Source organism: Aquimarina sp. U1-2 (assembly GCF_017897595.1).
Lineage (GTDB): Bacteria > Bacteroidota > Bacteroidia > Flavobacteriales > Flavobacteriaceae > Aquimarina.
Genome location: NZ_JAGKIK010000001.1, coordinates 173,015 through 288,357 on the forward strand (window position 1 = coordinate 173,015; position 115,343 = coordinate 288,357).

Sequence of the window (115,343 nt, forward strand, 5' to 3'; positions counted from 1 at the left end):
CCGCAATACCATCACGATTGATATAATTTAATCGAGTGTTGGTTCCTATGGTCAACCAATCCTTTATTTTCTGATCAAGATTGAACTGTAAATTATACCGTTGAAACTGATCTCCTTTGGCTATACCCTCTACATCAATAAATGTTCCTGCCAGATACACTTTTGTTTTTTCGGTTCCTGATGATACCGAGATAGAATGTTCTTGTTGTATAGAAGTTCGAGTTGAGATATCTATCCAATCTGTAAAATTTTGGTTGTTGTAATTTTCAAGTTCTGTAGGAGTAAATACAGTTTCAGGATTGTTTGGGTCTCCCCCTAGTCTTTCTAATTTGAAATTGTAAAATTCTTCCCCGTTCATTAAATTCGGAACATTTGTAGCTTTTTGAAAACCTACATAGGTGTTGTAGTTAATTACAGTACGACCTAATTTTCCTTTTTTTGTAGTGATCAAAATAACACCATTTGCCCCTCGAGTACCATAAATTGCTGATGAAGACACATCTTTCAAAACTTCTAACGATTCTATGTCATTAGGATTGATTTGAGAAATATTTCCGCTAAAAGGTACACCATCCAGAACGATTAATGGGCCATTATTCGCCGTGATTGAATTTTGACCTCGTATTCTTATATTCACATCAGCGTTTTCGGCGCCTGCACTATTATTGGTAATATAAACTCCAGATACCGAGCCTTGAAGTGCTTGTGTAAAGTTTGTATTGGGTACATTCTCTAGTCGATATTCTTCTAGAGATGAGACCGAACCCGTAATATTTTGTCGGCTTTGTGTACCATAACCTACTACCACGATTTCATCTAATGCCGATGCATCAGGCTTGAAAGAGTAGTCGATTACTCTTCTACCCTTTATTTCAATTTCTTCGGTTTCATAACCTAAATAAGAGAACACCAAGATTTTGCTTTGGCTATTAACGGCGATAGAGTAATTCCCGTCAAAATCAGATACTGCTCCGTTTGAAGTGCCTTTCACCAAAATATTAGCCCCCGGTAGTGGCATGCCGTTTTCGTCTGTAACCGTTCCTGTGATCATATTTTGTATTGAAGTGTTTGGTTTGGATACAGATCTATCTAATCGCACATCTATAGTACGGTTAACCTGCCTAAATCGCAACATTGTATTTTCGGATATAGTTTGCAGAATTTTTGCAACAGAAAGTGAAGTTTCAGGAAGTTGTATAGTATTTTGACTGGTAATATCATTTTTATCATACATAAAAACGAATTCTGTATTTTTTTCAATCGATTTGAGTATGTTTTTGATACTCATATTTGCATTATTTACAGAAACAAAGACATCTTTTACGCTTTTATATTTTTGCGCCTTCCCATGATTGGCAATTAGCAAATTGACAAAAAACAAAGTAATAGTTAGGGTTCGTAACATACGCTTAGAGATCGAATAGTTCGATCGCAGTAATTTTTTTTTCATAATTTTGTTATGTTTTTTGATGTATTCATTAAACGAGCCGTGAATCGTATTTCAATTGCGAATCGATATCGTTTCTCGGCTGTATACAAGAGCAGTCTATTGGTAGTAGACTGTTCTTTGTTTTTATGAAGAATTATTGGTATGATTCATAGTTCAAAATTTAAATTCTATTATTTTCCCTTTTATTTTATAATTAAAATCTTCGATAAATGAAAGCCTATCCAGTACACGTTTAAGTTTTTGTTTTTTAAATTCTCCTGTAAGGTTCCAATTTTTTGAAGGTCTATTTTTTAGCTGAATCTCTACACCATACCATCGCTCAAGTTTTTGTATAACTTCTGAAAGAGAAGCATTTTTGAAATACAAAATTTGCTCCTTCCATGCTATAACTTCTTTCAGATCAAAAGACCGAATACTACTTTTTTGATCTTTTATAGAGTAGATAAGTTGTTCGCCAGGATAGGTAATATTTTCAGTTTTTAAAGATTTGTTTTCGATACTGATTTTTCCACTTACTAGCGATATTTTAACCTCTTTATTTTGATCACTATAGGCATTCACATCAAAAGAAGTACCTAAAGCGGTAGTGGTAAGACCTAATGAATTGACTCTAAATGGGCGAACTGTATCTTCTACAACTTCAAAAAAGGCTTGTCCGTCTAAGCTAACTACTCTTTCGGTATCTGTAAACACAGAAGGATAAGAAAGAGCGCTTCCTGCATTAAGCCATACGATCGATCCGTCTGGTAAACGAATTTTAGATTGCCTTCCATTTGGATTCTTTTTGATAATATCTGAAACTTTGGCCTGAGGCGGTATTTTTATCGGCGTAGATAAATAATCATTGACCAGATAGGTGCTTGATAAAAGTACAATGACAATTGCAGCAACTTTTAAAAAAATAAACGATGTTGAAGTCTTATCTTTTTTACGAGGTGTTTTTATGATGGAATTCATGGATAGTATGTGATCCAAAGACTGTTCTTCGACAGTAGCTTTAACAGCGTGCGTTTTAAATTTCATCGATAAAATAATCTCTCTGGATTTCATGAGAACATCTCTTTGTTCTGGATATAATTGCAACCATTTTAACCAGAAAATATCTAACTCTGGATCCGGATTTTTAACCCATCTCACGAACTCTTCATCACTTAAAAAATCTTCTATATTCTTTTTCTTCTTCATTTCAATTCTAGGTTACTATTATTAATAAGGCAGTTCTATTGTAAATAACACCGTGTATCCTTAAAATTTTTGTTAATTATTTACTTTTTTACAAAATTACTAGCTTCCAGACCTATAAAAATCCAGTATGTAGATACTTTATTGCGTATGCTGCCACCATGGAAATATGGTAACACGAAGTTTGGCACTTCCGTAAGGAATAAGGGTGATTTTTTCAAAAATCGTATCATTTGGTTTTTCAGTTATAGTTAAATCCGGTAATGGAGGAGTGAATGAAAAATTTCCGGTTTTTTCAAAATCGTTTCTTTCTTTCCAGATTGTTTTGCCATTATTTTGTGTAGGAACATTCATAGCATAAAAAACAGTGTCTTTTTGAATAATTTTCCAATCATCGATTTTTTTTGCCGGGACTTTAATAGAAATAGGGGCGTTTTTTGCACTCCACGGATTTAGATTCCATTGATGGTGAGTTACCTCGACCTGATTTTCGATATCAATCTCGTTAATTGCTAATGCATAATTCCAATCGCTAGATGCAGTAACATGATAAGCAGGAAAATCCTTTGTAGATCTCGCGTTTTCTTTCTTAGGTTCTAAAGCCTGCCAATTTTCATCTATTTTCAATGCATAAACCAAAGGTCCTCTTTCTATAGCTACACCGTTAGTTGGCCATTTACTTAAACGTACTTTTTGGGGTAGTGATATCGTAATTTTATCTCCTGAAGTAAAATCTCGCTCGATATCATAATACCTCCCAGATTTATAGTTCTGAGTAGAGGTTACACCATTAATTTTTACCTGAGGAGCCTCACACCAATTCGGTATACGAAAGGTAAAAATAAAATTTACTGATTTTTCAGGAAAAAAATCAAACACAATTTCATCAGAAAAAGGATACCTGGTATGCTCTTCTATCGTTATTGGAGTAGTATGTATTAAACCGCTCCAGCTAGAAGGGCCATACATCGCTGCCACAATATTGGTTTCGCTTTTTTTCATCCATAATCGCGATACATAGTTAGGCATAATGCGATTTACATTTCCCGGGCAACATTCTGTAAACTGATTGGGGCCAAACATCATGGCCGTATTTCCTTTAAAAAATTTATTGTGATTAGACGTAGAATCAAGAATCACCTGATTGGGTCCAGATAGATATTGTAGTGCTTTAAAGTCTGAAGTGACAGCCCCAGGAGCTGCGTTAAACATAGCTTTCTCAATTTTATCGGCATAGTTGGTATTGCCGGTAGCCATTAATAAGTAACCCAGACTCCAAGAAAAATCAGCAATATCACAGGTCTCGTGTGTTTGTAATGAATGAGGAGGCGTTCTTACATGTTCTGAAGATACGTTAACCCCATCGACCATCATATAAAACGAATCAATGTTAGCAAAAGCAGCCATAGAGGGTTCAAGATATTTTTTGTCACCACTATACAAATACATGATTGCTCCCAGTTTCGCAATCTCGTTGTAGGTTACACCATGCTCATAAATAGGTTCTGATTTTAAGAAACTGTCAGCAGTAACCGGCCTATCCATAAAATCAACATCATTCATCTTATCATAGATATTGTCTGCGAGTTGGTATAATACGGTATCTTTAGTTTGTTGATATAACCAAAGCATACTTTCTATAGTTAATTGATCCCTAATTTCGTAGAAGTTTTCGACGTTTTGCGATAGATAGAAGTTTTTCATTTTTTTGAGGATTTCAGGATCTTGAGTAACCTCATATTCGTTCATTAACGCTCTAAAATATACAGCATGCACCCATCTATGCTTATTCTTTTTTTTCTTTAAATATGAAGGACCAATAAAATGATCCTTATCTGTATTGTGCAGCACCGGATATATTTTAGATTTAGCCTTATCAATTAAAAATTTATCTTCTAGTAAATATCCGGTAGCTAACATTCCGTCAATCCAGTATCCTGTTTGCTCATAAGGCCACCAACTAGAACTATCGATTACTTTCTGTGCCCACCCGGCAACATTAAATGGATAACCTGCATTCTCAAGGTGTCCTGTTAATCCATTTTTTTGGTTAATTAAATATTGCGCTAGCCATCCTTTAGGTTTGATTTGATGAATGGGTAATTTATAAAAGGCTCCATAATACGGTACTTCATCACCATTATTGTCTTCTGGATTTGATGTTGCGCAAGAAAAAGCTATCAGTACTATAAAAAGTAAGCCAATACAACTGTAGAAGGTATAGGTTTTTTTCATACGTTTAAATTTTAATCTTATCTGTTTAAATATTTGATGCATGTTTTTACAACCCTGAGAGAAACTGAAGGGTTGATAAGTACATGTCGACTAAACTCAATATGATATGCTATTGTTAATTTTGACATTTAGGTAATTTTCAGGCATTCTATTATATATAGTTGAAATAGTGAAATTAAAATTTTTACACTTTCAGAAATTTAGGAAAAACCAGTATTGCTTACCTAGTTAGCGTAAAGGAAATTTGTTCTTTTTCATTTCAAATCATTAAAGATGTACTTAGCGCTATTTGCTATGATTAATTTTAAGATCATGAATTACTTTGGTATACTGTTAAGGTGCAGCTTGCGTTTGTTCTAGTTTGAAGAATTTTTCTTATTCACAGCTTTTACGAAGCGTCTTTAAGGCTATATACGCTTTATTACGAACACTTTTTATATTTGCAAAATCCATTATTTCTTTAATTTCGAGATATCCCATTTGTTCATAGAAAAAATAATAAATAACTTCTCGTTGTCTTTTGGGAAGTGTTTGAAGGGCTCGGTTTAGACGTTCTATTTTTTCTTCATTAAGCTGTTGCGAGATCAGATGATGCTCATAAGAAAATGTAAAATGAAAATTATTACCTTCTTCTATTGACCCATCCCACAAACGTTTTCTAGAGGATTTGATACTTCGTAGTATTTTTCTTCGAATAGCTTTGTAGAGATATAATTTGATTGAAGTCGTATCGGATAATTTTTTTCTGGTTCTTCGAATATCAATAAACAAATCCTGTATACTATCTTCAACCAGATGCGTATCTTTTGAAAACTGTAGGCCAAAGTTGTATAAACTTTTAAAATATGTTTTATAAATATGTATAAAAGCCGATTCATTTCCGGTCTTAAACTGGCGCCAAATCTCAAGATCCGGTATAGTATCAAAAGAAGAATACACATCCTGTTTGATACCATCATGTTGATCATCATTGAGACGTAAATAACCCTTCTTTACCATAAAAAACCTTGATTTATAGCCCTTTTAAAAATACTAAATTTTAATAAAGTGATTTTTCCGTTTGTCTGCATACTGTATTATTTTAGAATAAATCCTACTCGCCGTTACTGAGATTCATAAAAGCCTGAGCATATCTTTTCCCCATGAGTTTTACAGATGTATTATCAAAATGATATCCATCAAAAGTTGTAAAACCTTTAGAAGATACAAGTCTCATGTATTCGTCATCATTAGAAACTTCTAGTAAAATTTTATTTATCACCTCTCGATTCATTTGATTGTTTACATTTCTATTATTTTTACCCAATTCACCAATAATTATGGGCAAAGCTGGATTATTAACTTCGGTACGAATACGTTGTACTGTTTCTAATAAATGGTCTTTATACGAAGTTAATAAACCTGTATTGGCATCGCTTTCTCCCTGATGCCAAAGCATACCTTTAATCGTTCCATATTGTTTGGCAAAAGTGACCTGCTCTTTTAAATTTGTATATAATCGTACATTTTTTCTAAGTGAGTCCCCCAGCCATTCTTTTATTGATGTACCTCCTACTGCGCAGGGCAATAACGCTATATGAATAGAATCGCTAGTAGCTTCTAAAATTTCTTCAGCAAATGAACGTCCACAATCTAAACCCATGAGTTTTGGCTTATATCGATGTAACGGGGCTTTTGCATACGCCCATTCGTGTTGTTGGGTTACTGTTAAAATCTTAGCATTAGGAATGGTATCCTGCGGACTTATAAAAGCTCTTCCCGCCATATTTGATTGCCCGGCCATGATAAAAATCCACAAATGCTTCTTTTTGGGTAAAACCGAAACTATTGCTGTTTCTTTAGGCAGATTAGGTTGACCTTTATGCGGTATTGTCACTTGCGCATTCATACTATGTACGACATACAATAAAGTTATCACTGAAATAACCCCCTTTAAAAAATTATATCTAAGTTTAATCTTCATTAATAATGTCTTTAAGCAGGCTACGCATTTGTTGAAGTTTTTCTATTTCGGTATTTGCTTGATTTCTAAGCTCTCTGGGGTCAATGTTAAGATCATAAAGTTTCTCGATTGTATCAATACCAGACGCTATTCCTTTATCTTCATCTACCCATCGATAATCTTTTGAAGATGGTTTAATGTATTTCCAGTTCTTAAATCTTAATCCAAACGTATACGATTCTTGTAACATAATATCTCTTCCAACTTCTGATGTACCCAAAATAACATCTTGCATGTTCTGGCTATCAATAAATTTATGTTCATCTACTTTATAGTTGATCATTGCGGCAATAGAGGAGCACAAATCTACTTGTGACCAGAGTGCGCTACTCACCTTGTTAGGTATAGTGCCTGGCCAATATGATATTGTTGGAACTCGAGTACCTGCTTCAAAAGCGCTATATTTACCCCCTCTCAAAATTCCGGAAGGTTGATGATCTTTCAACCTTTCTACAGCTTCGTCTTCATATCCATCGTTTAAAACAGGTCCGTTGTCGCTAGTAAAGATGATCATCGTTTGCTTTTCAATACCTAATTGTTTTAAAGTACTTATTATCTGTCCTACGGTCCAGTCCATCTGTGCAATAGCATCTCCCCTGGGACCCATGGTGCTTTTTCCTTTAAATCTTGGATGTGGTACTCTGGGCACGTGTATATCATGAAAAGGAAAATATAGAAAGAAGGGATGCTCTTTATTTTGATTTATGAAGTCAACGGCTTTTTTTAACAAGACATCGTTAAGGTTTTCATCAACAATCTCTGCAGATATGCCTCCTCCCATAAAACCGATACGACTAATACCATTAATTATAGAACCGCTATGCTGTTCATCGGCTTGTTGTTTTAGCAATTCTGGGTGCGTGATTCCAGTAGGTCTTTTGTAGGGATTAGGCTGTTTAGGATCATTTGTAAATGATATTTCTAAAGGATCGGTTTTGTCCAAATTCACTACTTTATGATTTTCCAGAAATACACTTGGCACTCTATCTCCCGTAGAGGGAAGCAAATAACTATAATCGAAACCAATTTCTAGAGGTCCCGGAGCAACCTTTTTATTCCAGTCGACAGTTTCATTACCTAATCCTAAATGCCATTTCCCGATGACTGCAGTAGTATATCCATTCTTTTGCAACATGGAAGGCAAGGTCATGGTTCCCGGCGTAATGATAAGGCTTGCATCTCCTGGAAGTACAGTTGCCTTTCTTCTGAACGCATAGCTTCCGGTTAGTAAAGAATATCTAGAGGGTGTACACGTTGCAGAAGCACTATGAGCATCTGTAAATTTTACCCCGTTTTTGGCTAAATAATCAATATTTGGTGTTTTTACGTACTTCGCTCCGTAAGCTCCTACATCTCCATATCCCAAATCATCGGCATAGAGTACAATGATATTCGGCTTTTCACGTACCGAGTTATTCGTTTCTGAAGTACATGAAGAACAAAGTATAGCAAAAAAAATAACACTATAAACTTTGAATATATCAATAGTAATGAAGTTGTTGTGTGATATCATCAATATTATAAGGCAAAACTTATGAATATGACATCGGTATTTCTAAAATTAATTTATATTTTATTAAAAATAGTTCGTTAGGCGGAGTTCTTATGATACTCCAAAGCAGCTTAGTATTGATACTTTTCCTTAAGAAAAGTAATTCAATAGTGCTTGAAATACTTAGACCAACGTATTTTATGGTATTACCAAACACTTTCATAAGTAGAATGGGGTTAAACCAGTTCTTAATTTAGCATCGTATTTACCTTAGAAAACGAATATTAATTTTATATTTTTAACTTGGATTATGCATCATAAAAATAATACCATAACAAAATGAAAAAACTTGCAATATTGACATTAACCGCTATCTCACTTATAGCGATTACTACTTTTACGCTACAAAACTCACAAGTTGTAGCGATTAAATTATTCTTTTGGGAAGCTGAAGCCTCGTTATCCCTAATTTTATTCAGTACATTTTCGATTGCTTTGCTCATGGCAGTAGTTGCCATAGTACCTACTATATATCATTTAAAAAAGTTGAAAGATCAAAGTCAGAAAAAAGTTAAATCTCTTGTAGAAGAGAATGAAAAACTAACAGAACCTGAAGCTAAAGATATAGTATCAAGCGGACAGGTTAATCATACGAATGACGATTAAACCCGGATTATGTATTATAAAATCTATTACGGCTTAACATACCTTCAAAAATAAACGCCCGCTGTATTTTTCAATGTCACTGTAGCCCTTCGACTCCACTCAGGGTAAACTGCTATGCTGAAACTTAGAAAACATTTCTAGCGCGACATCTTGCCCAAAGCAATGCTTTGTCATAGCGTTTGTAAACCTCATAACGACATTCTACTACATAAATCGGGCTCAACGAACTTAGAATAACCTCGGATTTTGGATTTATATGTAGCTGAAAATTTTGAATTCAACTGAATTAACAATTTTTTTTAAGATTTAACATAAAAAATGTTAAAAACAGGATACACGCGTTAAAGCAAGTTAAAGCGCTTGACAATTCGGTGTATCTGAATATATTGAAAGCATGTGTATATCTATAGTATCTAGAGATTCGAATGCTTCATTAGAATATTAGCATGATATCCAACATATCAGTTTATAGATTTTAAACCGATTAACTAGCGATCTCAACTCTATATTTAAATAACCCCTAAATCAATTATTTTGAAAAAAGAATCAAGAAAGTCATTTATTATATTAACAGCAACTTCATTTTTTGTATTTGTTATTGCTTTAATTTCTACTTTTATTGACTTTTTTTAAGAAAGAACACTATATTTATAGAGCTGGTTTATGTAGCAGTTTGGGTTTAGTCTAATCTAAAATAATACAGTAAGATCTTATTAGGCTATGAGATTCAAGAAAAAACTATTTAAATCATTAACACTATTAGTTGCAGTTGCCTGTATATTATACATAATAACTGTACTTTTTGCACTTTAACCTTTTTTAAATGAAAAATAAAAATACTATTCAAAGACCCGGACTTCGAAATAAATTTTTTGGAAGCAAAGCTTATTTGCGCAATGTGCGCAAAAAAATAAAAAATAACGCAAGACCCAAGAGAGCCGTTTCCATTTAAACTTTTAAAGTGGTAAAAGAATACCTAACTAACGTTATTTAGGATTGAGATGCTGCAAAGTCACGCATGAGCTCTTCTAACTTTTTCATGGTAATTGGTTTTACTACATAATTACTTACAATTTCATACGACTTTGCTCTCAATACGTCTGCCGGATCTACAGACGACGACACGATATAAATCGTAACTTTTTTAGCAACTGGGATTTGTATAAATTCATCTAAGAATTGCCAGCCGTCTAGAATAGGCATATTTAAATCTAATAAAATCATGTCTGGCAACTTTTCATTAGACGAAATTATGGATGCAAGTGCATTTAAAGCTTCTTGACCATTTCTATAAATTAAAAAATTATTACAGATGTCAGCTAGTTCCATCACCTTTCGAACACCGTAAATAAATATATTATCATCATCAATAATACAGGCTAAATCAATCTTTTTCATACTTCATATAAATTTTAAAGGTTGTTCCCTTATTCACTTCACTTTCTACCTCTATTTTACCTCCTAATGCTTCTACTTGATTTTTGGTTATAAACAGACCTATACCTCTAGCATCTTTGTTTCTATGAAAAGTTTTATACATACCAAATAGTTTGGAATGATGCTTATTTAAGTCAATTCCGAGACCATTATCTTCGACTACAAGTACAACGTATTTTTCTGTAACGTATGAACTTAATAACACATAACTTTCTCTGTCGTGTGATCTATACTTAATGCTATTTGTGATGAAGTTTAAAATTATACTATCCAAATACGCCTGAATACCAAGAACTTTGGTTTTTGGACACACCAGATTTTCTATTGTAACATTAGCATCTTCAGCAATAACTTTTACACTAGAAGCTACTTTTGTAATACTACGTTCTAGATCTAAGATCTTGACATTATCTTCAACTTTACTGCTCATAAGAACTACTTGATTTAAATGATCAATAGTTTCCGATAGATTATCAGATGCTTCTTGAAACAAACTCATTATTTCATTATCACATTGATCAGGGTTTTCTTGTAAATATAGATCTAGTAACATACTAAAATTACCTGAATGCGATTTTAAATTATGTGACACGATATGTGCGAAATTTTTCAATCTTCTGTTTTGACCGTTAGAAACTGCCAATAATGATTTTATTTCGGTCTCTACTTTTTTTATCTCACTTATATTTGCGGCGACCGCCAAATATCCAACCGTTTTATTTTTCTCTTTGATTGCAGTCATAGTTAATTGAACTGGAAAATTTGAGCCATCTTTCTTATAATAAATCCATTCTCTAGTATCAAATTTTTTCCTATTAGAAAAAGTTGTTAGTGTACTAAAACCACTAATATCTTTATTAAGCTGTAGAGAAAGTGCCTTACCCCTTTCTTGAATTTGTTGCAAACCATGAATAGACAATAAATTTTGTTTCCCTATCATGTCCTCTCTTGTGTATCCCAATAAGTTTTCAGCGCCCTTATTAAAACTTGTGATAAGACCATCTGTATTGGTACCTATGATACTAACCTGCGAACTTGCTTCCAGTACACTTTCTAGCTTTGCTAATGTTGTTTCAAGCGTATTTTGCGTTTGTACTCGCAAAGTAGTATCTGTAATTTGAGCCAAAAAATACAAAGGGTTTTCATTTTCATCTCTCATGATAGAAACCGAGAGTTGAACATGTATAATATTACCTTTTTTATGAAAATATCGTTTTTCAATATGACAGTACGATATTTTACCATTTACAAGGTCATTAACATATTTCATATCCACTTTGAGATCATCGGGATGTGTAATATCTTGAAAACTTAGCTTTTTCAACTCATCGGCAGTGTATCCTAAAATCTTACATAGAGAAGCATTCACCTCTGTCCATTGGCCATTAAGATTTAAAATAGCCATCCCGGTTGCTGCATTTTCAAAGTTGGCTCGAAACTTTTTTTCACTAATTTGTAGATCGATTTCTGCCTCTTTAGCTCTCGTTATGTCTGAGGTAAGCATAATAAGGCCGCCGACTTTATTATTGTCTTTGTACCAGGGATGTAGCTCCCAAGATATCCATTGTACAGATCCATCTGCTCTTTCGAAGCGATCTTCGCTATTCCGTAAGATTTTTCCTGTTAGACATTCTTGATGATCTCTCTTCCAGTTGTTTCCAATCTCTGGAAATATTTCGTAATGAGATTTTCCGACGATATCATCCTCTTTGATTTTATAATCCAACAGCCACTTTTTGGAATGGGAAATATAGCACATATTAATATCAAACATAGCAATAGCACTTGGCGCCTGCTCTATAAATACCTTATGACGTTGCAAATCCTTTTTTCTTTGTGTGATTTCTTGATGTGAACCCAACATCCATTCGGGTTCCCCATTCTTATCATAACTTATAATCTTACCTCGATCTAAAATCCAAATCCAATCTCCATTTTTGTGACGCATTCTGGTTTCACATTCATAGAATTCGGTATTACCTTCAAAATAATCTTGTAGTGCTTTTTCTGATTTCCTTTTATCATCGGGGTGAATACTATTGGTCCATGTTGTAATAGAAATAGGGTCTAGTTCTAATAGCGTATATCCCAAAATGTGCGCCCAACGTTCATTAAAAATAGTTTGTCCGGTTTGTATGTTCCACTCCCAGGTACCAATATTAGTACCTTCTATGATATGCTCGTATTTTGAAATTTGATTTCTTAGCTTGATTTCTGTCTTTTTCAATTTCGTCACGTCAGTATGTGCACCAAGCATTCTGTATGGTTTCCCTTTCTCGTCTCGAATTACAATTCCTCTACAGTGTATCCATACAATGTGACCTAATTTGTGTTGATATCGCACCACCTGATCATAGGGAAAACTAGGATCATCACAATGTTTCTTGAAGTTTGCAAGCGCCACATCTAAATCATCTTTGTTGATAATGTCTTGCCAGGCGGTAGATTGATGAGGCATCTCGTCTGGATCATACCCCAAGGTAGTCCAGAACTTTGGATTCATCCATTCATTTTCGGGATGTTCTAGATCCCAAAACCACAACCCATCTAAAGCTGATTCCTGAATGAAATCAAAAATATTTTCATCTTCTTTTAAGAGTGCATACAATTCCCTTTTCAGGTAATTTTCTTCATAAACCACTCTAAGCGGAGACATAGCAGATTTTTCGTACATATCTTAAGTATCATGAGAGGGGTAATTTGGTTAACATAAAATTAAGGAATATTACTAAGTCAAGTCTACATTTATTACTCCAAATATTTACGGTTAAACCATAATATTTGCATATCTAAATATCTGTACAACAATTGATAAGATTACCAATACACTTTAAACTCATATTTAATAAGGGTTTTCCAGATCAATAGTACTAAAAGAATCATAAAAAATTATTTACGATAATTTTATTTTAAGAGAATACTTTTACCCGTTTGAGTTAAAATTATACTCAAAATAGTTAACGTTTTTATGGAATTCCATAGTGAGTTTATGGGATTCCATAAGTTTTTCTACAAATCATGAAAAAAATTAACTCTATTTATCTATCATTTTAGTGCTTCGTCCTGAAAAAACGTCAGATCTAACGTGTAAAAGCGTATACTATTAACCAATTGTTACACCTAATTCTTTGTGTATCCTAGATGATGCATATAAAATCCACGATGTACTTATCTCGATATTTAGGAAGTAAATTGAATCGTACAAGTTGCTCCAATTTCTTCCAAAATACATATATACTATATTCAATCTTATACAGTCTATTTATTGAATGTTAATATGTATTTATTTCATAGTTAAAACTCGTTAAATCACTTGACTTTTTTTAATTAATGATTATATTAAAGTAGTTCCAATCACACATAAGGATAAACACAAGATTTATTATTTTTTATCCAAAATGATCCTTTTACAACCAATAAGTGCAAATAGAGGTGTACGTATTGATAAACAATCGTAGTAGATGTTTAATTAAAAATTTGGGTTATGAAAAAATTATTTTACGGTATTCTAATTGTAGATATGAGAAAGTTTAAACGCTTGCTTAGTAATCTACCTTCTGCAAGCTGGTATGCAATGAGCAGATAAAACGACACAGTACATCACTTCAAATTTTGAAAATAAATTATTTTTGATTTTGAAGTGATTTTTCTTTTTGAACTGGTTTAGACTTTTTTGATGTAAGCAGAACCGACCGATAAGAAAGGTTCCAAATGGTGCGATTGCAAAAGGTTTTGTGCTTACATGAAGTATTTTTAATGACATAGCTGCGTGCTAAGGGAGTCATAAAATATAAGTGCAAAACAACACTTTTTTGGCAAATTGAAAAAAGTTTACACCAGTGCTTTCCAAAAGAGTTAACCTTCAAAGTTTTACAACACCAATTTCATTCTTTACACATCTATCTTTGAAGATATATTATTACACCCTGCTAAACACGAAAACTTTGTAAAAGGGTTGAAAATGCACGACAAAACATCTTATAGTAATAGAGCTACTATTTGAAATATGCGCTACGTTTCGGCATACTAGTCAAAGTCGAATAGTAACGTTTTATAGTGAAAGGTTCTGCATTTTCAAGCTGTAAACATATCTGAATGTTTAAAACGGAGTAAAATTAGTATTGAATATCCGTTAAACTGATAATTCATGCGTCGCTCTGAACTCGTTTCAGAGTCTCAATTCATAAAATCATAAATTTATTTATGTATGAGATGCTGAATCAAGCTTGTGCTGAACTTGTTTCGGTATTCAGCATGACCTTAAAATAGGATTATTATTAATTACTAATATTCAATACACTATTTACTAATTTAAAAAAAATACTATGTCTTTACAAAACAAGAAAGTAGCAATTTTGGCTACAGACGGATTTGAAAAATCAGAGCTTTTCGAACCACTTAAAGCTTTAAAAAACGAAAATGCCACCGTACATATTATTTCGGTAAAAGAAGGAGAAATTAAAAGTTGGGATGGCGAGAACTGGGGTGAAACCGTTGCGGTAGACAAGCTAGTTGAAAACGCTAGCGAATCTGACTATAATGCATTGGTACTGCCTGGCGGAGTTGCCAATCCAGATCTGCTTAGGACTCATGATGATGCTTTGGACTTTATCAGAGATTTTTTCAAAAGTGGTAAACCGGTAGCAGCTATTTGTCATGCACCCTGGTTATTAGTTAGTGCCAAGGTAATTGAAAATAGAAAAGTGACATCTTACCATAGTATTAAAGATGATATTGTTAATGCAGGTGCTCATTGGGTAGATGAAGAGGTTGTTGTTGATAGTGGTTTAGTTACTAGTAGAAACCCTGACGACCTACCCGCTTTTATCGATAAGATTATAGAAGAAGTTAAAGAGGGTAAACATGATGACCAGGTAGTAAATGCTTGAGAATAGCAAAATTACCTAAGTTGACTTATAAAATGAAAAAAATATTCGATAAAGCGCAAAAAAAATTAGACCCAGCAGGAAACCTAATTCCGATAGCGTTATATCCGAATTATTGAGTAAACCATCTCAAAATTAGAATTTTTAATTTTGAGATGGTTTTTTGATATGCGATACATTTATAGTGAACCCTATGAATACTAAGTTAACTCAGATTTTATATTAAAATTTAAGTCAATTTAGTATAAAAATTAGATCTTTTGTGATAGAGTCAAGAACCATCGTGATTGTACTAATAGTTACTAAATAATCGACCTATATTTAAAATAAAAAGTTATGATATCTTCAAATGTTAGCTACGATTCGATACTAGAGGAACTTAAAAACCAAGAAACTGGTCAAAGAACATTAATACTTCCAGATACCTTTTTAATTAAAGTCCCAAAATTTAAACATCGAATAGGAAATTCTTACCTCATTCAGCACATTAACCGAAAAGAAATACTTTTAATTGATACTGTACATGAAGATTCGCAACCCATTCTACAAGATTTTATTAAGAATGGCTATAGTGTAGCAGGTCTTTTATTAACGCATAGTGATCTTATACATCAAAGTTATACTTCTTCTTTGGAGAAACTATCCAAAGATTTAGGCGATACTTCTATTTATATACATCCATTAGATGCAGGGAGCCAAGGGAATTTTGCAAATAACATTCTTGAAGCAAATGAAGTTTTTGATAAATTCTCGATAACCGTAGATCATTTTCCAGGTCATACCGGAGGAAGCGTAATTATTCATTCTGAAATAAATAATGGTATGCTTTTTTGTGGCGATAGTGCTGTTGGCGCTCCCTATGATAGCTCAAACTATTATTTTGAGAGACCTCCCATATCGAATGAAAGTCAGGATTTAGGATTGGCTCAGCACTGGAAAAACTACATAAAACCGTTTAAGCATATCTTACCGCTACACGGAAAACCGCAATTCGATCTTTCTGAAGGACAACAAAAAGATATTATTATTCATCTAAGCAAAAATGAACCAACAAAACACTTATAAATTTTAGCACACGCATAATTTATCTAGCTATTGTCTAGGCTATCCATAAGATTACATATATATTATAAAATCCTGAAAGCACAGAAACCTACTCGTTACGACTGAAGTTTTGGTTTCTTGTTTTAGCAATAAAAAATTAAATAATGAAAAATACCACTGTTAACGAAAAAGAAAAAGCTACAAAATTTAACATTTTACCTATTTTAAGCGAGCGATATAGTCCCAGAATATTTGCTGATACTCCAGTATCTGAGGTTGAATTAAGAACATTATTTGAGGCTGGCAGATGGGCACCAAGTTCATATAACAGACAACCATGGAGAATCATATGGGGCATAAAAGGCAGCAAAACTTATGATCGAATTTTTGATTGCCTGGGAGAATTTAATCAATCTTGGGCCAAAAATGCTCCTGTTCTATTGTTGAATGCCTTCAAAAAAACAACAGACGAGGGTAACGAAAATTTCCATGCGCTACACGATTTAGGATTATTTATGGGCAACGTAACGGCTCAGGCTCAGCACTTAGGCATCGCGTTGCATCAAATGGCAGGAGTTGACCACCAGAAGGCAAAAAAAGAATTCAAATTTCCTGAAGAATACCATGTGGCTACGGCAGTAGCTGTAGGATATTATGGCGGATCGATAGAAGATCTTCCAGAGGATTTAAGATCTGATGAGAATCCCGAAGAAAGAACTAGAAAGATGCAAAGAGAATTCACTTTTAACGGAGATTTTATGGATGATCTAGGGTTGAATTCTTCTAATCAGGAAACATTGAAAAATTAAGGGTTATACCTGAATATAGAATAAGCGTGGAAGTCATCCGGCTAAAACTATTTTTTTTGGATGTAAAGCACAGACTGATTAGCAAACTTTTCACAATTCGATACTTAAAATAAGAAGTAACAATAACCAAAGTAAAATATGAAAATAGGAATAATAGGAAGCGGTAACATAGGAGGTAATCTAGGAAAACATTGGGCAAAAGCTGGTCATGATGTTTTGTTCAGTTCTCGCCATCCCGAACAATTAAACGATTTGGTAAACGCATCAGAAGGTAATGCCAAAGCTGTTAGTATAGAAGAAGCCTTTGAAGCTGACGCAGATGTGTATCTGCTGGCAACTCCTTTTAAAGCAATTGATAAACTATCAGAATTATATGCCGGTGAATATGGAAATAAAGTGATTATAGACGCTACCAATCCCTATCCCGAAAGAGATGGTGAAATGGCACAAGAGGTTCGTGATTCGAATAGAAATGCTTCAGAATATACGGCAATGAAATTTAATACCGCCAAAACTGCAAAAGCTTTTAATACTATTCGTGCCGAACACCTCAAGAACAGCGCTTTTAGAGATTCAGAAAAACTAGCGATACCCTATGCTGCTCAGGATGAAGATAGCAAACAATTAACACAACAACTCATTCAAGATATTGGTTTTGATGCTGTTTATGTGGGAGATTTAACTGAAACTAAAATTATGGATCCGGATCAGAAAATTTATGCAAAATCGCTAGAACGAAAAGAACTTGAAAAGCTAATTAAAGCATAAGGAAATAGTAACCTAAAAGAAATGGCATGAAAACAATACTGTTACTTGTTGTGATATTTGTGAATACTATGGTATTTTCACAAAATCCATTAACCCAAAATTCTAACAATTTAGAACTTGAACAAAAAGCAAGAGAACTAACAAAGAAATACAATAGTCAATTGGCTTTAAGGGCAAAACAATTAAATCTATTTGAAATTAAAGTTGAAGAGTTTTTGATCAATGAACAAAAAATTAGAAATAGTGACATGACTGTTGAACGTAAGTTGGTTGAACTTGAAAAAAATTACGAGAAAGAAACTGCAGATATAGGAGATATTCTAACTCGACCTCAGCTTAAATTATACAAAAGTTTAAAAGAGGAGTATCAACCTATTGCACCTGTAGTAGTGAAAGAAGCCACGAGTCAAAAAGATGGATAGACATCATTCAAAATTCATGGAATTAGCCATTACTTTGGCAAGAAAAGGAAAAGTCACATCAGGCGCAGGACCATTTGGTGCAGTTATCGTAAAAGATGATCAAATTATTGCTAAGGCATATAACAAAGTTGGTAAACAGCAAGACCCTACGCAGCATGCTGAGCTAGCGGTTATTCAAAAAGCTTGTAAAGTATTAAAAAGCAAAGATCTTTCAGGTTGCATATTGTATACGAGTTGTGAACCCTGTATGATGTGTTTAGGTGCATGTCATTGGGCAAATTTCGATGTAATTTATTTTGGCGCCTCTGCAGATGATGCCAAAAAAAATGGGTTTATATATTCTCAGGTTTTTTACAATTCTGATCAAGAAAAGCGATATCAAGAATTTAATATGAATCAGTTACTTCGCGACCTAGCAATAAAAGTATGGCAAGATTGATATGAGTACATCAAAATCTAAAGAAAAAAATGAGGAAAACATAGAAGCTAATGACAATGCTCCCATGTCGCATTCTGAAATTTTACGTGAACAAGTTTCTGAAGCCCTACATATTTATGAAAAAAGTAATTTAAGTATTTTAACTAGTTCTTTCTCTGCAGGATTAGAAATCGGATTCAGCTTTATTCTTATATGTGTAATGACTGCTTTTTTTGGTGACGACACTTCAGATTCAACCGTTTGGAAAATTAATGCTTTGGTTTATCCGATAGGTTTTATTCTTGTAGTCTTAGGAAAATCGATGCTTTTTACAGAGCAAACCTCATTATTAACTTTACCGGTACTTAATCAGAAATCAAAGATCAAAGATTTATTTAAATTATGGGGGCTGGTTATCATAGGAAATATTTGTGGGGGTATCATCATTAGTCTTTTAGCCATTTGGGTAGGCCCTAGATTAGGTGTTTTTGATTTTGAAACTGTACATAAGATATCAGATCATGTTCTCAAACCAGATAAGGTGGTCATTTTTACAAGCGCGGTCTTGGCTGGTTGGCTTATGGGACTGCTTTCTTGGCTTCTTACCTCTTCTGATAGTACCATAAGTAGAATTTTGGTAATCTATATTATAACCGCAGTTATCGGTGCTGTAGGCCTTCACCACAGTATTGTAGGTAATATAGAAGTATTTTCGGGTTTGATCACCTCAAAACATATAACTTTTGATCAATATATAGTATTTCAAATAACTGCTATTGTTGGTAATGCCATTGGTGGCGTAGTATTTGTAGCGCTGTTGAAATATAAGGCTTTTGCCTATGATAGGTAGTTTTTTACTAATATTAATAAAATTAATTTTAATTATGAAAACAGTATTCGAATATACAAACGTAAGTGGAAGCGAAAGATTAGAAAACTTAGCTACCGAAAAATTGAATCATTTATCAGAAAAATATCCATTTTTAATACGAGGAGATGTTTTTTTCAAAAAAGAGAACAGAAGCGATGATACGGGGCACGTTTGCGGTATTCGTTTAAGTGCACCAGGTCCTCGCCTCTACGCATCCTCAGACGAAACAAATTTTGAAGAAGCCATTGCCGAAACCATTCGTGATCTAAACGATCAGCTAGAAAAAAGAAAAGACAAGATGAAATCTTATTGATGATCTAATACCTAAATGAACATAACGCTTTTTATACATTTAACCAAAAGTGCGCTATTCGTAGTGCCCTTTAGGGTTAAAAAATAAACATTAATATGTTAACATAAGTTCGATTGTTGATAAACTGATTCAAACTATTGATTTTCAGAAACCCTATTTTGTTTCAGCCATCTTATGCAAAATCGCAAGGTTGTTTTTAGGTTCATTAACCAGGTCTCGACTGAGCCTATTCTGAGCATTCTAAGACAAAAACAAATTTTTAAGCAGCTAATTTTACAAAAGGTTCTCTTCTTAAGGCTACTGCAAAAATTCTGAGCACTAATTTATTGGCTACTGCATTTTTTACGCTCATATGATGCTTCCCCTCGGCAATTTTTCTTTTATAGTAAGCTTTGATCTGTGGATCGTGTTGTATCGCACTAATGGCTCCTTTTGTCAACGTTGCTTTTAATGATTTATCTCTTAAAAAATGGGTTTTGGTTTTTCCCTTTATACTACTTCCAGATTGATAGGGGAAAGGCGCAAGACCACAGTGGCAACTGAACTTTCTGGCGTTGTTAAACTTGATAAAGTTTTCTGTCTCAACGATGCACTTTATGGCAATTACCGGACCCACACCAATTACTCTGGTGATTTTCTTATAGCTCTCCTTTAGGTTTGCATCCTGATTGATTAATTTCTGCATCTCGGTTTCAATCCTTTTAATACTTGTCTCAATAGACTTATAGTGTGCTTTTTCTTCCTTGATGAGCATTTTTACATCAACCGACTTGTTTAATATCTCATTAGCCTTCAGGCTGTTTTGAAGCTGTACGGATATCTTACATAACGTTCTCTGGCCGTCATAAGCGCTTTGAGTTTGTTCAGGTTTTTGTCAGGTAGGTCAAAAGGAGACAGCTTATGTTTGTTAGTGATTGTATATTCAGCAATACGATAGGCATCCTTTGTATCACTCTTGCCCCTTTGGATACCTAATGATTTTTTCAACTCTAGGGGATTGATCAAATAAAAGGTAAATCCCAGCTCACTTAAACAATGCACTAAAACCGAACCGTAATGTCCGGTATGTTCTAGAGCAAAGCTGACTTGATCTTTATCGAATGAGTTAAGCCATTTCATAATGCTTTTCCGATCATTGCTTAGAACACCTTTACCTTTGACCTTTACATCACATGCTATTAGTATACAATAATCTAAAGTATCTTTAGAAATGTCGATTCCTGCAACGAGTTTTTTCATAATTTTGATTTAGCTATTAAAAACCTGAAAAGCCAAAAGGTTTGTGTACTAACGCTATTAATAAGCCTTGATGCTTAACATTCTAAATGGTACCAAAACCTAAGAAGGGAAAGGACTGATGCTCAGGATAGATCTCAAAATCTAAGAGACGAAATAGTTCACCTTTTCCTTCTGGTTTTTCAGAAATTTAATAAGATTAAACTTCCTATAAATATAAAACACTAAACTAATAGCGGAGACGAAGGGCTCTATCAGACAGGCGAAAATAAATGAATACTATTCAATAAAATAATAGGGTTACCCATCTAAGTCTGAGATACTACTTTCTGGGATATTTAGGATCAGAAATGGTTTACACCCCTCTAAATCTCCCCTCAAGGGGAGACTTTTACCTCCTTTTCTTTTGAAGACGTTGGTGCCGTAACGACGACAGGCGAGATAGAACGCAGGAAAAGGGATGGATGTTTTTATTGTCATAAAATGATAATGCGAACTAAATGGGCAACCCGTTAAAGTAATAATCAAACCCAGGTGACAATAGCACTTTTAAAACCAGATGCCAAGACAAAAAGATCATCTGCTATCTTGATCTTTAATGCGAGACGGTACTGATGCTGCGATACGGTAATGGTTCTGTATTGTAGTACTTAATAATGAAAACATAAAAAAGCAGAGTATGCATATTTATGTATACCCTGCTTTTTAATCACACAAACAAATCAATCAATCTAAGCGCTCACAGCTCTATATTTTAAATTGTCCTGAAAACTTTTTGGACTACAACCATATTTTTCTCTAAAGATTTTAGAAAAATAACTTCTACTACTAAAACCTACACTATACACAATTTCTGAAATATTGAGGTCAGTGGTTTTTATAAGTTCTTCTGCAATTTCTAACCGGATATTCTTAATATAATCTGTTACTGTTCTTCCAAACAAATGTTTAAAACCTGTTTGCAATTTTGCAGCCGGAATACCAGTTTGATTGGTTAGCATATCTACAGAGTATTGAATGTCGGCATTTGCTTTGATACTCGTACCTAATTCTTGTATTTTTTTAAGTTCGGCCTTGGTGAGTACACCAAAACTGTTTGTATCGGCGTTTAAATCATCCTGATGGTGCTGAATTTCCATTGCCAGAATGAGCTGGACCATACCTTCTACCAATAATTTTTTGATAATACCTTCTTCTTTTATTTCATTTATTTTTTCAATCTGTGTAGCAATCTTTAAATTGTAAGAGCCACAATAGGTAAATAAACCATCTTTTAGTGTATCGGTAAATAGTGAATGGATGTTCATATCTGAAGTCGTAAAAGACGTAGATAAAGGCATGCAAACTGAAATTACGCAGATTTTAACGTGTTCATTCTTCTTGAAATTTAAAAATACGTTTTTGTCTTGGTGATGTACGATTGCAGTCTGGAATTCATTCAACGCATATGTTTTCTGCATAGATTCAATGCCTATTTCGCTATGATTGTTTTGGCCATATAGAAAATGTACAGGATTCAAATCAGCACTAGCCAAATTCATTTTAAAATCTTCGTGACAACGCAAGTCGATTTCTAAAAACACTTTATTATCCTGAACAATCATACCCTTTACAGCTCCAGTGGCCAAATGGTTATTTACTTTAATTGTGTGTTCCCCAAAATTTTTAGAAAGATTTCCTTTTATATTATTTTCTATTTCAGAAAACACATCTATTACGTTAGATTCTTTTACTTCTGTTAATAACATAACTTTCTTTTTAAGGTGATTAAATATTCTTTGTATGCAAATCGAATTCTGTTTCTGATCCGATTTGATCAGTATTCTGAAGACTGCTATTTAAATTTGTTGACACTACTAAGGTTATAGGTGTCTGCTTTTTGAATACTCTTCCGACTCTTGCATATTGATTCATACGTATAATTTTGACGATTTGTGTATTTATCTAATGTTTCAACAAAGATCTACATCGCAATGGCCTAACTCGTTATATAATTTTCGGATTGTATTATAAAATTTTTTGATTTTCAATTCAGAAGAATAAAAACGTTAAAATAGAAATGAAATATTAACATTTTTTAGGATTTTATAAGAATATTGCAATTTTTGGATTCGTGCAGTTGCAACCAAAAGTGAATAAAAAGTAAGACTAATGAATAGTCTGAAATACGATCTGCCGAATTTTGAGAACTAATACCAGGTCTCGACTGAGCCTGTCCTAAGCTCTGAAGAAGGGCTCAACCAGATAGCGAAAGTAAACGAACACCATCCAACACTATAATGATCAAACTCAGATTAAGAGGAACTAAAATGCTTCAGAAAAAGAAAGAGAGAATAAACTACCAAGGCAAGCCTAACAATGTAAAAACCCTTCGGCAGTCTCAATAAAGATCGTTCTTATAAGATCTATATACTTAATATGAAGTTATCTCGATTCAAATTAGAAGTATGATACTGCCAATTCAACTTAAGCACTTCTCGAATTGCTTTTTTAAGCTTTGAAAAGTCATTGGGCTTGTTGATATAAATATTAGCTCCCTTAATAAATGTTTGTTCGATGTCCTTTTCTGATGATGACGTAGAATAAATAGCTACCGATACATCTTTTAAATTAGTTGTATTTCTAATTTCAGAAAGACATTGAATTCCGTTTTTAACAGGCATATTCAAATCTAAAAATACCAAATGAGGTAAGGGTTGACCAGATAGAGAAATATAATCCATAAACTCTTGACCATTACTAAATAAAAGCAAGTTAGTATTGATATCTAATTCTTCAATAGCATCTTTAAAAAGCAAACGGTCATCTTCATCATCATCTACCAATACTACTTTTAATGCATCTAAGTTCATGTGCGTGCGTCGTTATAACGTATTTAATTCTTTATTACGTTCTTTTATAATTCGTTGAAATGAAGTAGGTGTCAAACCTGTGGTTTTTTTGAATTGCCCAGACAAATGTGCAACACTACTATATCCTAATGTATATGCAACTTCAGTAAGTGTTAGGCGGTTTTCAAGTATTAGAGATTTGGCTCTATCAATTCGCTTTAGAATAACAAAACTTTCTATAGAGGTATAGGTACTTTCAGAAAATATATTAGAAAGATACGTATAAGAATATCCTAAACTTTCAGACAAATAGGTAGACGTTTTAAACTGCCTTTCTATAGATGAGTCATTGATCATTTCAGTTATAGCATCTTTTATTCTTTGCACAATCTCGCTTTTATGATCATTAATGATATCAATACCGTAAATAGATAGTAATGTAGTAAGCTCTTTGATAGTTTGGCTGCTCAATGAGTTATTAAATTCAACTTCGCCTAATCTATTGATTTTATAATGCACACCAATCTTGTCTAACTGCTCTTCCAATATTTTCCTGAAAATTTTATTAATATCATATTTAAGGTAAAGCTTCATAGAGATTCTAGCTACTTCTTATACTGTCTGTTCATTTTTTTCTAAACAAAGATAAACAATACAACGTATCAAATACATGCATCTCTTCACTGAATTACGCGTATTTTATCGCAAATGAATTTTTCTTTAACAATTTAAGGACATTTTACAAAATCATGAAGTTTTTTTGTTCAATTCATGTTACAACTTGATTTTTACCCGTAATCATTATTATAAAAAGGATCATTTTATTAGTTTTAAACTTCAAAAAAAGAAGGAGAATTGACAAAATCATTAAATTTTTTACAAGATATATTAACCCGATCCAATAATTTGGTGTTTTACTTTATTCCTGTCTATGAGGATCGTGGTATTGTTGATTTTAACCTGGATTTTGTGACTCCGAATATCACTAATTTTGGAAAGGGCTTACAAAGTAATATAGTGAATAAGAAATTAAGCTTGCTGTATCCCGACGCTTTTTCTAACGGAGTTTTTGAGATTTTGATCGCCTGCCTCACCAAAGAAGATTTTAAGATATCGTTTCAGCGTGAAATTGATTTTTGCGGTTCAAAGACTTGGTTTCGATGTAAAGCAGCTCCTTATGAAAATGGCCTCACTATTACATGTAGCGAAATTTCAAAACTTAAACATACTGAACGAGAGCTTAGAAAATTAAATAGACAATTAGAATTTCAGAATGCAACGTTAAGTGAAGCTGAAACTATCTCTAAATCGGCCAGTTTTCGATGGAATATCAAGAAAAACACCTGGATATTATCTAAGAATATCAAAAATTTATTTGATATAGATCACAAGACCATAGCATCCTATGAAAATGGAATATTTGATCTGATGACAGCCACACATAAAAAAAATATCTTATCCAAAATTGACCAGCATCAATATGATGATCAATTGACTGCACAATTTTTTAAGGTAAACGTAAATAGCAAATTAAGGCATTTTTCGTTATCAGGAAATTTTGTACCCGTCGCGGCAGGTCAAATCATGTTAGGTGTGATCAAAGACATCACCGAAGAAGTTGAAAATGAAAAAATACTGAGACAACAAAACGAAGAATTGCTTCAAATTAATTCTGAGTTAGACTCATTTAATCATATTGCTAGTCACGACCTACAAGAACCGCTTCGTAAAATAAGGATCTTTATTTCTAGAGTTAATGATTTGGGTCACGAAGATCTTTCTGATAAAGCGAAAACATATTTAGCAAAAATAGAAGCATCGGCAGATCGAATGCAAAAATTGATCAAACAACTACTAACCTACTCGAGAATTGGAAAAGCAGGGATCTCATTCGAAAACGTAAATCTGCAAGAAGTGCTAACATCTACTATTCAAGATCTTAAAGAAACTAAAACGAATTCGTTTAATGTACACCAAATCAAAGAACTTCCTGTTATCAAAGGTGTTACTTTTTTAATTTATCAATTATTCTATAACCTACTTACAAATGCTATTAAATATCGAGACCCCAGTCGACCATTACATATCGAAATTATATCTCAGATCGTTACCGAAACTAATTACTATCGAGATAAAAAATCAAAAGAAACGCATCAAATGATCGAATTAAAATTTCAAGATAATGGGATTGGATTCGAGCAAGAATATGTAGATAAGGTTTTTGAGCTATTTCAGAGGTTACATCAGAAAAATGAATATTCTGGTACGGGTATTGGGCTGGCCATTTGCAGAAAAATTGTAGAAACTCATCAGGGCACTATTTCAGCAGAAGGAAAACCGGGTAAAGGTGCTACATTTATAGTGCGACTACCTATGCATCAATAAGTAATTTTGTAGAATATTTTATTATATGTCTATTCCTAAATATCAATCCCTTAATTTAAACCAGTTTTTTATGTATCGAGGACACATTTCTATGAATTGTTACATAATGAATAGCATACATCCTATATTTTTAAATTGGTGAATCAAAACACATCAATCAAATTCAAAAACAATTACTTATGGAAAGTCCGTCAACCTTATATCCTAAAAAAGTTGATCTCACCAATTGTGATAAAGAGCCGATTCATAGTATTGATACTATTCAAGATCATGGTTTTTTATTAGCTTTTGATCTGCAAACAAAAGCTATTACTTTTTATAGTGAAAATTGTATCGAGTTATTCGATATCGAAACTGCTACAATAACATCTACTACACTTTATGATTTATTTGCCGAAGAAACTGTTACCCATGTTCTTGCTGCCATAGATCAGGAAAAAAAATCTCCTCTTCATCTATCGCTGCACGACCACAACTACATTTTAATAGCGCATCACAACGGTGATCACGGTATTTTGGAACTAGAACCCACGGGGAAGCATATAGATCCTATACAATATCAAGAGCAGTTATCGACCGTAATTACCAAACTTAATCTCGCTACCGATGAGTTGTCGATGTGTGATGCAGCTGCGCAGTTAATTAAAGATTTTTTTGGATATGACAGGGTGATGATTTATCAATTTGATGCCCAATGGAACGGAAAAGTAGTCTCAGAAATACGGGAACCTGAATTAGAAAGTTGGTTAGGATTACATTATCCGGCATCTGACATTCCGCAACAAGCAAGAAAACTTTTTTTAAAACAAGGGGTTCGTATTATTTCAGATGTAGCATCCCAGCCAAAACGCATCATAAAAAATACTGCTTCTGCATCACCTCTAGATGTTTCCAGATCAGAGCTTAGAGCGGTATCTCCTATTCATATAGAATACCTAACCAATATGGGGGTAAGTGCTACACTTACCGCTGCCATAGTTTTTCAGGATCAACTATGGGGATTAGTAGCGTGTCATAACTACAGCCCAAAGTTTATAAATTATCATCGCCGGGTTTCCTGTAAATTTATTACTCAGGTATTTTCAACACAATTAGGACTGCAATCAACTAATTCATTACTTCAAAAAACAAATGAATCTAATAAAGTAAGATCCAGACTTATTGAAAAAATGAGCCAAAATTGGGATATCGACACTATCATATCAGATGATCATTATTCTATTCTTGATATTGCTGATGCTGAAGGTGCGGCTCTCTGCTTAAACCAACAAATTAAAACTATAGGCAACACCCCATCGAATCAAGAAATTCAACAACTCATCGATTGGCTTATTGAAAAATCTGAAACCGACATATATACCACTAATCATTTAAGCGGGGAATATAATAACGGAAAAGATATCATTAAAGAGGCTTCGGGAGTCTTAGCGGTCTTTTTAAGTAAATCAAAAAGAAATATTCTTTTATGGTTTAAACCTGAAATCATTCAAACAGTAGATTGGGGAGGCAATCCTCACAAAGCCGTTACTGTAGATAATGAAAGACTAAGTCCAAGAAAATCTTTTGCCAAATGGTCTATCGAGCATACCGGGCACAGCGCACCCTGGCATGATTATGAAATAGCAGCAGCAAAAGCCTTAAAAGATCATATTGCCGAAATTATCATTCAAAAATATGATGAAATTAATACCCTAAACCAAAAATTAAAAAGTGCATATAACGAACTAGAATCGTTTAGTTACAGTGTCTCTCATGATTTAAGAGCGCCGCTACGCGGAATTGATGGTTTTGCACAAATAATTAAAGAGGATTATTATGAAACTCTTGATGATTTTGGCAAACAAGCAGTACGTACTATCATTTCTTCTATTGATAAAATGAATCTTCTTATTGACGATATTCTGGCTTTTTCGAGCCTGGGAAAAACTTCCTTGAAAAAAGAAGAATTATCGATGTATAATGTCGTAGATGAAGTGCTAGAATTTTTACAAGTTGATGTTTTTTACACCAATTTTCAAATACAGATACAAGATTTACCCCATGATTACGGCGATCGTGTCATGATTTTTCAACTATTCAACAATCTTATTGGTAACGCTTTAAAATATTCATCTAAAGTAAAGCATCCAGAAATTACTATCGGACATGAACATGGCGTATACTTTGTAAAAGATAATGGAATTGGGTTCAACGTAACGCATGATGATAAAATTTTTGGCGTATTCAATCGATTAGTTAATGACGAATATGAGGGCTCTGGTATTGGGCTTGCGATTGCTAAACGAGTAGTCGAAAAACATAACGGAAGTATTTGGGCAAAGAGTGAACTTAATAGAGGAGCAACTTTTTATTTTACATTGAACGAAAAAAAGAATGAATAATTTTTATCAAACTCAACTTGGCTTTTTTGATTAGTTAAACCGGTTCATAAAAAACATATTACTACAAAAACATAGTTTTTAATACATTTGAAGAATGAAGAAACCATACGTACTATCAGTAGAAGATAATCGTTCTGATATTGCTCTCATGGAACGAGTTTTCGAAAAAGAAATACCGAATTGTAATGTATCGCATATAGAAGACGGCGAATCTGCAATACAATATTTTGAAAGCATGCAATTTGCAGACCATCCACCTAAATGCATTTTAATGGATATAAAATTACCAAAAATGAATGGTCTCGAAGTTTTAAACTATTTACGGAATAAAAAAATGATCAAAAATATTCCGGTTATTATTTTAAGTTCTTCTGACCGACCAGAAGAGATTATCGAAACTTATGCCCTTGGCGGAAATAGTTACATAGAAAAACCAAAAACCTATGCCGATTTAAAAGAGCAATTGCCAAAAATTATCCAATATTGGACCACCTTTAATAAAGCTCCACAAGAAATTATTTAATATATATATTTATGAATAGAAACCTCGATAATAATACGCATAGTGATCAACCTTTTTCTATTCTGAAGCATTTAAAACAAAGTACCGCAGAACATCATCGAATCGCAGAGCAAGGTAATCTTGCAAAATATATTATAGACCATAGCATTACTGAAGATCAATACATCGAATTGCTTAAAAAAAACTATAGCACCTATCTTTTGGTAGAAAACTATTTATTTGTACATAAGAATCTACTCCCTACAGATTTACAATCCATGATTAACTTCGAAAAAAGTGGTGCATTACAAAAAGATCTTTTAGCCTTATCTGTAGCTAGCAATTCTGTTACTAAAACCACTTTTGAAATGCCAGTCACACTAGGCGCATTACTAGGAAGTGCCTATGTTATTGAAGGTTCTATGCTTGGTGGTCTGCTCATTTCAAAACACCTGAGTTCCTGTAAAAACCTGAATACGATAACAACGCATCATTTTTTTGGTGGACAACCGAAATCTCATACTGCGAGATGGAAAAAATTTTGTAATATCGTTGAAGGCATTACATTACCTTCTAAAGAAATTGATGCTTCAGTACATGCAGCAGCACAGGTATTTGAGAAATTTTACTAATGAACTGGTTTGAAATAATGTAATCGAAAACAATAAACCTATGCACTTTGATGCCATTGTAGTATTCATATCTGCGATTTCATTCCTTTTCTATGGGATAAGCTGTTTATTTTCAACAAGAATGAAGAACGAGTTTATTCGTTTTGGCCTGGCAAAAAGAAGAACACTTACCGGAATATTACAGCTTATCGGAGGTGTGGGTCTTATTCTTGGTTATTTTTTTAGTCCCACACTTCTTATACTTTCGTCTGGAGGACTTGCTTTACTAATGATTCTTGGATTTGGTGTACGATTAAAAATAAAAGATCCTATACTAGCAGCAATACCGGCATTAGTCTATGCTATTCTTAATATATACATATGCATGGCATATATCGTTTAAAGGCAATATACAAATAGACCTAGAAGTATAATTTTATATGACTACTAGCTGCTATAAGGGTACACATCACAAAAAATAAAAAAGCCGGGAATGATTTATACAAAGGATCCTTAATCTTAAAATGCATGGCTATTGATCCCAAAAGTAAAAACGCTAATCCCAATGCAGAAGGTTCTTTTAATACCGGAAACCAAATAGCAATTATGAGTAATATCGCTAAAATGACTTTAGTCGTACCTACGGCATAGCAAACCCATGTTGGCAAACCGTAGGCATGAAACTCCTCAATAATTGTCGTGGCATTACCTCCTCGCCATTTGGTAGGTTTGTTATTTTGAATAAGCCACACATTTAATATACTTACTCCTACTATGATTTGCATTGCAACTATAACGTAATTCATAACATCCTGATTTTAATGATTTCTTAAAACATCGATGAGTTCTTTTTTATTCATATTCGATCGACCATTAATTCCTATCTTCTTGGCCTGATTATAAAGCTCTTCTTTAGTTCGTTTTTCATAAGGTATTGCTTTTCCTCCTTTAGAACCACTAGTATCAGTATTCGCAATTCGAGCTGCTTTTTCTTTACTGTACCCTTGTTCTCGAAGTGCTTCGTATTGATCTTCATTTTTGATACTTGGTCTATTGTTCGCCATCGTTCTCTTCTTTTGTTGAAAGATTTACCGTAGTCGTATCACTTTTCGAATTCGTATTTTTTTGATGTTGATTATCTTTGTTATATACATGCACTTCTCTTTGAGGAAAGGGTAAAGAAATACCTTGATTTTCTAAACGTTTTTTAGCTTCTTCTACCGTATAAAAGTGAATTCGCCAAAAATCATCGATCGATGCCCAATAGCGTAATGACAAGGTAACAGCACTGTCGCCCAGGTTTGAAACTACTACCTCTGGTGCAGGATCTTGCATAACACCCTCTTGATTATTTATAAGGTCGAGAAGTATATCTTTTGCATGTTTAATATTACTAGTATAAGAAATACCGATCTCCATATTATCCCTACGCATAGCTTCGGCAGAATAATTAATAATATTTTCATTCGATAGTTTCCCGTTAGGAATAATAGCCAACTGATTACCAAAGGTGTTAAGTTTAGTTTTGAAAATTGAGATTTCTTTTACGGTGCCCGAAACTCCTTGCGCTTCGATAAAATCTCCAATTTTAAACGGTTTAAAAAACAGAATTAATACTCCGCCAGCAAAATTAGACAACGATCCTTGCAAAGCTAAACCTACTGCCAGACCCGCAGCACCAAGTATCGCCACTAGTGAAGATGTCTGGACACCTAATTGGGTAATTACTAAAATAATTAAAAGGATTTTAAGTCCGATATTAATTAAATCATATAAAAAGCTCTCCAATGTTTCATCATAATCTTTCTTTTGAAAGAATTTGCGTAGCCCTCTACTAAATAAATTAATTACCCAAATTCCTACGAAGAAAATTACAATAGCAGAGACGACCCCAGGTACGAAATCCCAAACCCATTGTAAAAATTGTTCCCAGTTTTCTTGTGTAAGCCCTAGTTTTTCCATGTTCTATAAGTATAGCAATCTAATATTAATAGTATAATTTTTAATTTGTAGTATTTCTAATATATGAATTATTTTGTTCTTTAATGCTAATGAATATGAAGTAATCTAATGGTTTCCTATAGCGAACTACTTCCAAAAGTTTTTATAAGTTTTGATTGTTACATCCAAAAAGCTATTCTCGATACCCCCAATCAAGTTGAGGGCAGGCCAATTTTTTTTCAAGTCATCTCGAGCTTAGTCAAAAGGTCATTACAAAAAATCCCTCAAATTGACGCTTTTCTTTACTATTATTTTCATAATGCACAACGGGTAAAATTAAATCAAACATCATATCTAAAATTAATCGGTAAATATCAACTGAGACTCAAAAGGAGCCGACCATTTGGATACTCTATCTATGGCCGGAATAAGCGTAGCAAAAACTTCAAACTTTCTAGAATATACTGATGTATTATCCTGCAGATACCCAAGTTTTAAATGCATACGTGTTTTAACCGCAATATTCGCTTTATTAACCTCATCTGCCTTGATTAATACACTTTCTTTACATAAAAAATCATCTTTTCTTTCGTTTTTAACTACTCTCTGTATTTTGGTATCGTCCCAATTGGATAAAAGTACAGGAATATCATTATCGCCATGTACATCGTATATAAATACATGCAGCATATATTCCATATTTTGAGATACGTCCAGGGGATGAAACTCGATTTGAGTGTGCACGATAATCTCATTTTTTTTGTGATCGCTAACCTCTACGAATTCAGGAATTTTTTCTAGCGATATTTCTTTTATTTTGGCCATAGCTTGTTTACATTAATGTAAGAATGCTGATATCTCTGAAATTTACAGTATTTAGAATAATTTCCATAAGAAAACTACATTAAAAACAAATAATTTTCAGTTACTTTTCTCATCATACTATACTACGCAAAGGTTTGCTGTTTTTTTAGTAATTTTAACTTGATCGCTTCTTAGAACGAACTGGTTTAAGCTTTTTTTCAATGTATGGCTAACTCACTTTACATTCGGTTTATCTATTAGAATGTCGTTATGAGGTTTGAAAATGCTATAAAATCAAGTGTTTTCAAAGTTTTAGCATAGCAGTTTACCCTGAGCGAAGTCAAAGGGCTACGCTGAAACTTAAAAATATAACGCAGTGCTTGGTTTTAGCAGCAGTTTCAAACTATAACACCTGCCCGCCTTTTTTTTAAATAAAATGGCAGGCGGGGATTTTCTAATCACAAAACGGATTAAATTAAAATGGGATTGAAAATTATTCAACCCCATTTCACATCAATCAATCAAAAAATCATTCCATCTACATGTATCAACTCGCCAAAAGTTTAATTTTTTGTATCCACTGATAAAGATATTTTAGTTCTACCGAAGATACGATCACTATCAAATCAATAATTAATGCATATGATCTAGTATGATGTATTTTAAAACTAATACTCATTTGTGCTTTACGCATTAGAATAATTCAAAGAAAAATCCAGATATTGCTACTCCGGCAATTAATGCAATAAGCACTATTATGATAAATTTTGTTCCAAATTTGGTTTTAGTATTTTTTTGGAAAATATAGTCTTCTCGTTGTTCTTCTTCTTCTTTTACAAATTTCATTATAATATTATTTAATTTTTTATATAATTAATCTCTTACTTTGATAATTAATATTTCAGCGGTGCGTAGATAAATACACAAGGGTTTTGATTATAAAATAGTGTTTTCTGTAATCCAACCACCTGTCGGTTCGAGCGCAGTCGAGAACTTTTCGTCTTCGTAAAACAGGTTACGACTGAGCCTTTCCTGAGCTATGATGAAAGGCTTAACCAAACAATAGTACTATAGCATCTTATTCCGATAGGTAACTAACTACTAACCTCTATATTATTTAATATAAACCGTCTTTTTATTGACGAATTCGAGTATTCCTTCTCTCGAAAGTTCTCTACCATACCCTGAGGCTTTTGTGCCGCCAAATGGTAATCTTGGATCAGATTTTACCATCTCATTGATAAAAAATGCGCCATCTTCTATACGCCCTATTTGTTCTCTGGCCGTCTCTATATCTTCAGTAAACAACATAGTTCCTAACCCAAACGAGGAATCTGAAGCCAATTCAAAAGCATGATTGCTATCTTTGGCCTTAATAATCGCCGCTACCGGACCAAAAACTTCTTCATCAAATATCGGCATCCCCGAGCTTACATCAGTAATGATAGTAGGCTCAAAAAACGCTTTATCTCTTTTATTACCCACTACTACAGTTGCCCCTTTAGCTACAGATTCATCTACCTGTCGTTGTACTTCTTCTGCAAGATCTACTCTTGCTAACGTCCCTATTTCAGTTTCGGGGTCTAAAGGTTCTCCAAACTTGATTTCGGCTACTTTTTCTTTGAACTTTTCTAGAAATGTTTCATAAATTTCATCAACGACGATAAATCTTTTTGCGGCGATACAACTTTGTCCCGAATTTTGCATTCGCGCTTTAACTATAGTTTCTATGTACGTATCGAGATCAGCATCTGCCAAAACGATACAAGCATTGTTACCACCAAGTTCTAAAACTGTCTTTTTTAAGTTTTTACCGGCTATTTGAGCTATAGCCCTACCCGCTTTTTCACTACCGGTAAGACTAACCGCTTTAATGCTGTCATTTTCAATAATAGTTGCTACCTGATCATGACTAATCAACAGTGTTTGGAAGCAACCCAAAGGATAACCTGCAGCTTCAAAAAGACTTTGAATAGCCAAACCGCATCCTGTTACGTTATTAGCGTGTTTTAGTATCGCAGTATTACCTGCAGTTAGTGTTGGGACCGCAAAGCGAAATACTTGCCAAAAAGGATAATTCCAAGGCATAATGGCAAGAACACAACCTATGGGATCGTAGCTGATAAAACTTTCTTGAGCCTCGGTCTCGATAAGTTCGTCTGCCAGTAATTCTTCAGCATTTTGTTCGTAAAAATCTACGAGCCATATACACTTTTCAATTTCTGAAAGGCTTTCTTTATAAGGTTTACCCATCTCTTGGGTAATAAGATTAGCGTATTGTTCTTTGTTTTGATGCAATAACTCTGCTAGTTTCAATAAGAGATCTGTGCGATCTACTATATCTCTATTTTTCCAACTTAAAAATGCTTCTTCCGCTTTTTTGAGTGAAGTTTGTATGACCTCATCTGTAGCCAGCGCATATTTTTGTAAAACTTCGCCGGTAAAAGGATAATTGGTTACTATTTGATCAGACATGGTTATCGAATTTTGATAGGTACGTAAAAGTAGATGTTACCCGCTGTTGTTGTTAACGTTTTTAAGTGAAATGTTAATTCGTTTGCCAAAAATCATATCCGTTAATATCGATATGGTTTGAGTCAAAGCTAACCTCTAATTTTTCAGAAATTTGAACAAATCATAATAATTTAAAAACAAATATAATGAGCGATAGTAGCAATACATTTTTAGGAATTTTGGCAGGTACCGCAGTAGGAGCCACGCTAGGTATATTATTTGCCCCAGATAAGGGAATAAACACAAGAAGAAGATTGGCAGAAGAGGCACAGGCTACCAAGGATAATTTGGCTAGAGAAGCTTCACATTTACAACATAAAATTGTAGATACAGTATCTTCTCAAAAACAAACTCTGGATACCAAAATTGAATCTTTAGTTTCAGACGCCAGTTATAAAGCAGACGATGTAATTACTTCTTTAGAAAAAAAATTACGAGAATTGAAAGCTAAAAACAAAAAATTACAGAAATCATAATGGGTGTTTTTGATGCTATAAATGAAACCTCTAACAAAGCATATGATTCTGGGGAGGCTTACGTTAAAACTTCGCAAGAATATTATAAACTGAAGGCTTTTCAACAGTTAGCAAGAGCATTTTCCTTTTTAAGCAAGCTAGCCATCATTGGGGGCTTGCTTTTTTTAGGATTGATTTTTTTAACAGTTTCTGCTTCGATTTGGTTGGGACAGCTTATTGGTAGTATGGTTTTAGCTTGTTTACTTATGGCAGGGATTTTATTTCTACTTACAGGTTTAGGGTACGTAATGCGCGGAAAAATAGACACAGGGATCATTAGAAAAATGTCTAAAGAATTTTTTGATTAATCAATCACTATGAATAGAGAATACACCTCTTTTAAAGAAATTGAACAGGATTTACGCAAACTTCATTTAAGAAGACAAATTTATCTCGAAGAAATGAAACTGATAAAATCTGAATTCAAAGAAGATTTGCAGCCATATCAGTGGGTTTCTACTGTTTTAAGTGCTGTTAAGAAATATGGTATTTTTTATATGATACGTCGATTATTTCGATAATACTACATACCTAATTCGAGACACCAACTACTTCTTCTACCGGTATTTCGGTTCTGTTTTTGAAATCATTCGGACTAATGCCATACTTTTCTTTAAAAATCTTTGAAAAATAACTTCTACTACTAAATCCGATAGAATATACTACTTCAGAAATATTCATTTCAGTCGTTCGTATTAAATCTCTGGCTGCTTCTAGCCTCACATGCCTTATATATTCTGTAACCGTTCTGGCATACAGCAATTTAAACCCTTGTTGTAGCTTAGCCTGAGGTAAACCGACGGTTTCAGATAAATGATCTAAAGAATACTCTTTGGCCACGTCTTTTATGATTCTATTTGCTAGATTTCGAATTAACCTCAGCTCTCTCTTTAATAGTGTGGTAGGCAACACTTCTTCTTTCATAGCCTTGTCGTGTTGCTGTATATGCATAGATAAGATCTGATACACCATTCCTTCGATTTGCAAAATACGAATCATCCCCTTTTGCTTGATCTTTCTCAAAGCACCTATTTGATCAGCTAATTTTAAGTTATAGGTACCAAAATAAGCAAATGCCTTTTCATGATCTTCATCCATAAAGACACGATATAACTTTTCGTTCAATTGTGATACATTATTCAAACGCTTTTTCAAGTATTTTTTTCTTGATATCTGTATCACATTGATCTCTAATTTTTCTTCCTTCGGAAAATAGCCATAGTTAAACCCACCATCTCGACTCGTAATAATTACTGACTGAAATTGCTCTAATGTGTGAATCTCATCTTGATACCCAAATCGATGACCACAAAACCCTTTAAGACAATACGTAAAATGAATAGGATTAAATTCTGAAGCATCCATAATCAATACGAATTCTTTATGAAAAATAATGTCGTACTGTAATAAGTTCACTCCCCAATCAAACGTAATAAATTTAATAGAACCATGGGCATTAAGATTATTGACAATTAGCTCGTACTGTCCCCAACGCTCTTCAATTTTTCCACCAATAACTTCCTGAATTTGCCTGACAGTTCCTTCGGTATCTTTTGCAGTTATATCAATTTCTATCGGGCTTGTGGGTTTAGCATACATACTAAAAGTTTAAATGTGGTTGTACTTCGACATATAAATGAACTATGAAAACTGATTCAAACTTTTTTCAATCTGCTAAAAAATGCTGTTTTGCAATCATACCATCCGGCACCTCATATCGGTCGGTCTCACTTAAGTAAACTACCTCGGGGCAAGCCCATGATGCATTCGTTGAAAACAATTTTTCAATTTCGAGGCAAGCCTCGGGGTATTCTACCCTTTGGCGGTGCCAATCAAAAAAGTGTAAATCAGTTCTAAGGCAAAAATAAGAATGTTTTTCCGTTTTAGCTAGTATTCTTTTAACTCAAAAGAAAATATTTAAATACCAAAAAACTCCCTTAAATAGGGAGTTTTTTGAACATTCTTATCAGTATTCATGTTTATATAGAATCGAATTCATCTACATAAAAGAAATCTTTATCATCGTTATTTACAAAATACAGACCCTCACCAAAGATGTACTCTACATTTTTCTTATTTACTACTACCTTAAAACCTCTTTCAGTAGGTTTCAACTCAAAACTATCATCTCCATCTTTATTGTAACGTAAAACGATATATTTATCATAGTCACTCCACATATCATTATCGACGTAGATTAATTTGGTGACCTGTGCAGGAACACTCTTTTTATTTTGATTGATTTGACCTTCATCTTCTGATTTTAATTGTAAAGGTGTTTTACTGGTCTTAAAAACGGTTACTCTGTAAGGTATCGTTTTACCATCTTTTTTGAACTCAAATGTTTTTGTAGTTCTGGTTTTCATCATTTGCGTGTTGCTTTGAGCAACCGCATTTGTTAAAGTAAACGTTATTAATAAAGTAGCTATTACTTGAATTGCTTTCATTATTTTAATTTTAAAGGTTACTAATTATATGATTTATGATCTTATTTTGATTCTTTGATCATACTTGTATCCAGATTGTCTGATGTGCTTTTTGACCAAGCATTTAGCATCCAACTTGCTTTTTCTAATTCTCTAATGTAGGCTCCGATTAAATCAACAGTTCCTTCATCACCTGCTTCATCTGCATGCTTTAAAGTAACACGCATTTGGGTTAATATTTTTTTGTGATCACTTAGAAGCTCTTCTACCATTTCATAGTCTTTCATTAACGGACTAATTTCTTCAACAGTACCAAGTTTAATATATTCTTTAAACTGACTTACGGGATGATGCCCAAGAGTTAGAATGCGCTCGGCAATTTCATCTATTTTAACTTTGGCATCATTGTACAGCTCTTCGAATTTTACATGAAGATCAAAAAAGTTCTTTCCCAGGATATTCCAGTGAAAACCTCTTAGTTTTTGATAATACAAATTATAATCTGCCAGTAGTACATTAAGTTCTAATATGACGGGTAATAATTTCTTTTCTTCTATATTTAAATAATCCATAGCAATTTTTTTAGTATTTACAGTTTTAAAAAATTGATTCAATTTAATTCTAATTCAAAGATACTCGCAATCAGCGGCTAAACTTAGCTCATTTACTAGATATCTTAACTCGTTTGTAGGGCGGCTAATTACCTACAGATTTCGTTAAACCCGCTTTATACATTAGAAAATCTATTTTGTTATAGTCGTCTCATGCGAGATCAAAAAATTATTTTTAGGTTCATTAACCAGGTCTCGACAGCGCCTGTCCTAAACTCTGACGAAGGGCTCGACCAGATAGGCGAAAGTAAACGAATACTATTCAAGCAACGGTCTAAGATTGATATAACTGAAGTTGACCTCGCCAATATGTTCATACTCCGTTTTATAATCGTGAAGTTCTCCCCAGCCAAAATTACGTTGTATGGTTTCTTGTTTGTATTGTTCTAATACATTTCCAGAAAGCAAGATGTATTCGTCTTCCGGAATTTCATTTTTTAATAAACGATGAGCCAAGATGACGTCTTCACCCATTAACTTTATATTTTTTCCTATCGGAACCGCACTAATCTGCCGACCATAGTGTAATATTATTTTTAAACCCAGCATTTTTGGGATATGGTCCCCTTCTCCATTTTTAGCATGTTTTTTATGTAATTCATACAATTGGTCATAAAAACCAGTATAAAATCTTCGACATTGATCTACTAAATCTTTAAAAGGCGGCAATTTTCCTGGCCTGTAAAACAAGACGGCGTCACCTTCTATCTCTGATACTTTTAGTCCTATTTCATTTGCATAGATAACCTTATTTAATAATGCAGAAATTACTTCAGCACTTAAATTAATATCTGTAGAACTCATAAATTCTGTAAATCCACTAATATCCGGTATACAAATTAAGGCGGGTTGAGATTCCATTTTTTCGTTATTTTATTGCTTATTTACAATTTCTAAGATAGGATGTGTATCCTTTTCATTTTTAATATTGTTCTTTACGCTTTTACCAAGACTTTGTAGTTCTGCTAGAATATCATTTTTATTTGAGGAGATTATTCTACTATTTTTCGAAACATAATGTAAGGCAGATACCAATTCAAACATGACCACTGCATCATTTTTTCCGTAGTAGCGTATTGGCTGAATTAGGACACGCATCAATTCTGCAGAAGTAATCATATTTTCTATAAGTATAATTTTGTTATCAGAATACTTTTTAGAAGTCCGTGGATAAATTTGAGATGCTTTGCTAAGTAGTTGACCTAGTTTGGTAATTACATCGGTGGTGGTACCCGGGTCGTTAATCCCGGGAGACATAGCACGTACTGCTACTTCGGTAAGTTTAAGCATTCCGCTCAAATATCCACTATTTTTATGCTTATCTTGTGAGAAGCTTATGCTTTTTAATAATGAATTCAGCTCATCGGCTGGAATATCTTCTTTTATTTTTAATAACGGGCTCCCTTTCCAGATATATTGACTTTGGTACGGAATGACTTCAATAAAATTTTCTTGTTGTTTGAAATAATCGCTTATAAATGAAATATAAATACCCTGGTAATACCCAGACTGTTCACTGTAGATCACTTTCCAATCGGCAGTATTAAGATCACAACGCTCCTGATTTTTGATTTTATGTTTTAGACTTTCATTACTTTGTTTAAAGATCTTGTTGATGATAGTGTCTATTTGAATGGCGCTCGAGATGTTATGAATAAAATACACAAATAGACTGATACAAATAATGCCGAATATTGCCGCCAATATCGTAGAAAATCCAGAATACCCTTCAGACGGACCATAACTACCCAACGACATTAAGATGAGTATGGTGTATAGTATGGTTCCTGTATAAAAACCAAGGATAATCTGATGCTTCTTATCTGAAATTAATCCCGGCAATAGCCTGGGTGAGAAATTTGATGAAGCCTGATTTAAGACCACCATTACCATAGAAAAACTAAAAACTGTTAAAGATAAAACACCACCTACCAAAGTAGACAAGATAGTCTTGGCAGTATCGATGTCACGAACTACCAAAAATGATGCCTTCTCTTTTAGTTCTGAAATAATTTCTATATGTTCTATATGTAAAGTAACAACTGCTATAACACAAAAGAAAAAACTTATAAGTATAGGATAAAAAGCTATGCTGCGAAATATTTCCTTAGATAATTCGGCTAACTTTTTTTGTATGGACCTAAGTACTTTTTTAATGTTTTCAAAATGCATAGTGGTTTTCCAGATTTTCAGAATTTTATTATGTGTTGTTGTATGTTCAAGATATAAGTGGATTGCCGCATATCAAAAATTATTTTATACAAGTATTTTGGCAACATCGAGTAGATTCATACATATTTCTGCTCATGAATGTATACTTTCAGCTTCTGATGCTAGAATTCTCATTCGCTTTTTCTTTGATTGTAAAAGACTTTCTAATAAAAAAGTAGTACAACTTGTTATTTATAAAATTGTTAAAATCATACGACATCTTCTAGCGCAATCGCTGTCATTATTAACGCTAAACCTATTTTAAAAACACTTCCATAACAGTCAACGAAAATTGTAAATGCGCACAACATATCAAAATAACGATCTTAATTTTGAATAACAAAAATATATAGGGCTACCGTATAAAAATTGTAAACAAAAAAATCTATCATTAGAGCAAATGTAGTGTATTAAAATAATTGGTAGCCCTTAACATTCTAAACTAAAAAAACCTTTTTATTATGAAAAATTTTATAGGATTATTAATGATTGTCCTTTTAGTAAGTAGTTGTGATATTCAACAGAAAAAAGAAGCTAAATTACCAGATGTTGATGTAGATATCGATACCGAATCGGGACAGCTTCCTACTTTTGATGTGGATTGGGCAGATGTTAATGTGGGTACCAAAACCAAAACGGTAAAAATACCGAAAGTAGTTGTGGTCATGGAAGAAGAAGAAATTGAAGTACCATATATTGATGTGGATATGCCAGATAGTGGAGAAAAAGAAGAACTTACCTTAACCGTAGAGGCAGAAGTAGAGAACAAAGAACATACTATCGACATTAAGGAAATTGTAGCTACGAATAATAATTTATACGTTATTTCAGAATTGAAAGAGTTAGACCAGGATTTAGGAGATAAGAAATTACGAGTATCAGATCGTGTTATTTTAAATGCACCAGATCTTAATGTAAAACATATTATTATGGGAGAAAAACCAAATCGAGTATTTAATGACCAGTATAAATATGTAAATAATATCGAATCTTTTAAATCAGGCTTAAAAAATTCTAAAGTGATTTTCACTAAATAATATATCTAATTTCCAGATAGATATGGTTAGTTATCGTGAATGGCCTCTTTACCAAAAAGTGATGAGGCCATTTTTTTATGTATTCTGGTAGTAGATATAGTTGATCTTTTTTAACTTGAAATATCAAAAACGTAACAACATACTATTCTTTGTATATTAAAAATAATAGATAACTAATAGTGTAGTTTCATACGTTTAACTATTTTTAGTTGTTTGAAAACTAAATAATTAAAAAAATGAGAACGTTTGTAACCGCTACGCTATCACAATAAAAGTTTTAAACATTCCCTTTTGTGAAGTAGCTTCTAAAATTTCTAACTATTCATTTTGTATGAGTTTAGACCTTAAAAATCCAGATTTTCTTACACAGATCATAAAAACGCCGGAAACTGTGATAGATCAATTAAATTTGATTTACATCAACGATGAAAAACTGAATATAACAAGGCATAAGCATAAAAACGGTTTCCGGTACTTATGTAATGGTTCTCCCCTCTCGACTAAAAAAGACATAGAAAGAATTGAAAAATTAGTTATTCCGCCAGCATGGAAAGATGTTCGAATTGCATGCCTAGAAAATGGCCATTTACAAGCTATCGGTAGAGACCTAAAAAATCGAAAACAATATAGATATCACGAAATGTGGAGTGCAATTCGTAATCAAACCAAATTCTATAAAATGACAGCATTTGGTAGGCAATTACCAAAAATACGCAAACGAGTGGATCAGGATCTCGAACAATCCGGTTGGCCTAAGACAAAAGTATTAGCACTCATTATACGATTAATGGAAGAAACACATATTCGCATTGGTAATGAGCAATACGCCAAACGAAACAAAACTTATGGATTGTCGACCATGAGAACCAGACATGTAAACATTGATAAAGATAAATTAAAATTTGAGTTTGTAGGTAAACGCGGAAAAAAGCACTCGGTAACCTTACGCAATAAAAAATTGATACGTCTGGTAAATCGTTGTGAAGAAATACCGGGTTGGGAACTTTTTCAATATTATGATAGCGACGGATGCAAACAAAGTATTGAAAGTAGCATGGTGAATACCTATGTACACGATATTTGTGGTGATCTATTTACAGCCAAAGATTTTAGAACCTGGGCAGCCACCTCTATTTTTTTTGATACCCTCATGGATCTAGGAATAACAAATACCGAAAAAGAAATCCGTAAAAATATAATTACTGCTTATGATACGGCAGCCAAAGGACTTGGAAACACTCGAAATGTATGTAAAAAATACTATGTACATCCAGCAATAGTGACCTCGTATGAGAATGGCTCCATCAAAAAGGCTTTTGATCATGTGCAACAAAAACCTGAAATTACAGAGAATTTTTCTCCTACTGAACATGCTATTTTAAAACTGCTAGAAGATTATACTCCAGCGTTTTTAGAAAAGATAAGATAACTTAAATCAACAATTATGAATGAAAAATTAATCGATGCCTGGAACAAAATGTATGAAAAACTAGAGTCCTGGCTAGATTCTATTGTAGTTAACCTGCCTAACATACTGATCGCAGTTTTTGTATTTGTAGCTGCTCTTATTACTGCAAAGTACACAAGTAAATTAGCAAAGAGGATTCTAGATAAAAGCCGGCTACAACGATCTATGAAGAATATCATAGCAAAATTCATCTCTATTCTTGTCGTAGTCATTGGATTATTTTTAATTCTAGGTATTCTCAACCTGGATAAAGCATTAAATACCATTCTTGCAGGTGCGGGTGTCGCTGGTTTGGCCGTTGGTTTGGCACTACAGGGAGCTTTGGCCAACACCTATTCCGGTATTATTTTATCCTATATTAAGCATATTAAGTTTGGAGACTGGGTAGAAACTAATGATTACGAAGGGGAAGTTATCGATATCGATTTGAGAGCGGTTACCATAAAACAAGTGGATAATAATTTGGTGTATATACCCAACAAACTGGTTGTTGAAAACCCTATAAAAAACTATTCGACTACAGCGCAATCTCGTGTTATTTTAAAATGTGGTGTAGGGTATGAATCTGATTTGCGCGCGGTAAAAAAATTGACCATAGAAACTATTGTCAACAATTTTAAAGCCGTAAAAAATAAAGAAGATGTATTATTTTTATGGCGAGAATTTGGAGATAGTTCTATCAATTACGAGTTGAGATTTTGGATTAACTCAACTTCTGCCCTAGAGGTAGCAAAAGCTCAAAGTGAAACCATGATGCTTATCAAAGAGGTGTATGATGAGCACGATATCAATATACCATTTCCTATTAGAACATTGGATTTCCCTGACAATTTCAGTTTAATCAAAGATGAAGGTTCAAAATCAGAAAATAACACCTGATGATCAAACTAACAGCATACAACAAAAGAGCACTCTTTGGTGGTATTATAGCTGCATTAGTTACCGGCGGAGGTGCATTTTTATTAGGAAGTTTAAGTGGTTATGAAGCAAAATCTTTAATACGATCATCACTACCCGGTATTAATACATTATGCAACACCATCGTTTTGGCCTCAGCTACAATCTTGGCCTTACTATTAACATTGCTAAGTGTAAGTTCGGGTACAAAGTCCAGATTAAAAGATGAACATTACAAACATGTGCTAATGATTGCCAAAATTGACACTATCGTATTTGTCGTAGCTATGATTGTGTTTCAAATATTTAATATTCCTATTACTGAAGCTGACAATGTACCGCATTCTTGGTATTCTGCCATATATTATGTAAGCTTGTTACTCTCTGCCATACTTAGTGGAGCGCTCATTAGCGTAGTACTTATGCTATATAATGCAGTAACTAGCATCATAAAAATCATTGGATTAGGTATATCTGATCATCCTTTAATTTATGAAGATGACGATGAAGAACATAAAGAGGATCCCTAAAAGGTTATACTTAGGAACGTGATAACTTCCTCTTTTTTTTAACATATTTATAACCTAGATACATAAACTGAATTCCTACAAACATGAGCTTGTATTTTTTACCTTTAACCAATGCTGAAGCAACTCCTAATAATGCTGATTTCATTTTTTATTTTGAAATTACTAAACATGAAGTGTTCCTTTAGGTTCAAAACGTATAATTATTGATCCGATCCCTAATAAATTATGAGATTCGTGGTAAAGTCTTTACATTGATCCCGGATTATGTATTAAAATTTCGTAATGAGAGTAGAAATACCAATACATAAGCCGGGTTGAAGCCATACAATCCAAAATCGCAGCCAAATGAAACAAACATTAAGAATTTTGATGATTATTTTACACAAGAGGATATAAGAATTTAGCTATTCTATCATGAGAGCGAAATAGTGCCACACGTTCTCAATCGTTTAATTAATAATTTGTCAAATAATTACTAAAGTCTAAACCTGTGAATAATATTAATCCAGCAATCATCCGGCAAGTATTTACCTTACTACTAATCTTATTGATGGGAGGTCTTATTTTTCGTGAAATATTACCCTATCTTTCTGGTATACTTGGAGCTATTACGATTTATGTAATACTGCGTAATTTAATGGTAAAATTAGTAGGTAGAGGCTGGCATCCTGATTTAGCGGCAATAACATTGTTGATAGGTTCATTTGTAGGTATTCTCATGCCTGTTATTGGACTGATTATGATGCTTGGTAATAAAATAGGAGATGTGACTCGAAACTCAGAAAAAGTAGTGTTGGCCGTTAAAAGACGCTTAGACAAATGGGAGAATCAATTAGGATATGATGTGAGTGACCAGATTGATCCCGATGCAGTTTCGGCATGGCTAACAGAAAATTTACAGAGTCTTGCGGGAGGCACCTTTAATGTATTTATTTCTATCGGAATCATGTATTTCTTGCTGTATTATATGTTTACCAATCGAAAAAAGTTAAGAGAATCCCTGTTTGAGTACATCCCTATCAACGAAGAAAATTTGCGCATAATAGGCAATGAGAGTCAAAAAATGGTTCGTTCTAATGCTGTTGGTATTCCATTGGTTGCTATCATACAGGGTATCGTAGCGCTTATCGGATTTTTTATCTTTGGTATAGAAGATCCATTTTTTTGGTTTGTAATAGTCACTATTGGTTCTATGATTCCTTTTATTGGAACCTTAGTGGCTATTTTACCCGTTTTTATTATTACACATTCTATAGGGCATACTTTTCAAGCCTGGGGTATTTTAATTTACGGTCTAGTTATCGTAGGTTCATCAGACAATTTGGTGAGACTTTATGTACTCAAGAGATTAGATAATGTACATCCCATCATTACTTTGATTGGAGTTATTGTAGGCGTACCTCTTTTTGGTTTTATCGGATTGATTTTTGGTCCTCTACTTATCAGCTTATTTCTTATTATCGTTCAGATTTACAAATCTGAATATGGAAAACCCAAAGCCAAAGGCGAAGAGCATCTTTAAACCCATATATCCTTAATGAACTCCTTGTTTACCTGTACTATTTTTTATGGCGTACAGGTATTGCGAATTTTAGAACATTGCAAAAAAAACTCGCACTTTAGCCTATTTTAATCGGTAAAGCATATCCAAAATAATACGATGTGAGCTTGTCTAAACCGCTACTACAAAGTGTACCAAGGTGATATTATCATTTACGGCTACATATGTAGTGATAAAGCACGAGATACCAAGAATATCTACATACTTTTAGTTTGTTAATTATAGAAATTAATGCTGTCTTTTAGTTGAACGGGGTTAAAATTTTCAACCTGTTTTATACAAGACTGTACACAGCAAGATGAATTAAAAATTTAAAATCATGAGAAATCTAATCTGGTTATTAGTAGTAATTTTGTTAATTGGATGGGTACTAGGATATTTCGTTTTTCCATTAGGTAACCTAATACACATTCTATTAGTAATAGCAGTTATTGTTATTATCTATAAACTTGCTACTGGTAAAAGAGTGTAAAGTAATGTAAAGAAAAACCTAAAAATACAGAAAATGTCTTATCTCCAGGTTTTCTATAAGAGCTCTTTCGTGTTCTAAAATATATAGACACGTATCAAATTCTCTTTTTTTATTAAGAACTGATTTAAACTTTTTTGATTTAGGTGAAGAATGAAGGTTTTGCGCTTGTATGAAGTAATTTTTTACTTGCATAGCAGCGCTACGGAAGTCAAAAATTATAAAATAGAAGTGCAAAACAGCATTTTTTTAGCAAATTGAAAAAAGTTTAAATCAGTTCTAAAATTACTTTCTATTCTTTATTATAAACAAACATTGTCATGCCCAAAATAATAATATTCTTTATTGGTTTACTTCTCTTGACAACTCCGTTGTTGGGACAAGATATCCCGGTTACCAAAATCAAAAAACAGATTGAAAATTATAAGTTAGATAGAAGGGGACCGTATTACAGAATCAAATGGTTTTGTAAAGACGGATCTATACGAGAGCCCAGAGATCCCTGTCCTGATTCTATAGGTGGTGGTATTCAACACGCTAGTTATAAAAATGAAGTTAAACAACTGGCAAAGGATCATCACATTTTCTTTGGAGAGATTTTGGCACATACGAAAAAAGATGAGTTTTGGGATAAAAAAAATTCACAAAATCGTTTAAAGCAATATCAGGTAGGAAAATACCTCATAAATGTTGACGATGGGTGGATTTTAAGGAAGGGGCAATATTATCGCGGCGCTGTACAATCTGAAGATGAAGAAGAATGGGGAGTCTATTTTTATACCTGGTTACTCAGTAGTGATTCCCGGTTAGAACAACATTATTTTTTGATTAGGCAATCATTACGCGATATTCCACACGATGGTGATTCTAATTTGGCACAGCAGATGCGTAGCGAATCTAAGTTAATAGCCGATGAATTTCCTGATTTTATGGATGTGCGTATAAAAATTCATGGAAAACCAGATCGTACCGACATACAACGTGTACTCGATTTTTGGAAGACTTATGATCATGAATTATCCAGCGAGCTGAAAAAAGATTTTGCATCGCTTTCTCAAACACTACAACAGTATTATGCACCTATAAATACTAAGATTCTAAAAAAACAAGTAACCAGAATAGCTACAAACAGCAACATCAAAAATCAACTTACTTCTTTTTTAGAAGAATACAATGAAGATATGCTTGCCGCCGATCAGGTTCAGAAAATAGCCGATATTTTGTATACTATTCGAGAACATGTCAAACAAAACACTACTGCAAAAGATCGTCTTGTTATACTAGATCTATCTAATACGTTAGAAAATATTCTTCTCAAGAAAACACAAGAATGGAAACCTAATACGGTTAAAGAAATTCTTCAAAAGATCTATACATTAGGTTATGCCGCCGCCGGAACCGGTATGATAGAATTATGGGAATGGCATAAAGTACAACCCATTTTACAATCATATTTAGCAAAAGAAGAACTAAATATTAAGGAACTAAATACTTTTCTAAATACAACCAGAAATATTGTAGAGTGGAGCGCAGCAAAGGTGAAATCCATATATCAGGATGTCGTAGACACTTACACGCTTTTTGAACCCAAGGCGTATGGATTTATTGATGACAGGATTAGGTCTTCAATTGCTTTGGATTTGGGAGAAAGCGTAAGTATGTTAGGCTCATTTCTGGCGAAAGAATCGGCATTAACTAATGCGGTAATGCAATTAGATAATCGCAGTTCGATAAAGGGGCTTAATCCAGGATATGCCTACGGAACATTAGTAGTTGTAGAAGGATCTCCAGAGGAGGTCGAAGTAGATACGGACAAGATTTATATTTTTAGAAAACCACCTTCAGACTTGAAACCTGTAGCCGGAATTATGACAGTTTCAGAAGGTAACCTGGTTTCTCATGTACAACTGTTGGCTCGTAATTTAGGAATTCCTAATGCTACGCTATCAGACCAAGATGTAAAAGACCTTTCTAAATTCAACGGTAATACCGTATTTTATGCCGTTTCAAACGAAGGAACTGTGATTCTAAAAAAGGCTGAAGAAATGTCAACTAAAGAACATACCTTATTTGCTGAAAAAATACGAAACGATATCAAAATCACTGTTCCAACTCATCAAATTCAATTAGAAAAGACCAATGTTATCGACATGACTAACATTTCTGCAGCGGATTCTGGAAAATTGTGCGGTCCCAAAGCTGCTAATTTAGGGGAGTTAAAAGCAATGTTTCCTGAGCATGTAGTAGCCGGTTTGGTAATTCCTTTTGGCATATTTAAACAACATATGGATCAAAAAATGCCAGGCACCTCGACCACCTATTGGAATTTTCTAAAGAACACATTTGCTGAAGCCGACCGTATGAGAGCTAAAGCGATGTCTTATAAAGAGATAGAAAAATTTCAATTAGAAAAATTAGGGGTTTTACACGATGCAATAAAAAAAATTAAGCTTACTGATAGTTTTGTGACCGATTTAAAAGAGAGATTCAATACAGTTTTTGGTGCTGCTATTGGAAAAGTTCCCGTATTTCTGCGAAGCGATACAAACATGGAAGATCTTGAAGAATTTACCGGGGCGGGTTTAAACCTTACCCTATTTAATATTTTGTCTGAAGATAAAATCCTTCAGGGCATTAAAGACGTCTGGGCATCACCCTATACAGAACGAAGCTTTACATGGAGGCAGCAGTATTTATTAAATCCTGAAAATGTTTTTCCTTCAATACTTATTATACCAAGTGTTGACGTAGACTATTCTGGAGTATTGATTACCAAAGGGATAAACACCGGTACTGAAAATGATCTTACTGTAGCTTTTAGTCGCGGAGCCGGAGGTGCCGTAGACGGGCAATTGGCAGAATCGCGATTGATAACTTCTACCTCAGATGTTCTATTATCACCTGCACGAGAAACAAGTTACATCAGGCTGCCAACATCGGGAGGTATAGCCAAACATACAACTACTTTTGAGAAGCCGCTACTTAATTCTAAAAATATTCGTGATATACGCAAAATGGCTCAGACTATTAAAGAAACAATTGCCAAAAGAACCAACTCAAACTACTCGGGTGCTTATGATGTAGAATTAGGTTTCCAAAATGATAAATTGTGGCTTTTTCAAATTCGACCTTTTGTAGAAAATCAGAATGCTACAAGTTCTTCGTATTTGGCATCCATTTCGCCAAATATCGATTACGATAAAAACATAACGCTCACCACCAAATTATAACATATGATTCGGCTAACAACTAGTATACTCATTATTTTTATTCTATCATCCTTAGGATTTACAGTTTCTTACCCTATAGATGGATACGAGCACACAGGCATTAAAAGGTTGTATCGTTTACATAAAATGCAACTAGACAGCATCGAAAATAGAAGAATTCCAGTAGGAGCTTATAAAAAAATGGCTGCTATAGCACTTAACTTAACATTGCGTAAAAATGATAGTTTGGGCGCGATTCTAACTGAAGATGAATTATTTGCAAAAAAAATGAATAGATTATTTCCTGGTCGAGGGTACTCTGCAACTATATTAGATATGAGTAATCCTGATAGTTTGAAATATGCAGCATTTAGAGAAAATCAGGGATACCAACCGGGTAGTGTTGGTAAACTGGCAGTTTTAAATGCTCTTTTTGTTCAACTTCAAAAACTTTGTCCAGATTCGTGGGAGGCAAGAACTGCACTACTTCGCAATAAAAGGGTTACTGCCCGATACTGGGGAACCGGTGATCATCATACAGTACCAATTTATGATATAGAAACCGATAAACTAATTAGAAGAAGAGTTAGGGCAAGCGATGAATTTTCTTTGTATGAATGGGCAGATCATATGGTATCTGTAAGTAATAATGGAGCAGCAAGCGTGGTATGGCGAGAAGCTATACTTATGGCTGCTTTTAAAGAAAAATACGAAAAGCTTACAGCCGAGGAGGCAGAACGCTATTTTAAAGAAACACCTCGCGATTCGCTAACCGATTTTGCTATTAATCTGGTAAATGAACCTTTACGGAAACTAGGTATCACCAAAGACGAATGGCGTTTAGGAAAACTTTTTACGGGTGCAGCCGGAAGATATGTAGGAAGAAAAGGAGGAAGTCTAGGTACCCCGGTTGGTTTGATGAAATATTTAGTGAAGCTTGAGCAAGGTAATGTGGTCGATCTTAACTCTAGTCTCGAGATTAAAAAAATGTTATATCTAACCGATCGTAGAATACGGTATGCCAAATCCCAGAGGCTAGACAGTGCAGCCGTTTATTTTAAATCAGGAAGTTTTTACAAATGTGACCGCGAGAAAGACCCAGATTGTTCTAGTTATGCAGGCAACGTTTTTAATTATATGAATTCTGTTATCATTGTAGAACAACCTAATAACACAAAATATATCGTATGCTTAATGACCAATGTACTAAATAAAAATTCTGCTGGTGCCCATATGTACTTGGCCTCAAAAATTGATAAAACCATTCAATCTAAAGATTGAGCCATTGATTCTACCGTAATAGTCTCGATCGCTCTTTGAGCAAATAGACGCACTTCGGCACTTTTGTGCTTGAGTAATGGTTTTATATGTGGTATACTTTTGGTATTCGAAGCATATCGCAATACATTTAAAACAGCAAGTTTTATCTGTTCTCCCCTATGCTTTAATAAATGAAGTAAACACTGATGCGCTGTCGTGAATACATGTTTTTCTAAAACTGATGTCGCTCGTATTTGATCCTCCATCAACGGTAATAATGCTGACTTTAACTTCATTTCTAGTAAATTATCCAAAAATTCTAAAGCATTTGCTTTTATTTCTTGAATTTCGCTTGACCACCCAACATAAGCCATTTCTATATCGGCATGCGTGTATTTAAGACTTAAAAGCTTAAAAATACACGAAAAGCTCTTTTTTTTATGCGCTTCGAGTATGAGTAATAAATGTTCGAGGGCGATTTGATGTTCTTGAACGAGGTCAGAATATGTTATATTAGTTTTTGAAAATGTTGTAGTGCTTTGTTCTAAGCACTGTATGGTATGAATAGTATAGGTGTAAGTTTTGATTTCTTTTAAAATCAATGCCATAACCTTTTTTTGAGGGATGGCTAAACGTTTTGTTTTTCTCTGAAGTTTGTTGAGACCTTTTGCCGCCTCTAGACGTATTAGAACATCATTGCTCTTTACTAATCTTAATAAAACCGAAACAGAATTTTGCGTCTTAAAGGCAGTTACAACCTTAGGTAAGTGTCGTTGTACTGATGTACTTAAAATCTCATTTTTATCCTGTTTTAGTATGGTTTCATTTATTTCTTGACCGTAATTTTTCAATGCACTAATCGCTTTTTTTCGATACAGTTTTTCAGTTAAGAAATAAAATAAACGCTCAACAAACATATCTTCAGAAGTTATTCCGGCGGCCTTAATAGCATGATTTACGATATAAGGATTTGTATGATTAAAATAGACCGAAATATAGGAATAGTACTGTGACATCCCAGCATAGGCAATGGTGATTAACATTTCGGCGATTTCTTCAATACGATGTTCGTTTGAAGGCATAATAAGTTCCTGAATATTATTTTTAATGCGGGCTTCAAGTTCATATTTTTTAGCTAAACGATGATTGCTCCCAGACTCTTTAGCCAAACATAATAAAGCTGCATTAGCAATATAGTCATCATCGTGATCTAAGAAAGAGGTAAAGATATCTTCGGTATCAATAGCAGTATGCTCCAGGAGATAATCCATAGCAGCGTATACGGTCTCGTCATTTTTACTAAAGATAAGTTTTTCTATTTCATCGGCTGCTGTTCCTTTATCGAATACATACAGATGCTGAATAGCCAGCCTTTTTATTTGATGAGAAGGATGATCTAGTAGATGCACTATACTTTCTTTGAAAGGTTTTATTGCTCCATGTGTTAGGTTTGTTAATACATTTATAATTTCTGATTCGGTTCCTTTATTCAATGTAGTCGTAACCAGACGTAATGTACTTTTATCATCTTTTTTCTTTTCCTTGTTGTGATTCAACGAATTTTGAATATTTAATCTAAAAGAATTAAAGTACTCTCCGCGTAATCGATAAATCAAAAGTATCCAAACAAACAGAAACAGTATTGTAATCGTGGTAATATAAGAGGAAGGAAGATCTAATTTTCGTATCACAAAAATTAGTAATACACCCGCTAATCCTGTCGCTAAACTATCTACTACTACATCGATATAAGATTTAGCCTGTTTTTTTATTCGATGAGGGATAGGCATTATTGCCAATTCTATAGAAGCTTTATTGAGTGATTGTTTTACACTACCGTCAACCCCCTTTATTAATACCATCACCCATAATTCAGGAACCATTAAAAACAATAAGCTTCCCAAAGCTATACCCAAAGGTAGAACGAGTAGTGATGAAGAAACACCCAGGAACGTGACCACCCTATTTGTTAAAAATAATTGGATACACAGGGCAATCACGCTAAACGTTGAAAACCAAAAACCAAAGAATGATGCCAAACGATCTGCATCCTGAATAACTCTATTGGCTAAATCACTAAATTGAAAATCGACCAATTTGGCAATAAATACACCTATACCGGTAATAAGTGCTAAATACGTAAGGTGTTTTGATTGTATAATTAACTTAACCGATGAACTATAACTTTTAATATCATTTCGTTGCCTCTGTTTTTTAGCATAGCTGTTTAATTTTTGAATTTTTGTTTTCCAAATAAGTACTAATAATGGAATACAGCAAAAAATTAGACTACCTGCCAAAAGTACAACATATGTATTTCCTAAACGAGAAGCGATTATAGAGGTTAAATATCCTCCAAACACACCTCCCATAATAGCGCCGGCACCAATAAATCCAAAGAGTCGTTTTGCTTCTCGCGCATTATACACCATATTGGCCAAAATCCAAAATTGAGAAGTAGTTAATACAGCAAATAGTGATACGGCTACGTAATAAAAATATAATAAGAACCCTGAAGAAATAGAGGGTGTGTTCATTAAAAAGCCTAACAAAAGAAATAAAAAACTAAATAATGATAAACTTAACGTATTAATGATTTTAATAGAAAATCTATGAATGGTTTTGTTGTAAAAATAAGAACTTAGTATTGCTGCAAAAGCGACTAGAATATAAGCATTTGGTAATTGATCCCCACCTAGCTCTGAAAGAAAAATAGCATTAACAGTAGGTTTAATTAATAGCAATGCAGTAATAATTAAAAAAATATAGAACTGCATTAAAAAAGAGATGTAAATTTCACCATCTCTTATATTAAAAACTTTTTTAAATAAGCCCTTTAGCATAGGGCTAATATATTATCTTGACACCATTAAACGTGACTTTTTTAGAACTTTTTCTAGCGGAATTACTAAATCTCTTATAATCTGTTCTCCGTACGAATCTTCGATCAGGGCGACGATAATATAGCGACGTTTTGGTCCCCACACCAAAACAGAATCAGAATGATAGTTTTTCCAGGATCCTGATTTTCTATACAAATCAGCCTTTGGTGCGATTTTATCAAGAGTGTTAACGAATTTATGATGAAGTCCGGGATTTTTCATAATGTCTAACATTTGTCTCGAACGCTCGGTACTTACCAAGTTTCCCATTACCAATTGATAATAGAAACTACAAACTTGTCGCGTTGTTGCTGCATGGCTCAATCCTTTCATAGGTTCGGGATATCGTTTTCCACCTGCGGCATAGCGCTTGCCTACCCAAAGACCTCCACCCACTTCTTCATCGTACAATTTATTTTTGGATCCACGTAAAACGCTCTCAATTTTTTCATATCCTAAACGGTCGATCATACGTGTAGAAGCTTTGTTGTTTGATTTACTAATCATTAGTCGTAGATCATTCTGAATTTCTTTAGAATCTGTTAACTCTCCATTTTCTAATGCATCCATAGCTGTTAAAAGAATAGCTATTTTAGGCAAACTGGCGGCATACATCATGAAATCATCATTAAGTCCTGCATATCGTATATCATTAATATTTGATAAGTCCACAATCCCCAGAGACATTTTTTCTTTATTTACTAAAGTGTTCCATTTTGGATTAGAACAAATTTCAGTCTCTAAAATAACTTGCAACTCAGTATTCTGCAATTCTTTAATGGGCGCGATACTATCAGAAATCGATACCGGAAGAACAGGCTGAGCATAAATGTAGCATGTAATAATTGAAAAGATGAATGTAGATAATAGTTGATACTTTGTATACTGCATAGTTTTAGATTCGGGTTTAAATTACTTACTTATAATTTAACAAAATCAAGAAAGCTTGCAAATTGCAAGCCTTAAAATTTTACTAATATCTTGCTTATTGCGGTAGGCCGAAGTCAATAATGAACGATCTGAAGATAGGCCCTTAAAGATATTGTGTAATCCACTCATTTTATGCGTTAGAAAATCCCCGCCTGCCATTTTATTTAGAAAAAGGGGGCAAGTATTACGGCTTTAAACTCTTATCAACTTGCTAAAAAAATGCCAATACAGGAAATTAATCCTGTATTGGCAAAATGATCTAGTCAAGCGTAATACTGTTTCTATACAAAGTTTTTTTTCAATTGTAACACCTTTGGATGATGATGTTTTCTTTTTTCTTTATTCAATTCTTCTATAATATGAGTACCCTCTATACCTTCAAAAATTAAAAGGGTCATTAAACGAGTAGTTATCTCGAGTATATCAATAGGAATCGTTTCATTTTCAAGAACAAGAATACATTGATCAATAAGATCCTGATCGTGATCCAAACATTTGCATACTATCGGAATGTACTTTGAATTTTCTAAAGACAACTTAATATCTAAACCCTTTCGATGAATTTTACCTTTTCTAATGTAGGTGATATCCGGTTTTATTTCATTAAAGGTTAGTGCTTCTACCAATTCATTGGCATGTTTATTTCTTTCCACACTCTGGTGATTTAGAAATCTTGACAGTGCTACAATCTGAACTTCTTCTGCTGCTTCATAATACTTTTTTTCAGCAGTAAAGGTCATTTTTAATAGCTCCTGTACTTCGTGATGTTTTACTTTTGCATACATAGTATTTAATTTACGATGAACGCATGAATAACACCTGGAATCCAGCCAATAAGAGTTAACAATACACTAATTAGAAAAGTAGTTCCAAGACCGTGTTTTAAAAATACAGCTAATGGAGGTAAAAGAATGTTTAAAATAATAGTTAGTAAAGACATAATTATAAAATTAAATTTGACGATTTGTACGTTTTATATGTATAAATTGAGTTCGCTATTGTTAATCTACCCTTTCTACCTCATTATCATTTCGAAGCACATGCCTACCATTATGTAGTTTTATATATAGTGCTTTTCCGGCGGTATTATATTCTAATAACTGATTTCGGTTTCTATTTCTAGTAATTTTATATTCGTATGTTTCTTCGACAATACCATATAAAATTTGATCAGTTTCATTTTTCCATTGTACTACAGTTCCTTTCCTTATCATAACGAAATAGTATTCGACATTAATTAATCCACACGTTGTACCTCGCTTTCGCTTTTTAGAACATGATCTCCATCCTCTTGCTCGATATAAAGTGCTTTATCATTTTCTTCTCCTTTTCTAGTAACCTCAGACCCCTTTATTGTTTTAGTAACTTCTTTGGTATACGTTTCTTTTACTGTACCAGTAGCGCTTCCGTTGCCCCAGTCCCATTTTACTTTTGTTCCTTGTCGTATCATAGTTTTATTTTTTTGTACAAGTTCCAAAATTATTACATATGTGTTGAACAGTATTGGGTTAATGTTTAACTCTAATCCCTTGATAATGTTTAGGATTATGTTTAAGAAATGTTAAAAACCAAATGAGTTAATTTTAGAATTTTTTGAACTAAACAAAGCTTGTATACCAAAGTATCTTCGAGTAACATAAATCAATAAAACATGACGCTAGAATTACTCCTATTTATAATTAACACTTTTGCCATAGCCGTAGTAGCGGTTGTAGTAACAGATTTAATTAAAAAGAAAAGCAAAAACATTTTAAAGACATCTCCCAAAAAGGTTACGTATCCTGTTAGTAACAAGGAATTAAAACAGTAATACTTTTAGGAGCATGTATAGTAACTAAAAAATTATGATATGAAAACGTATTCTGAAGAAGTTGGAAACAAATTAAATGATCTCCTAGAAAAAACATATGATGCAGAGAAAGGTTTTAAAAAAGCTGCCGAAAATGTAGATCACGCAGGACTCAAAAATTACTTTAATAGAAAGGCACAAGAACGTTATGATTTTGGTCATGAATTAAAGGATGAAATCAAAGCTTTTGGTCAGGAAGTAGACAAAGGAGGAAGCATAACCGGATCGGCACATAGAACCTGGATGGATATAAAAGCAGTGTTTTCTTCAGACAATGAAGAATCAATGCTTGAAGAAGCTATAAGAGGTGAAGAAGCATCTATTGAAGAATACAATGATGTTTTGTCTGAAACGACATTACCGACCAGTACACAAACTATATTAATGCAACAAAAAAATAGAATTATGGAAGGCTTATCTTCTATTCGAAGATTAGAAGACCTTAATTAATAGGACAATACAATTTATTTTCCAAAAAAAGATCATTCAGAGCGCGCACTAAACAACGCAAAAGTCTTAACGGGGGTTAATAAAGGACTTTTCTGAATGGTCTTTTTTGTTTTCAATAGTTACCGAAGCAAGTAAAAGACCAGGTTATTAAAGGCTTTGAAATTGAGCACTTTTCATTGTAAACATACATTTGCGCACAAAATATCATCGAAAAAAATTACTTAGCTACCAATCACAAGCTATTTTCTACCTAAAAACTTATTCATTGACATAAATTTTTTACGTCTAAAGGCAAGATAATCAACCGCAATTTGACTGTAAATTCAAAACAAAGAAATGGTTTAAGTTGAATACTATTTGATTACTCCTCAGTTTGAGAAGCTTCCTGTGCATCTTTAAAATTTATAGAATCATCTGTCATCCCCTTAAAGGCTTGTATCCACGCATTTTCGAAAATATTGAATATGGTTGCCCAAATATCACTTTGAATATCGTTAAGATCACCCTCTAGCGGTACTTTGGTAGCCAAGGTATTATTTTTATGATTTTTTAGGATAAACTTAAAAAATCCTACAAATCCTTCCCATAGTGTATCCAAAAAGCCGTCTTCTTTACCAATAAGTTCAGCATCGACAAGCATAGGCTTTATATACCCTTTTAAAAACCCATCAGCAATAGCTACCTCACTATAGATGTTATATGTGCCATTTTTAAAATCTATCCCCGCATAATGTTGTGTAAAATCGTTTAAAGAAGTGGCATTTGCTTTTTCTAAAGCAAATGAAAGATCCATATCAGGAATTGTCTTAATCAAATCTAATTTACCATCTAGAGAAACGCTACCTTTCCCAATAGAAACTGCATTAGCAGTGATACTAGAAGGTAATTTTTGATCTGTACGAACCACGTTACGCAAATTTTGAGCCTGTAATTCAATCTGATCAAAATGAAGATCAATATTAGGTTCTGCAGATAGTTGAACGAAAGCGGCTTTGCCATTATGAACCTGTAGTGTATTGATATCAATAGGAACTAGATCTGTAAGTGCTTTGGTCCAATCATCTAAATCAGGATCTTCTGTATTTTGTTTTTCTTGATCTTCAAAAATATAGGTTACTTTGGGTCTGTTCATTACAATTTCACTTACTATTTTTCCATCAAACAGGGATTCCCATTCTATAGAAATATCGGTCTTTTTGAAATCTAAAAACGGAATTTGAGAGCCTGCATCTACTTTATTCAAATATAAGTTATCGATTATGTAAGCCCCCCGCCATAAAGAAATGTCTATATCTTCTACCTGTCCATAGTATCCCGGAATGGTAGCCAATACATTATTTACATATTTTTTTAAATAATAAGGCAACAACATTCTGCCAATAATTAAAAGCAAAATAATTACAATCGGAATCAGAAATCGCTTTCTTTTATATATCCTCTTTTTCTTTCCTTTCATACATTTAACTATTTTTAATTTTTATGAATATCCGTAATCAATCATATCGCACTGTCTCCTCGAGCGCAGTCAAGAGGTTAGTAAATCCATCGAACTTAGAATCAGGTCTCGACTGCGCTCAACCAGACGTTAGAATTAATTTTATGATGCATATCGGATGTTCAATTAATTTTTAAAAAAATGAGATAATTAAAATATTTAGAACATAGGTAACCGTTACGGGGGAACTTAAAAATATAACATAGCGCTTGGTTTTGCAGCAGTTTCAAACCGCAATACCTGCCAGCCTTTTTTTAAATAAAATGGCAGGCGGGGATTTTCTAATGCACAAACCGGGTTCACTACGATAAAAAAAGGAGGTTGTAAATGACAACCTCCCTTTTTACTATAGAATTTTCAAGACTTAATTATTTTCTGCAAGAAGGCAATCTTCATACATTGCAACTTTTTGATTTAAAAGTGCTAAACCTTCTGACTGAGAAGAGTTTGGATCAATTTTCACTTTTCCTCCATCGGGCATATGTACAACGTAAAACCCATCTTCAAAAGACGAAAGTTTGATAACTTCTCCGTTTGCTTTTATAGCACTCCATGATTTATGTGAAGGACTGTACACCAAATCAAGCTTTTCTCCTTTTCTTATTCCATCTATAATATGTATTTGTAATCTGTTTTTTGTGGCAGTCATTTCAAATGTACTTCCCTCTCTTTCTACAATTTGAGTTTCGCTATCACCCTCATTCATTGCCAAAGGGTTTGAACCACTCCAAAACTCGATCACATTAAAGATAATAACATCGCCTATCATAAATAAACCATACACAGGTATGATGTTTAATCCCCAAAACACCAAGTTATTCACAAATTTGCTATCGCTTAAATCGTTGTTCCAATCTTTTAATCCATTAAAAGCGCTAAAAGAACCCAAACAACTAGTAAATAATACTGAAGCTGATAGCGCAAGGCATATTGTTAGTTTTTTCATAATAAAGAATTTTAAGTTCTTACAAAATTAATGAGAAAGTTGAGCAGCATTGACTCATTTACAAATTAAAGTGACGCATATGATATGTTATTGTTGTATACTTCAGTATGAATAAACTCTAGTGCTTGCATAGATTTAGTTGAAAGGTAAAGTGATTTATTAGTTTTAGCTACATCGTTTCAATAACTATATAGCTACACTTTTTTTATTTGCTGCTGTGTATTTAAGTTTGTATTCTTTTGGACTGCATTTGTATTTCTTTTTGAATATTTTGCAGAAATAACTTCTACTCGTCAACCCAACCGAGTAAACAATCTCAGATATGGTTAGATCTGTACTTACAATAAGCTTTTCTGCTTTTTCAAGACGTACGTTTCTTACAAAATCAGATACTGTTCTTTCAAACATAAACTTAAATCCCTCCTGCAATTTTGCTGGCGACAATCCCGACTCTAGGCATAAGCTTTTGATAGTATGCTGGATTTCAGGATGAATTTTGATAAAATCACTAATATCAGAAATCATTTTCAGTTCATTTCTTAAAAGTCCGCTAGTGTTAGAACTACTTTCGATTTCTGCATGAAATTTTTCTATATGTCGCGCCAGGATGAGATAATATCTTCCTTTTTGAGAAAGTAACTCTGAAATTTCATTAGAATGCTCGATCCCAAACAACAATTTCAGTTGTTCTGCAATTTTAAGACTGTAATTACCTAAATGAAAATGTTTTGATTTCGTTTTTATGGTATACAACAATCCCTGAAGCTTTTTATCGTAATGATTCTCTTCTTTGCTGATTTTTTCAAAATAGGAATTTTTATCTACACAAATGATGTTGAGTAGCAGATGGTTTTCCTTTTTAAGAATAATTCGACTAGATAACCCTTTGTCGCTGTGAGCCACGGCGGTTTGAAACTGCTCAATTTGAGTAAGCTCTTCATCAGATTCGAACTGATGATAGCAATTACCATCTAAACAATATAGAAATTGCAGTGATTCTGGCGCGACCGAATCTATAGGGATCTCGATATCCCTATGTAATTTTAAATCAAAATCATAAGATTGCAATCCATTTTGCAGGTTTGTATAGCGTACCTGCCCATTACCTAACTTCGGATCTAAAGTTAGCGTATGAATATCATAATTAACTGTGATACTGCCTTCCAGGTGTTCTTGAAGAACATTTAACTTGGAAGGGGTTTTTAAAATCTCATTCTGTAACTTATTCATAATGCCCCCTGTTAAGAATTTATAATTTGATTTTCAAATGATTATGTTTTAGATCGTAGTACAAAAATAACGGGTTACCGTACCTTGGCTTATCGTTATTAAGGATTTGATTATCGCTGTTGTGTCAAAATATACATAATTGGCATATTTTAACGTTCTGTTTACGGAAAGTGTTAGTAATTAAATGATTCGAGACAAACTTATAAACTGATATTTAATTACTTGCTTACGTAATTTGGAATAGCGTGTATACAAAGATTTCTAACATAGCAGATAGAGAGGTGATCGAAAGAGAATTAGGAATTTCGTATGTTTTTCCACGACTTTATTCTCCGAACACCATAATAGATGGAACTGAAGAGGCTACTTTATCAGTCATAACAACAGAGAATCCTAATCAAATTTCATATGCCATCTGGGGATTGCTTCCTAAGAGTTACGAAGGAGAATGGTCTGATTTTCAAAAAGTCTTAGATACTTTGAACGTTTACAAAGAAAACTTAAACTCAAACGGTATTTTCGAAGAGCCCTATCGTAAACGCCGATGCGTTATTATTGTTACAGGATTCTATATTTATCATTTATACCAAGGCTCTCTATATCCTTATTATGTATATTTGAGCTCTAAAAAACCATTTTATATCGCCGGAATTTATAATATTTTGAATGATGGTTTTATTACTTGCTCGATGATCATGACACAAGCATCTGGAGTTGTGAGCGAGATTCAAAACCTAAACGCAAATATGCCTGTTTTTATAGATGAGTCTTCTTATAAAAAATGGCTCGACAATGATACCCGTATTTCTGATTTAAACACTATTTTGGATTGTGAAGAGCATCTTAACCTCAAAGCGCACCCTATTGCGAAAGAGTTTTTTAGAAATGATATTTCATATGAATCTATGTTAGATCCCGTGTATTACAAAGGTATTCCTAATCCTTAATTATCGGATAATGGATTGAAATTAGTCCCCTTTACAATTTCTTTTAAACAACCTACATCAATTTTTAAAGTCATGGGTAGTATCCCATATTTTGGTCCTAAGCCATTGGTTAAAAATTGCCCTAGATATTGATGAGCTAATTGTATACTCTCAAAAATAAAGGTACCACCGATAGTCTTCGTTTCTTCGTTTGTGTAACAAAATACAGAAATTAATCCTTTGGTACTTTTCAACACATCTTTTCTATCCTCTGATATTTCATTTAGTCTGTCAATAGATAAATTTGATTTAAATTTCAAATTGACAATAGCTTTTTGGGTATTCATTAAATGTAATAAAATTTAGATTTGGGTATTAAATTTTTGGAATCATATCCCTACGTTAAAAGAATAGTATAACTCTCTTTGCAAACTTAGCGTAGAAATCATAAAAAAAATGAATGCAAAGAAATATATAGTGCACTCCATTACTTATTAAGCTTTTACTTTTTTACGATAATCTGTAGGTAAAATACCATAGCGCTCAAAAAAGATTTTTGAAAAGTAACTTCTACTTTTGAATCCTATATTATATACGATTTCTGAAATAGAATAATTTGTGCTCTTGATAAAGTCTCTGGCAATTTCTAATTTTAACTGACGAACATATTCGTTAACAGATTTAGAATACAATACTCTAAATCCTAATTGCAACTTTTTTGGACTAAGGCCTGCTTTTGTAGCTAGCGAACTCACCGATAGAGGTTCAGAAATATTATCGATAATATATCCCGATAGATTATGGATCTTTTTAATATCCTCTTTAGATAAAGATTCTGGCAATGCCAATCCATTTTCATAATTATTATGTTCTAGAATCTGCATTGCCAAAATCAGATTGAGCTGCCCCTCTATGGATAATGTTCTTACCATACCACTATCATGACTATTCTGCAATTGCTTGATTTGATCTGCAATCTTCAAGTTAAAATTGCCATAATGCTTATATGTGGAGTTATCGTTGTTTTCTGTAAAAGCCGAAAATAAACTCTTACTTAAATAGGATAAATTATTATTCTTTTTCTTGACATACTCTGTAGGCAGCACATAAATAAAATTAACTTTTACAGAAGTCATCTTAGGAAAAATGTATGTTTCTTTTGAGAGTTTTTTGCTGGATATGATAATATTTTGATAACGCTCGAAAGTAAGTGGGCGTTCTTCATGATCATTAGTATACTCTAAACTACCTTCAGAAATGAAAATAAACTCTATAGGATTTGCATTTTTAATGTTGAACACAATTTTGGTGTCTTCAAAAAAATTAACGTCATAATCCACCAGCGAGACTCCCCAATCAAAAGCAATGGTGCGCACTACACCTTTACCCAACTCATTGTCAAACTCAAGTATATGCTCACCCCAACGCTGAGTAATATCACCCTTTAAATGGTGATTCAATTGTTTTAAAATTTCTGCACCATCTATGCTATTTATTTCAATCTTTTGCATTCTGCTACTTAATTTCAAATACTATTTTTTGTTTTGTACAAAAAAACTAGTTTTGAATTGAACAGATTGACAATTTTGAAACATATACTAACACTTTTGATTAGTTTACCATAAAATTATATACTAATCCTAAGTAACGAATGCACTCTATACAATAATAATTTGACTGTAAAAAATTTAAGCCGATTGCGTACCTTTATCTTTGTTTCGAACCTGATTTAGATATTGTTTTGGATTAACACCAAACCTTTTCTTAAAAAGTTTTGAAAAATAACTTCTAGAATTGATCCCGACCTTGTATGTTATCTGTGTGATATTCAAATCAGAAGACTCCATAAGCTCCTTTGCTGTTTCAATTCTATGATTCTTAATATACTCATTAACCGATGTGTTATAGAGATGTTTAAATCCATTTTGTAATGTATTCTGGTTCAATCCAACACGTTGAGCCAAATTAACGATGCTACCTATACTATCAATTTCATCCTTTATAATAGCAACTGCCTCTTCTATACTTTCTATGGTTGCTTGTCTTAGAATTAGTCGTTTTTCGGGTTCATTTAAATCATCGAGGTATTGTTTTAACTGATGTGTTAAAATTTCGTAGGCTTTTCCTTCTAAATACACATATCGCATAAAACCACTAAGTTCACATTCAACAAATTCTGAAATAAACTTTGAAATATCTAAACTGTAATATTTTTTATAGAAGAATAGTTTTATCCCATTCACATCACGAAACAGATCAATAAGATCCTCATTCATTTCTGGTAAAAATGATTCAATTTTTTGTTCAAACTTTTTCCGATTAATTTCCAAACTAAATATACAGATCGGTGTATTTGCCGGTATTTTAAAAATATGGTTATTTTTGGTGGTGCTGGATATCATAGCATTTTCCAGTCGTTTAACCTCATTAAAATCTTGGTCATTTTCGAATTTATGAAAGAAACCAGACTCTCTATTAAAAAGGATCTTTAAAGGGTGTACTACCCCTTTTTTAAGTTCAAAATGCAGGTCTTTTTTTAACAAATAATCGGTTTCAATTACTCCTACACCAAAATCAAACTGGAAAGAGCGAACGTAACCCGATCCTATTTCTTTAGGTATCTGTACGCAACATTCATGATCAGACTTGTCATATTCAACACCAAGACTTTGTGCCAATTCAAAAATTACATTATGAGTAGTATGATCTCGGATTTTAATTTTTTTCCTCATTGGCATTAAGTTGTTAAATACAAGTCAAAGATACACTTAATTTACCTTGTGTTACCAGCTAGTTATTAAATAATTAAAGGAGTCAATAATACTATTGATACAGCTAAGGACTAAGCATATTAATCCTGATTTTTGTATGGAAAGATTTGATCATCAAATCACTCTTTTGCAAAAGAGACTTTTATAACTAAATCATACAAATTATGTTACGTTGGACCGTTATTTTTATAATTCTAGCATTAATTGCAGGAGTATTTGGATTTGGAGGTATTGCAGCAGGAGCAGCAAGTATTGCCAAAATTCTATTCTTCATCTTTATAGTACTTTTTATTTTATCACTCATCTTTGGAAAAAGATTTAAAGCTTAACGAATACTATACTACTTAAATTATGAGAAAAATTATATTAACTATTGCAGCATTTTGTCTAATCATTTCGACAACAATAAGTTGTAGAGAGAAAAAAAGTACCGGTGAAAAGGTTGAAGATGCGGTTGAAGATGTAGGAGACGCAGTTGAAGACGGTGCCGAGGATATAGAAGATGCTGCCGAGGATGCAACAGACAACAACTAAAGTACGTATGGGGAAATTTTTGGAAAAAAACCAGGTAGCTAAATTATTGAAGCTACCTGGTTTTCTTAACTAATATGATCTTTTATTAACCATGAAAATCTCAAAATGAACAACCTCAATAAAATAAACACAAAAAAGGTTTTTAAAACAGCTATATGTTTGTTTGCAGCTTTGTTTACATGCATGTGTATTTATATCTATCTCATATTTGTAAACTAATCTTAACAAATAGATTTTAGAAATTAAAATTTAGAAATAACTCACATAAATTAGAATCATGGAAAAAAAAATTAACCACAGAGAAGAAGAAAAACCGTTAACCGATTTAGGAAAACCAACTAAAAAACCAAATAACCCGAGTTTGAGTACTAAAACGATTACCAAAAAGAAGGAGAAGTAACTGGTTACTTCTCCTTCTTTTTTGCCGGGTTTCTAGATACACCAGCACTGTCTGATTCCATAAATTTTACGAAATCTGACGGAGACTTTAATTGATAAAAGTTTTCTCCAATAATTAAAATTGGCTGTTCAACTGTTTCTGGATGTTTATCTATCACCTTTAGCCAATCATGTCGTTCTAAATCAACATTTTCGTCATAAGTGGCTGCAAAATTTGGATGTTGTTTATTAATTAAGCTAGCAATAGAAATACCTAAATTATCAGTAATTTCAATCCATTGTGTACCAGGTATATTTGTTTTTGATGTATCTATAGTTAAGACATCTTTTTCTGCAGCATTAACATAACCTAATGTTTGCTTTCCTAAGGATGTCTCTGCATTGTATATTAAAGTAATTTTATTTTCGTGTGTAGAAATAATTCCCATAACCATATAATTTTTAATTTAAATGTACTAGATTGCTTGCTATACCGCTAATCCTTTTCAAACAAATACGAACTCATTTGAAAAGGTATGTGCAGCTAAATCAACGCTCTTAATATACGTTTGTAATATCGTAATGAATAGTCAAAACTATGATCTTTTGTCATAGAAAATTGATTCTCGTTAATTGGATAAATTGTAAAAAGAACTTTATATGATCATCGCTATTAGTGCTTACGGAATTCTAACTTTTTTAGCAATAATACACATCATCTTATACAGCTCAAGACCTACTAAGTCACTAAGTTGGTTATTAATTGTTTTGATCTTTCCATTTCTTGGTATCCTCTTTTACGTGATTTTTGGTATAAATCGAAGAAGATTTAAGTTTTTTAAGCTTAAAGAAACTGTAAAAAGGAAGTTGTACAACAAAAAATATAGAGATGAACTGATCCAAGAACAAAAAATTGAATTCAAAAACAGAAAATATATTAGGCTATCTACATTATTAAAAAATAGTTCAGGATTTGTTACACAACCATCTAACCAGGTTAAAATACTGCATAGCGGAAAAGAAACTTTCAAAGTAATTTTCGAAGAACTCAAAAAGGCAGAAAAATTCATACACCTGCAGTATTACATTTTTGAAGAAGGAGAATTATTTAATAAGTTGTATGATTTGTTAAAAGAAAAAATTGAAAACAATGTAGAAGTAAGAATTCTTTACGATGCTATAGGGAGTTATTCCTTACGTAAAAAAGCCAAAAAGAAGTTTATCGACATAGGAGCCAAAGTATATCCTATTATGCCACTGCATTTTGGAAGCTTCTTATTTACATTAAATTATCGTAACCATAGAAAAATCATTATCATAGATGGCGAAGTAGGTTTTACCGGTGGGGTTAATATTTCTGACAAGTATATCAAATCTCATTCAGAATTAGGTATTTGGGACGACACTCATGTATACCTAAAGGGTCCCGCGGTAGATAGTCTTCATCGTGTTTTTATTAAAGATTATTATTTCGCCAGCAATCAAGAGTTGTTACTTAAAGAAAAATATCTTCCAGGAATTAAACAACAGGGTACTACACCCGTTCAAATTGTAGCCGGTGGACCAGACACAGATCATCCTTCTATCATGCAGCAATATATCAAAATGATCAATCTGGCTGAAGAATACATTTACATTTCTAACCCGTACTTCATCCCAAATAGTGCTATGTTAGAAGCACTTAGAATCGCAGCTTTAAGCGGAGTGAACATCAAGTTATTAGTTCCAAAAAAATCAGATTCCTGGCTGGCTAAACATAGCATGCTTTCTTTTTTTGAAGAACTCCTATTTTTAGGCATTGAAATTTATCAACAAAGAAATGACTTTTTGCATAGTAAAGTAATCGTTATGGATGGTGAGATAGCCTCTGTAGGATCGGGAAATTTTGATCATAGAAGTTTTGAACACAATTTTGAAACAAACGCGCTCATTTATGATCCTAAAATTGCTGAGGAAATTTGTGAAGATTTTATTCGAGACTGTGAAGACAGTGAACTTTTGAAATATGACACATATATCAATCGTTCTTTGCAGCGTAAATTATCTGAAGGTATTGCCAGATTCTTTAGTCCATTGCTATAAAGTTTTTCTGCACTCTAATATAAGGTATTCTGAAATCTCTTAAATTTAGTTAAACCTTATGCGAAGTACGTTTTGAGTTAAAAACTGGATTTTTAGAGGTAATCCTGATTGTATGTTCGATCTAATTTTGAGATAACAAAAATTATAAACAAAAACATACAATGATGAAAAAAACAGTCTTATTAACTACCTTTATCCTTAGTAGTATCCTAACATTTGCTCAAGAATCAGGAAACAAATTTCAATTCGGAGCACGGGCAGGTGTGAATTTTTCTACAGTAACAGGAGATGATTTTGAAGACCCTAACTCTCGTACCAGTTTTTACGCCGGATTAGTAGCCGAAACTTTTATAACAGAGAAATTTGCACTACAAGGTGAGGTATTTTACTCTGGTCAGGGTTTTGATGTAGATGCAGTAACTTTTAACGGACTAGAAGTAACTCCTGATGCAGAATTTCAAATCGATTATATACAAGTACCTATATTAGCAAAAATTTATTTGATTGATGGGTTAAATATTCATGCAGGTCCGCAGTTTGGGTTTAAAATAAATGAAGAATACGATACCGATCCAACAGGAGACGGAGGCGATTTTGATACAGATAGGATCAGAGATTTTGATTTCCAGGTAGCAGCCGGTGCAGAGTATAAATTAAATGGTGGATTTTTTATCCAGGCGCGATATACCTATGGCTTTACTGATGTAATAGAAGATTCTAATGTTAATAACTCGACTTTTTCTGCTGGTTTAGGGTTTATGTTCTAGCCATACCTATAGTTTAGATACAAGCATAATACAAAGAGATTGTTTGAAAGTAGTTATATGAATTTATGTACTACTTTTAAACAGTCTCTGATTTTTTTTTCATAATTCTGAAATCACAAGATGAGAGATGATAACTACATCTTAATTTAATCCGGTCTATGCCATTTAAGTTTTTTTGTAGTATTCCTTTTTTTCAAGTTTATACCAAACTGCTTCCTCTATTATTTCGTTATAAGGAGCTATTTTATCGTATATCATCCCGGCTTTTTCAAGCACTTTTATTGATGCTTTATTTTCGGGTAATGCTATCGCTATAATCTTATCGAGACCAAGCTTATTAAAACCATATGCAATACTAGCTTTGGAAACTTCGGTAGCAAAGCCCATACCCCAATATTCTCTCTTGAGTCTATATCCAAGATCTACGCTGTCAAATTCAGGCAAATATGATAATCCTGCCCAACCTATAAATTTATTGACTTCCTTAAGAATCAATGCTAATCTTCCAAATCCATACGTTTTATATTCGTTGAGTCGTATATGTATCAATTGCTCCACTTCTTCAATTGATTTCACAACAGGCTCTCCAGTCCATCGTTGTACTTCCGGATCAGAGTGTAACTGGAATAATCCCTCTTGATCATCAAAAGAAATTTCCCTAAATACCAATCTTTTGGTTTCGATCAAAGTTTTCATATGTTTAACCCGCTTTATGCATTAGAAAATCTATTACGGCTTTAAACTGCTGCAAAACCAAGCACTACGTTGTATTTTAAGTTTCACCGTAGCGATGCTATGCTGAAACTTAGAAAACACTTGGTTTTATGGCATTTTCAAACCTCATAACGAAATTCTAATGCATAAACCGGGTTTAAGTTAAGAAACTATCGAAGTAAAAAATCAAAACCGCCCCAATTGAGAATTAAAACCTAGATTTTGTTGTTTTAATTCTAAGCTCTTAACGTTTTACTGTCTGTAGACTATGCCGCACAAGGCGGAGCCTCAGGAAATTCTATTAATTAGCGTTTACTCGATTTGATTGTAAAAACGAGCACAATCTACTTAAAACGCTCACGATCAATTTAAATTTTCAGTTTTATCCCGGCCCTAATGTACAAACTATTTTGATCGTTAATCGTTAATACATCCTCTTGATCATCATCGCGCAAACGTATGTCATTAACCAAGGTAAATCCTGCATAAGAATACACAACCAGGTGATTGGTTAGGTATCGTTCATAACCTAATCCGGCTAATACAATAGTCATTGAGATACTATTGGCAATTTTTTCTTCTGTATTTGGTAAATCGGTAAATCTCTTATTATTTTGAATATTTGCAAAAAAACCGTCGAGTGTAACAAATCCTTGCACTACATTTTTCTCTTTAAACGTATACTTAATATTTGTTTTTGGCACGCCTATTACATACGACCAATTAGGACGAAATTCGCGATAATAATTTATAAAAGGTAAAGGAATAGGTATACCTGCCGTAGTCGAATATCGCACTCCAAAAATAAGTCGCCAGGGCTTTGCTACTGATGCGTCTGTTTTATCTTTGAGAAACAATAATGCTCCGGTAAATATAGTATCGTCGGCATTGATACCATCCCCTTCAAAATTTGAGGCTATCATCAATCCAGTTTGAGCGACAAAGCGCCAGTTATTCTTCAATTTAAATGTGTAAATCAAACTTCCTGTAAAAGAACTGAATCGTTCTAAATCTGAGGTGTCAAAAAAAGTTTCATCTCTATAAATGAAATTAACATTTTGATATTCTATTCCGGGTACCAAATAACTTCCTTTGTCGTTGAGTTTTACAGGATATTTTGCAAAAACCCGTAGCCTTCGAAAAGAATTATCACTATTGCGCTGAGGAAAGTACGTATATTCCAATCTGGCAAGATCAGATACCTGCGATTGCATCGTTATCACAAAAAGAAAGCATATAAAAATCTGAACGTGTTTTAGGTGCATCATACGCTTTTAAAATTTGAATGCAAATGAGCATGAAAATCGAGATCCATCTATTCCCGTAAATAGTTGAAAGGTACTTTTAATAGCATTTGCACTATTTATCCACAATCCCCCTCCGTAACTACTGTTCCATTTATCAGATGTATCGTTATTAGCTACCCAAACCCTACCGGTGTCTGCACCGGCAAACAAACCTATTTGTAGCGGTAAGATTCGTGTTTTAAACTGTTCGAAACTGTATCGTATATCAGCGCTTCCGGCAAGGGCAGATTGACCAGTAAATCGGTCCAGTCGATATCCTCGTAACAAATTACCGTCTCCCAACTGGGCTGCCTGATAGAACTCAAAATTATCACCTATATTAAATTGACCCTGGGCGGCTGTTTTTAAAACTACTTTACGATTTTTGGTAAGTGCATTATAAAAGCTCAAGTGTGGTTTGATATATCCAAATGTTCTCTCGGTATCTTCAATATTCATACGCCCACCTACATTAATTTCAAACTTCATTCCGCTAGTTGGATTAACAACTATATCATAACTTTCATAGGCATAGGTGCCATCTATACCTACAAACCACTTGCGTTCAAATGCTTCAGTATCTTGCAAATTGGCTTCTGCTGTTATAAATCGACCTGGTGTATCGTCAATTTGAATACCTTCTATAGTGCTTTTGTACTCGAAATAACTTCCTAATCTACCATTTTTTACTGCTCCTAACGACAAATTGTACATGCTTAATCGTACACGGTTGTAATCAAAACCTAGTTCGTCTTGATTATTTTCTGTTTCATTTCCGAATCCAAAAAAATTAACGGCAAAGTTCGGACTGGTATATTTAGCTTCAATTAGAAAGCTATAATCACCAAATATCCCGGGAAACTCTCCCTTGTACCCCAAATCAAAACCTTGCGTCGCAAAATAATAGCCGCCATAGAAAGAGTGATTACTAGAGAAAGGATTGCGTTTTGAACCGTTAATTGTATATAATGCCATGGGGCCTATGCGCACACCATCATCGGGGTTGTAACCTATAACCGGTAGCACCGATGAAGCATTTTCTACCTCCTTATATTTGTCAAAATTATTGATTTGATAGTTATCGGTTAGTCTAATCCTGGCACTACCTTTTTTCTCGACAGTATTAGGTTTACTTTTATGATCATAGACCGTAATTTTTCTTCCTTTATTGAATCTGTAAATATCATTGTTTTGCCCTCCTATTACTCGAATTCGAATAGGATTATCGGCGATACCAGAAGATTCAAAAACATCATCATCATCTAAGCCGTATATCCAAATTGTTTTGGTGTCTTTTTTATCAAACGTTTTATCACGAATTACTTTTGCTTTTTTACCATCAATGATTCTTGAAACCACGATCCTGGTTTTACCATCTTTCATTCGACGAATATCAAAAAAATCGTCTTTATCGGTACCTGTGACGATAGATACGCTAGTAAGAAAATCATAATAGCGATTAGCAATATCAAGAATGTGTTGCCTACGACCTTTTAAATTTTTCTTGATGGCATCTAAATCTTTTCCCTCTGCCTCTGGCGGAACATTTTTGAAAGCACTATCAATAACAGCATCTGTAAGGTGGTCCTGAATATATTTTGCCTGTCTCTGCCATTCTTCTCTACCGCTATTTTGAAGTAAGGTACGGTCTAATCGCTTGGCCGCTATGTTCATCCATTTTACATCTTTCAATTCTTCATCGTAAACCTGAAATTGGTTGGCAATTCCTAAAAACCCTCTTAAAGTTCCTAAAAAACCTCCGTCAAAATTAGAAAATGCCTGATCTCTATCTCTCGGAATAGGTTTAAAAATATGATCTCCATTCTCTAATTCATATTCCGCCCATCGCCATTGATCTTCATGACGGTCCCAATCCCCTATTAGCATGTCGAATAGGCGAGCTCTAATAAAAGCCGACTCATCGATTTTATATTTTTCATCTCGTCGTAACCGCTCGTATACATCAGAGGTGCTCTCTATATCATCAGGCTTTCCAAAGGATGCCAGATCTTTATGGTTTTTTTCGGGTCGCTCTACGATCATGTAGAGTTCATCCCCGTGATCGGCATTGTATTTTCCTAATGCTTTTTGTTTGGGGATGTAGTAAATCTTTGGATTGGTATGAAAAATACCAACGGCATTTGATAATTCAGGAATGACCGTAAAAATATATGGATGAGCAGCGGTATAAAAATCAAGTAATATATCCTCAGAAATTGTATTTTCTAGGGATTCTTCTATATAATTATCTTTAAAAACAGTCGACTGTAAAAATTTCACACCACTTTTTTTAAGTGCTCTCATATTGTATTGCTTACCATTTTTATCTACTAATCGTAGCGATCTGGTTTGATGCCCTCCACCTTTTCTAACTACTTCTAGCCCACCATATAATGTATCAAGCATGGCCACCCTAGCTTCAATTTTTTTACCATACAAGTCACGATAATGGTCTCCCCAAATGCTCTCATAGAATTCTGTTTTTTCGGTGATTTCCTTTTTGTATACGGAAGCTTGTACTGTTTGTTGAGTATTTTCCGGGATTGTAGAAAGGTCAAACTCTGGTATTTTTTTAAAAATCTCTTTTCTATACAACAATTGAGGTTCATTATTCGTACTACCAAAATAAGTAGCCCACGAAGAACCATCTTTATAGATATCTAATCGTACAAAACCTTGTCCGCCATATGCAAAAAGACCGTCATTGCCCAATGTTGCGTAAGAATTTTTTGCACCGGCGCCAGAAACAATTTGCTTAATCCCTTCGTGCTCTATGTATTGTATAGAATGCTCGTGACCCGAAGCAAAAATAACTCGATTTGCCCCTTTGGCGATTGTTGATAAGCGACGAACCAATGATTTATATTGTTTATTCTGTTTATCCTGAGTAGAAATACCACCTGCAGTACGAATCTGCATAGCCAGGGATCCTAAAATAGGTAAGGGCAATTTTTTTTGAGAAGGATATATATGTTTAACGGGAGCATATTTTCCACCATGTACGCCATTGGTGTACAAAGGATGATGTAAAGCAAATAAAATGGTTTTATCCTGATTTTTTTTAAACTCACTTTCAATTTCCAGAAAGAGTGCTTCTCTAGTTTTAATTTCTGGGCAATTGTCGTTAATGGTTGGATGCTTATTCCAGTCTTCGAGATACCATTGAGAATCAATAATGATTAATTGTATAGTTGCCGTGACCTCTATACTTTCAAAAGCGCAACCTTTTGAAGGTCTAAAAACCTTTCTATCCTTAAGTTTTTCTTCAAAATATTTCTCTTCACGCTCCAAACCTTTCAAACCCTCGTTGTACCAGTCGTGATTACCGGGAATAAAAATAACCTGACCGTCAAAATTCTTCACCGCATCAATTTGAGCATCAAGTCGATGTTCAGCTATTTTTCGATCATTCTCGTCTTTTTCTGGCATCCCATCTGGATAAATATTATCACCTAAAAAAATAGTGAAGTTCCCTTTTTGTGGGTGTGTTTCTAGATATTTTTCGAGTGCCAGTAAGGCCGGTGTACTTTTTTTGGCTTTTGCGTATCCGGCATCCCCTATTAAATAAAAAGTTTTTTCAATAGCAGTATTTTCAGGTACGATAGACGGGTCAAAAGGTTCTTTATATTGAGGCTCATACAGTGCACAACTGTTACATAAGAGCATAAGTAGGCCAACAATAATAGATTTTTTATACATAGTCATCATTTTAATTAGAAACATGATCGGCGACAAAAGTTTCCCACTCGGCAAACTTTTCTTCAGACATGACACGTTCCATTTTTACCTGTCCCCCTTTTTTCTTTTGTGATCCACTCCATTCAGAAAATAGCATGGGCGGCACCGTTGTTACTTTTACTCCTTTTAAAGCTTTACTTCTTGCCACTTTGTAATTTTTATTTGCTTTTTTTAATGCAGCATCTAATGCTTCTGCTAATTGATCATTACCGGTAGCGCTATCTGTTCCTAAATACCAATGATGATAAAATTCGTCATCAATTCGAGTTGCTGCTAAGGTGAATTCAGGAATTTCAATATGAAATTTTTCTTCAATCTCTCGTAGTGCAGTATTCATTTTTTGTACAGAAAGTTGCGACCCAACAACATTTAAAAAGAATTTGGTGCGACCTGTAATTCTAATTTCTGCTCGTTCTATATCTGTAAATTCTATAGTATCACCAATAATGTACCTCCAGGCTCCGGAAACAGTACTTAGTAAAAGAACATAATCCTGATGAATTTTTACTTCGGAAAGCGGAATGGAAGGTGCGTCTTGCTTAAGAGAGCCATCTTGATTGATGTAATCTGGCTCGAAAGGAACGAATTCAAAGTAAATCCCATTGTCGGTTATTAATTTCATCGCATCGGTTTCTGGGCGTTCCTGATACGCTATAAATCCTTCTGAAGCGAGATATGTATCGATAACAGTTATGGGATGGCTTAGTAGCTTATTGAAACTTTTTTCGTAAGGTGCAAAGGCTACTCCGCCAGAAGTATACACCTGCAAATTGGGCCATATATCATGAATAGTAGCTACGTTATGATGATCGATTACTTTTTGAAGCATTAGCTCTATCCACGAGGGTATCCCGCTTAAAGCACCTATATCCCATTTTTTTGCATGTTCTGCAATACGCTGTACCCGCTCATCCCAATTATCGATTTGAGCAATTTCTTTTCCCGGCTTATAATATCCTTCGAACCAAAAAGGAATATTGCTTGCGCTAATCCCGCTAATTTCGCCTTCGAGATGTCCATCCTTTTCGGTCAAATCTGTAGAACTCCCTAACATCATGATTTCTTTTTCAAAAAATTCTGAAGGTAGGTCAAAATTCGACAAAGCTTCAACTTGCTTAACTCCTGCTTTTCGTATAGCTTCTATCATTTGCTCTGATACAGGAATACGTTTACTTTGTTTTCCTGTCGTACCAGAGCTTAGAGCAAAATAATCCGGATTCCCTGGCCAGGTAACATTGGTTTCACCATTAACAACCTTATGCCACCACTGCTCATGCAACTGGTGATAATCAAAATAAGGTACTTCTTCCGCAAAATTTTTCTGCATATGATCTGAACGAAGAATAAATTCGAATAAATAGTGCTTACCAAATTGAGTATCTGCTGCAGTTTTAAGTAATTCTTCTAATACTTTTTGTTGCGATTCAACAGGGTTAGGTGCCGATGTGAATACTCCCTTTAACTCTATTGCTCCTTTTATTAATGATCCTATAATTGCCATGATGCATGTTTTATTTTGAAATAATGGGTTCTGCCACCTTTTCTGCTAATTCAACGTTGGCAAAGGCAAAGATGAATGCCACGACTGATAGTATAATACCTACGGTAAATACGATGTATGTAATTTTTAATAGCTTATATTTTCTTTTCAGAACTACACCAAGAAGATAGAGATCTTTTGTGAGCATGGTATAGATATATTCTTTATCATCGATCACTGCATCAATGGCTTCCTGGTACTTTTCGTAAGGCATTTTAAAAAAATTTCCAAAAAATAAAAGGTTCACTTTTCGTTTTTGAACCTGGTCTTTGGTAAATTCTCCTCCCGTAACATTGGGTTGTGTAGACATTATGGATAAAATTATTGCCGCTACACTAAACAATACCAGGATTAAACTTGGGATCATCAAGTGTCTGTTGGTGGGAGCATCTAGCTTCGGAATTAAATTGGCTAATGCTAGCGATATGATAATAGCATTAACAGAGAGTAAAATATTGGCCTTCGTATCGGCAATATCACTTAACTTTATATGATTTCTAAGCGTTACCCTAAATAGCGTTTGTATTCCACGCTCGGGACTCTCATTTTTATATCGAGCCTTTAATTTGGCTTTAACCACCTCTTTTTTTTGCTTCTTTTTATTCTTTTTCTGCTTTTTGAGTAAGTTTAATAAATTCTTATTTTTTTCTGATTCCCAATGTTCAACAGCATATCGCGTATAATATCGATGTTGTTCAGAAAATAATCTTACATTTTCTGTTCGCCATTCTTTCCCGGATTGCTCCTCTTTACCATGAAGAATTAATTCTTGATGTAATAGTTCACTTACTTCTGTAAAATAATCCTTGGCAAGATGAGAACTATCGGCATCTTTTATGATTTCTTCGAGAATATCTTCGGGTTGTTTACCAAATGTAGTTGCCAGTATACAGCGTTCTACTTTTTTAATATCTTCTTGCCCTACTCCCTGGTCTTTTAAAAATTGCTTTGCAAGTTGAGCGCTTTTGTTCTCGTGATCTTCAGACCCATCGATATAACCTGCATCATGAAACCAGGCAGCCAATTTTAAGATCTCTGCATCTTTGGTGTCGATATCAGATTTTTCAACAATTTCTTGTACGCTGTCTACCACGCGTTGCGTATGAAGAAAATTATGGTATAAATATGTTTTTGGTAATTTATCTTTGAAGAGTTTAAATATGTAATCTTCAGCTTTTTCCAGTACAGCTTTCATTGTCTATTGTTTAGTATTCATATCTGATGGTTAGTCATAACCAAGTATCTATAGATTATTGGTTCTCTTGTTCTTTAACCAGAAGTAGTATTTCATCGGGAGATAAATATAATCTTCTGATTCGGGCTTTATACCTCTCTGATAACGAACTGTGATTCAAAATGAATTTTTTTGTAGCCAATATATAATCTTTCATGGCATGTACTACGGCATAAGTATCTGCTACACGCTCTGCTTTTCGAATAAAATTTTGAGAGGTCGCATAACGTATCCCAAACCAGATTAGCTTCAAACTACTTTTTGTATGATAATCCATAACATGCCCCAATTCATGACCTAGCCATCCTATCATCACATTTTCGGGGATATCGGTTATTTTTAATTCTAAGTTATCTATTTTGAATGTTTCACTTATCAAAATAACGTATGCTCTGTTTTTTCGCGATTTTAAAAGTGTTGAAAACTTAGGTTGTGCTTTCATAAAAGACTTGTTTAATGAAGTCTTTAATTTGAACTCTATGGCTACGTTATCAAGTTCAGGATAATGAGATAATGCAGTATGAGCAGCATTGCGAATAATTTCTGGAATGATTTTATTTTTGATATAGGTATTTTCGGGTATCGCCATAGTATAATTTGAAATCCAAAACATAGAGCTAATGCTAAACATGGTTTTAAAAATGAATATATAATGCATATTACGATAGCCAATATAGATCACAACCTAATGAAATGTTAGTGCATATGATATAAAGGCTAACTCTTTTAATCGATACAGTTCATTGTGCTCGTAAAAAAGCACATGTTTTTTCAGGAATTATTCAAAAGCTTGAAAGTAACCATCCAAAAACTGAACACGATCACTTATCCACGATACCATATAAGTCTTATGATCCTCTATGGGTTTTTGCAAAGGCCATACGATCATTTCTCTTTCATAAACTTTGTTTTTTTCGAAATATGCGTAACTGGTTAACAGCTTATCCAGTAATGCTTGATTACTAAATTCATTTCTTCTTAGCGTGAACCAACGTTTTTTAAGACGCTGCCGATAATTATCAGGATTATCTTCTAAAAGACGATCAAATAGCCCATTACTTAAAATATCATTGGTTGTAGCGATACGCTTACCATCTTGAATCGTTCCTAAAACTCCATCCAAATCCCAAGGCACGTTAAAATAGGGTGTGTTTTTGTCGAAGCGAGCTACATAAAAATTTTTGCCCAAATTATCGGTAGCTCTCACTAGATTGATAAAAAGAAAATAATCGATAGCATTATCGAGATTAAATTTTTTTGACACTTTTTTTTTGAATGTGGATGGCTTCGCATTGAGTACAAATTTTGTGAAGCGATATATATTTTGCCAGTGGGATTTATAATTTACGACTGGATATTCCATTTCGTATCCCGCCCAGTGCGGAAAAATATTCTTGTACTTTGGTGCTACGGTATAAGATGGAGCTCCGTTATGACTTCCTGCTTTAAATAGTTCACCATGAACCTTTCCTGAAGCAATTTTCTTAAGCTGTAGCAGTTTGCGATCTACTTGCTCTGTTAATGTATGAAGCCCAATATATTGTGAATCCAAAAAAACTTCAGCAAATAATCCGTCGATACCACTTTTTGCTTCTTTTGCATTATTTATATAGTGAGGTTTATGAATAGACAACCAAAGTGTATTACAGAAATAAGAGCGCAATCGCAAGGGCTCATTGTACAATCCATCCAAAATCCAATCATCATCACTACGTAAATGACCAAACTGTACATCTATTGAAGTATCATCGGTATCATTTTCCCAAAACTCTAAATCATAGGATTTCTTGGGAAACTTTAATGAAATATTACCTCTAAACTCGATACCTGCTACTGCCTCTTTCATATCATTATGATGTGAGAATGTGAACCGAGAGGGAACTTTAGGATCATCTACTACAGGAAGCGTAGTCGTGATCTTTATTAAAGGTAATGCTGTAATATATAGTTTATAAGTATCTTGCTCATGAATAAGCTCATAACTACGACTATAGGATAACGTATTTGCCGGAATAGCACATGTAAAGTCATTACGAAATTTGATTTGTACAGTACTTTTACTAGAACTAAGGCTATCTGCTATCTTATAATTCCAAACGATAATTTTATGCTTTTTATCTATACCAAAAGAAGCCTTGTCAGGCTGAATAGTAAACGTTTGTGAGCATATATAAAATGGGCATACAAAAATGAGTAAACCAAAAAAGTGCATAAAATACGTTACCCTCATTTCATTTGCATAAAAAGCGTGACCAGTAGCTTACAAATATTTGTATTAATTCTATAGAAAAATAACATTATTACGAGAAGTTTTATCTGTATCGATAAAATCCTTCTCGAATTACAAACTTTTATTTACATTAAGGTTTGTAAATATTTGAAATCTATGCCCTATGTACTAATCTTACTTGTATGGCTTGTAACCATTACACTTGTAAATGCGCAACATCAAGTTGCTAACACTACCAAAAAGACAAAGCCTAAGCTTGTTGTAGGTATAGTAGTTGATCAAATGCGATATGATTATCTAACACGTTTTTATTCAAAATTTGGAGAGGGTGGCTTTAAACGAATGATGAACAAAGGATTTTCTTTCCAAAATCATCATTTTGATTATATCCCCACTACAACAGCCCCCGGACATGCTTCAATCTATACCGGAACCACTCCCAGAAATCATGGAATTATAGGGAATATATGGTATGACAAAACGAAAAAACGAAAAATATACTGTGTAACCGATGAAAACACTTCTCCGGTAGGTACAAGCAGCACAGACGGTAAAAAATCACCCATTCAATTAAAAGTTACAACGATAACAGACCAGAATCGCTTACACACGCAAATGAAGGGAAAAACCATAAGTATTGCGCTTAAAGATAGAGGTGCCATTCTACCTGGAGGTCATACCGCAAATGCAGCATATTGGTTTCGGGGTAAGTACCAGGGAAATTGGATTTCATCGACATACTACATGCAAAAATTACCACAGTGGGTAATTGATTTTAATGCGTCTGATGCCGCAGATCGTTATTTTAAAGAATGGAATACCTTTTTTGATAGTAGCACTTATGTAGAGAGCGGGCCAGACAATACCCGTTTCGAAAGGGGATTTAAAGGAAAACAGGAACCCGTATTTCCTTATCCTCTTCAAGAATTGAAATCCTTCAATAAAGAATACGATATACTTTTGCATACACCGTTTGGCAATAGTTTAACGGTAGATTTTACCATAGAAGCGATAAAAGAAGAACAATTAGGTAAAGACAAGGATACCGATTTTTTAACCGTTAGTTTTTCAAGTACAGATTATATTGGCCATAATTTTGGCGTAAATTCTAAAGAAATTGAAGATACTTACATACGCCTGGATAAAGATGTAGAGCGTTTGTTAACCGCACTAGACATACAAGTAGGTAAAAAATCGTATGTAGTATTTTTAACGTCAGACCACGGAGCCACACATGTACCGAGTTTTTTAAGTTCAATTAAAATTCCTTCAGGATATTTTAAAGAAGCCTCTGTACATTTGGCGCTGCAAAGGCACCTTCAAACGCTATATCAGCATGACAGTATTATAGAACATATTTCAAACAAACAGATATTTTTAAATCATGATCTTATTCATAAAAATCAACTAAATACAGAAGAAATTCAGAATTCTATAGCACGCTATCTTACTAAAGTCACAATGATTTCAGAAACATATACTCGCAGCCAGATAGAACATGCTAATACGGTATCGACAATAAAATCAAAAATTAAAAAAGGATTTCATTCTAAACGAAGTGGAGATGTTTGTTATATTTTAAATCCTGCTGTGGTCGCCTACTCAAAAACCGGTTCTATGCATGGAAGTGCTTACCAGTATGATACGCATGTCCCACTACTTTTTTTGGGTACTCGTATCAAAAAAGGAGCAACTACCAAAAAAACAACAGTTTCTGATATTGCCCCAACCCTCTCGGCACTATTAGGAATTGCATTACCCAATGCCGCAAATGGAAATATTTTAAGTGAAATAATCGATGATTAATAACAACATTTTTTAACAGGAAGATTAGTATGCCTGGTTTTCAGTATACAAATCAAGACATAAAGCGTATTTAAGAAAAACATCACCAAAAGAGCATCAAGAAAAACTAAAAAAATGAAGTATACGACGGTTTCTATAAAGTCATTTTTACGAATGCTAGTAACTACCTATAAAAATTGGATAGCCAACGAGCCCTTTCAAATGAGTGCGGCGGTAAGTTACTATGCACTATTCTCTTTTCCTGCTTTACTTATAATTATTATTCAAACAGTAGGCATCTTTTATGAAAAGAAAGAAGTAAAGGGGAAAATTATTAACGAAATATCAGATGTATTAGGTTTTGATGCTGCAACCACCATCGAGGGTATGCTAAAAAATGTTATTGATCAAGAACAATCTATCTGGATCATCATGATTGGTATTATTACCTTATTGTATGGTGCCACAGGAATGTTTATCGCTTTACAAAAATCTTTAAATACAATTTGGGAGGTGAAACCAAAGCCCAAAAACGAACTTTTAAAAATGATTAAAGACCGAATTTTCTCGTTGGGCCTTATCCTTGTGATTGGATTTTTACTACTCACTTCTTTAGTTTTGACAGCACTCATCACTGCAACTACAGACTGGATAGGTACACATTTTCCTAATATAATCGTATATGTGATACAGATTATAAATTTTATCCTGTCCATAGTACTTTTTACTGTATTGTTTGCTTTAATATTTAAAGTATTGCCCGATGTAAAAATGAAATGGAAAGATGTTTGGCTAGGTGCTTTTGTAACCACTATTCTATTCAGCATCGGAAAATTAGCTCTTGGAATTTATTTTGGGACCACAAACCCAGGGTCGACTTTTGGAGCGGCGGGATCGGTTATTTTAATTTTATTATGGGTATCGTATTCGAGTTTGATTCTGTTTTTTGGAGCAGAATTTACAAAGGTGCTCGCTCATAAATTTGGTAGCGGAATCCAACCTGCTTCTTATGCTGAAAAAATTTCGTAGCCTAAAGTGGTGGTTTTTGGAGCATGTACTATTTTTAAACGCCAACAAAAGCAATGGTAAGTCCTAAAAATCTTAAACTTTTACTATTTTTGTTTAATTTTTATTCAAAAAAAGTTAAACAAAATAAGGTATGAGTTTTTTAACTGCGGCATGGCGTAATCTTGCCTTTGCAAATTATGAAGTTGATCCTAAATTATTAGAAAAGTATGTGCCTTATGGTACAGAACTGGATCAATGGCAAGGCAAATATTATGTAAGTTTGATAGGGTTCTTGTTTGAAAATGTAAAGTTATTGGGGTTCAGTATACCTTTTCATAAAAATTTTGAAGAAGTTAATTTGCGATTCTATGTAAAACGCTATGAAAATGATACGATACGGCGAGGTGTCGTTTTTGTGAAAGAAATAGTCCCAAAACCTGCGTTATCTTGGGTAGCTAATTTAGTGTATAACGAAAAGTACGAAACATTACCTATGAGATATTCCTGGAAAAATGATCATAACAGTAGGTTGTTTACATATCAGTGGAAAAAGAAAGGAAAATGGCAAAGTATATCAGTAAAAACCAAAAGTATTGCTAAACCACTGGAACAACACTCATTCTCAGAGTTTATTACAGAGCATTATTGGGGGTACTCAAAAATAAATAATGACAAAACGAATGAGTATCAGGTTACACACCCCCGGTGGAGTATGTTAGAGGTATTAGATTACACTATTAATGTAGATTTTGGATTGGTGTACGGTTCAGATTTTTTATTCTTAAACAACCGTCAACCTGATTCGATAATGCTTGCCGAAGGATCAGCGATTACTATTGAAAGCAAACGCATGTTACAAAAAACATCTTAATTAAGAAAACATGGATAAATCAGAATACAAAATACATGTCATAGGAGCAGGCATAAGTGGGCTTATTGCAGCCAATGTATTAGAAGCATCGGGATACCATCCTGTTATTTTAGAGTCCACCGAAAGTGTAGGAGGCCGAGTTAAAACCGATTGTATTGATGATTATCAACTAGACCATGGCTTTCAGGTACTATTGACTGCATACCCGGCCGCCAAGAAATACCTGGATTATGAAAAACTTTCGCTTCAAAAATTCGTACCGGGGGCAGTAATTTTTGATAAAGGAAAGAAAAAAACAATAGGTGACCCCACTCGCGATATTTCTTTATTATTTTCTACAATCTCGGCGAACATAGGAAGTTTGTCTGATAAAATAAAAATTTTAAAACTTAACGCTATTTTAAAAAAGAAAAGTATCGAGCGTATATTTTCAGAAAAAGAAAAAACTACTTTGGCATATCTTCGTGATTTTGGTTTTTCTGAAGAGATCATCCAACAATTTTTCACTCCCTTTTTCAGTGGTATTTTTCTAGAACCCAAACTTGAAACGTCAAGTAGAATGTTTGAGTTTATTTATAAGATGTTTGGAGAAGGGCATGCCGCTATACCCCAATCGGGAATCGCTGCTATTGCAGAGCAGCTTTTATCGCGGTTAAATCAAACTTCAATCCAATACAACACTACCGTTCAAGAAGTCGAAGATGGTAAAATAGTCGTAAATCACGGACAAGAATTAAAAAGCCACTTCACTATCATAGCTACTGCACCAAGCTACGTGATTCCGAAATTGAAAAATCAAGCTGTGACATGGAAAAGTTGTGAAACCTTATATTTTGAAACCCATACTCGAAATATTGATAAACCATTAATCGGGTTGATTGCAGATCCAGACTCATTGATTAACAATATTTGCTATCATACGAGTCTTAACACTGCTTGCAATCCAGAGAAAGAGTTATTGTCGGTAACCGTCGTAAAAGACCACAACCTTGAAGAATCAAATCTTATAACCGCTGTAGAGGCTGAACTTCTTGAATATTGTAATATCAAAACGAACCGTTTTATCAAGTTGTACACTATCGAAAAAGCGTTACCTGATATAAAGAATGTACTATACGATATGGCACCCACCGAAACACGCTTAACAACTTCTATTTTTGTAGCAGGTGATCAATTACTTAATGGTTCACTAAACGCTGCGATGATCGCAGGAGAAAGAGCAGCTTTGGGAGTTATTGGTACTTTAGAAGATGGATTGATCGTTGAGGAGTTCACATCAGAATTTACGTAATATAACCTAAGTTCGATTATTATTTTGCTGAATAGTATTCGTTTATTTTCGCCGTTTGATCGAGCAGAATCAAAAGGTCATTACAAAAAATCACTCGTATTGATGCTTTTTCGTACTATTCATTTCACAATGCAGAACGAGCTTACCTTACTGTCTTTTTACCTTTAAACTTCCATTCGGTAATACCCCCGTCAAGGTCGTATATTTTTTTGAATCCTGCTTTTCTCATATAAGCAGAACATTGACCACTTCTGCCTCCACGACCACAATAAACCGCTACTGGTTTTGATTTGTCTACTTTAGCTATTAAATCTTCAAAGTTCTCATTTCTGTAATCAATATTAATAGCGCCGTCTATATAGCCGTCTGCATATTCTTCAGGAGTTCGAACATCGATCAACTGTACCTCTCCCATTTTGAGTAGGGAGTCCATTTCTTCAACTGTAATAAGTTCAACAGTAGCCCTTTCATCCATTGGATTGCAACTAGAAAGAACGAGTACGAAAAATAATGTTGCTATATGTGATATAATCTTCATAGATGTTCAAATTATTTATTCTTTGGTATCGCCATCCCAATTCATAAAACCACCTATAAGGTTGTATGTGTTTTTGAATCCCATTTGATCCATTAGTGTACAAGCTTGCGCACTGCGTGCGCCAGAACGACAATATACATAGTAATTTTTGGTTTTATCCAATTGTTCAATTTCATCAAGAAATCCTTGTCCTTTACGAATGTCTATATGTACCATTTCAGGAATATACCCATCTTCGACTTCTTCTTCGGTTCGAACGTCTACTATGGTGTAATGGTCGTCTTCAGAAATAAGAGCTCTCCATTCTTCTTGCGTAATATCTTTAGCCATTTTAAATGTTTGTATGGATTTTAGACTGTAAAAATTTAAATTCCTTACAAATATAAGAGTCCTTAGAGAAATTTATAAGAGAGGTTACGTATTTTATCGTTAATTAACAGGTTTATGCTTTAATGCTACAGCCAATAGCTTTTGTAGTTTCTATAGGTACTTTTTTTCCTTCTAACAAAGCATTTACAGCATCTTCGACATATTTCTCGTCTGCAGCTTTGGCATTTTTATAATTATTATCTATCGCGCCTATGTATCGAACCATATTTCCGTTTGACGTTTTCTCTAGAACATAGACATGCGGAGTTTTAGTTGCACCGTATTGCGGGTAGATAAACTGACCATCATCAAATAAATAAGGGAAAGTAAAGCCTTTTTCATTTGCTCTTACCTTCATATTCGCAAAACTATCATCTGGATAGGCTTTTGGATTATTTGGATTGATTGCAACAACAGGATATCCCAATGGTTTAAATTTTTTATCCAAAGCAATGATTCTATCCTCGTATGCTACAGAATACGGACAATGGTTACAAGTAAAAATCACAATAAAACCTTTGGCATCTTTAAAATCGGATAACGAGACCATGGTGTCATCAACGTTCTTTAATTCAAAATCAGTAGCACTATCCCCTATAGCATAACCAGCATCACCTTTTGAACCTGAAACTTTATCCATGGCAAAAGCACTTATAGCGATGATTAACGCTACTCCTACTAAAATTTTTAATGTCTTCATATGTGTACGATTTGGATTTAACTTTTCTTAGTATTACAGCATTTTTTTTAACTCTTTCTCTAACTCATTATAGGTAAATGATCGTTCATAGAAAGTGCTTGTATTCCCTTTATAAATAATCGTAGCAGGTATAGAACCTGACCAGTTTCCATCTACTTTAGGTATCCAACTATTCGAATCAGGATCGTCTAGCAAAATAACCTTACTTTGTATATGTTGCTTTGTGATAAAAGGTATCAATTTTGTTTCTACATGTTGGGGTAAATCAAGACTTACCAAAACTACTTCTACCTCATTATCAGAATACCTGCTGTTGATTAATTCAAAATAGGGTAGTTCAGCCACACAAGGTTTACACCAAGTTGCCCAAAAATTAATCACTCGGGTTTTATTATCATTAACTTTTAATAAAGGTTCAAAATTTTCAAAATCATATACCGGTATTTCGACGCCTTTACTTTTGTAAACATTAGTGGCATCTAATGTCATTTTTTGCTCTCCCTTGCAATTGCATAGAAAAAAAATTAATCCTAAATATAGTATACATCTCGACATATAACGAATTTATTAAAACCTCTATTTAGACAAAAGAAAATTAACAAGGTTTCTATGTTTTTTCTAAATATTTTCAGAATTTCTAATGAAAATTATACTCCTAAACCGTCTCATTTCGAGCGGCAATATTACTATTTAACATGAATAGTAATACAACTTTAACAAAGAATTAATATCACGATACAAGACAAATGTTCGTGTTTATTATACATTTGTATAAACAAATATTGTATAGACAATTGAAGATTGAAGATATCATAAAAACCAATGTACAACTTCCTGTTGCAAAAAAGGCAATAGTAAATTTAATCTATACCGAAAATTGGTTAATGGATAAAATTAATCTTGCATTAAAACCGTATGACATTTCAGTTCAACAATTCAATGTTTTACGAATTTTAAAAGGGCAACATGATAAACCTGCAAATTTATCTACGATACAAGAGCGCATGGTAAGTAAAATGAGTAATACCACTAGACTGGTAGACAAACTCATCGCCAAAGAATACGTAAAACGAAATATATGTGAATCCAATAGACGAAAGGTAGAAATTACAATTACCGACAAAGGCAAATCGTTTTTGGACCAAATCAACCCTAAAATGAACAGTTTTGAAAACAGTATTACTGCAAACTTGACAAATAAGGAGTTGATAATATTAAATGAACTATTAAATAAATTGAGAACTACAACGACTAAACGCTAATATAATTTTTAAATACATAACTTATGAAAACTACACTTAAAACGTTACCTATGCTGTTTGCAATGAGTATTGCGACTGCGACATTTGCTCAAAAAAAGGAAATCAAAGCTGCGGAAAGCGTAATCGAATGGACGGGTAAAAAAGTAACTGGATCACATAATGGAACCATACAATTAAAAGATGGTTTCCTTCAGTTCGACGGTGATAAAATTACAGGCGGAGAGTTTACAGTGGATATGACAACTATCGAGGTAAAGGATCTCGAAGCAGGAAAAGGTAAAGAGAAACTAGAAGGTCATCTTAATTCTGATGATTTTTTTGGTACTTCAAATCATAAAACTGCAAAATTAGTTATTGAAGAAGCCAAAAAAAGTGATACCAATACCTACAAGATTAATGCAGTGATGACGATAAAGGGCAAAACAAACCCTTTGAATTTTGATCTCGATATCAATGGTAATACTGCAAAAGCAGATGTTAAAATCGATAGAACTAAGTATGACATTAAATACGGCTCAGGAAGCTTTTTTGATAATCTTGGAGATAAAGCTATCTATGACGAATTTACACTAAATGTAAAATTGGAAATGTAAAACTTTTTTAGAAATCAATTTTATTTATATCTTTGACTCAAATAAAAAAAATTGAAATTACAAATAACAAATAATTGGTGGTGGTATTCTCAGAACGTAAATGTCGTGAGTTAGCTCCAATTATTGTATCATATAACAATATAAGGCTTGTCAAATCATGACAAGCCTTTTTTTATGGCCTATTTCAAAAGAGATCAACGTATATATAAAAAATGAGTTACAAATTAACCACACATTTCAAACAGATTCTGGCAGATACATTTACTCCGGTAAGTGTGTATTTAAAAATAAGAGATCGATTTCCTAACAGTTTACTACTTGAGAATAATGATTATAGAGGTAGTGAAAATAGCTTTTCGTATATATGCTGTAACCCTATAGCTACTATAAAAATAGAAAACAATCACGTATATCAATCTTTTCCGGATCATAGTAAAACGATAACCGAAATAACCAGCGATACCAACATTCCCAAAATAATAGAACACTTTGCACAGCAGTTCAAAACGTCCAGAACCGATTTCAAATTCATCAATACTGGGTTATTTGGTTATATTGGATATGATGCTGTTCGTTACTTTGAGAATATTAATATTCAAAAAAAAGAGAAAGGCCTTCAAATACCAGACATACATTATACGGTATATCAAAATATTATTGCGATTAGCAATTTTACTAACGAAGCCTATATTTTTGCGCATTGCTATGAGTCTGAAAGTAATATCGATGAGATAGCATCACTACTTAAAGTGAAAGATTTTGCATCCTATGATTTTACTATGACCGGAGCTACTACCTCAAATCTGGATGATAATCAGTATAAGAAGCATGTAGCTTTAGCAAAAAAACACTGTAAGCGCGGAGATGTTTTTCAATTGGTATTGTCTAAACGTTTCTCACAAAAATTCAAGGGTGACGAATTCAATGTCTATCGCGCATTGCGCAGTATTAATCCGTCGCCCTATTTATTTTATTTCGATTACGGAAACTTTAAGATTTTTGGCAGCTCTCCAGAAGCGCAATTGATTGTGAAAGAAGGTATTGCCGAGATACACCCTATTGCCGGTACCTTTAAACGCACGGGTAATGATGAACAAGATGCCGAGCTTGCCAAAAAATTAGCTGCAGATGAAAAAGAAAATGCCGAACACGTCATGCTCGTAGATCTAGCAAGAAATGACCTTAGCCGAAATGGAAGTGAGGTTACGGTAGATACTTACCGAGAGATTCAGTTTTATTCTCATGTGATTCACCTGGTAAGTAAGGTCACCGGTAAAAAACACAAAGACACCTCAACAATGCAAGTAGTGGCCGATACCTTTCCTGCAGGGACCTTAAGCGGTGCACCCAAGCACAAAGCCATGCAACTTATCGAAAAATATGAAACCGTAAATCGTGATTTTTATGGGGGAGCTATTGGTTTTATGGATTTCTCAGGAAATTTTAATCATGCCATCATGATACGAACTTTTTTGAGTAAAAATCATGAACTTCATTGGCAAGCCGGAGCAGGATTGGTTAACGAATCTAATGAAGAAAATGAACTGCAAGAAGTGTACAATAAATTAGGAGCATTAACAAAGGCATTAAAATTAGCAGAAGAAATTTAAGGGTGTTACCCTACGGGTCGGGCTAACCGCACTACACGGTAGCTTGCTCATATCCCTAACACAATAACGAACAAAAAATAGTAGCAGAGTAGAAAAGTTTAAAAATATGATGAATAAAGTTACTAAATAGTACCGTATAAAATCAAAATGAAAAACTATAACCAAAAACTCAGAAACTCAGAAACTCTGAAACTTTGAAACTTTGAAACTTTGAAACTTTGAAACTTTGAAACTTTGAAACTTTGAAACTTTGAAACTTTGAAACTTTGAAACTCTAAACCATAAAAAATGAGTAAAAAAATATTAGTAATAGACAATTACGATTCGTTCGTTTACAACTTGGTTCACTATCTAGAGGATCTAGGATGCCAGGTAACTGTAAAACGTAACGATCAAATACAATTGGAAGAAGCAGCGGATTTTCATAAAATTCTACTTTCTCCGGGACCCGGTATTCCCGATGAAGCAGGAGTATTAAAAGATATTATTTCGTTTTATGCTGATACAAAAAGTATTTTTGGTGTATGTCTTGGGCAACAAGCTATAGGAGAAGTATTTGGTGGTAACCTTATCAACTTAGACGAAGTATTTCACGGTGTGGCAACCCGCATTAACGTATCGGTAACCGATGAATCTCTCTTTACCGGATTAAGCGAAAGTTTTCACGTAGGCAGGTATCACTCATGGGTCGTAGAAAATAAAAATCTACCTAATTGTTTAGAGATAACTTCTTATGATGAAAATGGCCAAATTATGTCATTGAGACATAAGAAATATGATGTTCGTGGCGTGCAGTTTCATCCTGAATCGGTATTGACTCCGGATGGTAAGAAAATTTTAGAAAATTGGGTTAATAATTAATAAAAGATGAAAGACTTACTCAACCGATTAATCAACCACGAAACGATTACTAAAGAAGAAGCTAAAGATGTTTTGGTCAATATTTCTAAAGGAAAATACAATCAAAGTCAAATCGCTTCTTTTCTTACCGTGTACATGATGCGTAGTATTACGATTGCAGAACTCGAAGGGTTTAGAGATGCTTTGCTCGAGCTCTGTGTAGCTGTAGACCTTAGCGAATACAATCCTATAGACCTTTGTGGAACAGGTGGTGACGGAAAAGATACATTTAATATCTCTACACTTTCTTCATTTGTTGCTGCGGGTGCAGGAATCAAAGTAACCAAGCACGGTAACTATGGCGTTTCTTCAAAATGTGGTAGTTCTAATGTCATGGAATATCTCGGAATAAAGTTTAGCAATGATAAAGATTTTTTAAAGCGTAGTATGGATGAGGCGGGGATTTGTGTGTTGCATGCCCCGCTATTTCATCCGGCAATGAAAAATGTAGCTCCTATTCGTAAAGAGTTAGGAGTTAAAACGTTCTTTAACATGCTAGGTCCTATGGTAAATCCTGCATTTCCAAAGAATCAAATTGTAGGTGTCTTTAATTTAGAATTAGCCCGAATGTACGGTTACCTGTACCAAAATACGGATAAAAATTTCACGATTATTCATGCACTCGATGGATATGATGAGATTTCCCTTACCGGAAACACAAAAACCATATCAAATACTTCCGAAGGAATGCTTACGCCTTCAGATTTTGGAGTTTCAACGCTTCAACAAAACGAAATTGTAGGTGGCGATACTGTAGCGGCATCTGCAGAGATTTTCTTGAATATTTTAAAAGGTGAGGGAACAAAAGCTCAAAACCACGTAGTTTGCGCTAATGCAGGAATGGCTATTGCAACAGTAGAAGCATTACACCCTAAAGAGGGTTTTGAAAAAGCAAAAGAATCTCTCTTTTCTGGTAAAGGGTTAGCAGCATTAAAGAAAGTGCAAGAACTCAGTAATGCTGAATTTCGAATTAATAATTGAAAAAATGAATATCTTAGACAAAATTATTGCTGATAAATATAAAGAAGTCGAACTTAAAAAAAGCCTGATTCCCGTTAAACAATTGGAAACTTCAGTATTATTTGATCGTGATACCTGCTCGCTCGCCAAAGCACTTCGGCAAAGTGATACCGGTATTATTGCCGAACACAAGCGCAGATCGCCTTCAAAAGCTGTAATCAATCAGAGTGTAAGTGTTCAAACGGTTGCGTCTAACTATGAAAAAGCAGGTGCATGTGGCATGTCTGTACTTACCGATGGCAAATATTTTGGGGGTTCGTTAGAAGACTTGCTACTGGCTCGAGCTTCGGCACGGTTTCCATTATTACGTAAAGAATTTATTGTCGACGAATATCAATTACTAGAGGCAAAAGCCTATGGTGCCGATGTTGTTCTTTTAATTGCAGCAGTGTTGACCAAAGAAGAAATAAAAACGTTGTCAAAATTCGCTAAAAGTTTGGCATTAGATGTTTTATTAGAAGTTCACAATCAGGAGGAACTCGAAAAATCCATAATGCCCTCTTTAGATATGTTGGGAGTGAATAATAGAAATTTAAAATCTTTTGAGGTAAGTACGGCTATTAGTAAAGAACTAAGTTTCTTAATTCCTGATGACTTTGTAAAAGTTTCAGAAAGCGGAATAAGCAATATTGAAGCTATAAACGATTTAAAGCAATATGGTTATCAGGGCTTTTTAATTGGTGAAAACTTCATGAAAACCGAAAATCCAGGAGCTAGCGCTTCAGAATTCATTAAAAAAATGACGATTACCCAAAAATGAAGACAATTTTAATCACAGGAGTAACCGGAAATATAGGATCTCATGTTTTATTTGAGCTTCTTTTTGAATTATATTCCAATAAAGAAAAAGCTACTATCTATCTTCTTATTCGTAAAAAACAAAATAGATCTGGCCGCCAAAGGCTATTCGACGAAGTATTTACCATGTCACTTATCCCTGATAAAATCAAATCCTTTTATGAAATTTATCTAGAAAACTATGTCAAGGTGATTGAGGGTGAAATTCACAATTTTAAAATTCCAGATACGGCAGGAAATAAAATTACAGTATATCACCTGGCAGCTTCAGTCAACTTAAGTACTACAGAAAAAGCGAGAAAAGAAATTGCAACAACTAATTATGCCAACACTTTAGCTTTTTTTGATCGTATTAAAAAACGTACGCAAAAGCTAGTTTTTGTGAGTACGGCGTTTTCAAGAGGCGAAATAGAAGGTGCAATTCATGATGATTACCATTCGGTACCCGATTTTCACTTCAGAAATCATTATGAGGCCTATAAAATGAAAGCTGAAAAATTAATTCTGAAAACAGCCAAAGAAAACAATTTTAGCTGTACCATAGCCAGACCAAGTGTAGTATCGGGTAGGCTTACTGATGCACCTCGGTTTGTAAGTAACCGCTATATTGTATTTTATTCTATCGGTGAGTTTTTTAAGAAAATGAAAACTATTCATCCTCAAATCAAAAAAATCAGATTGGCAATTAATAAAGAAGGAGGACTTAATATTGTACCTGTAGATTATGTAGCAAAGGGAATCGTTCGTGCGGCTTACAGTAATGAAGAGCAAATAAATATTACGCTTACTCAAAATGTACCCATGCTTCATATCATCTCAAGTATTTTACAGAAATGTAATATAGAAATAGAAGTGGTATCTCAAGAACCCGAGAGCAAAACTACTATAGAAAAGTTGTTTTATAAAACCCTGGGCAATCAATTTATAAAGTACGCTACCGGTAAAAAGCATCATTTTGAATCTACCCTTATAAGAAAGCTGCTTGCCGACATAGAGGAACCAAAGATGCTAGACTACTTTAGCGAGATATACAATTTTGCGCATGATATTAATTTTGATAACCGCAATATTCAATTAGAAACCGGTATATAGAAACAATGAGATAAAACGAACCTTGTAATTACTAAAATGTAAACGTATGAAGATTAAAGTTTGCGGAATGAAATATCATGAAAACATCGAGGTGATCGGGTTATCTTTGAAGCCTGATTACCTTGGCTTTATTTTTTATGAAAACTCTCCACGAAATTTTACGGGATCCATACCGGCGTTAGCTTCATCTATAAAAAAAGTAGGCGTATTTGTTGATGCATCGATACATTGTATTATGGATAAAGTTTCGCAATACGGTCTCAAAGCAATACAATTGCACGGAGAGGAATCTGCTGCTTTTTGCAGAGATTTGAAATCCAAACTAATCAATGATAAAACGATTGCTACAGAAAATGGTAGCGTTATTGAAATATGGAAAGTATTTTCGATTAAAAATGAGTTTGATTTTGATCGATTGAAACCTTTTGAAGGTATTGTAGATTATTTCCTTTTTGACACCAAGGGCAAAGAAAAAGGAGGTAACGGATACACATTTGATTGGAGTGTTTTAGAAGATTATCCTTCTACTACTCCATTTATATTAAGCGGAGGTATTGGCGTCGAAGAAGTTGAAAAAGTTAAAAAAATACGGGGCACCAAACTACCCATTCATGCTATTGATGTAAATAGTAAGTTTGAGATCAAACCCGGGCTTAAAAATGGTAAACTATTAGAAAAATTTAAAAAATTGTTGGTCGTTACTATTTGATTATTTAAACGTATTGAGTAATGAACTATCAACCAAAAAGTAAAAAAAATGAGCTATCAAGTAAATGAAAAAGGATACTACGGGAATTTTGGAGGAGCGTATATTCCCGAAATGCTATACCCTAATGTAGAAGAGTTACGTACTACGTATCTCGATATTATGAATGAACCTTCGTTTCAAGAGGAATTTCATCAATTACTCAAAGACTATGTAGGTCGCCCTTCACCGCTATATTATGCAAAGCGACTTTCAGAAAAACATCAAACAAATATATATTTAAAGCGTGAAGACCTGAATCATACAGGGGCTCATAAGGTGAATAATACTATCGGACAAATACTGGTGGCAAAACGATTGGGTAAGAACCGAATTATTGCCGAAACCGGAGCTGGTCAGCATGGCGTAGCTACAGCAACAGTTTGCGCATTAATGGGTATTGATTGTATCGTATATATGGGAGAAATCGATATTAAACGCCAGGCTCCCAATGTTGCCAGGATGAAAATGCTAGGGGCCGAGGTAAGACCTGCCAAATCAGGAAGCAAAACACTTAAAGACGCAACCAACGAAGCCATACGTGACTGGATTAACAATCCAGTAGACACACATTATATTATTGGATCAGCTATAGGTCCGCACCCCTATCCCGATATGGTGACCAAATTTCAGTCTGTTATATCAGAAGAGATCAAATGGCAACTTAAAGAAAAAGAAGGAAGAGAAAATCCGGATTATGTAGTGGCTTGTATAGGTGGTGGTAGTAATGCTGCCGGTACCTATTACCATTTTCTCGACGAACCAAGTGTGGGCATAATTGCAGTAGAAGCCGCTGGAAAGGGTGTAAAATCAGGAGAAAGTGCCGCCACTTCTCAGTTAGGTAAAGAAGGTATTATTCATGGTTGTAAAACACTGTTGATGCAAACTCCCGATGGTCAAATCACTGAACCTTATTCTATTTCTGCCGGTTTGGATTATCCCGGAGTTGGTCCTTTACATTCGCACCTCTACACATCGGGCCGCGGTGAGTTTTATTCGGTTACAGATGACGATGCAATGACTGCTGGCCTTGAGTTATCACAACTCGAAGGTATTATCCCGGCAATAGAAACATCTCATGCGTTGGCTATATTTAATGATAAAAAATTCAATCCCGATGATATCGTCGTGATAAGCCTATCAGGACGAGGTGATAAAGATTTGAACACCTATATCGATTATTTTAAATTATGAATTAAACTTTTTGTGAATTTCCGCGAAGGCGGAAATCTTTAAATACAGCAGATCAATGCTAAAAGACGATGTTATATTTTATGTATATATATTAACCAATAAAAATCATACTGTACTCTATGTTGGAATGACCAATAATTTAAAGATTAGATTGAAACAACATCAAAGTAGGGTTACAAAAAGTTTTACGAAAAGATATAATCTTGACAAGTTAGTATATTTTGAAACAACTAGATATGTTAATAATGCAATCAAAAAGGAAAAACAAATAAAAAAATGGAATCGCCAATGGAAAATCAATCTGATCAATGACATCAATCCTGATTGGGATGATCTTTCTAGTCGATTATAAAGAATTTAAGGTTATGCGAAAAAGATTCCCACCTTCGTGGGAATGAAAAAAAATGAGCAATGAACAGAATACATCAAAAATTAGCCGAAAACAAAAAACTGCTATCCATCTATTTTACAGCAGGATACCCGGCGCTCCACGATACTGTAAAAGTAATTGAAGACTTAGAAAAAAGTGGTGTCGATATGATCGAAATAGGTTTACCCTTTAGTGATCCCTTGGCTGATGGACCCACCATACAGGAAAGTTCTGCGATTGCTTTAAAAAATGGGATGACTACCAAAGTTTTGTTTGAACAAATCAAAAACATACGTGAAACGGTAAAGATCCCACTGATTATCATGGGATACTTTAATCCTATGATGCAGTATGGCATAGAAGAATTCTGTGCAAAATGCCAAGAAACAGGTATTGATGGTTTAATCATTCCTGATCTTCCGGTAGCCGAATATCATGACCATTATCAGGAAACTTTTGAAAACTACGGCCTAATTAATGTTTTTTTAATAACCCCACAAACCTCAGATAAGCGTATTCGGTTTATAGATGAAGTTTCTAACGGATTTATTTATATGGTAAGTTCTGCAAGTACGACTGGTGCCAAAAATACCTTGGGGGATGAGCAACAGCAATACTTTGAGCGTATCAAAGCCTTGCAACTTAAAAATCCACAGATTGTAGGTTTTGGAATTAGCAATAAAGATACGTTTAAGCAAGCTACAAAGACCGCCAAAGGTGCTATTATTGGATCTGCATTTATTAAACACCTCACACATCAAGGTGTCGAGGCTATTGATGATTTTATTACTAAAGTTAGATAAAGTAAAAATAATTTATGAATATCCGTAATTTAACCTAAACGGTTTGCGTCAAGCTGAATACTGAAACGAGTTCAGTAAAGGCTTGTTTCAGCTTCTCATCTCGATGTACTGAAAATAAATGTAATGAGATCCTGAAATGAATTCAGGATGACTTCTCAGTTAAATTTTAGGCATAATAATGGACAATAAATAATTAAAAGTAACAAGGAGAAACTAAAAAAATGCTGCGTATTGCATCACCCTGAAATCAATAGTATTGAAATGTCGATTTTCTTTCTTTAAATTCTTGTACAAAGGCATACTGCCAATAGCTCTATTTGCTGATCCCGAAGGTGCTGTAAGGGAAACGGTTTTAATTTTTCTTTCGTCTAATTGAAATTGATGTATTCTGGGGACTTGCGGCACTACTTCTTCAAGTTTTAGGGTATATGTTTTTAAATGTTTTCTGAAAAGATACTCTGGCCCATTTTTACTATTACCCCCTGTAAACAATAAGGTGTTCACTTTGGGATATTGCCTTATGTATGAAATCAAATCTCTGAGCTTAACATTCTGCATTCCCAAATCTGAAGCATCAATTTTATCTCGCTCACAACGATCTACAATATCACAAACGCCAATACCTCGCGAAATTAAAAAGTTTTTCCGTTGTTGTACTGCCTCCTGAGTGGTTTCGTATTTCAGGTTCAAATTGAAAATACGGTCTAGAACCGGCCAAAGTAAGCCGTTGCTACTTCCATAGCAAAAATCAACATCGCTATCATTAAGCTCACCAGTAGTAAACCTAGGCGGTGGTAACGTTCCTACGATAAGTTTGGTTACGTTTTCTGGAAAAAATGGCGGATATGGATGTGTATGTTGAAACAAATTATGAATCTAAAAGCTTTTTTGTTTATATCTGTAACAAAGTGCAAACTACTATTTTAAATACGAATATCCGTAATTTAATCTAAACGGTTTGCGTCAAGCTGAATACTAAAACGAGTTCAGCACAGGCTCGTTTCAGCTTCTGATCTCAATGTACTGAAAATAAACGTAATGAGATCCTGAAATGAATTCAGGATGACTTCTCAATTAAATTTTAGGTATACTAACGGGCAATCAATTATTCTTGTTAAATATATCAGGATTTTCAAACTTTTTTAATACAAATGAGACTTTGACTTAATAGTAGGCTTATACATATAGACATGTATCCAGCACAACCCGAATTAAAGTGGTATTAATAAAAAACTGCCCCATCTAACATAATGAGGCAGTCTTTTAAGATCTTCTTCTAGCAGTATATAATACTAGTTGACTATAAGCTGTTTTACAATTGAAGAGTCATCTAACACTACTTTTACAAAATAAATTCCTTTAGGATATGGATCAAAAGACAATTCAATAGGTTCTCCTGGATCAATAGTATTGCTTAACAGTATCTTACCCGTAGATGAATAAACTTCTACAGATCGGACTTCAAGATCGCTACGGTTTATCGTAACAACACTTCCTTTTGAAGCAGGGTTCGGAAACAGTACAAGTTCATTTTCTAGACTAATTTCTGGTTTTTTATCAAGTGAAAAAGTTGATGCTGAACTTTTGAAACTTCCCTGGTTTAAACCTGGTCCGTTCGTTTCGCGGTTATACCTTCCATCTACAAAATCTTTAATCGCATTAAATTTATGATTATCCCTGTTCCAACCTGGGAAAGATTTTGCTCCCCATCCGGCTCTTACATCACCACAACCATTCTGGCCATAATCAGTATAATGGAAAACAAGTCCAAAATAGGTGCTAGATTCCTGAATCCATTCTTTATACATGTTATAACTTCTCGGATTTGCAGAGAAATCTCCTGACTTCAATCGATTTGCGTCAGACATAGATTGTCCTCCTTCATAAGCTACCATATCTAAGCCTCTATCACTTTTGATGTAATCTGCTGTTTTTTTCCAACTTTCCTTATTTTCTGGATCACCATAAGCACGTTTTCTAAGCTCGCTGTACCAGAGTGATTCAAAACCAGGATTATCTGCAGGAGTTTCTCCTGCGCGTTGATAACAAGCCCATTTCCAAACTTCAGGACGTACCCCAAATGGGTTTCTATTAGGAGTATTAACATCATAAACATCTGTCCAGCATTCACTTACTTGAGGTCTCCAGGCAAAAGTAGGCCCAGCAACGTTAATAATTCTATCAGAATTACCCCATACATCTCTAAAAGCCTTCCACATTCTTACTTCTGCCCAAGCGCCAAATCTCCAATGTTGATTGCGGCCAAAACCTATGTCATCAGACTTTGACTCTGCCCATTTTACCTGTGGTCGCCCGCAACACCATAACTCATTAGAATATTCTATATATATACGCAAATCTGAATCAACAGGACGAGTAGTTTCTACACCTCCTCGATCTATAAACCATTGCTTAGATCTAGATGCAAGCGAAGACAGGTTATTTTTTCCTCCTACCGCATTTTTAAGATTTACATTTTTCATATCCACACCATGCTTAAAAAGAATAGCCATTTTGTGAATATATTCATTTCTAAAGTCATCTCCATTGGGAAAATCTGCAGGATCAATAGTTTTATAAGGGATATTGATCCAGATATCAGATTTGATACGGTTTGACAGATCAATGATCCACTCATAAGCCACACCTACGGTGCGTTTACCATCTTGCTGTGTGGTTAAGACCTGATCGTTGATTCCACCTTGCATATTTCTTCCTATCTGAAATCTGTGAAACTTCAAGGTTCTAGAAGTCCAGTCTTTGGTAGGATCTCCATTACCACCGGTCCAGTTCATGTAGCGTACTGCCTGATACATTTTTTGTTCTCTGATAAAATCCGGATTCCAGGGATTAGTTTCATTGGCGAGATCCATACCGGGTTCTCTAAAGTAATCCCCATTTCTCAATTTATCGTTACAACCTTCATTGTCGTAAAAAACAAAGTTTACATTAGTTGCAAAAGCATTTTTTCTATTATAAGAACTTGTATTAACGCGGGTAAGGTCTACATTGATATTACCACCGCCACCAGTGTCACCTCCGCCTCCGGAAACGCTTCTTATGTTTACAGAAACGGTTGCATCTGTAGTTTTACCTTCATTGTCTGTGGCACGCACTCTAATCTCATGCGTACCTACAGGAAATGTAGAAGTACTAAAGGAATAAGGTGCAGTTCTATCATTAACCAACCAGTCGAAAGCACCATTAGTAACTCTCCACATGGTAACCATATTTACGCTACCGTTGTCTGAAGCATTAACATTAATAGTAATACGACTTGCTTGATCAAAAGTCTGACCTTCTGAAGGAGATGTGATGCTTACGCTAGGACTTCCATCGCTTCCGCCACCGCCGCCGGATTGGTTTTGTATCGTTACCGAAACAGTGGCGTCTGTAGTTTTACCTTCGTTATCTGTAGCACGTACTCTGATTTCATGCGTACCTACAGGAAACGATGAAGTACTAAAAGAATAAGGAGCCGTTCTGTCATTAACTAACCAATTGAATGTTCCGTTCGTAACTCTCCACATCGTTACCGTGGCAATGCTCCCATTATCTGATGCATTTGCATTAATAGTAATATTGCTTCCCTGGTTAAAAGTTTGACCATTTGATGGTGAGATAATAGAAACACTAGGGTTTCCATTAGTTCCACCGCCATCCGTAGAGCCAGAAACGCTTACATTGATTCGGTCCAGGTTTGGTCCACCATTGAAGGAATTGTTTGCTACCAGGCGAATTGTATTTTCTCCATTGCGTATGTTGACGTTGTTAATAGATGTTGTATCCCAGTTGCTCCAATTCCCTGTAGAATTAAAATCTACCTTCCCTACGTTGCTACCATTAAGGATAAGATCGCAGGCACGATTGTCGTTACTTCCATTTGCGTATCTGAATGTGAAATTGGCACTGCTTCCCGAAAGATTGACCTTCCATTGTGCGTAAGAATTGTTTCCGCCATAATCCACATATCCCGAGCCGGTAAAACCTGTCGCTGCAGATTGTATTTGCGTTCCGGATTGTGCATTTAATTGCTCGGCTTGTACTTGCTGAGCGTACATCTGCCAACTACAACAAAGTGCGGCAAAAGCTAAAATTAATACTGATAATTTGTGTTTCATAATAGTTTGATTTAGGTTAGAAAAAATAATTGAACTTAAAATATGATTAGGATCAAATCGAATGAGAGAAGATCATTTTTTTCTATGCTAAAGTATTTTTTAAGTAGTATTGAATCATTTCAAAGAAACTCATGTAAGCGCATTCTAAATTTTAGAGTGAAGATTTTTTTATTGATCATGGATTTTATTTTAAGGGTTAAAGCTTCACTTAATAAACGTAAATTTGAAAAAAAGCTGCTTTACCTATTTTCGTCAAAATAATAATTTATGAAGCAGGTATTTACCGGGTTTTCAGAAAAACCGAAGGCTAGCCATTGATTTTTTGAACAAACCTATTTTTAAAATTGAAAGAATTACATAAAAAAATGGAAGAATAAGATCAGAGTTTTTTTTAGTTGCTGCTTATTTGAACATTAAACAGCATATGAATATCCGTAATTGAACCTAAACGGTTTGCGTCAAGCTGAATACTGAAACGAGTTCAGCACAGGCTCGTTTCAGCTTCTCATATTAATTGACTGAAAATAAACGTAATGAAATCCTGAAATGAATTCAGGATGACCCCTCAGTTAAATTTTAGGTATAATAACAGACAATTAAAAAACAGAATTTATAGAATGAAAAAGTACAAACTACTATTTACAATTTTTCATTTTTCTTAAAAAATTTTGTTTCTGCCAAGTATTCCAGCAATTTAATTTGACGAGATTATCTGGTAGATTAATTAAGTCACCAAACATTAAGCTTTAACCCGCTTTATGCATTAGAAAATCTATTACGGCTTTAAACTGCTGTAAAACCAAGCACTGCGTTGTATTTTTAAGTTTCACCGTAGCGGTGCTGAAACTTAGAAAACACTTGGTTTTACAGCATTTTCAACCCTCATAACGAAATTCTAACGCATAAACCGGGTTTAATTATTGCCTATTAAGAACAAATGGGTAAATTCATCATGAAAAATCAAGTTTGTATAGTTTCATTTGCTAAAACCAAGATAAAATTTGAAGTGAATTTAAAAGATATAATGAAAAAAGGTACAAATATTTTAAAAGAGATCTAGCGATGTACATCAGCCATGAAACAAGAGAGCAAACTGAGAATAGACTGATCGAGGTTTTGAAATCATCTAAGCTTAGAGTCTATGAAACTCCTTATTATTTTAAAGAAACTTCGGTCGATGACTTTTATTTCGACCCAAAGGCTTTGGCGATGGTCAAAGATGATGAAGTTTGGAGCTACTTAATTCCCGTAGAAAGTACACAGACTGAAAATTTTAAAATTTTTAGCTTCCACTTTAAAGGCGGTTTGGACAATAGTGGATTCGTAGGTTGGTTAGCAAGTAAGATTAAGGAAGAATTAGGCTCAGGATTATTTGTAGTTTGTGGACAAAATTCTAATAAAGGAGGGATTTTTGATTATTGGGGTTGTCCAATTGAGATTGCAGATCACGTATTGCATTTCATAAATAAACTAATGAATGAAAGCCTATAATTTAGTAGGGAGCTTCATACAGTAAAGCAACGGATGTGTAGCGTAAACCCTGCCACCCGATTTATACAGTTACCGGAAGCCAAAAGCTAAACAAACAGAATGAAAAAATATATACCCATAATTTTAAGTCTATTACTTGTAAAGTTTATCATACAATGGTTTGGGAATAGCAACTATGGTTTTCATCGTGATGAATTGCTACATTTGTCTGCCAGTGAACATTTGGATTGGGGATTTATGGAATTTCCACCTTTTATCGCTGTACTTGGAAAACTATCCTATTGGCTTTTTGATTACTCGCTTTTAGGAGTCAGGCTCTTTCCAACTTTTGCAGGTATTGCTATTCTCCTGTTGTGCTGTTTGATAGCAATAGAGCTAGGCGGAAAATCGAAAGCTATGCTGCTTAGTGGAATTTGCATATTAGCATTTCTTCCGTTTTACAGAAATCATACTTTATTTCAACCTGTAGCATTTGACCAGCTATTTTGGACATTTGGATTCTACTGTATCATCAAATTTATAAACTCACAAAACAAGAAATTCCTCATCTTTTTAGGAATAACATTAGGTTTGGGTGTAATGAATAAATACACCATGCTGATTTGGGCATTTGGAGTTTTCTTTGGCTTATTTTTTTATCAAAAAGGAAATCTATTTAAAAATAGATGGCTCTACATATCCGCACTGATTTCATTGTTAATTTTTTTGCCTAACCTAATATGGCAAATTCAAAATGAATCCCCTATTTTAAAACATTGGCAAGCATTACGCGAGAATCAGTTACATGAAATTAACCCTTTAGCATTTGGGCTTGAACAATTAAATTTTCCGTTTACGCTGATCATAAGCCTTTTTGGCCTTATTGCTTTACTTACAGACAACGATTTAAAAAAATACAGAGCTGTTGGCGTAGCTTCGATGGTAATCTTCTTTACAATGTGGCTTCTCAATGCTAAAGCTTATTATGTATTTGCAATCTATCCTGTTCTTTTTGCGAGTGGAGCGGTCAAAATAGAGGGCATACTTTCTAAAAAGCCCATCTGGGTTTATGTAATTGCCTTTGTTACTCTGGCATCTTCTGTCTATTTTATTCCAGAAGCCACACCTTTGCTGCCGATTGAAAAATTTGTTACGTATAAAAATCTTGAGGAAAAGAACGGGCGAATTGAATTAACAGGAGATTATGCAGATATGTTTGGCTGGAAAGAGCAAGTAAAGTTGGTAGATAGCGTATATCAATCTTTGGATCCTAAAGAGAAAAAAAATTGCGTGTTGTGGGCAGAAAATTACGGAGAAGCAGGAGCACTCAAAATCTTGGGGAAGGATTATAACTTACCAAATCCGATAAGCAGACATGGCAGTTTTTGGATTTGGGGATATGGAAATAAAGATGCCGATGTCTGGATTAGTTTAGGCAATGAAAAACCAGCTGTTGATCATGTTTTTGAAGAAGTCAAATTAGTAAAGATAATTACCCATAAATATGCAATTGAAGAGGAGAACAGAATTCCGCTTTATGTTTGCAGAAGGCCAAAAGTTGATATTGAAAAATGGTGGAAAGCGTATGAAGAACATATATTTGACTGAAAAACAAGTAATAACAGGGCAATGCAATGTATAGCGTATTAATCATCAAAATCTTGCGTGAGGGATAGTAGCAAGCTACCGTGTAGCGCGGATAGCCCGACCCGTAGGGACACGCCATAGTACAAAAGCAAGATATTAATTAGCAGTACAGTTTAAAATTCTCGTGTTGTTGGCATCCTCTAGAATTGAAAATAAATAAAAGGCTGAAAATCTGCAGCATAAGTCTGATAACATAGAATAGCAACGGCAATGACGACCATTCCTTTAATAATGATATGACTATCTACAAATACGGTTTGAATCCGGCTCTTGGTATGGTATGGTAACCAGTGCGTAATATATCCTATTAGCATGACTCCAAAGACTATACGATATTCCCAAAGTACAGCCAAAGCGTTTTGCCAATCCATATTCGTAGCGACTTGTTCATAGAAACGATCGATATGATCCATGCTATTGCCTCTAAAGTAGATTCTGGTAAAGGTGATAAAAACAAATGTTAAGGCAATGCGCCACACGAGGGTATACCATGCCCTGGAATCTTCGTACGGACTTATTTTTCGCCAATATTTATAGGCAACAACACCAAGTCCGTTAAGTCCGCCCCAGATCACAAATTTCCATGAAGCACCGTGCCATAGTCCCCCGACAAGCATCGTAATCATAATATTTACGTTTCTATTGAAGTGCCAGGCTAACCTGGATGAAAACAGCGTTATGATCAATAGTAACCCTATACCCGCAGTGGTAATGATAGCGATTCCAAAATCTGCGTAGGCAAATGCTCCTAAAAACGTAAATACTAGAATAAATACATATGAAAATATACTCCCATTGCGATTACCCCCAATGGGTATATACAGATAATCTTTTAACCAACTGGATAATGATATGTGCCACCTTTTCCAAAAATCGCCACAATGAATGGCTTTGTAAGGTGAATTAAAGTTTACCGGTAATTTGTACCCCATAAGCAGTGCTAGTCCTATCGCAATGTCTGTATATCCCGAAAAATCACCATAAATTTGTAACGAATATCCAATCATCGCCATGATATTTGTAAATCCTGAAAACATCTCTGGAACGTCAAATACGCGATCTAAAAAGTTAGCTGCTATATAATCTGCAAAAATCATTTTTTTAATCAACCCCTTTAAAATCATGAATGTTGCCGTACCGAATTCCTCTTTGGTAATATGGATATCTTTTCTGATTTGAGGTACAAAATCGGCAGCACGAACTATAGGTCCTGCTACCAATTGCGGAAAGAAACTTACAAAAAACCCAAAATCAATTATCGAGTCTAAAGGTTTGATTTGTTTTCTATAGATATCAACACTATAACTAATGGTTTGAAACGTATAAAATGAAATCCCTACCGGAAGTACAATTTTATCTACTGTAAAATAATCTACACTACTCCAGGTATTTGCCCATTGTGCCAGATAATTTATTACTTCGTAATCGGTCTGAAAAAGGTAATTGTAAGAATCTGTAAAAAAGTAGGCATATTTGAAATAACATAGTGTTATCAGGTTAACGATTACACTTGTAGCTACCAACACTTTTTGAAGTAGTACAGACCGACTATTGTAAATAGCTTTACCAATAAAAAAATCGTTGATCGTACTAAAAATTAAAATACCAATAAAAAAGCCACTGGTTTTATAATAAAAAAGTAAACTGATAGCGAAAAGATAGGCGCTTCGCAATCCTTTTTGACGATATAGTGTTGCATAGAGGAGATAAATAACAGCAAAAAAGATCCAAAAATTTGCTTGTGTAAAAATTAAGGGAAACTCTTCTGAAAAAGAAAATATGTCAAAAAATCTATTCATTAATAATCTGGTTCAACACAGTATTGAGGGGTAATTCTAATTCGTTTTCCCATGAGTGTGCAAGTGCCTGTAATAGTAAATCAGCTTTAATGCGATATCCCATTACAGTAAAGTGAATTCGATCGCTTGGCATTAACTTGTTTTTATACCAGCTTTGTGAGGAGTTAAAACCTCCCATTATTTCGTAAAAATCCCATACTGCCATTTGTTGTTCTTTGGCCACTTCGTAGATAATTTTTCTAGCCATTCTAGTCCTTGGATTGGGTATTTTTCTCTTGTAATATGAGTCGTTAGGTACAGTTAGTAATACAGCACAGTCGGGATTGGCTTTTTGAATACGTTTTATCATTTGGGTATAATAATCTTTGTATTGCGCAGGATTAAAATCTGGATGATACGCATCATTGGTCCCTACCGAAATAATAAACAGATCTGGGTGATATAACAATAATTGATCTTCAAAATAGCGACAACGGTCATAATACGAAAAGCTACCCCCATTCACCCCAATAGAGGTGTACTGAATGCCGGTATGATCATTCATTAATTCTATTCCCATTAGTAAAAACTCGGCATCATCAACATTTTTTGTTTTACGAATACAAAACTCAATTTCATCTACTGATGTGCTTAGTGTATATTCAATAAAATGTGCTTTTTTATTTTCTACTACTTGTGTAATTATAGAATCCCGTGTAAGGGTGATCTCGTAATCGTCGCTCCAGTTATCATAAAAAATCCTCATCTTATTAAAATCATACATTTTTTCATGATAATTATTACCGTTCGCCTTAATGGTGACATTGGCCATGGTATCTTTAAAAACCGCTGTAACACCAGCTAATCCCCAAGCTACACTATCCTTTCTAACAGAGCATCGATACCCGGTCCAGGTGCCATCATATGCTACTCTGTAATTTCCCGGATTATTTGTTTGCGCTATACTGAAGGGAAATAAAAACCCGCGCTGCCCTTTTGCCGTAGGGCTCATGGTCTGTAAATAAGACCGTAACCGATTCGAATAAATATCTGCCTGAATGTGAGATCCACCGATATGAAAAATATGAAGATCTTCTTCTCCTCCTTTGGCAATAGTATCCAACTTACGGAATAATGTTTTAAATGCCGGGGATTGGTCTGCCATTTTTAGTGTGTTGGCTTTCCAATTGATAAAGGTAAATTTATCTTGTACGGTGTCTAAAACATACGTTTGCGACTGTAGTTGCTCTGCTAAAAGCCATACAAATACAATCAATAGTTTATAGTTCGTCATTATCCATAGGTTTTTTGAGGTCGAGGTATAGGGCTGTAAAAAATAGTTCAGAAATTATTTTGGTTCCTTTCCAGGTGAAATGCATATAATCTTTTGCGGTTAATTTTTCATCTACCCACAATTTCATCGATCCTTTTCCTCCCATGGCATCATACATACTCCAATAGGCCACATTATTCTCCAGACATGTTTCCATAAGTTTTTTATTAAGATAGGGCAGCATAGGATACGTTTCCATTTTACCATTAACGGGAAGACACATATCTGTAGGACCAATAAATATAAAACTAGTGTTTTTAGTTCGTTTTCTTATCCAGTTCACCTGGTTTGTAACTCTTTGGGAATATTTATCAATATCAGTAGAATCTTTTAGGTAAGGCATCGTGTTACCTCCATATTGCATGATTATAACTTTAGGTTTCAATTGCCTCATCATTCTGCTATAGGTAGCTCCGTTGGTGCTAGTGAAAATTGTACCTGATGCTCCCCGCATAGCTACGTTATCAATTTGTACTCTCGAGCCACCATCCAGCGTTAACCCATAAAAATCTGCACTTATTTTGCCTTCAAATTCGATACGCAGGTTTGAAGGTGTTTTTAATGTCTTGATTTTATACTGATGATAGCGCCCGTCTGCAAGTAAGCTGTCCTGCTGAATTAATTCTCCGTCACTAAATACAGATATTTTTACAGGATAGTTGCAGTTGCCATAATGCAACCTAATATTGGTAAATCTTCTGAACTTGGCATAGGTTTTCTTTGATTTTCCGATCTGCACAGAAGCTTTAACAATAGGTAGCGAATCTAGGGCGATACTATCCAACGGTTCAGATTGATATTTTGTAAATCTTGAAATAGATAAATACGCTCCATACTTTCTATGAGAGAACTTCTTTTTGGTAGGGTCAAAAACTGCATATCGCTCCCAATGTTCGCTTGGCTCAATCATAGCGCTAATCTGCCTGTATACGGGAATCAATGGAATAAATCCAGGACCACTACCGCCATACATGTGTTGAAGCCTATTGCGCAAATAAGCCGTAATTCTATCTCCTTCTATTTGAGAATCTCCGTAATGAATAATTCTACAGGAACGTGAAGATAATTTTTGTTGTAATTCTTTGGCAAAGCCTGGGTTATTTTCAGGATATTTAATTCTAACCAGTTGTGTTGTATCGATTTTTGAAAAATCAGGTAACTTTTGAATAGGTTGTACTGCGGCAATTTTCCCTTCATTTTCGACAGTTTCAATCTCTAATGGAGTAACGATCTCTGTCACTTTGATAACATCCTGTCTGGTAATTGATGAGTCTTCTTTTTGATTTAGATCTAGAAAAGTACGATATGTAGGATATTTTATAGCAAAATTAGCATACGAAAACCCATCATCTTGTAGTTGCGCCTCTTGCATGCCTCCTTGCTCGCTTAGGAACATGAGTGCAAATAACCCTCCTAAAACACAAAGGATAAATAATGATATTTGAATAGGCTTGATTTTCAACGTATTCCACAAATGTTAATATGATGTAAAAATAGAAAGATTTTCTAAATTACAAAGAAGATCAGTTAATGGTAGCGTTGAGTAAGCCCTTGTACGAGGCTGTTTAAAAGTAGCTTTAAGCACTTTGTTGAGCGGAGTTGAGAAATCAAACATTTTTTTACGTTCAGTATATTTCAACTCCGCAATGTGACAGGATTATAAATTCGATACTTTTTAAGTACCCACTTACAATTATTTCAACGTAATGATTAAATCATCTGCCTCTACCATTTTACCCGGTTTGAGTACTATTTTTTTTATAACAGCATCTTCATGGGCAGTAATTGTAGTTTCCATTTTCATAGCTTCTATAATAAAAAGAGGTTCATTCTTTTTGACTTCTTGCCCTGCTTTTACCAATACCGAAGATAAAGCGCCTTGTAGCGGAGCTCCGATCTGTTTTGCATCGTTTTTATCTGCCTTCATATGAACAACCGTATCGACTTTTATAGCGTTGTCTTGCACTTCTACGTTTCGGGTTTGTCCGTTTACTTTAAAGAATACAGTAACTTTTCCTTCATCATTAGGCTCTCCAACAGAAATTAACTGAACCAATACAGTTTTTCCCTTATCTAACTCAACGATAATTTCTTCTTCAGGAGACATCCCGTAAAAGAAATTTTTGGTAGGGATATTCATCACATTATCATATTTTAAGTGATGGTTATAAGCACCCGTAAATACTTTTGGATATAATTTATACGACAGAAAATCTGTAATATCCAACGCTCTTCCCATTCCTTTTTTAAATACGTTGACAAACTCCTCAAACTCACTTTCGAAATCAACAGGTTCAAGATGTGCGTTAGGACGGTTCGTGAATGGTTTTTGATCTTTTAATACTGATTTTTGTACTGTTTTTGGAAAACCACCCACAGGTTGCCCCAATTCTCCTTTAAAAAAACTCATGACCGATTGCGGAAAAGAAATCATCTCTCCTCTTCCCTTTACATCTTCGATAGTCAAATTATTACTAACTAGATACTGGGCCATATCACCCACTACTTTTGAACTTGGTGTCACTTTTACAATGTCTCCAAATAATTGGTTTACCTCGCTGTACATTCTCGTAATTTCATGAAATCGATTCGATAATCCCAATGCTTGCGCTTGTGGTTTCAAATTAGAGTATTGCCCTCCCGGAATCTCATGTTGATACACTTCTCCTGTTCCTGCTTTTAAGCCTGATTCAAAAACATAATAATATTCTCTTACAGCTTCCCAATAATTTGAATATTCATTTAATTTGGAAATATCTATACTATGCTCTCGATCATGAAACTTCAGCATTTCTACGACCGCATTAAAATTAGGTTGTGATGTAAGCCCAGAGAGACCACCTAAAGCTACATCTACCACATCGACACCTGCTTCTACAGCCTTTAGATATGTTGCCGCTTGCACTGAAGAGGTATCGTGCGTATGCAAATGGATTGGAATATTAATTTCAGACTTGAGCGCCGAAATCAATTCGAAAGCGGCATATGGTTTTAAAAGACCAGCCATATCTTTTATTCCTAAGATGTGAGCTCCGGCATTTTCTATATCCTTAGCAAGTTGAATGTAATACTCTAATGTGTATTTGGTTCGTTTTGGATCCAGGATATCGCCAGTGTAACATAAAGAACCTTCAGCAAGTCCATTGGTTCTTGTTCGAACGTGTTCTATGCACGGAGCTATAGATTTCATCCAATTCAACGAGTCAAATATTCGAAATACGTCTACTCCATTTTCCCAGGATTGTTCGACGAATTTACCCACCAGATTATCTGGATAAGCTGTATACCCTACTCCATTTGATCCTCGAATTAACATTTGTAGTAAAAGATTGGGCATCGCTTTTCGTAATTCACGAAGTCGTTCCCAAGGATTTTCTCGAAGAAACCGCAAACAGACATCAAATGTGGCGCCACCCCAAACTTCCATACTAAATACTTCAGGATGATTTTTGGCAAAGCCCTCTGCTACTTTAAGCATATCATACGTACGCATTCTAGTCGCCAAAAGACTTTGATGGGCATCTCTCATTGTGGTATCTGTAAAATATACTTTTTTTTCATTTTTAAGCCAGGAAGCAAATTTCTCTGGCCCCAACTCGGTTAATAGATCTTTTGTTCCCTTTGGGAAGCTTGCATTTTCATCAAAATCAGGAATTATGGGTGCTACAAAGGATTTAGTTATATCTGTTTTTTTAACATCCGGATTGCCGTTAACAATAATATCACCCAAAAAATTAACTAGTTTTGTTGCCCGGTTTCGTGACTCTCTAATTTTGAAAAGTTCTTTGGTATCTCGAATAAAATTAACGGTTACTGCACCTTTTCTAAAGGTATCATGCTGAAGAATATTATCCAAAAATGGCATATTAGTCTTGACTCCACGAATTCTGAATTCTGAAAGTGCTCTTCGCATCTTTCTGCAGGCCCCATCAAGGGTTCTACTGTTTGCAGACACCTTGACCAACATCGAATCAAAGAACGGAGAAATGGTAACACCTTGGTAGACACTTCCTGCATCCAACCGTATCCCAAAGCCCGAAGCACTGCGATAGGTAGTAATGGTACCATAATCTGGTTTAAAATCATTTTCAGGATCTTCAGTAGTGATTCTACATTGCAAAGCATACCCGTTAGTACGAATACTTTCTTGATTTTCAATCTTTATCTGCTGGTCTGATAATTTATATCCACCCGCTATAAAAATTTGTGCTTTGATGAGGTCAATCCCTGTTACAATTTCAGTTACAGTATGTTCTACCTGAACTCTGGGATTTACTTCGATAAAATAGATACTCTCAGCATCATCTACCAAAAACTCTACGGTTCCAATGTTATTATAATCTACAGCTTTACATATAGTCAAAGCGTAGTGATATAGTTTTTCTTTTATTTGATCAGAAACTCCAAAAGAAGGAGCATATTCTATAACTTTCTGATACCGTCTTTGTACAGAACAGTCACGCTCAAAAAGGTGTACCATATTGCCATGATGATCTGCTACAATTTGTATTTCGATATGTTTAGGGTTTTCTACAAACTTTTCCAGAAAAACGGTATCATCTCCAAAAGCATTTAACGCTTCTCTACGCGATTCTGGAAAGGCTTTATCCAGCTCTGCGGCATTTCGAATTACTCTCATTCCGCGTCCTCCCCCTCCAGAAGCTGCCTTTAGCATAACGGGAAAACCTACTCGTTTTGCTTCTTTTTGTGCAATCTCAATATCAATAAGATCCTCTGTATTACTTTGAATAATTGGGATATTGTTATGAATTGCTACCTTTTTGGCAGTTATCTTATCTCCTAAAGATTGTAAGACAGCTACTTTTGGTCCAATAAAAATAATGTCATTTTCTAGACATTGTTGCGCAAAATCTGCATTTTCAGATAGAAAACCGTATCCAGGATGAATAGCATCGACATTATTTTTCTTTGCAACCTTGATAATAGCATCAATATTCAAATACGGTTTCAAAGGTTCGTGATTTTGACCTATTTGATAGGCCTCATCGGCCTTATATCTATGTAACGAATACCTATCTTCGTAGGTATACACTCCTACGGTTTGCAGTCCTATTTCGGTACAAGCCCTAAAAATTCGTATCGCGATCTCACCACGGTTGGCCACTAGGACCTTTTTGATTTGCATAGTATATTTTTGAGTTTTTTATATATTTAGCGAACATTCGCTACGAAGATATTGATAAGAAACATTCTTTGCAATAGCGTGCTCAAATAATATATGCTCAAAAGTTAAAATTTTATTCCCTCTAATAGAACGCCTTCAAGAGGCTACTAATACCAGTTCAGGATAAATTAACAGATAAATTATACGATTTCTAGCTACATTTTCGTTAGTAGATGATCATATCAATTATAATCAAATTTTTAAACGTTTACCTATGAAACAACAAGTAATAGTTTTCTTAAGTAGCCTTTTCTTTTTAAACTTGATGTTAACGAGTTGCCAGGATGATGACAATACACCTGAAACTCCAACCAACCAAGTTACTACTGCTACACAATACAAAGATGTTGAAACCATAAATTCTGAAATCAACGCTTTGGTAGAGAATGTATTTAATGCAGAATCAGGATTTGGACGTAATCCAGGTGCTTCAGTTAATAAAGTATCTAATTGTGTCATAATAAATACCGAAGCTGTAGAGAACACACAGTCGATTGTGATCACTTTTGAAGATGGATGTGAGATTAATGGTGAAGCTATCTCTGGTCAAATTCGTATCACTTTTGAAGTTATTCTTAATACTGCAAGTACAATTGACATGATATATTCGCTTGAAAATGTAACCTATAAGGATATCGCTATTAGCGGAGGAGCTACGTCTACGTTCTCTTTTGAAAGCAATACTCAAAATGATTCACTCACTTCAAATTTTGGTATTAATTCTAGTTTAGTGTTTGCTTGGACTAATGGACTTACCGCAACTAGCGAGTCTAATCTTGTAAATGAAACATTTATTGTGACTAACACAGATGTACCTAGTGATTTTGAATTTTACACTTTAAATTCTGGTACCAGCCGTACAACATTTAGTAATGGAGACGTGTATGCCGTTGAAATTACCACTCCGTTACGAAATGAGAAAAATTGCGCATATACTGTAAGTGGTCGTGTGGCAACTTCTCAAAATAGCGAAACAACTACTTTGGATTTTGGTGATGGCACATGCGATAATATAGCTACCCAGATTAATAGCGATGGTACAGAAACTACAATCGAACTTTAGACTCTGATCTGAATCTGATCAAATCGTATTAAAAGTAAGTCTCTATAACCGTTTTGGCCTACCAAAACGGTTTTTTATTGTTGAATTTTGTTATAAAAAGCTTTTTCAGTCACTGCAGACCATTTCGAGATCTGTTTTTGGAATTTAGAATAACTGTCATACACTTCTTTTGACAATGGATCATCTCCGATCATTTCGATTAAAGCCTCGTCTGTATATACTCGCAATGCATCTAATGTCTCTTTAGAAAACTCACGAAGCTCAACCCCTTCTTCATTGATTAGCTTATCTAGATAAATGCCATTCTGTTTATCAAATTCTGATAAAACCCACATCTGAGAACGTTTCGCAGCGGCTTGTAAAACAGATTGTAAATGAAGCGGTAATTTGTCATAAAGGCTTTTATTTATAAAAAATTCTAATTGAGTACCCGTCTCATGCCAACCAGGAGTATAGTAATACTTTGCTATTTTATGAAATCCCATCTTATAATCATGATATGGGCCAATCCATTCTGTAGCATCGATTACCCCACGTTCCAAACTTGTGTATACTTCACTACCTGCAACCAAAACGGCAGCACCACCTGCTTTTTCGAGAACTTTGCCTCCTATACCCGGCAATCTCATTTTTAATCCCTTAAAATCTTCAATAGAATTGATTTCTCTGTTAAACCATCCTCCCATTTGTACACCTGTATTTCCTCCCATAAAAGGAACAATATTGAATTTGGAATATGTTTTTTTCCACAACTCGTATCCCCCGCCAACTTCTAACCAAGATGTGATCTGCTGGCTATTCATTCCAAAAGGTACAGCGGCAAAAAATTGAGCCGCCGGGGTCTTTCCTGCCCAATAATACGCTGCCCCACATCCCATCTCTATACTGCCTTGAGATACCGCATCAAAAGCTTCTAGCGGTGGTACTAATTCTCCACCTCCATATACTTTGATTTTTATTTGCCCATTGGATAACTCGTCTACCCATTGTGCATATTTTTCTGCCACTTCACCTACTACAGGAAAATTAGGGGGCCACGTTGTTGTCATTTTCCAATAAAATACCTTATCCGGTTTAGCCACATCATAAGATGACGTGTTCGACATACTTGCAGGTGGATCACCTAAGCAGGAAATCATGGTCTGTACTATAAAAGAAAATATGCCAATCTTTAAAATAATGTGAGCAATTCTTGAATACTTCATCATAATATTTACTTTGATATAAAAATTATTTCAGGAAAAAATACAACAACCCCAACGATAATCAATTGTATGATAATAAAAGGTATAATTCCTTTGTAAATTTGACTGGTTTTAACACTATCAGGCGCTACACCCTTTAGATAGAACAATGCAAATCCGAATGGTGGTGTTAAAAAGGAAGTTTGTAGATTAAGTGCAATTAAAATCCCCACCCAAAGCATATCCATACCAAACGCATTGAATATTGGGGTAACTACCGGAACGATAATAAAAACAATTTCAATAAAATCGATAAAAAACCCTGCAATAAAGATGATGATCATTACCAAAAGCAAAAATAATAACGGAGTCAAATTTGAAGACATAATTAATTCTTGCAGGTAAGAATCCCCACCTAAGGTTCGAAACACTAGAGTAAATGTAGTAGCACCCAGCAGAATAAAAAACACCATTGAGGTTAATTTTGTAGTTTCTTGTACAACTTCTCTTAATGTATGGAATGAAAATTTCTTTTGAATAATCGTTAGTATTGTTGCTCCTATAGCCCCTATGGCAGAGGCTTCTGTTGGTGATGCGATACCCGTAAAAATAGATCCCAATACCAAAATAATCAATAAAACAGGTAGTAGTAAAACCTTGATCATTTTGGAAATGAAATGATCCCCTCTAAACTTCTTAATCTCATCGGCTGGAATACTAGGTGCATCGTCTTTATGTATATACGACTTTATAAGGATGTAAAGTATGTATAACAGGACCAGTATAACACCAGGAAGTAAGGCAGCAGAGAACAAAGCGCCAACATCTACAGATGCTGCACCTCTAGACGAACTGTTTATGGTATCGGCTAATAGCACTAATACAATTGATGGTGGTATGATTTGTCCCAAAGTTCCTGAAGAAGCGATAACCCCTGTTGCCAATTCGGTAGCATAGCCGCGTTTTAGCATAGTAGGTAAACTAATTAACCCCATAGTTACCACGGTAGCGCCTACAATACCCGTTGATGCTGCTAATAATGCCCCCACAATCACTACTGAAACAGCCAAACCACCGCGAATACGACCAAATAGCATAGCCATAGTTTCTAATAAATCTTGCGCCAGCCCTGATTTTTCGAGCATAATCCCCATAAAAATAAATAGCGGTACCGCCATTAATACATAATTATTCACTACACCCATAATTCGAGATGGCAGCAAATAAAATGTTGACA

General features: G+C 34.2%; 108 protein-coding genes (2 of these 108 running past the window's edge). 51 read left to right on the plus strand and 57 right to left on the minus strand.

The window, feature by feature from the left end; translation table 11 throughout:
- The 6 genes from J8281_RS00640 to J8281_RS00665 all read right to left on the minus strand — a co-directional run.
- Positions 1-1,450 carry the 5' portion of a TonB-dependent receptor gene (locus tag J8281_RS00640; protein ID WP_210195656.1) on the minus strand. 1,892 nt of this gene lie to the left of the window's left edge, so only the first 1,450 of its 3,342 coding nucleotides appear in the window; it begins with the start codon at positions 1,448-1,450; its stop codon lies off the left edge, out of view.
- A 153-nt stretch (positions 1,451-1,603) separates the two neighbouring features.
- On the minus strand, positions 1,604-2,635 hold the full coding sequence (locus J8281_RS00645) for a FecR family protein (protein WP_210195657.1): 1,032 nt from the start codon (positions 2,633-2,635) through the stop codon (positions 1,604-1,606).
- A gap of 138 nt (positions 2,636-2,773) precedes the next feature.
- Positions 2,774-4,867: a beta-L-arabinofuranosidase domain-containing protein gene (locus J8281_RS00650; RefSeq protein ID WP_210195658.1), complete on the minus strand. Its 2,094-nt coding sequence runs from the start codon at positions 4,865-4,867 to the stop codon at positions 2,774-2,776.
- Positions 4,868-5,242: 375 nt separating this feature from the next.
- A complete protein-coding gene (locus J8281_RS00655) occupies positions 5,243-5,866 on the minus strand; it encodes an RNA polymerase sigma factor (protein WP_210195659.1) in 624 nt (207 codons plus the stop codon).
- A gap of 94 nt (positions 5,867-5,960) precedes the next feature.
- Entirely contained in the window at positions 5,961-6,830 is an 870-nt protein-coding gene (locus J8281_RS00660) for a sialate O-acetylesterase (protein ID WP_210195660.1), read from the minus strand.
- Entirely contained in the window at positions 6,820-8,382 is a 1,563-nt protein-coding gene (locus tag J8281_RS00665; protein ID WP_210195661.1) for an arylsulfatase, read from the minus strand. Before J8281_RS00665 ends, J8281_RS00660 begins: the two co-directional genes overlap by 11 nt.
- Before the next feature lie 318 nt (positions 8,383-8,700).
- Here J8281_RS00665 and J8281_RS00670 point away from each other — a divergent pair, with 318 nt between their 5' ends.
- Positions 8,701-9,027 (plus strand): lipopolysaccharide assembly LapA domain-containing protein, encoded by a 327-nt coding sequence (locus J8281_RS00670; protein ID WP_210195662.1) that lies wholly within the window; start codon positions 8,701-8,703, stop codon positions 9,025-9,027.
- 990 nt (positions 9,028-10,017) lie between these two features.
- Here the strand turns inward: J8281_RS00670 and J8281_RS00675 are convergent.
- Both J8281_RS00675 and J8281_RS00680 read right to left on the minus strand, forming a co-directional pair.
- Positions 10,018-10,425: a response regulator gene (locus J8281_RS00675; RefSeq protein ID WP_210195663.1), complete on the minus strand. Its 408-nt coding sequence runs from the start codon at positions 10,423-10,425 to the stop codon at positions 10,018-10,020.
- The gene (locus J8281_RS00680) at positions 10,412-13,138 is read right to left on the minus strand and encodes a PAS domain S-box protein (protein ID WP_210195664.1); all 2,727 of its coding nucleotides are present in this window, start codon (positions 13,136-13,138) and stop codon (positions 10,412-10,414) included. Before J8281_RS00680 ends, J8281_RS00675 begins: the two co-directional genes overlap by 14 nt.
- Before the next feature lie 1,651 nt (positions 13,139-14,789).
- On the opposite strand from J8281_RS00680, the gene J8281_RS00685 reads away from it, so the two are divergent.
- The 8 genes from J8281_RS00685 to J8281_RS00720 all read left to right on the plus strand — a co-directional run bounded on the left by J8281_RS00685 (position 14,790) and on the right by J8281_RS00720 (position 19,995).
- Positions 14,790-15,353: a type 1 glutamine amidotransferase domain-containing protein gene (locus tag J8281_RS00685; RefSeq protein ID WP_210195665.1), complete on the plus strand. Its 564-nt coding sequence runs from the start codon at positions 14,790-14,792 to the stop codon at positions 15,351-15,353.
- Positions 15,354-15,686: 333 nt separating this feature from the next.
- On the plus strand, positions 15,687-16,415 hold the full coding sequence (locus tag J8281_RS00690) for an MBL fold metallo-hydrolase (RefSeq protein ID WP_210195666.1): 729 nt from the start codon (positions 15,687-15,689) through the stop codon (positions 16,413-16,415).
- A gap of 143 nt (positions 16,416-16,558) precedes the next feature.
- Positions 16,559-17,203 carry a nitroreductase family protein gene (locus tag J8281_RS00695; RefSeq protein ID WP_210195667.1) on the plus strand — a complete coding sequence of 215 codons (645 nt, stop codon included), beginning with the start codon at positions 16,559-16,561 and terminating at the stop codon, positions 17,201-17,203.
- Positions 17,204-17,341: 138 nt separating this feature from the next.
- Positions 17,342-17,971 (plus strand): NADPH-dependent F420 reductase, encoded by a 630-nt coding sequence (locus tag J8281_RS00700; protein WP_210195668.1) that lies wholly within the window; start codon positions 17,342-17,344, stop codon positions 17,969-17,971.
- A 26-nt stretch (positions 17,972-17,997) separates the two neighbouring features.
- Entirely contained in the window at positions 17,998-18,393 is a 396-nt protein-coding gene (locus tag J8281_RS00705; RefSeq protein ID WP_210195669.1) for a hypothetical protein, read from the plus strand.
- Entirely contained in the window at positions 18,386-18,832 is a 447-nt protein-coding gene (locus J8281_RS00710; RefSeq protein WP_210195670.1) for a nucleoside deaminase, read from the plus strand. The genes J8281_RS00705 and J8281_RS00710 overlap by 8 nt, the downstream gene beginning before the upstream one ends.
- A gap of 1 nt (position 18,833) precedes the next feature.
- Positions 18,834-19,661 (plus strand): formate/nitrite transporter family protein, encoded by an 828-nt coding sequence (locus J8281_RS00715; protein ID WP_210195671.1) that lies wholly within the window; start codon positions 18,834-18,836, stop codon positions 19,659-19,661.
- Positions 19,662-19,695: 34 nt separating this feature from the next.
- A complete protein-coding gene (locus tag J8281_RS00720; protein ID WP_210195672.1) occupies positions 19,696-19,995 on the plus strand; it encodes an HPF/RaiA family ribosome-associated protein in 300 nt (99 codons plus the stop codon).
- A 259-nt stretch (positions 19,996-20,254) separates the two neighbouring features.
- Here the strand turns inward: J8281_RS00720 and J8281_RS00725 are convergent, their stop codons facing one another.
- The 6 genes from J8281_RS00725 to J8281_RS00750 all read right to left on the minus strand — a co-directional run bounded on the left by J8281_RS00725 (position 20,255) and on the right by J8281_RS00750 (position 24,656).
- Entirely contained in the window at positions 20,255-20,749 is a 495-nt protein-coding gene (locus J8281_RS00725) for a transposase (protein WP_210195673.1), read from the minus strand.
- Between the two features lie 38 nt (positions 20,750-20,787).
- Positions 20,788-21,234 (minus strand): transposase, encoded by a 447-nt coding sequence (locus J8281_RS00730; RefSeq protein ID WP_210195674.1) that lies wholly within the window; start codon positions 21,232-21,234, stop codon positions 20,788-20,790.
- Positions 21,235-21,962: 728 nt separating this feature from the next.
- Positions 21,963-22,979, minus strand: a complete 1,017-nt coding sequence (locus tag J8281_RS00735) for an AraC family transcriptional regulator (protein ID WP_210195675.1) — start codon at positions 22,977-22,979, stop codon at positions 21,963-21,965.
- Positions 22,980-22,998: 19 nt separating this feature from the next.
- Complete coding sequence (locus J8281_RS00740) at positions 22,999-23,145, minus strand: hypothetical protein (RefSeq protein WP_210195676.1); 147 nt, start codon at positions 23,143-23,145, stop codon at positions 22,999-23,001.
- 491 nt (positions 23,146-23,636) lie between these two features.
- Complete coding sequence (locus J8281_RS00745) at positions 23,637-24,083, minus strand: response regulator (RefSeq protein WP_210195677.1); 447 nt, start codon at positions 24,081-24,083, stop codon at positions 23,637-23,639.
- 12 nt (positions 24,084-24,095) lie between these two features.
- A complete protein-coding gene (locus tag J8281_RS00750) occupies positions 24,096-24,656 on the minus strand; it encodes an AraC family transcriptional regulator (protein ID WP_210195678.1) in 561 nt (186 codons plus the stop codon).
- Positions 24,657-24,917: 261 nt separating this feature from the next.
- On the opposite strand from J8281_RS00750, the gene J8281_RS00755 reads away from it, so the two are divergent.
- The 5 genes from J8281_RS00755 to J8281_RS00775 all read left to right on the plus strand — a co-directional run bounded on the left by J8281_RS00755 (position 24,918) and on the right by J8281_RS00775 (position 30,344).
- Positions 24,918-26,447 (plus strand): ATP-binding protein, encoded by a 1,530-nt coding sequence (locus J8281_RS00755; protein WP_210195679.1) that lies wholly within the window; start codon positions 24,918-24,920, stop codon positions 26,445-26,447.
- A 179-nt stretch (positions 26,448-26,626) separates the two neighbouring features.
- Positions 26,627-28,828: an ATP-binding protein gene (locus J8281_RS00760; RefSeq protein WP_210195680.1), complete on the plus strand. Its 2,202-nt coding sequence runs from the start codon at positions 26,627-26,629 to the stop codon at positions 28,826-28,828.
- A 94-nt stretch (positions 28,829-28,922) separates the two neighbouring features.
- On the plus strand, positions 28,923-29,351 hold the full coding sequence (locus J8281_RS00765; RefSeq protein ID WP_210195681.1) for a response regulator: 429 nt from the start codon (positions 28,923-28,925) through the stop codon (positions 29,349-29,351).
- Between the two features lie 11 nt (positions 29,352-29,362).
- Positions 29,363-29,962 carry a biliverdin-producing heme oxygenase gene (locus tag J8281_RS00770; RefSeq protein ID WP_210195682.1) on the plus strand — a complete coding sequence of 200 codons (600 nt, stop codon included), beginning with the start codon at positions 29,363-29,365 and terminating at the stop codon, positions 29,960-29,962.
- A 40-nt stretch (positions 29,963-30,002) separates the two neighbouring features.
- Positions 30,003-30,344 carry a DoxX family protein gene (locus J8281_RS00775; RefSeq protein WP_210195683.1) on the plus strand — a complete coding sequence of 114 codons (342 nt, stop codon included), beginning with the start codon at positions 30,003-30,005 and terminating at the stop codon, positions 30,342-30,344.
- A gap of 19 nt (positions 30,345-30,363) precedes the next feature.
- Here the strand turns inward: J8281_RS00775 and J8281_RS00780 are convergent, their stop codons facing one another.
- The 6 genes from J8281_RS00780 to J8281_RS00805 all read right to left on the minus strand — a co-directional run bounded on the left by J8281_RS00780 (position 30,364) and on the right by J8281_RS00805 (position 35,161).
- The gene (locus tag J8281_RS00780; RefSeq protein ID WP_210195684.1) at positions 30,364-30,747 is read right to left on the minus strand and encodes a DoxX family protein; all 384 of its coding nucleotides are present in this window, start codon (positions 30,745-30,747) and stop codon (positions 30,364-30,366) included.
- 12 nt (positions 30,748-30,759) lie between these two features.
- Positions 30,760-31,005 (minus strand): Rho termination factor, encoded by a 246-nt coding sequence (locus J8281_RS00785; RefSeq protein WP_210195685.1) that lies wholly within the window; start codon positions 31,003-31,005, stop codon positions 30,760-30,762.
- Positions 30,992-31,903 (minus strand): mechanosensitive ion channel family protein, encoded by a 912-nt coding sequence (locus J8281_RS00790; protein WP_210195686.1) that lies wholly within the window; start codon positions 31,901-31,903, stop codon positions 30,992-30,994. The genes J8281_RS00785 and J8281_RS00790 overlap by 14 nt, the downstream gene beginning before the upstream one ends.
- A gap of 339 nt (positions 31,904-32,242) precedes the next feature.
- Complete coding sequence (locus J8281_RS00795; protein WP_210195687.1) at positions 32,243-32,707, minus strand: hypothetical protein; 465 nt, start codon at positions 32,705-32,707, stop codon at positions 32,243-32,245.
- A 672-nt stretch (positions 32,708-33,379) separates the two neighbouring features.
- Positions 33,380-33,532 (minus strand): hypothetical protein, encoded by a 153-nt coding sequence (locus J8281_RS00800; RefSeq protein WP_210195688.1) that lies wholly within the window; start codon positions 33,530-33,532, stop codon positions 33,380-33,382.
- 267 nt (positions 33,533-33,799) lie between these two features.
- Positions 33,800-35,161 (minus strand): NAD-dependent succinate-semialdehyde dehydrogenase, encoded by a 1,362-nt coding sequence (locus J8281_RS00805; RefSeq protein WP_210195689.1) that lies wholly within the window; start codon positions 35,159-35,161, stop codon positions 33,800-33,802.
- Between the two features lie 185 nt (positions 35,162-35,346).
- Here J8281_RS00805 and J8281_RS00810 point away from each other — a divergent pair, with 185 nt between their 5' ends.
- The 3 genes from J8281_RS00810 to J8281_RS00820 are packed head-to-tail and all read left to right on the plus strand — an operon-like array spanning position 35,347 to position 36,236.
- On the plus strand, positions 35,347-35,676 hold the full coding sequence (locus tag J8281_RS00810) for a YtxH domain-containing protein (protein ID WP_210195690.1): 330 nt from the start codon (positions 35,347-35,349) through the stop codon (positions 35,674-35,676).
- The gene (locus J8281_RS00815) at positions 35,676-36,023 is read left to right on the plus strand and encodes a hypothetical protein (RefSeq protein ID WP_210195691.1); all 348 of its coding nucleotides are present in this window, start codon (positions 35,676-35,678) and stop codon (positions 36,021-36,023) included. The genes J8281_RS00810 and J8281_RS00815 overlap by 1 nt, the downstream gene beginning before the upstream one ends.
- Before the next feature lie 9 nt (positions 36,024-36,032).
- The gene (locus J8281_RS00820; RefSeq protein WP_210195692.1) at positions 36,033-36,236 is read left to right on the plus strand and encodes a DUF6327 family protein; all 204 of its coding nucleotides are present in this window, start codon (positions 36,033-36,035) and stop codon (positions 36,234-36,236) included.
- A gap of 10 nt (positions 36,237-36,246) precedes the next feature.
- Here J8281_RS00820 and J8281_RS00825 read toward each other — a convergent pair whose 3' ends face one another.
- The 5 genes from J8281_RS00825 to J8281_RS00845 form a co-directional block, all read right to left on the minus strand.
- Positions 36,247-37,314: an AraC family transcriptional regulator gene (locus J8281_RS00825; protein WP_210195693.1), complete on the minus strand. Its 1,068-nt coding sequence runs from the start codon at positions 37,312-37,314 to the stop codon at positions 36,247-36,249.
- 380 nt (positions 37,315-37,694) lie between these two features.
- Entirely contained in the window at positions 37,695-38,162 is a 468-nt protein-coding gene (locus J8281_RS00830; protein WP_210195694.1) for a hypothetical protein, read from the minus strand.
- Positions 38,163-38,203: 41 nt separating this feature from the next.
- Positions 38,204-38,713 carry a Dps family protein gene (locus tag J8281_RS00835; protein ID WP_210195695.1) on the minus strand — a complete coding sequence of 170 codons (510 nt, stop codon included), beginning with the start codon at positions 38,711-38,713 and terminating at the stop codon, positions 38,204-38,206.
- A 297-nt stretch (positions 38,714-39,010) separates the two neighbouring features.
- A complete protein-coding gene (locus J8281_RS00840) occupies positions 39,011-39,613 on the minus strand; it encodes a DUF2652 domain-containing protein (protein WP_210195696.1) in 603 nt (200 codons plus the stop codon).
- Between the two features lie 12 nt (positions 39,614-39,625).
- Positions 39,626-40,924 carry a DUF2254 domain-containing protein gene (locus J8281_RS00845; RefSeq protein ID WP_210195697.1) on the minus strand — a complete coding sequence of 433 codons (1,299 nt, stop codon included), beginning with the start codon at positions 40,922-40,924 and terminating at the stop codon, positions 39,626-39,628.
- Positions 40,925-41,424: 500 nt separating this feature from the next.
- Here J8281_RS00845 and J8281_RS00850 point away from each other — a divergent pair, with 500 nt between their 5' ends.
- The 8 genes from J8281_RS00850 (at position 41,425) to J8281_RS00885 (ending at position 51,415) form a co-directional block, all read left to right on the plus strand.
- Positions 41,425-42,000, plus strand: a complete 576-nt coding sequence (locus J8281_RS00850; RefSeq protein ID WP_210195698.1) for a hypothetical protein — start codon at positions 41,425-41,427, stop codon at positions 41,998-42,000.
- 331 nt (positions 42,001-42,331) lie between these two features.
- Positions 42,332-43,429 (plus strand): DNA topoisomerase IB, encoded by a 1,098-nt coding sequence (locus tag J8281_RS00855; RefSeq protein ID WP_210195699.1) that lies wholly within the window; start codon positions 42,332-42,334, stop codon positions 43,427-43,429.
- A gap of 15 nt (positions 43,430-43,444) precedes the next feature.
- Entirely contained in the window at positions 43,445-44,347 is a 903-nt protein-coding gene (locus J8281_RS00860) for a mechanosensitive ion channel family protein (RefSeq protein WP_210195700.1), read from the plus strand.
- Positions 44,347-44,895 (plus strand): hypothetical protein, encoded by a 549-nt coding sequence (locus J8281_RS00865; RefSeq protein WP_210195701.1) that lies wholly within the window; start codon positions 44,347-44,349, stop codon positions 44,893-44,895. Before J8281_RS00860 ends, J8281_RS00865 begins: the two co-directional genes overlap by 1 nt.
- Positions 44,896-45,385: 490 nt before the next feature.
- Positions 45,386-46,417, plus strand: a complete 1,032-nt coding sequence (locus tag J8281_RS00870; protein ID WP_210195702.1) for an AI-2E family transporter — start codon at positions 45,386-45,388, stop codon at positions 46,415-46,417.
- A 358-nt stretch (positions 46,418-46,775) separates the two neighbouring features.
- Positions 46,776-46,928 carry a lmo0937 family membrane protein gene (locus tag J8281_RS00875; protein WP_210195703.1) on the plus strand — a complete coding sequence of 51 codons (153 nt, stop codon included), beginning with the start codon at positions 46,776-46,778 and terminating at the stop codon, positions 46,926-46,928.
- A 317-nt stretch (positions 46,929-47,245) separates the two neighbouring features.
- Entirely contained in the window at positions 47,246-50,155 is a 2,910-nt protein-coding gene (locus tag J8281_RS00880; protein ID WP_210195704.1) for a PEP/pyruvate-binding domain-containing protein, read from the plus strand.
- A 3-nt stretch (positions 50,156-50,158) separates the two neighbouring features.
- Positions 50,159-51,415 (plus strand): serine hydrolase, encoded by a 1,257-nt coding sequence (locus J8281_RS00885; protein ID WP_210195705.1) that lies wholly within the window; start codon positions 50,159-50,161, stop codon positions 51,413-51,415.
- On the opposite strand, the gene J8281_RS00890 is transcribed toward J8281_RS00885, so the two are convergent.
- The 6 genes from J8281_RS00890 to J8281_RS00915 all read right to left on the minus strand — a co-directional run bounded on the left by J8281_RS00890 (position 51,400) and on the right by J8281_RS00915 (position 56,656).
- Complete coding sequence (locus tag J8281_RS00890) at positions 51,400-54,171, minus strand: Npt1/Npt2 family nucleotide transporter (RefSeq protein ID WP_246848924.1); 2,772 nt, start codon at positions 54,169-54,171, stop codon at positions 51,400-51,402. The two genes, J8281_RS00885 and J8281_RS00890, sit on opposite strands and share 16 nt — an antisense overlap.
- A gap of 78 nt (positions 54,172-54,249) precedes the next feature.
- Positions 54,250-55,167, minus strand: a complete 918-nt coding sequence (locus J8281_RS00895) for a serine hydrolase (protein ID WP_210195707.1) — start codon at positions 55,165-55,167, stop codon at positions 54,250-54,252.
- 320 nt (positions 55,168-55,487) lie between these two features.
- Positions 55,488-55,991, minus strand: coding sequence for a DUF2383 domain-containing protein (locus tag J8281_RS00900; RefSeq protein ID WP_210195708.1), 504 nt, complete (start codon positions 55,989-55,991; stop codon positions 55,488-55,490).
- A 5-nt stretch (positions 55,992-55,996) separates the two neighbouring features.
- Positions 55,997-56,146 (minus strand): YqaE/Pmp3 family membrane protein, encoded by a 150-nt coding sequence (locus J8281_RS00905; protein WP_210195709.1) that lies wholly within the window; start codon positions 56,144-56,146, stop codon positions 55,997-55,999.
- A 61-nt stretch (positions 56,147-56,207) separates the two neighbouring features.
- Positions 56,208-56,420 (minus strand): hypothetical protein, encoded by a 213-nt coding sequence (locus tag J8281_RS00910; RefSeq protein WP_210195710.1) that lies wholly within the window; start codon positions 56,418-56,420, stop codon positions 56,208-56,210.
- A 23-nt stretch (positions 56,421-56,443) separates the two neighbouring features.
- Entirely contained in the window at positions 56,444-56,656 is a 213-nt protein-coding gene (locus J8281_RS00915; RefSeq protein WP_210195711.1) for a DUF2945 domain-containing protein, read from the minus strand.
- 201 nt (positions 56,657-56,857) lie between these two features.
- On the opposite strand from J8281_RS00915, the gene J8281_RS00920 reads away from it, so the two are divergent.
- Positions 56,858-57,016: a hypothetical protein gene (locus J8281_RS00920; RefSeq protein WP_210195712.1), complete on the plus strand. Its 159-nt coding sequence runs from the start codon at positions 56,858-56,860 to the stop codon at positions 57,014-57,016.
- Between the two features lie 39 nt (positions 57,017-57,055).
- The gene (locus tag J8281_RS00925) at positions 57,056-57,505 is read left to right on the plus strand and encodes a PA2169 family four-helix-bundle protein (protein ID WP_210195713.1); all 450 of its coding nucleotides are present in this window, start codon (positions 57,056-57,058) and stop codon (positions 57,503-57,505) included.
- Positions 57,506-57,866: 361 nt separating this feature from the next.
- Here the strand turns inward: J8281_RS00925 and J8281_RS00930 are convergent, their stop codons facing one another.
- From J8281_RS00930 to J8281_RS00940, 3 genes are all read right to left on the minus strand, one after another.
- Positions 57,867-58,961, minus strand: a complete 1,095-nt coding sequence (locus J8281_RS00930; protein WP_210195714.1) for a DUF748 domain-containing protein — start codon at positions 58,959-58,961, stop codon at positions 57,867-57,869.
- A 403-nt stretch (positions 58,962-59,364) separates the two neighbouring features.
- Positions 59,365-59,946: a DUF3332 domain-containing protein gene (locus tag J8281_RS00935; protein WP_210195715.1), complete on the minus strand. Its 582-nt coding sequence runs from the start codon at positions 59,944-59,946 to the stop codon at positions 59,365-59,367.
- A gap of 186 nt (positions 59,947-60,132) precedes the next feature.
- A complete protein-coding gene (locus J8281_RS00940) occupies positions 60,133-61,176 on the minus strand; it encodes a helix-turn-helix transcriptional regulator (protein WP_210195716.1) in 1,044 nt (347 codons plus the stop codon).
- 245 nt (positions 61,177-61,421) lie between these two features.
- On the opposite strand from J8281_RS00940, the gene J8281_RS00945 reads away from it, so the two are divergent.
- Complete coding sequence (locus tag J8281_RS00945) at positions 61,422-62,123, plus strand: SOS response-associated peptidase family protein (protein ID WP_210195717.1); 702 nt, start codon at positions 61,422-61,424, stop codon at positions 62,121-62,123.
- On the opposite strand, the gene J8281_RS00950 is transcribed toward J8281_RS00945, so the two are convergent.
- The 3 genes from J8281_RS00950 to J8281_RS00960 form a co-directional block, all read right to left on the minus strand.
- Complete coding sequence (locus J8281_RS00950) at positions 62,120-62,449, minus strand: hypothetical protein (RefSeq protein ID WP_210195718.1); 330 nt, start codon at positions 62,447-62,449, stop codon at positions 62,120-62,122. The genes J8281_RS00945 and J8281_RS00950 overlap by 4 nt on opposite strands.
- Positions 62,450-62,596: 147 nt before the next feature.
- Complete coding sequence (locus J8281_RS00955) at positions 62,597-63,613, minus strand: AraC family transcriptional regulator (protein WP_210195719.1); 1,017 nt, start codon at positions 63,611-63,613, stop codon at positions 62,597-62,599.
- 177 nt (positions 63,614-63,790) lie between these two features.
- Positions 63,791-64,834, minus strand: coding sequence for an AraC family transcriptional regulator (locus tag J8281_RS00960; RefSeq protein WP_246848925.1), 1,044 nt, complete (start codon positions 64,832-64,834; stop codon positions 63,791-63,793).
- A gap of 203 nt (positions 64,835-65,037) precedes the next feature.
- On the opposite strand from J8281_RS00960, the gene J8281_RS00965 reads away from it, so the two are divergent.
- The 3 genes from J8281_RS00965 to J8281_RS19790 all read left to right on the plus strand — a co-directional run bounded on the left by J8281_RS00965 (position 65,038) and on the right by J8281_RS19790 (position 65,807).
- Positions 65,038-65,202: a DUF1328 domain-containing protein gene (locus J8281_RS00965; protein ID WP_210195721.1), complete on the plus strand. Its 165-nt coding sequence runs from the start codon at positions 65,038-65,040 to the stop codon at positions 65,200-65,202.
- A gap of 22 nt (positions 65,203-65,224) precedes the next feature.
- A complete protein-coding gene (locus J8281_RS00970; RefSeq protein WP_210195722.1) occupies positions 65,225-65,407 on the plus strand; it encodes a hypothetical protein in 183 nt (60 codons plus the stop codon).
- Between the two features lie 277 nt (positions 65,408-65,684).
- Positions 65,685-65,807 (plus strand): hypothetical protein, encoded by a 123-nt coding sequence (locus J8281_RS19790; RefSeq protein WP_256437866.1) that lies wholly within the window; start codon positions 65,685-65,687, stop codon positions 65,805-65,807.
- Between the two features lie 4 nt (positions 65,808-65,811).
- Here the strand turns inward: J8281_RS19790 and J8281_RS00975 are convergent, their stop codons facing one another.
- Complete coding sequence (locus tag J8281_RS00975; RefSeq protein ID WP_210195723.1) at positions 65,812-66,234, minus strand: arsenate reductase family protein; 423 nt, start codon at positions 66,232-66,234, stop codon at positions 65,812-65,814.
- 211 nt (positions 66,235-66,445) lie between these two features.
- On the opposite strand from J8281_RS00975, the gene cls reads away from it, so the two are divergent.
- Positions 66,446-67,867 (plus strand): cardiolipin synthase, encoded by a 1,422-nt coding sequence (cls, locus tag J8281_RS00980; protein ID WP_210195724.1) that lies wholly within the window; start codon positions 66,446-66,448, stop codon positions 67,865-67,867.
- 161 nt (positions 67,868-68,028) lie between these two features.
- Positions 68,029-68,634: a porin family protein gene (locus J8281_RS00985; RefSeq protein ID WP_371812564.1), complete on the plus strand. Its 606-nt coding sequence runs from the start codon at positions 68,029-68,031 to the stop codon at positions 68,632-68,634.
- A 165-nt stretch (positions 68,635-68,799) separates the two neighbouring features.
- On the opposite strand, the gene J8281_RS00990 is transcribed toward J8281_RS00985, so the two are convergent.
- The 7 genes from J8281_RS00990 to J8281_RS01020 form a co-directional block, all read right to left on the minus strand.
- Positions 68,800-69,330, minus strand: a complete 531-nt coding sequence (locus J8281_RS00990) for a GNAT family N-acetyltransferase (protein ID WP_210195725.1) — start codon at positions 69,328-69,330, stop codon at positions 68,800-68,802.
- Positions 69,331-69,716: 386 nt separating this feature from the next.
- Positions 69,717-70,616: a DUF6268 family outer membrane beta-barrel protein gene (locus tag J8281_RS00995; RefSeq protein WP_246848926.1), complete on the minus strand. Its 900-nt coding sequence runs from the start codon at positions 70,614-70,616 to the stop codon at positions 69,717-69,719.
- A gap of 6 nt (positions 70,617-70,622) precedes the next feature.
- On the minus strand, positions 70,623-74,333 hold the full coding sequence (locus J8281_RS01000; RefSeq protein ID WP_210195726.1) for a metallophosphoesterase: 3,711 nt from the start codon (positions 74,331-74,333) through the stop codon (positions 70,623-70,625).
- Between the two features lie 10 nt (positions 74,334-74,343).
- Positions 74,344-75,873: a GH3 auxin-responsive promoter family protein gene (locus J8281_RS01005; RefSeq protein WP_210195727.1), complete on the minus strand. Its 1,530-nt coding sequence runs from the start codon at positions 75,871-75,873 to the stop codon at positions 74,344-74,346.
- 10 nt (positions 75,874-75,883) lie between these two features.
- A complete protein-coding gene (locus tag J8281_RS01010; RefSeq protein WP_210195728.1) occupies positions 75,884-77,107 on the minus strand; it encodes a Pycsar system effector family protein in 1,224 nt (407 codons plus the stop codon).
- A 55-nt stretch (positions 77,108-77,162) separates the two neighbouring features.
- The gene (locus J8281_RS01015) at positions 77,163-77,777 is read right to left on the minus strand and encodes a hypothetical protein (protein WP_246848927.1); all 615 of its coding nucleotides are present in this window, start codon (positions 77,775-77,777) and stop codon (positions 77,163-77,165) included.
- Between the two features lie 147 nt (positions 77,778-77,924).
- A complete protein-coding gene (locus J8281_RS01020) occupies positions 77,925-79,376 on the minus strand; it encodes a CotH kinase family protein (protein WP_210195729.1) in 1,452 nt (483 codons plus the stop codon).
- A 156-nt stretch (positions 79,377-79,532) separates the two neighbouring features.
- Here J8281_RS01020 and pafA point away from each other — a divergent pair, with 156 nt between their 5' ends.
- From pafA to J8281_RS01040, 4 genes are all read left to right on the plus strand, one after another.
- Positions 79,533-81,182, plus strand: coding sequence for an alkaline phosphatase PafA (pafA, locus tag J8281_RS01025; protein ID WP_210195730.1), 1,650 nt, complete (start codon positions 79,533-79,535; stop codon positions 81,180-81,182).
- Between the two features lie 114 nt (positions 81,183-81,296).
- Positions 81,297-82,190 (plus strand): YihY/virulence factor BrkB family protein, encoded by an 894-nt coding sequence (locus J8281_RS01030; protein ID WP_210195731.1) that lies wholly within the window; start codon positions 81,297-81,299, stop codon positions 82,188-82,190.
- A 130-nt stretch (positions 82,191-82,320) separates the two neighbouring features.
- Complete coding sequence (locus tag J8281_RS01035) at positions 82,321-83,040, plus strand: YqjF family protein (RefSeq protein WP_210195732.1); 720 nt, start codon at positions 82,321-82,323, stop codon at positions 83,038-83,040.
- 10 nt (positions 83,041-83,050) lie between these two features.
- Positions 83,051-84,331, plus strand: coding sequence for an FAD-dependent oxidoreductase (locus tag J8281_RS01040; RefSeq protein ID WP_210195733.1), 1,281 nt, complete (start codon positions 83,051-83,053; stop codon positions 84,329-84,331).
- 142 nt (positions 84,332-84,473) lie between these two features.
- Here the strand turns inward: J8281_RS01040 and J8281_RS01045 are convergent, their stop codons facing one another.
- From J8281_RS01045 to J8281_RS01060, 4 genes are all read right to left on the minus strand, one after another.
- Positions 84,474-84,869 (minus strand): rhodanese-like domain-containing protein, encoded by a 396-nt coding sequence (locus J8281_RS01045; RefSeq protein ID WP_246848928.1) that lies wholly within the window; start codon positions 84,867-84,869, stop codon positions 84,474-84,476.
- Between the two features lie 15 nt (positions 84,870-84,884).
- Complete coding sequence (locus J8281_RS01050) at positions 84,885-85,199, minus strand: rhodanese-like domain-containing protein (protein WP_210195734.1); 315 nt, start codon at positions 85,197-85,199, stop codon at positions 84,885-84,887.
- A 112-nt stretch (positions 85,200-85,311) separates the two neighbouring features.
- Entirely contained in the window at positions 85,312-85,938 is a 627-nt protein-coding gene (locus tag J8281_RS01055) for a thioredoxin family protein (RefSeq protein WP_210195735.1), read from the minus strand.
- 33 nt (positions 85,939-85,971) lie between these two features.
- A complete protein-coding gene (locus J8281_RS01060) occupies positions 85,972-86,427 on the minus strand; it encodes a TlpA disulfide reductase family protein (protein WP_246848929.1) in 456 nt (151 codons plus the stop codon).
- Between the two features lie 278 nt (positions 86,428-86,705).
- On the opposite strand from J8281_RS01060, the gene J8281_RS01065 reads away from it, so the two are divergent.
- From J8281_RS01065 to trpA, 11 genes are all read left to right on the plus strand, one after another.
- Positions 86,706-87,200 (plus strand): MarR family winged helix-turn-helix transcriptional regulator, encoded by a 495-nt coding sequence (locus J8281_RS01065; protein WP_371812565.1) that lies wholly within the window; start codon positions 86,706-86,708, stop codon positions 87,198-87,200.
- Positions 87,201-87,223: 23 nt separating this feature from the next.
- Positions 87,224-87,793, plus strand: coding sequence for a YceI family protein (locus J8281_RS01070; RefSeq protein WP_210195737.1), 570 nt, complete (start codon positions 87,224-87,226; stop codon positions 87,791-87,793).
- 212 nt (positions 87,794-88,005) lie between these two features.
- Positions 88,006-89,403, plus strand: a complete 1,398-nt coding sequence (locus J8281_RS01075; protein WP_210195738.1) for an anthranilate synthase component I family protein — start codon at positions 88,006-88,008, stop codon at positions 89,401-89,403.
- Positions 89,404-89,691: 288 nt separating this feature from the next.
- Complete coding sequence (locus tag J8281_RS01080) at positions 89,692-90,264, plus strand: aminodeoxychorismate/anthranilate synthase component II (RefSeq protein ID WP_210195739.1); 573 nt, start codon at positions 89,692-89,694, stop codon at positions 90,262-90,264.
- A gap of 6 nt (positions 90,265-90,270) precedes the next feature.
- Positions 90,271-91,284 carry an anthranilate phosphoribosyltransferase gene (trpD, locus tag J8281_RS01085; RefSeq protein WP_210195740.1) on the plus strand — a complete coding sequence of 338 codons (1,014 nt, stop codon included), beginning with the start codon at positions 90,271-90,273 and terminating at the stop codon, positions 91,282-91,284.
- A gap of 4 nt (positions 91,285-91,288) precedes the next feature.
- Positions 91,289-92,083, plus strand: a complete 795-nt coding sequence (trpC, locus tag J8281_RS01090) for an indole-3-glycerol phosphate synthase TrpC (protein WP_210195741.1) — start codon at positions 91,289-91,291, stop codon at positions 92,081-92,083.
- Positions 92,080-93,213 (plus strand): SDR family oxidoreductase, encoded by a 1,134-nt coding sequence (locus J8281_RS01095; protein WP_210195742.1) that lies wholly within the window; start codon positions 92,080-92,082, stop codon positions 93,211-93,213. Before trpC ends, J8281_RS01095 begins: the two co-directional genes overlap by 4 nt.
- 46 nt (positions 93,214-93,259) lie before the next feature.
- Positions 93,260-93,922 (plus strand): phosphoribosylanthranilate isomerase, encoded by a 663-nt coding sequence (locus J8281_RS01100; protein WP_210195743.1) that lies wholly within the window; start codon positions 93,260-93,262, stop codon positions 93,920-93,922.
- 48 nt (positions 93,923-93,970) lie between these two features.
- Positions 93,971-95,152, plus strand: coding sequence for a tryptophan synthase subunit beta (trpB, locus tag J8281_RS01105; RefSeq protein ID WP_210195744.1), 1,182 nt, complete (start codon positions 93,971-93,973; stop codon positions 95,150-95,152).
- A 55-nt stretch (positions 95,153-95,207) separates the two neighbouring features.
- Positions 95,208-95,504 carry a GIY-YIG nuclease family protein gene (locus J8281_RS01110; RefSeq protein ID WP_210195745.1) on the plus strand — a complete coding sequence of 99 codons (297 nt, stop codon included), beginning with the start codon at positions 95,208-95,210 and terminating at the stop codon, positions 95,502-95,504.
- Positions 95,505-95,563: 59 nt separating this feature from the next.
- Entirely contained in the window at positions 95,564-96,325 is a 762-nt protein-coding gene (gene trpA, locus J8281_RS01115) for a tryptophan synthase subunit alpha (RefSeq protein ID WP_210195746.1), read from the plus strand.
- 213 nt (positions 96,326-96,538) lie between these two features.
- Here trpA and J8281_RS01120 read toward each other — a convergent pair whose 3' ends face one another.
- Both J8281_RS01120 and J8281_RS01125 read right to left on the minus strand, forming a co-directional pair.
- Positions 96,539-97,192, minus strand: coding sequence for a uracil-DNA glycosylase family protein (locus J8281_RS01120; protein ID WP_210195747.1), 654 nt, complete (start codon positions 97,190-97,192; stop codon positions 96,539-96,541).
- 425 nt (positions 97,193-97,617) lie between these two features.
- The gene (locus tag J8281_RS01125) at positions 97,618-100,446 is read right to left on the minus strand and encodes an Ig-like domain-containing protein (protein ID WP_210195748.1); all 2,829 of its coding nucleotides are present in this window, start codon (positions 100,444-100,446) and stop codon (positions 97,618-97,620) included.
- Between the two features lie 1,062 nt (positions 100,447-101,508).
- Here J8281_RS01125 and J8281_RS01130 point away from each other — a divergent pair.
- Entirely contained in the window at positions 101,509-101,937 is a 429-nt protein-coding gene (locus J8281_RS01130; protein ID WP_210195749.1) for a DUF6196 family protein, read from the plus strand.
- A 237-nt stretch (positions 101,938-102,174) separates the two neighbouring features.
- Positions 102,175-103,524 (plus strand): glycosyltransferase family 39 protein, encoded by a 1,350-nt coding sequence (locus J8281_RS01135; RefSeq protein ID WP_246848930.1) that lies wholly within the window; start codon positions 102,175-102,177, stop codon positions 103,522-103,524.
- A 179-nt stretch (positions 103,525-103,703) separates the two neighbouring features.
- Here J8281_RS01135 and J8281_RS01140 read toward each other — a convergent pair whose 3' ends face one another.
- The 4 genes from J8281_RS01140 to J8281_RS01155 all read right to left on the minus strand — a co-directional run bounded on the left by J8281_RS01140 (position 103,704) and on the right by J8281_RS01155 (position 111,820).
- Complete coding sequence (locus J8281_RS01140; RefSeq protein WP_210195751.1) at positions 103,704-105,362, minus strand: MBOAT family protein; 1,659 nt, start codon at positions 105,360-105,362, stop codon at positions 103,704-103,706.
- Positions 105,355-106,635: a GDSL-type esterase/lipase family protein gene (locus J8281_RS01145; protein ID WP_210195752.1), complete on the minus strand. Its 1,281-nt coding sequence runs from the start codon at positions 106,633-106,635 to the stop codon at positions 105,355-105,357. The genes J8281_RS01140 and J8281_RS01145 overlap by 8 nt, the downstream gene beginning before the upstream one ends.
- Positions 106,622-108,136, minus strand: a complete 1,515-nt coding sequence (locus tag J8281_RS01150; RefSeq protein ID WP_210195753.1) for a lipase — start codon at positions 108,134-108,136, stop codon at positions 106,622-106,624. Before J8281_RS01150 ends, J8281_RS01145 begins: the two co-directional genes overlap by 14 nt.
- 231 nt (positions 108,137-108,367) lie before the next feature.
- A complete protein-coding gene (locus J8281_RS01155; RefSeq protein WP_210195754.1) occupies positions 108,368-111,820 on the minus strand; it encodes a pyruvate carboxylase in 3,453 nt (1,150 codons plus the stop codon).
- A 253-nt stretch (positions 111,821-112,073) separates the two neighbouring features.
- On the opposite strand from J8281_RS01155, the gene J8281_RS01160 reads away from it, so the two are divergent.
- Positions 112,074-112,922 carry a hypothetical protein gene (locus tag J8281_RS01160; protein WP_210195755.1) on the plus strand — a complete coding sequence of 283 codons (849 nt, stop codon included), beginning with the start codon at positions 112,074-112,076 and terminating at the stop codon, positions 112,920-112,922.
- Positions 112,923-112,996: 74 nt separating this feature from the next.
- On the opposite strand, the gene J8281_RS01165 is transcribed toward J8281_RS01160, so the two are convergent.
- On the minus strand, positions 112,997-114,130 hold the full coding sequence (locus J8281_RS01165; RefSeq protein ID WP_246848931.1) for a TRAP transporter substrate-binding protein: 1,134 nt from the start codon (positions 114,128-114,130) through the stop codon (positions 112,997-112,999).
- 5 nt (positions 114,131-114,135) lie between these two features.
- Positions 114,136-115,343, minus strand: partial view of a TRAP transporter large permease subunit gene (locus tag J8281_RS01170; RefSeq protein ID WP_210195756.1) — the 3' portion only. It continues 139 nt past the right edge of the window; the window shows 1,208 of its 1,347 coding nt (coding positions 140-1,347); its start codon lies off the right edge, out of view — the gene reads right to left on this strand; its stop codon occupies positions 114,136-114,138.

Coding starts and splice junctions, on each gene's coding strand:
- J8281_RS00645 (WP_210195657.1), bottom strand. CDS start 2,635: ATGAAGAAGAAAAAGAATATAGAAGATTTTTTAAGTGATGAAGAGTTC.
- J8281_RS00650 (WP_210195658.1), bottom strand. CDS start 4,867: ATGAAAAAAACCTATACCTTCTACAGTTGTATTGGCTTACTTTTTATA.
- J8281_RS00655 (WP_210195659.1), bottom strand. CDS start 5,866: ATGGTAAAGAAGGGTTATTTACGTCTCAATGATGATCAACATGATGGT.
- J8281_RS00660 (WP_210195660.1), bottom strand. CDS start 6,830: ATGAAGATTAAACTTAGATATAATTTTTTAAAGGGGGTTATTTCAGTG.
- J8281_RS00665 (WP_210195661.1), bottom strand. CDS start 8,382: ATGATATCACACAACAACTTCATTACTATTGATATATTCAAAGTTTAT.
- J8281_RS00670 (WP_210195662.1), top strand. CDS start 8,701: ATGAAAAAACTTGCAATATTGACATTAACCGCTATCTCACTTATAGCG.
- J8281_RS00675 (WP_210195663.1), bottom strand. CDS start 10,425: ATGAAAAAGATTGATTTAGCCTGTATTATTGATGATGATAATATATTT.
- J8281_RS00680 (WP_210195664.1), bottom strand. CDS start 13,138: ATGTACGAAAAATCTGCTATGTCTCCGCTTAGAGTGGTTTATGAAGAA.
- J8281_RS00685 (WP_210195665.1), top strand. CDS start 14,790: ATGTCTTTACAAAACAAGAAAGTAGCAATTTTGGCTACAGACGGATTT.
- J8281_RS00690 (WP_210195666.1), top strand. CDS start 15,687: ATGATATCTTCAAATGTTAGCTACGATTCGATACTAGAGGAACTTAAA.
- J8281_RS00695 (WP_210195667.1), top strand. CDS start 16,559: ATGAAAAATACCACTGTTAACGAAAAAGAAAAAGCTACAAAATTTAAC.
- J8281_RS00700 (WP_210195668.1), top strand. CDS start 17,342: ATGAAAATAGGAATAATAGGAAGCGGTAACATAGGAGGTAATCTAGGA.
- J8281_RS00705 (WP_210195669.1), top strand. CDS start 17,998: ATGAAAACAATACTGTTACTTGTTGTGATATTTGTGAATACTATGGTA.
- J8281_RS00710 (WP_210195670.1), top strand. CDS start 18,386: ATGGATAGACATCATTCAAAATTCATGGAATTAGCCATTACTTTGGCA.
- J8281_RS00715 (WP_210195671.1), top strand. CDS start 18,834: ATGAGTACATCAAAATCTAAAGAAAAAAATGAGGAAAACATAGAAGCT.
- J8281_RS00720 (WP_210195672.1), top strand. CDS start 19,696: ATGAAAACAGTATTCGAATATACAAACGTAAGTGGAAGCGAAAGATTA.
- J8281_RS00725 (WP_210195673.1), bottom strand. CDS start 20,749: ATGCTCATCAAGGAAGAAAAAGCACACTATAAGTCTATTGAGACAAGT.
- J8281_RS00730 (WP_210195674.1), bottom strand. CDS start 21,234: ATGAAAAAACTCGTTGCAGGAATCGACATTTCTAAAGATACTTTAGAT.
- J8281_RS00735 (WP_210195675.1), bottom strand. CDS start 22,979: ATGTTATTAACAGAAGTAAAAGAATCTAACGTAATAGATGTGTTTTCT.
- J8281_RS00740 (WP_210195676.1), bottom strand. CDS start 23,145: ATGAATCAATATGCAAGAGTCGGAAGAGTATTCAAAAAGCAGACACCT.
- J8281_RS00745 (WP_210195677.1), bottom strand. CDS start 24,083: ATGAACTTAGATGCATTAAAAGTAGTATTGGTAGATGATGATGAAGAT.
- J8281_RS00750 (WP_210195678.1), bottom strand. CDS start 24,656: ATGAAGCTTTACCTTAAATATGATATTAATAAAATTTTCAGGAAAATA.
- J8281_RS00760 (WP_210195680.1), top strand. CDS start 26,627: ATGGAAAGTCCGTCAACCTTATATCCTAAAAAAGTTGATCTCACCAAT.
- J8281_RS00765 (WP_210195681.1), top strand. CDS start 28,923: ATGAAGAAACCATACGTACTATCAGTAGAAGATAATCGTTCTGATATT.
- J8281_RS00770 (WP_210195682.1), top strand. CDS start 29,363: ATGAATAGAAACCTCGATAATAATACGCATAGTGATCAACCTTTTTCT.
- J8281_RS00775 (WP_210195683.1), top strand. CDS start 30,003: ATGCACTTTGATGCCATTGTAGTATTCATATCTGCGATTTCATTCCTT.
- J8281_RS00780 (WP_210195684.1), bottom strand. CDS start 30,747: ATGAATTACGTTATAGTTGCAATGCAAATCATAGTAGGAGTAAGTATA.
- J8281_RS00785 (WP_210195685.1), bottom strand. CDS start 31,005: ATGGCGAACAATAGACCAAGTATCAAAAATGAAGATCAATACGAAGCA.
- J8281_RS00790 (WP_210195686.1), bottom strand. CDS start 31,903: ATGGAAAAACTAGGGCTTACACAAGAAAACTGGGAACAATTTTTACAA.
- J8281_RS00795 (WP_210195687.1), bottom strand. CDS start 32,707: ATGGCCAAAATAAAAGAAATATCGCTAGAAAAAATTCCTGAATTCGTA.
- J8281_RS00800 (WP_210195688.1), bottom strand. CDS start 33,532: ATGAAATTTGTAAAAGAAGAAGAAGAACAACGAGAAGACTATATTTTC.
- J8281_RS00805 (WP_210195689.1), bottom strand. CDS start 35,161: ATGTCTGATCAAATAGTAACCAATTATCCTTTTACCGGCGAAGTTTTA.
- J8281_RS00810 (WP_210195690.1), top strand. CDS start 35,347: ATGAGCGATAGTAGCAATACATTTTTAGGAATTTTGGCAGGTACCGCA.
- J8281_RS00815 (WP_210195691.1), top strand. CDS start 35,676: ATGGGTGTTTTTGATGCTATAAATGAAACCTCTAACAAAGCATATGAT.
- J8281_RS00820 (WP_210195692.1), top strand. CDS start 36,033: ATGAATAGAGAATACACCTCTTTTAAAGAAATTGAACAGGATTTACGC.
- J8281_RS00825 (WP_210195693.1), bottom strand. CDS start 37,314: ATGTATGCTAAACCCACAAGCCCGATAGAAATTGATATAACTGCAAAA.
- J8281_RS00830 (WP_210195694.1), bottom strand. CDS start 38,162: ATGAAAGCAATTCAAGTAATAGCTACTTTATTAATAACGTTTACTTTA.
- J8281_RS00835 (WP_210195695.1), bottom strand. CDS start 38,713: ATGGATTATTTAAATATAGAAGAAAAGAAATTATTACCCGTCATATTA.
- J8281_RS00840 (WP_210195696.1), bottom strand. CDS start 39,613: ATGGAATCTCAACCCGCCTTAATTTGTATACCGGATATTAGTGGATTT.
- J8281_RS00845 (WP_210195697.1), bottom strand. CDS start 40,924: ATGCATTTTGAAAACATTAAAAAAGTACTTAGGTCCATACAAAAAAAG.
- J8281_RS00850 (WP_210195698.1), top strand. CDS start 41,425: ATGAAAAATTTTATAGGATTATTAATGATTGTCCTTTTAGTAAGTAGT.
- J8281_RS00855 (WP_210195699.1), top strand. CDS start 42,332: ATGAGTTTAGACCTTAAAAATCCAGATTTTCTTACACAGATCATAAAA.
- J8281_RS00860 (WP_210195700.1), top strand. CDS start 43,445: ATGAATGAAAAATTAATCGATGCCTGGAACAAAATGTATGAAAAACTA.
- J8281_RS00865 (WP_210195701.1), top strand. CDS start 44,347: ATGATCAAACTAACAGCATACAACAAAAGAGCACTCTTTGGTGGTATT.
- J8281_RS00875 (WP_210195703.1), top strand. CDS start 46,776: ATGAGAAATCTAATCTGGTTATTAGTAGTAATTTTGTTAATTGGATGG.
- J8281_RS00880 (WP_210195704.1), top strand. CDS start 47,246: ATGCCCAAAATAATAATATTCTTTATTGGTTTACTTCTCTTGACAACT.
- J8281_RS00885 (WP_210195705.1), top strand. CDS start 50,159: ATGATTCGGCTAACAACTAGTATACTCATTATTTTTATTCTATCATCC.
- J8281_RS00890 (WP_246848924.1), bottom strand. CDS start 54,171: ATGCAGTTCTATATTTTTTTAATTATTACTGCATTGCTATTAATTAAA.
- J8281_RS00895 (WP_210195707.1), bottom strand. CDS start 55,167: ATGCAGTATACAAAGTATCAACTATTATCTACATTCATCTTTTCAATT.
- J8281_RS00900 (WP_210195708.1), bottom strand. CDS start 55,991: ATGTATGCAAAAGTAAAACATCACGAAGTACAGGAGCTATTAAAAATG.
- J8281_RS00905 (WP_210195709.1), bottom strand. CDS start 56,146: ATGTCTTTACTAACTATTATTTTAAACATTCTTTTACCTCCATTAGCT.
- J8281_RS00910 (WP_210195710.1), bottom strand. CDS start 56,420: ATGATAAGGAAAGGAACTGTAGTACAATGGAAAAATGAAACTGATCAA.
- J8281_RS00915 (WP_210195711.1), bottom strand. CDS start 56,656: ATGATACGACAAGGAACAAAAGTAAAATGGGACTGGGGCAACGGAAGC.
- J8281_RS00920 (WP_210195712.1), top strand. CDS start 56,858: ATGACGCTAGAATTACTCCTATTTATAATTAACACTTTTGCCATAGCC.
- J8281_RS00925 (WP_210195713.1), top strand. CDS start 57,056: ATGAAAACGTATTCTGAAGAAGTTGGAAACAAATTAAATGATCTCCTA.
- J8281_RS00930 (WP_210195714.1), bottom strand. CDS start 58,961: ATGAAAGGAAAGAAAAAGAGGATATATAAAAGAAAGCGATTTCTGATT.
- J8281_RS00935 (WP_210195715.1), bottom strand. CDS start 59,946: ATGAAAAAACTAACAATATGCCTTGCGCTATCAGCTTCAGTATTATTT.
- J8281_RS00940 (WP_210195716.1), bottom strand. CDS start 61,176: ATGAATAAGTTACAGAATGAGATTTTAAAAACCCCTTCCAAGTTAAAT.
- J8281_RS00950 (WP_210195718.1), bottom strand. CDS start 62,449: ATGAATACCCAAAAAGCTATTGTCAATTTGAAATTTAAATCAAATTTA.
- J8281_RS00955 (WP_210195719.1), bottom strand. CDS start 63,613: ATGCAAAAGATTGAAATAAATAGCATAGATGGTGCAGAAATTTTAAAA.
- J8281_RS00960 (WP_246848925.1), bottom strand. CDS start 64,834: ATGAGGAAAAAAATTAAAATCCGAGATCATACTACTCATAATGTAATT.
- J8281_RS00965 (WP_210195721.1), top strand. CDS start 65,038: ATGTTACGTTGGACCGTTATTTTTATAATTCTAGCATTAATTGCAGGA.
- J8281_RS00970 (WP_210195722.1), top strand. CDS start 65,225: ATGAGAAAAATTATATTAACTATTGCAGCATTTTGTCTAATCATTTCG.
- J8281_RS19790 (WP_256437866.1), top strand. CDS start 65,685: ATGGAAAAAAAAATTAACCACAGAGAAGAAGAAAAACCGTTAACCGAT.
- J8281_RS00975 (WP_210195723.1), bottom strand. CDS start 66,234: ATGGGAATTATTTCTACACACGAAAATAAAATTACTTTAATATACAAT.
- cls (WP_210195724.1), top strand. CDS start 66,446: ATGATCATCGCTATTAGTGCTTACGGAATTCTAACTTTTTTAGCAATA.
- J8281_RS00985 (WP_371812564.1), top strand. CDS start 68,029: ATGATGAAAAAAACAGTCTTATTAACTACCTTTATCCTTAGTAGTATC.
- J8281_RS00990 (WP_210195725.1), bottom strand. CDS start 69,330: ATGAAAACTTTGATCGAAACCAAAAGATTGGTATTTAGGGAAATTTCT.
- J8281_RS00995 (WP_246848926.1), bottom strand. CDS start 70,616: ATGATGCACCTAAAACACGTTCAGATTTTTATATGCTTTCTTTTTGTG.
- J8281_RS01000 (WP_210195726.1), bottom strand. CDS start 74,333: ATGTATAAAAAATCTATTATTGTTGGCCTACTTATGCTCTTATGTAAC.
- J8281_RS01005 (WP_210195727.1), bottom strand. CDS start 75,873: ATGGCAATTATAGGATCATTAATAAAAGGAGCAATAGAGTTAAAGGGA.
- J8281_RS01010 (WP_210195728.1), bottom strand. CDS start 77,107: ATGAAAGCTGTACTGGAAAAAGCTGAAGATTACATATTTAAACTCTTC.
- J8281_RS01015 (WP_246848927.1), bottom strand. CDS start 77,777: ATGTTTAGCATTAGCTCTATGTTTTGGATTTCAAATTATACTATGGCG.
- J8281_RS01020 (WP_210195729.1), bottom strand. CDS start 79,376: ATGAGGGTAACGTATTTTATGCACTTTTTTGGTTTACTCATTTTTGTA.
- pafA (WP_210195730.1), top strand. CDS start 79,533: ATGCCCTATGTACTAATCTTACTTGTATGGCTTGTAACCATTACACTT.
- J8281_RS01030 (WP_210195731.1), top strand. CDS start 81,297: ATGAAGTATACGACGGTTTCTATAAAGTCATTTTTACGAATGCTAGTA.
- J8281_RS01035 (WP_210195732.1), top strand. CDS start 82,321: ATGAGTTTTTTAACTGCGGCATGGCGTAATCTTGCCTTTGCAAATTAT.
- J8281_RS01040 (WP_210195733.1), top strand. CDS start 83,051: ATGGATAAATCAGAATACAAAATACATGTCATAGGAGCAGGCATAAGT.
- J8281_RS01045 (WP_246848928.1), bottom strand. CDS start 84,869: ATGAAGATTATATCACATATAGCAACATTATTTTTCGTACTCGTTCTT.
- J8281_RS01050 (WP_210195734.1), bottom strand. CDS start 85,199: ATGGCTAAAGATATTACGCAAGAAGAATGGAGAGCTCTTATTTCTGAA.
- J8281_RS01055 (WP_210195735.1), bottom strand. CDS start 85,938: ATGAAGACATTAAAAATTTTAGTAGGAGTAGCGTTAATCATCGCTATA.
- J8281_RS01060 (WP_246848929.1), bottom strand. CDS start 86,427: ATGACATTAGATGCCACTAATGTTTACAAAAGTAAAGGCGTCGAAATA.
- J8281_RS01070 (WP_210195737.1), top strand. CDS start 87,224: ATGAAAACTACACTTAAAACGTTACCTATGCTGTTTGCAATGAGTATT.
- J8281_RS01075 (WP_210195738.1), top strand. CDS start 88,006: ATGAGTTACAAATTAACCACACATTTCAAACAGATTCTGGCAGATACA.
- J8281_RS01080 (WP_210195739.1), top strand. CDS start 89,692: ATGAGTAAAAAAATATTAGTAATAGACAATTACGATTCGTTCGTTTAC.
- trpD (WP_210195740.1), top strand. CDS start 90,271: ATGAAAGACTTACTCAACCGATTAATCAACCACGAAACGATTACTAAA.
- trpC (WP_210195741.1), top strand. CDS start 91,289: ATGAATATCTTAGACAAAATTATTGCTGATAAATATAAAGAAGTCGAA.
- J8281_RS01095 (WP_210195742.1), top strand. CDS start 92,080: ATGAAGACAATTTTAATCACAGGAGTAACCGGAAATATAGGATCTCAT.
- J8281_RS01100 (WP_210195743.1), top strand. CDS start 93,260: ATGAAGATTAAAGTTTGCGGAATGAAATATCATGAAAACATCGAGGTG.
- trpB (WP_210195744.1), top strand. CDS start 93,971: ATGAGCTATCAAGTAAATGAAAAAGGATACTACGGGAATTTTGGAGGA.
- J8281_RS01110 (WP_210195745.1), top strand. CDS start 95,208: ATGCTAAAAGACGATGTTATATTTTATGTATATATATTAACCAATAAA.
- trpA (WP_210195746.1), top strand. CDS start 95,564: ATGAACAGAATACATCAAAAATTAGCCGAAAACAAAAAACTGCTATCC.
- J8281_RS01125 (WP_210195748.1), bottom strand. CDS start 100,446: ATGAAACACAAATTATCAGTATTAATTTTAGCTTTTGCCGCACTTTGT.
- J8281_RS01130 (WP_210195749.1), top strand. CDS start 101,509: ATGTACATCAGCCATGAAACAAGAGAGCAAACTGAGAATAGACTGATC.
- J8281_RS01135 (WP_246848930.1), top strand. CDS start 102,175: ATGGAATTTCCACCTTTTATCGCTGTACTTGGAAAACTATCCTATTGG.
- J8281_RS01140 (WP_210195751.1), bottom strand. CDS start 105,362: ATGAATAGATTTTTTGACATATTTTCTTTTTCAGAAGAGTTTCCCTTA.
- J8281_RS01145 (WP_210195752.1), bottom strand. CDS start 106,635: ATGACGAACTATAAACTATTGATTGTATTTGTATGGCTTTTAGCAGAG.
- J8281_RS01155 (WP_210195754.1), bottom strand. CDS start 111,820: ATGCAAATCAAAAAGGTCCTAGTGGCCAACCGTGGTGAGATCGCGATA.
- J8281_RS01160 (WP_210195755.1), top strand. CDS start 112,074: ATGAAACAACAAGTAATAGTTTTCTTAAGTAGCCTTTTCTTTTTAAAC.
- J8281_RS01165 (WP_246848931.1), bottom strand. CDS start 114,130: ATGATGAAGTATTCAAGAATTGCTCACATTATTTTAAAGATTGGCATA.